General features: G+C 71.3%; 108 protein-coding genes and 1 pseudogene (2 of these 109 only partly in view). 51 read left to right on the forward strand and 58 right to left on the reverse strand.

Going from position 1 to position 110,602, the window contains the following annotated elements; genetic code table 11:
- Nucleotides 1-1,011: the 5' portion of an MFS transporter gene (locus AC07EJ_RS01000; RefSeq protein ID WP_389478768.1), read on the reverse strand. The gene continues 513 nt to the left of window position 1, outside the view; 1,011 of the gene's 1,524 nt are visible here — the first part of the coding sequence; it begins with the start codon at nt 1,009-1,011; the stop codon falls past the left edge of the window.
- 95 nt (nt 1,012-1,106) lie between these two features.
- Nucleotides 1,107-1,598, reverse strand: coding sequence for a glutathione peroxidase (locus AC07EJ_RS01005; RefSeq protein WP_389478769.1), 492 nt, complete (start codon nt 1,596-1,598; stop codon nt 1,107-1,109).
- Nucleotides 1,599-1,733: 135 nt separating this feature from the next.
- On the opposite strand from AC07EJ_RS01005, the gene AC07EJ_RS01010 reads away from it, so the two are divergent.
- Entirely contained in the window at nt 1,734-2,819 is a 1,086-nt protein-coding gene (locus tag AC07EJ_RS01010) for an S-(hydroxymethyl)mycothiol dehydrogenase (RefSeq protein ID WP_389478770.1), read from the forward strand.
- Nucleotides 2,819-3,451, forward strand: a complete 633-nt coding sequence (locus AC07EJ_RS01015; RefSeq protein ID WP_389478771.1) for an MBL fold metallo-hydrolase — start codon at nt 2,819-2,821, stop codon at nt 3,449-3,451. The genes AC07EJ_RS01010 and AC07EJ_RS01015 overlap by 1 nt, the downstream gene beginning before the upstream one ends.
- Nucleotides 3,452-3,533: 82 nt before the next feature.
- Here AC07EJ_RS01015 and AC07EJ_RS01020 read toward each other — a convergent pair whose 3' ends face one another.
- The 3 genes from AC07EJ_RS01020 to AC07EJ_RS01030 form a co-directional block, all read right to left on the reverse strand.
- Nucleotides 3,534-3,935 (reverse strand): ATP-binding protein, encoded by a 402-nt coding sequence (locus tag AC07EJ_RS01020; protein WP_389478772.1) that lies wholly within the window; start codon nt 3,933-3,935, stop codon nt 3,534-3,536.
- A 5-nt stretch (nt 3,936-3,940) separates the two neighbouring features.
- Complete coding sequence (locus AC07EJ_RS01025; protein ID WP_389478773.1) at nt 3,941-4,501, reverse strand: VanZ family protein; 561 nt, start codon at nt 4,499-4,501, stop codon at nt 3,941-3,943.
- Nucleotides 4,502-4,710: 209 nt separating this feature from the next.
- Nucleotides 4,711-4,995, reverse strand: coding sequence for a plasmid mobilization protein (locus tag AC07EJ_RS01030; protein WP_362900457.1), 285 nt, complete (start codon nt 4,993-4,995; stop codon nt 4,711-4,713).
- A gap of 145 nt (nt 4,996-5,140) precedes the next feature.
- On the opposite strand from AC07EJ_RS01030, the gene AC07EJ_RS01035 reads away from it, so the two are divergent.
- Nucleotides 5,141-5,836 carry a DUF2470 domain-containing protein gene (locus AC07EJ_RS01035; protein WP_389478774.1) on the forward strand — a complete coding sequence of 232 codons (696 nt, stop codon included), beginning with the start codon at nt 5,141-5,143 and terminating at the stop codon, nt 5,834-5,836.
- Here the strand turns inward: AC07EJ_RS01035 and AC07EJ_RS01040 are convergent.
- Together AC07EJ_RS01040 and AC07EJ_RS01045 are read right to left on the reverse strand one after the other, a co-directional pair.
- Nucleotides 5,817-6,125 (reverse strand): hypothetical protein, encoded by a 309-nt coding sequence (locus tag AC07EJ_RS01040; protein ID WP_389478775.1) that lies wholly within the window; start codon nt 6,123-6,125, stop codon nt 5,817-5,819. The two genes, AC07EJ_RS01035 and AC07EJ_RS01040, sit on opposite strands and share 20 nt — an antisense overlap.
- A gap of 38 nt (nt 6,126-6,163) precedes the next feature.
- The gene (locus tag AC07EJ_RS01045) at nt 6,164-7,252 is read right to left on the reverse strand and encodes an acyltransferase family protein (RefSeq protein WP_389478776.1); all 1,089 of its coding nucleotides are present in this window, start codon (nt 7,250-7,252) and stop codon (nt 6,164-6,166) included.
- 109 nt (nt 7,253-7,361) lie between these two features.
- Between AC07EJ_RS01045 and AC07EJ_RS01050 the strand changes: the two genes are divergently transcribed.
- The gene (locus AC07EJ_RS01050) at nt 7,362-8,564 is read left to right on the forward strand and encodes an amidohydrolase family protein (RefSeq protein ID WP_389478777.1); all 1,203 of its coding nucleotides are present in this window, start codon (nt 7,362-7,364) and stop codon (nt 8,562-8,564) included.
- A 16-nt stretch (nt 8,565-8,580) separates the two neighbouring features.
- On the opposite strand, the gene AC07EJ_RS01055 is transcribed toward AC07EJ_RS01050, so the two are convergent.
- The 9 genes from AC07EJ_RS01055 to gcvPA all read right to left on the reverse strand — a co-directional run bounded on the left by AC07EJ_RS01055 (nt 8,581) and on the right by gcvPA (nt 19,345).
- On the reverse strand, nt 8,581-9,621 hold the full coding sequence (locus tag AC07EJ_RS01055) for a type III polyketide synthase (protein WP_389478778.1): 1,041 nt from the start codon (nt 9,619-9,621) through the stop codon (nt 8,581-8,583).
- Nucleotides 9,622-9,711: 90 nt separating this feature from the next.
- Nucleotides 9,712-10,539 (reverse strand): MmyB family transcriptional regulator, encoded by an 828-nt coding sequence (locus tag AC07EJ_RS01060; RefSeq protein WP_389478779.1) that lies wholly within the window; start codon nt 10,537-10,539, stop codon nt 9,712-9,714.
- A gap of 497 nt (nt 10,540-11,036) precedes the next feature.
- The gene (locus tag AC07EJ_RS01065) at nt 11,037-12,086 is read right to left on the reverse strand and encodes a hypothetical protein (RefSeq protein WP_389478780.1); all 1,050 of its coding nucleotides are present in this window, start codon (nt 12,084-12,086) and stop codon (nt 11,037-11,039) included.
- A gap of 96 nt (nt 12,087-12,182) precedes the next feature.
- Nucleotides 12,183-13,472, reverse strand: a complete 1,290-nt coding sequence (locus AC07EJ_RS01070) for a DUF4032 domain-containing protein (RefSeq protein WP_389478781.1) — start codon at nt 13,470-13,472, stop codon at nt 12,183-12,185.
- A 135-nt stretch (nt 13,473-13,607) separates the two neighbouring features.
- Nucleotides 13,608-14,249, reverse strand: coding sequence for a GntR family transcriptional regulator (locus AC07EJ_RS01075; protein WP_116505580.1), 642 nt, complete (start codon nt 14,247-14,249; stop codon nt 13,608-13,610).
- A gap of 49 nt (nt 14,250-14,298) precedes the next feature.
- The gene (locus AC07EJ_RS01080; RefSeq protein WP_389478783.1) at nt 14,299-15,045 is read right to left on the reverse strand and encodes an SDR family NAD(P)-dependent oxidoreductase; all 747 of its coding nucleotides are present in this window, start codon (nt 15,043-15,045) and stop codon (nt 14,299-14,301) included.
- Nucleotides 15,046-15,099: 54 nt separating this feature from the next.
- Nucleotides 15,100-16,296, reverse strand: coding sequence for an ATP-NAD kinase family protein (locus AC07EJ_RS01085; protein WP_478883463.1), 1,197 nt, complete (start codon nt 16,294-16,296; stop codon nt 15,100-15,102).
- A gap of 62 nt (nt 16,297-16,358) precedes the next feature.
- On the reverse strand, nt 16,359-17,957 hold the full coding sequence (gene gcvPB, locus AC07EJ_RS01090) for an aminomethyl-transferring glycine dehydrogenase subunit GcvPB (protein WP_478883464.1): 1,599 nt from the start codon (nt 17,955-17,957) through the stop codon (nt 16,359-16,361).
- Complete coding sequence (gcvPA, locus tag AC07EJ_RS01095; protein WP_389478787.1) at nt 17,954-19,345, reverse strand: aminomethyl-transferring glycine dehydrogenase subunit GcvPA; 1,392 nt, start codon at nt 19,343-19,345, stop codon at nt 17,954-17,956. Before gcvPA ends, gcvPB begins: the two co-directional genes overlap by 4 nt.
- A gap of 172 nt (nt 19,346-19,517) precedes the next feature.
- Here gcvPA and AC07EJ_RS01100 point away from each other — a divergent pair, with 172 nt between their 5' ends.
- From AC07EJ_RS01100 to AC07EJ_RS01120, 5 genes are read left to right on the forward strand one after another with little or no spacing between them, the layout of a single operon-like run.
- A complete protein-coding gene (locus AC07EJ_RS01100) occupies nt 19,518-20,855 on the forward strand; it encodes an ABC transporter substrate-binding protein (RefSeq protein ID WP_478883465.1) in 1,338 nt (445 codons plus the stop codon).
- A 4-nt stretch (nt 20,856-20,859) separates the two neighbouring features.
- On the forward strand, nt 20,860-21,786 hold the full coding sequence (locus tag AC07EJ_RS01105) for a carbohydrate ABC transporter permease (RefSeq protein WP_478883466.1): 927 nt from the start codon (nt 20,860-20,862) through the stop codon (nt 21,784-21,786).
- The gene (locus AC07EJ_RS01110; RefSeq protein WP_478883467.1) at nt 21,783-22,640 is read left to right on the forward strand and encodes a carbohydrate ABC transporter permease; all 858 of its coding nucleotides are present in this window, start codon (nt 21,783-21,785) and stop codon (nt 22,638-22,640) included. The genes AC07EJ_RS01105 and AC07EJ_RS01110 overlap by 4 nt, the downstream gene beginning before the upstream one ends.
- Nucleotides 22,637-24,670 (forward strand): beta-galactosidase, encoded by a 2,034-nt coding sequence (locus AC07EJ_RS01115; protein ID WP_478883468.1) that lies wholly within the window; start codon nt 22,637-22,639, stop codon nt 24,668-24,670. Before AC07EJ_RS01110 ends, AC07EJ_RS01115 begins: the two co-directional genes overlap by 4 nt.
- Nucleotides 24,667-26,847 (forward strand): MGH1-like glycoside hydrolase domain-containing protein, encoded by a 2,181-nt coding sequence (locus AC07EJ_RS01120; RefSeq protein ID WP_478883469.1) that lies wholly within the window; start codon nt 24,667-24,669, stop codon nt 26,845-26,847. Before AC07EJ_RS01115 ends, AC07EJ_RS01120 begins: the two co-directional genes overlap by 4 nt.
- 46 nt (nt 26,848-26,893) lie before the next feature.
- On the opposite strand, the gene AC07EJ_RS01125 is transcribed toward AC07EJ_RS01120, so the two are convergent.
- On the reverse strand, nt 26,894-27,820 hold the full coding sequence (locus AC07EJ_RS01125; RefSeq protein ID WP_389478797.1) for a Gfo/Idh/MocA family protein: 927 nt from the start codon (nt 27,818-27,820) through the stop codon (nt 26,894-26,896).
- Nucleotides 27,821-28,037: 217 nt separating this feature from the next.
- Between AC07EJ_RS01125 and AC07EJ_RS01130 the strand changes: the two genes are divergently transcribed.
- The 3 genes from AC07EJ_RS01130 to AC07EJ_RS01140 are packed head-to-tail and all read left to right on the forward strand — an operon-like array spanning nt 28,038 to nt 30,950.
- Complete coding sequence (locus tag AC07EJ_RS01130) at nt 28,038-29,531, forward strand: MFS transporter (protein ID WP_393581263.1); 1,494 nt, start codon at nt 28,038-28,040, stop codon at nt 29,529-29,531.
- 4 nt (nt 29,532-29,535) lie between these two features.
- Nucleotides 29,536-30,174 (forward strand): TetR/AcrR family transcriptional regulator, encoded by a 639-nt coding sequence (locus AC07EJ_RS01135; protein ID WP_478883470.1) that lies wholly within the window; start codon nt 29,536-29,538, stop codon nt 30,172-30,174.
- On the forward strand, nt 30,171-30,950 hold the full coding sequence (locus AC07EJ_RS01140) for a nucleotidyltransferase domain-containing protein (RefSeq protein WP_478883471.1): 780 nt from the start codon (nt 30,171-30,173) through the stop codon (nt 30,948-30,950). The genes AC07EJ_RS01135 and AC07EJ_RS01140 overlap by 4 nt, the downstream gene beginning before the upstream one ends.
- 81 nt (nt 30,951-31,031) lie before the next feature.
- Here AC07EJ_RS01140 and AC07EJ_RS01145 read toward each other — a convergent pair whose 3' ends face one another.
- From AC07EJ_RS01145 to AC07EJ_RS01160, 4 genes are all read right to left on the reverse strand, one after another.
- Nucleotides 31,032-31,811, reverse strand: coding sequence for an arylamine N-acetyltransferase family protein (locus AC07EJ_RS01145; protein ID WP_389478802.1), 780 nt, complete (start codon nt 31,809-31,811; stop codon nt 31,032-31,034).
- Between the two features lie 116 nt (nt 31,812-31,927).
- On the reverse strand, nt 31,928-33,178 hold the full coding sequence (locus AC07EJ_RS01150) for a cytochrome P450 family protein (protein ID WP_389478910.1): 1,251 nt from the start codon (nt 33,176-33,178) through the stop codon (nt 31,928-31,930).
- A 115-nt stretch (nt 33,179-33,293) separates the two neighbouring features.
- Entirely contained in the window at nt 33,294-33,524 is a 231-nt protein-coding gene (locus AC07EJ_RS01155) for a hypothetical protein (protein ID WP_389478803.1), read from the reverse strand.
- 144 nt (nt 33,525-33,668) lie between these two features.
- Complete coding sequence (locus AC07EJ_RS01160) at nt 33,669-35,153, reverse strand: cytochrome P450 (protein ID WP_389478804.1); 1,485 nt, start codon at nt 35,151-35,153, stop codon at nt 33,669-33,671.
- A 124-nt stretch (nt 35,154-35,277) separates the two neighbouring features.
- Here AC07EJ_RS01160 and AC07EJ_RS01165 point away from each other — a divergent pair, with 124 nt between their 5' ends.
- Nucleotides 35,278-35,886: a TetR/AcrR family transcriptional regulator gene (locus tag AC07EJ_RS01165; protein ID WP_393581254.1), complete on the forward strand. Its 609-nt coding sequence runs from the start codon at nt 35,278-35,280 to the stop codon at nt 35,884-35,886.
- Nucleotides 35,887-35,906: 20 nt separating this feature from the next.
- On the opposite strand, the gene AC07EJ_RS01170 is transcribed toward AC07EJ_RS01165, so the two are convergent.
- The 3 genes from AC07EJ_RS01170 to AC07EJ_RS01180 form a co-directional block, all read right to left on the reverse strand.
- A complete protein-coding gene (locus tag AC07EJ_RS01170) occupies nt 35,907-37,361 on the reverse strand; it encodes a SulP family inorganic anion transporter (protein ID WP_478883472.1) in 1,455 nt (484 codons plus the stop codon).
- Between the two features lie 122 nt (nt 37,362-37,483).
- On the reverse strand, nt 37,484-37,855 hold the full coding sequence (locus AC07EJ_RS01175; protein ID WP_393581252.1) for a hypothetical protein: 372 nt from the start codon (nt 37,853-37,855) through the stop codon (nt 37,484-37,486).
- A gap of 149 nt (nt 37,856-38,004) precedes the next feature.
- Nucleotides 38,005-39,174, reverse strand: a complete 1,170-nt coding sequence (locus tag AC07EJ_RS01180; protein ID WP_389478808.1) for a serine hydrolase domain-containing protein — start codon at nt 39,172-39,174, stop codon at nt 38,005-38,007.
- 194 nt (nt 39,175-39,368) lie between these two features.
- On the opposite strand from AC07EJ_RS01180, the gene AC07EJ_RS01185 reads away from it, so the two are divergent.
- On the forward strand, nt 39,369-39,815 hold the full coding sequence (locus tag AC07EJ_RS01185; protein WP_389478809.1) for a MarR family winged helix-turn-helix transcriptional regulator: 447 nt from the start codon (nt 39,369-39,371) through the stop codon (nt 39,813-39,815).
- Between the two features lie 106 nt (nt 39,816-39,921).
- Entirely contained in the window at nt 39,922-40,323 is a 402-nt protein-coding gene (locus AC07EJ_RS01190) for a hypothetical protein (RefSeq protein WP_389478810.1), read from the forward strand.
- 69 nt (nt 40,324-40,392) lie between these two features.
- Here AC07EJ_RS01190 and AC07EJ_RS01195 read toward each other — a convergent pair whose 3' ends face one another.
- The gene (locus AC07EJ_RS01195; RefSeq protein WP_329566243.1) at nt 40,393-41,025 is read right to left on the reverse strand and encodes an LUD domain-containing protein; all 633 of its coding nucleotides are present in this window, start codon (nt 41,023-41,025) and stop codon (nt 40,393-40,395) included.
- Nucleotides 41,022-41,489, reverse strand: coding sequence for a nuclear transport factor 2 family protein (locus AC07EJ_RS01200; RefSeq protein WP_100593197.1), 468 nt, complete (start codon nt 41,487-41,489; stop codon nt 41,022-41,024). Before AC07EJ_RS01200 ends, AC07EJ_RS01195 begins: the two co-directional genes overlap by 4 nt.
- Nucleotides 41,490-41,634: 145 nt before the next feature.
- Here AC07EJ_RS01200 and sigJ point away from each other — a divergent pair, with 145 nt between their 5' ends.
- Nucleotides 41,635-42,558, forward strand: coding sequence for an RNA polymerase sigma factor SigJ (gene sigJ, locus AC07EJ_RS01205; RefSeq protein WP_389478811.1), 924 nt, complete (start codon nt 41,635-41,637; stop codon nt 42,556-42,558).
- A gap of 23 nt (nt 42,559-42,581) precedes the next feature.
- Here the strand turns inward: sigJ and AC07EJ_RS01210 are convergent, their stop codons facing one another.
- The 8 genes and pseudogenes from AC07EJ_RS01210 to AC07EJ_RS01245 form a co-directional block, all read right to left on the reverse strand.
- The gene (locus AC07EJ_RS01210; protein ID WP_389478812.1) at nt 42,582-44,066 is read right to left on the reverse strand and encodes a sialate:H+ symport family MFS transporter; all 1,485 of its coding nucleotides are present in this window, start codon (nt 44,064-44,066) and stop codon (nt 42,582-42,584) included.
- A gap of 89 nt (nt 44,067-44,155) precedes the next feature.
- Nucleotides 44,156-44,851, reverse strand: coding sequence for an N-acetylmannosamine-6-phosphate 2-epimerase (locus AC07EJ_RS01215; protein WP_478883473.1), 696 nt, complete (start codon nt 44,849-44,851; stop codon nt 44,156-44,158).
- A gap of 23 nt (nt 44,852-44,874) precedes the next feature.
- Nucleotides 44,875-45,804, reverse strand: a complete 930-nt coding sequence (locus AC07EJ_RS01220) for an ROK family protein (protein WP_389478814.1) — start codon at nt 45,802-45,804, stop codon at nt 44,875-44,877.
- Nucleotides 45,801-46,760: a dihydrodipicolinate synthase family protein gene (locus AC07EJ_RS01225; protein WP_478883474.1), complete on the reverse strand. Its 960-nt coding sequence runs from the start codon at nt 46,758-46,760 to the stop codon at nt 45,801-45,803. The genes AC07EJ_RS01220 and AC07EJ_RS01225 overlap by 4 nt, the downstream gene beginning before the upstream one ends.
- Before the next feature lie 215 nt (nt 46,761-46,975).
- Nucleotides 46,976-47,113: pseudogene (locus tag AC07EJ_RS01230) on the reverse strand (exo-alpha-sialidase); the annotation flags it as partial.
- A 76-nt stretch (nt 47,114-47,189) separates the two neighbouring features.
- Nucleotides 47,190-47,912 carry a FadR/GntR family transcriptional regulator gene (locus AC07EJ_RS01235; RefSeq protein ID WP_478883475.1) on the reverse strand — a complete coding sequence of 241 codons (723 nt, stop codon included), beginning with the start codon at nt 47,910-47,912 and terminating at the stop codon, nt 47,190-47,192.
- A 74-nt stretch (nt 47,913-47,986) separates the two neighbouring features.
- Nucleotides 47,987-48,454 (reverse strand): nuclear transport factor 2 family protein, encoded by a 468-nt coding sequence (locus AC07EJ_RS01240; RefSeq protein ID WP_389478817.1) that lies wholly within the window; start codon nt 48,452-48,454, stop codon nt 47,987-47,989.
- Nucleotides 48,455-48,483: 29 nt separating this feature from the next.
- Complete coding sequence (locus AC07EJ_RS01245) at nt 48,484-49,308, reverse strand: slipin family protein (protein WP_393581236.1); 825 nt, start codon at nt 49,306-49,308, stop codon at nt 48,484-48,486.
- A gap of 434 nt (nt 49,309-49,742) precedes the next feature.
- On the opposite strand from AC07EJ_RS01245, the gene AC07EJ_RS01250 reads away from it, so the two are divergent.
- The gene (locus AC07EJ_RS01250) at nt 49,743-50,552 is read left to right on the forward strand and encodes a putative protein N(5)-glutamine methyltransferase (RefSeq protein ID WP_389478818.1); all 810 of its coding nucleotides are present in this window, start codon (nt 49,743-49,745) and stop codon (nt 50,550-50,552) included.
- Between the two features lie 43 nt (nt 50,553-50,595).
- Here AC07EJ_RS01250 and AC07EJ_RS01255 read toward each other — a convergent pair whose 3' ends face one another.
- From AC07EJ_RS01255 to AC07EJ_RS01265, 3 genes are all read right to left on the reverse strand, one after another.
- A complete protein-coding gene (locus tag AC07EJ_RS01255) occupies nt 50,596-51,645 on the reverse strand; it encodes a PHP domain-containing protein (RefSeq protein WP_389478911.1) in 1,050 nt (349 codons plus the stop codon).
- A gap of 114 nt (nt 51,646-51,759) precedes the next feature.
- Nucleotides 51,760-53,679, reverse strand: a complete 1,920-nt coding sequence (otr(A), locus tag AC07EJ_RS01260) for a tetracycline resistance ribosomal protection protein Otr(A) (RefSeq protein WP_478883476.1) — start codon at nt 53,677-53,679, stop codon at nt 51,760-51,762.
- Between the two features lie 193 nt (nt 53,680-53,872).
- The gene (locus AC07EJ_RS01265; protein WP_478883477.1) at nt 53,873-54,343 is read right to left on the reverse strand and encodes a protein-tyrosine phosphatase family protein; all 471 of its coding nucleotides are present in this window, start codon (nt 54,341-54,343) and stop codon (nt 53,873-53,875) included.
- Nucleotides 54,344-54,455: 112 nt separating this feature from the next.
- On the opposite strand from AC07EJ_RS01265, the gene AC07EJ_RS01270 reads away from it, so the two are divergent.
- The gene (locus tag AC07EJ_RS01270) at nt 54,456-54,686 is read left to right on the forward strand and encodes a hypothetical protein (protein WP_478883478.1); all 231 of its coding nucleotides are present in this window, start codon (nt 54,456-54,458) and stop codon (nt 54,684-54,686) included.
- 252 nt (nt 54,687-54,938) lie between these two features.
- Here AC07EJ_RS01270 and AC07EJ_RS01275 read toward each other — a convergent pair whose 3' ends face one another.
- Nucleotides 54,939-55,379: an SPW repeat protein gene (locus AC07EJ_RS01275; protein WP_389478823.1), complete on the reverse strand. Its 441-nt coding sequence runs from the start codon at nt 55,377-55,379 to the stop codon at nt 54,939-54,941.
- 76 nt (nt 55,380-55,455) lie between these two features.
- Nucleotides 55,456-56,637, reverse strand: coding sequence for a dihydrofolate reductase family protein (locus tag AC07EJ_RS01280; protein WP_389478824.1), 1,182 nt, complete (start codon nt 56,635-56,637; stop codon nt 55,456-55,458).
- Between the two features lie 204 nt (nt 56,638-56,841).
- On the opposite strand from AC07EJ_RS01280, the gene AC07EJ_RS01285 reads away from it, so the two are divergent.
- Both AC07EJ_RS01285 and AC07EJ_RS01290 read left to right on the forward strand, forming a co-directional pair.
- Nucleotides 56,842-57,180 carry an ArsR/SmtB family transcription factor gene (locus tag AC07EJ_RS01285; protein WP_227299171.1) on the forward strand — a complete coding sequence of 113 codons (339 nt, stop codon included), beginning with the start codon at nt 56,842-56,844 and terminating at the stop codon, nt 57,178-57,180.
- Nucleotides 57,181-57,185: 5 nt separating this feature from the next.
- On the forward strand, nt 57,186-57,728 hold the full coding sequence (locus AC07EJ_RS01290) for an SRPBCC family protein (RefSeq protein WP_389478825.1): 543 nt from the start codon (nt 57,186-57,188) through the stop codon (nt 57,726-57,728).
- Between the two features lie 10 nt (nt 57,729-57,738).
- Here AC07EJ_RS01290 and AC07EJ_RS01295 read toward each other — a convergent pair whose 3' ends face one another.
- Entirely contained in the window at nt 57,739-58,371 is a 633-nt protein-coding gene (locus AC07EJ_RS01295) for a LuxR C-terminal-related transcriptional regulator (protein ID WP_389478826.1), read from the reverse strand.
- Between the two features lie 211 nt (nt 58,372-58,582).
- On the opposite strand from AC07EJ_RS01295, the gene AC07EJ_RS01300 reads away from it, so the two are divergent.
- The gene (locus AC07EJ_RS01300; protein ID WP_478883479.1) at nt 58,583-61,759 is read left to right on the forward strand and encodes a cytochrome P450; all 3,177 of its coding nucleotides are present in this window, start codon (nt 58,583-58,585) and stop codon (nt 61,757-61,759) included.
- A gap of 78 nt (nt 61,760-61,837) precedes the next feature.
- On the opposite strand, the gene asnB is transcribed toward AC07EJ_RS01300, so the two are convergent.
- Entirely contained in the window at nt 61,838-63,679 is a 1,842-nt protein-coding gene (asnB, locus tag AC07EJ_RS01305; protein ID WP_478883480.1) for an asparagine synthase (glutamine-hydrolyzing), read from the reverse strand.
- A 276-nt stretch (nt 63,680-63,955) separates the two neighbouring features.
- Nucleotides 63,956-65,140, reverse strand: coding sequence for a TIGR03364 family FAD-dependent oxidoreductase (locus AC07EJ_RS01310; RefSeq protein ID WP_478883481.1), 1,185 nt, complete (start codon nt 65,138-65,140; stop codon nt 63,956-63,958).
- 178 nt (nt 65,141-65,318) lie between these two features.
- Between AC07EJ_RS01310 and AC07EJ_RS01315 the strand changes: the two genes are divergently transcribed.
- Both AC07EJ_RS01315 and AC07EJ_RS01320 read left to right on the forward strand, forming a co-directional pair.
- The gene (locus AC07EJ_RS01315; protein WP_389478830.1) at nt 65,319-66,092 is read left to right on the forward strand and encodes a GntR family transcriptional regulator; all 774 of its coding nucleotides are present in this window, start codon (nt 65,319-65,321) and stop codon (nt 66,090-66,092) included.
- A complete protein-coding gene (locus tag AC07EJ_RS01320; RefSeq protein ID WP_478883482.1) occupies nt 66,085-66,774 on the forward strand; it encodes a phosphonatase-like hydrolase in 690 nt (229 codons plus the stop codon). The genes AC07EJ_RS01315 and AC07EJ_RS01320 overlap by 8 nt, the downstream gene beginning before the upstream one ends.
- A 68-nt stretch (nt 66,775-66,842) precedes the next feature.
- On the opposite strand, the gene pgm is transcribed toward AC07EJ_RS01320, so the two are convergent.
- Nucleotides 66,843-68,471, reverse strand: a complete 1,629-nt coding sequence (gene pgm, locus AC07EJ_RS01325; RefSeq protein WP_478883483.1) for a phosphoglucomutase (alpha-D-glucose-1,6-bisphosphate-dependent) — start codon at nt 68,469-68,471, stop codon at nt 66,843-66,845.
- 97 nt (nt 68,472-68,568) lie between these two features.
- Nucleotides 68,569-69,324, reverse strand: a complete 756-nt coding sequence (locus AC07EJ_RS01330) for a Clp protease N-terminal domain-containing protein (protein ID WP_478883484.1) — start codon at nt 69,322-69,324, stop codon at nt 68,569-68,571.
- A 122-nt stretch (nt 69,325-69,446) separates the two neighbouring features.
- Here AC07EJ_RS01330 and AC07EJ_RS01335 point away from each other — a divergent pair, with 122 nt between their 5' ends.
- The 4 genes from AC07EJ_RS01335 (at nt 69,447) to AC07EJ_RS01350 (ending at nt 71,607) form a co-directional block, all read left to right on the forward strand.
- Complete coding sequence (locus AC07EJ_RS01335; protein ID WP_389478835.1) at nt 69,447-69,920, forward strand: cupin domain-containing protein; 474 nt, start codon at nt 69,447-69,449, stop codon at nt 69,918-69,920.
- 123 nt (nt 69,921-70,043) lie between these two features.
- Nucleotides 70,044-70,484 (forward strand): OsmC family protein, encoded by a 441-nt coding sequence (locus AC07EJ_RS01340; RefSeq protein ID WP_478883485.1) that lies wholly within the window; start codon nt 70,044-70,046, stop codon nt 70,482-70,484.
- Nucleotides 70,485-70,690: 206 nt separating this feature from the next.
- Nucleotides 70,691-71,347, forward strand: a complete 657-nt coding sequence (locus AC07EJ_RS01345; RefSeq protein WP_478883486.1) for a TNT domain-containing protein — start codon at nt 70,691-70,693, stop codon at nt 71,345-71,347.
- Between the two features lie 26 nt (nt 71,348-71,373).
- A complete protein-coding gene (locus AC07EJ_RS01350) occupies nt 71,374-71,607 on the forward strand; it encodes a hypothetical protein (RefSeq protein WP_393581207.1) in 234 nt (77 codons plus the stop codon).
- A 26-nt stretch (nt 71,608-71,633) separates the two neighbouring features.
- On the opposite strand, the gene AC07EJ_RS01355 is transcribed toward AC07EJ_RS01350, so the two are convergent.
- Both AC07EJ_RS01355 and AC07EJ_RS01360 read right to left on the reverse strand, forming a co-directional pair.
- On the reverse strand, nt 71,634-73,301 hold the full coding sequence (locus AC07EJ_RS01355) for a chitinase (RefSeq protein ID WP_389478913.1): 1,668 nt from the start codon (nt 73,299-73,301) through the stop codon (nt 71,634-71,636).
- Between the two features lie 373 nt (nt 73,302-73,674).
- Entirely contained in the window at nt 73,675-74,184 is a 510-nt protein-coding gene (locus AC07EJ_RS01360; protein ID WP_389478839.1) for a mycothiol transferase, read from the reverse strand.
- A gap of 270 nt (nt 74,185-74,454) precedes the next feature.
- Here AC07EJ_RS01360 and AC07EJ_RS01365 point away from each other — a divergent pair, with 270 nt between their 5' ends.
- The 8 genes from AC07EJ_RS01365 (at nt 74,455) to AC07EJ_RS01400 (ending at nt 80,886) form a co-directional block, all read left to right on the forward strand.
- On the forward strand, nt 74,455-74,871 hold the full coding sequence (locus AC07EJ_RS01365) for a hypothetical protein (protein ID WP_389478840.1): 417 nt from the start codon (nt 74,455-74,457) through the stop codon (nt 74,869-74,871).
- Nucleotides 74,872-74,988: 117 nt separating this feature from the next.
- Nucleotides 74,989-75,381 carry a hypothetical protein gene (locus AC07EJ_RS01370; protein ID WP_478883487.1) on the forward strand — a complete coding sequence of 131 codons (393 nt, stop codon included), beginning with the start codon at nt 74,989-74,991 and terminating at the stop codon, nt 75,379-75,381.
- A gap of 7 nt (nt 75,382-75,388) precedes the next feature.
- Nucleotides 75,389-75,988: a hypothetical protein gene (locus AC07EJ_RS01375; RefSeq protein ID WP_478883488.1), complete on the forward strand. Its 600-nt coding sequence runs from the start codon at nt 75,389-75,391 to the stop codon at nt 75,986-75,988.
- A gap of 2 nt (nt 75,989-75,990) precedes the next feature.
- Entirely contained in the window at nt 75,991-76,362 is a 372-nt protein-coding gene (locus tag AC07EJ_RS01380; protein ID WP_389478915.1) for a peptidase inhibitor family I36 protein, read from the forward strand.
- 143 nt (nt 76,363-76,505) lie between these two features.
- On the forward strand, nt 76,506-76,958 hold the full coding sequence (locus AC07EJ_RS01385) for an ATP-binding protein (protein ID WP_389478844.1): 453 nt from the start codon (nt 76,506-76,508) through the stop codon (nt 76,956-76,958).
- Nucleotides 76,959-77,070: 112 nt separating this feature from the next.
- Nucleotides 77,071-78,411 carry an FAD-binding oxidoreductase gene (locus AC07EJ_RS01390; RefSeq protein WP_478883489.1) on the forward strand — a complete coding sequence of 447 codons (1,341 nt, stop codon included), beginning with the start codon at nt 77,071-77,073 and terminating at the stop codon, nt 78,409-78,411.
- A gap of 202 nt (nt 78,412-78,613) precedes the next feature.
- The gene (locus AC07EJ_RS01395; RefSeq protein WP_478883490.1) at nt 78,614-79,897 is read left to right on the forward strand and encodes a polysaccharide deacetylase family protein; all 1,284 of its coding nucleotides are present in this window, start codon (nt 78,614-78,616) and stop codon (nt 79,895-79,897) included.
- A 116-nt stretch (nt 79,898-80,013) separates the two neighbouring features.
- The gene (locus AC07EJ_RS01400) at nt 80,014-80,886 is read left to right on the forward strand and encodes a universal stress protein (RefSeq protein WP_478883491.1); all 873 of its coding nucleotides are present in this window, start codon (nt 80,014-80,016) and stop codon (nt 80,884-80,886) included.
- Nucleotides 80,887-80,895: 9 nt separating this feature from the next.
- Here the strand turns inward: AC07EJ_RS01400 and AC07EJ_RS01405 are convergent, their stop codons facing one another.
- The gene (locus AC07EJ_RS01405; RefSeq protein WP_266570791.1) at nt 80,896-81,090 is read right to left on the reverse strand and encodes a ferredoxin; all 195 of its coding nucleotides are present in this window, start codon (nt 81,088-81,090) and stop codon (nt 80,896-80,898) included.
- Nucleotides 81,091-81,190: 100 nt separating this feature from the next.
- On the reverse strand, nt 81,191-82,396 hold the full coding sequence (locus tag AC07EJ_RS01410) for a cytochrome P450 (protein WP_393581199.1): 1,206 nt from the start codon (nt 82,394-82,396) through the stop codon (nt 81,191-81,193).
- 330 nt (nt 82,397-82,726) lie between these two features.
- Between AC07EJ_RS01410 and AC07EJ_RS01415 the strand changes: the two genes are divergently transcribed.
- On the forward strand, nt 82,727-83,233 hold the full coding sequence (locus tag AC07EJ_RS01415; protein ID WP_478883492.1) for an FBP domain-containing protein: 507 nt from the start codon (nt 82,727-82,729) through the stop codon (nt 83,231-83,233).
- 78 nt (nt 83,234-83,311) lie between these two features.
- On the opposite strand, the gene AC07EJ_RS01420 is transcribed toward AC07EJ_RS01415, so the two are convergent.
- From AC07EJ_RS01420 to AC07EJ_RS01435, 4 genes are all read right to left on the reverse strand, one after another.
- A complete protein-coding gene (locus tag AC07EJ_RS01420; RefSeq protein WP_389478853.1) occupies nt 83,312-84,157 on the reverse strand; it encodes a nitroreductase/quinone reductase family protein in 846 nt (281 codons plus the stop codon).
- A 472-nt stretch (nt 84,158-84,629) separates the two neighbouring features.
- Nucleotides 84,630-85,640, reverse strand: coding sequence for a hypothetical protein (locus AC07EJ_RS01425; RefSeq protein WP_478883660.1), 1,011 nt, complete (start codon nt 85,638-85,640; stop codon nt 84,630-84,632).
- Nucleotides 85,641-85,877: 237 nt separating this feature from the next.
- Nucleotides 85,878-87,530, reverse strand: a complete 1,653-nt coding sequence (locus AC07EJ_RS01430) for an amidohydrolase (protein WP_389478854.1) — start codon at nt 87,528-87,530, stop codon at nt 85,878-85,880.
- A gap of 123 nt (nt 87,531-87,653) precedes the next feature.
- Nucleotides 87,654-89,075 (reverse strand): purine-cytosine permease family protein, encoded by a 1,422-nt coding sequence (locus AC07EJ_RS01435; RefSeq protein WP_389478855.1) that lies wholly within the window; start codon nt 89,073-89,075, stop codon nt 87,654-87,656.
- 150 nt (nt 89,076-89,225) lie between these two features.
- On the opposite strand from AC07EJ_RS01435, the gene AC07EJ_RS01440 reads away from it, so the two are divergent.
- The 3 genes from AC07EJ_RS01440 to AC07EJ_RS01450 all read left to right on the forward strand — a co-directional run bounded on the left by AC07EJ_RS01440 (nt 89,226) and on the right by AC07EJ_RS01450 (nt 91,555).
- Entirely contained in the window at nt 89,226-89,828 is a 603-nt protein-coding gene (locus tag AC07EJ_RS01440) for a TetR/AcrR family transcriptional regulator (RefSeq protein WP_389478856.1), read from the forward strand.
- 76 nt (nt 89,829-89,904) lie between these two features.
- A complete protein-coding gene (locus tag AC07EJ_RS01445; protein ID WP_478883661.1) occupies nt 89,905-90,609 on the forward strand; it encodes a ribonuclease H family protein in 705 nt (234 codons plus the stop codon).
- 145 nt (nt 90,610-90,754) lie between these two features.
- Nucleotides 90,755-91,555, forward strand: a complete 801-nt coding sequence (locus AC07EJ_RS01450; protein WP_478883493.1) for a 4'-phosphopantetheinyl transferase family protein — start codon at nt 90,755-90,757, stop codon at nt 91,553-91,555.
- Here the strand turns inward: AC07EJ_RS01450 and AC07EJ_RS01455 are convergent.
- Nucleotides 91,534-92,355 (reverse strand): endo alpha-1,4 polygalactosaminidase, encoded by an 822-nt coding sequence (locus tag AC07EJ_RS01455; RefSeq protein WP_478883494.1) that lies wholly within the window; start codon nt 92,353-92,355, stop codon nt 91,534-91,536. The two genes, AC07EJ_RS01450 and AC07EJ_RS01455, sit on opposite strands and share 22 nt — an antisense overlap.
- Nucleotides 92,356-92,565: 210 nt before the next feature.
- On the opposite strand from AC07EJ_RS01455, the gene AC07EJ_RS01460 reads away from it, so the two are divergent.
- From AC07EJ_RS01460 to AC07EJ_RS01475, 4 genes are all read left to right on the forward strand, one after another.
- The gene (locus AC07EJ_RS01460) at nt 92,566-93,477 is read left to right on the forward strand and encodes a D-2-hydroxyacid dehydrogenase family protein (RefSeq protein WP_389478917.1); all 912 of its coding nucleotides are present in this window, start codon (nt 92,566-92,568) and stop codon (nt 93,475-93,477) included.
- Between the two features lie 140 nt (nt 93,478-93,617).
- Nucleotides 93,618-93,992, forward strand: a complete 375-nt coding sequence (locus AC07EJ_RS01465; RefSeq protein ID WP_389478861.1) for a hypothetical protein — start codon at nt 93,618-93,620, stop codon at nt 93,990-93,992.
- 484 nt (nt 93,993-94,476) lie between these two features.
- Nucleotides 94,477-95,244, forward strand: a complete 768-nt coding sequence (locus AC07EJ_RS01470; RefSeq protein WP_389478862.1) for a GntR family transcriptional regulator — start codon at nt 94,477-94,479, stop codon at nt 95,242-95,244.
- Nucleotides 95,245-95,305: 61 nt separating this feature from the next.
- Nucleotides 95,306-96,079 carry a sulfite exporter TauE/SafE family protein gene (locus AC07EJ_RS01475; RefSeq protein ID WP_389478863.1) on the forward strand — a complete coding sequence of 258 codons (774 nt, stop codon included), beginning with the start codon at nt 95,306-95,308 and terminating at the stop codon, nt 96,077-96,079.
- Between the two features lie 49 nt (nt 96,080-96,128).
- Here AC07EJ_RS01475 and AC07EJ_RS01480 read toward each other — a convergent pair whose 3' ends face one another.
- Nucleotides 96,129-96,992, reverse strand: coding sequence for a carbon-nitrogen hydrolase family protein (locus tag AC07EJ_RS01480; protein ID WP_478883495.1), 864 nt, complete (start codon nt 96,990-96,992; stop codon nt 96,129-96,131).
- Nucleotides 96,993-96,995: 3 nt separating this feature from the next.
- Nucleotides 96,996-98,498: an APC family permease gene (locus AC07EJ_RS01485; protein WP_389478865.1), complete on the reverse strand. Its 1,503-nt coding sequence runs from the start codon at nt 98,496-98,498 to the stop codon at nt 96,996-96,998.
- A gap of 138 nt (nt 98,499-98,636) precedes the next feature.
- Here AC07EJ_RS01485 and AC07EJ_RS01490 point away from each other — a divergent pair, with 138 nt between their 5' ends.
- Entirely contained in the window at nt 98,637-99,236 is a 600-nt protein-coding gene (locus AC07EJ_RS01490) for a TetR/AcrR family transcriptional regulator (RefSeq protein WP_478883496.1), read from the forward strand.
- A gap of 59 nt (nt 99,237-99,295) precedes the next feature.
- Here AC07EJ_RS01490 and AC07EJ_RS01495 read toward each other — a convergent pair whose 3' ends face one another.
- Nucleotides 99,296-99,937 carry a MerR family transcriptional regulator gene (locus AC07EJ_RS01495; RefSeq protein ID WP_478883497.1) on the reverse strand — a complete coding sequence of 214 codons (642 nt, stop codon included), beginning with the start codon at nt 99,935-99,937 and terminating at the stop codon, nt 99,296-99,298.
- Nucleotides 99,938-100,025: 88 nt separating this feature from the next.
- Here AC07EJ_RS01495 and AC07EJ_RS01500 point away from each other — a divergent pair, with 88 nt between their 5' ends.
- The 5 genes from AC07EJ_RS01500 to AC07EJ_RS01520 all read left to right on the forward strand — a co-directional run bounded on the left by AC07EJ_RS01500 (nt 100,026) and on the right by AC07EJ_RS01520 (nt 104,728).
- Nucleotides 100,026-100,505, forward strand: a complete 480-nt coding sequence (locus AC07EJ_RS01500; protein WP_389478868.1) for a DUF4188 domain-containing protein — start codon at nt 100,026-100,028, stop codon at nt 100,503-100,505.
- Between the two features lie 72 nt (nt 100,506-100,577).
- Nucleotides 100,578-102,671 (forward strand): NAD-dependent DNA ligase LigA, encoded by a 2,094-nt coding sequence (ligA, locus tag AC07EJ_RS01505; protein ID WP_478883498.1) that lies wholly within the window; start codon nt 100,578-100,580, stop codon nt 102,669-102,671.
- Nucleotides 102,672-102,809: 138 nt separating this feature from the next.
- Complete coding sequence (locus tag AC07EJ_RS01510) at nt 102,810-103,802, forward strand: hypothetical protein (protein ID WP_478883499.1); 993 nt, start codon at nt 102,810-102,812, stop codon at nt 103,800-103,802.
- 42 nt (nt 103,803-103,844) lie between these two features.
- The gene (locus AC07EJ_RS01515; RefSeq protein WP_159032434.1) at nt 103,845-104,021 is read left to right on the forward strand and encodes a hypothetical protein; all 177 of its coding nucleotides are present in this window, start codon (nt 103,845-103,847) and stop codon (nt 104,019-104,021) included.
- Nucleotides 104,022-104,341: 320 nt separating this feature from the next.
- Nucleotides 104,342-104,728 carry a PPOX class F420-dependent oxidoreductase gene (locus AC07EJ_RS01520; protein ID WP_389478872.1) on the forward strand — a complete coding sequence of 129 codons (387 nt, stop codon included), beginning with the start codon at nt 104,342-104,344 and terminating at the stop codon, nt 104,726-104,728.
- A 9-nt stretch (nt 104,729-104,737) separates the two neighbouring features.
- On the opposite strand, the gene AC07EJ_RS01525 is transcribed toward AC07EJ_RS01520, so the two are convergent.
- A complete protein-coding gene (locus AC07EJ_RS01525; RefSeq protein WP_389478874.1) occupies nt 104,738-105,784 on the reverse strand; it encodes a tetratricopeptide repeat protein in 1,047 nt (348 codons plus the stop codon).
- Nucleotides 105,785-106,024: 240 nt separating this feature from the next.
- Nucleotides 106,025-107,503, reverse strand: a complete 1,479-nt coding sequence (locus AC07EJ_RS01530; protein WP_389478875.1) for an esterase — start codon at nt 107,501-107,503, stop codon at nt 106,025-106,027.
- Nucleotides 107,504-107,919: 416 nt separating this feature from the next.
- Here AC07EJ_RS01530 and AC07EJ_RS01535 point away from each other — a divergent pair, with 416 nt between their 5' ends.
- Nucleotides 107,920-110,055 carry an NEW3 domain-containing protein gene (locus tag AC07EJ_RS01535; protein ID WP_478883500.1) on the forward strand — a complete coding sequence of 712 codons (2,136 nt, stop codon included), beginning with the start codon at nt 107,920-107,922 and terminating at the stop codon, nt 110,053-110,055.
- Between the two features lie 75 nt (nt 110,056-110,130).
- A protein-coding gene (locus AC07EJ_RS01540; RefSeq protein ID WP_478883501.1) for a GNAT family N-acetyltransferase crosses the window boundary here: on the forward strand, nt 110,131-110,602 show its 5' portion. Its footprint extends 56 nt past the window's final position; the window shows 472 of its 528 coding nt (coding positions 1-472); it begins with the start codon at nt 110,131-110,133; its stop codon lies beyond the right edge, outside the window.

Raw genomic sequence — 110,602 nt, forward strand, 5'->3', positions numbered from 1 at the left:
GACACGGCGCGCGAGATCGCCCGCGCGCGCGGAGAGGAGCAGCATCAGCACGGTGATCGGCAGAGTCGCGATACCCGCCTCCAGCGCGCTGTAGCCGAGCGCGATCTGGAGCTGTACGGGCAGCAGGAAAAGGATGCCGCCGATTGCCGCGTACAGGCACAGCGTCATCGCGTTGGCCGCGCTGAACAGCCGGGAACGGAACAGTGAGGGCGGCAGCATCGGCTCCGCGCGCCGGTGCTCCACGACAACGAATGCGATGCCGGCGGCGACACCGAGCACGGCGGGCAGCGCCGTCGACACGGCGGACGCGCCGCCGGACGACCCGATGAGCGCGTAACTGATGCCCACCAGGCACAGGGCGGCGAGCGAGGCCCCCGCCACGTCGAAGCGGCTCCCGGCGACGTCGGTCTCACGGCTCTCCGGCACGTGCCGCACCGCGATCAACAGCACGATCACGGCCAGCGGCACATTGATCAGGAAGATCCACCGCCAGCCGGGGCCGTCGATCAGATACCCGCCGAGGAACGGTCCGAGCGCGCCCGCCACACCGGTGAGCCCCGACCAGGCGCCCACGGCCCGCGACTGGTCGTCGGGGTGGAACGAGGACCGTACGAGGGCCAGCGACCCGGGCGTCAGGAGCGCACCGCCGACACCCTGGAGCGCGCGGGCGGCGATGAGTACCCCTTGGTCGGGGGCGAGCCCGCACAGCGCCGACGCGACCGCGAACCAGGCCACGCCGAGTATGAGTGTGCGCCGCCGCCCGATCCGGTCGCCGAGCGCCCCGCCCCACAGGAGCAGGGCGGACAGCGTCAGCATGTACGCGTTCACGACCCACTGGAGGCTCGACAGGGAGGCTCCGAGGTCGCGCCCGATCGTCGGCAGGGCGACGTTCACCACCGTGCCGTCGAGCATCGCCATTCCGGAAGCCAGGACGACACAGGCCAGGATCCAGCGGCCCCTCGCGGAGGAGAGCCGGATTCCGGGAGTGGACTCGACGGGTTCGGGCGTCATCGCAGCCATTGTCGTGGATGCGGGGGAGCGGCGCGAGACCGCGCCGTCCTCGCCCCCGCACCCCCGACGCTCCCGAGGCGAGCGCCGCGTAACCCCTACCGCGGAAGGCTGGCCTCGATCGCGGCGATCACCTCGGGGGCGTCCGGCACCACCTGCGGCGAGAAGCGGGCGACGACCTCACCCTTGGGAGAAAGCACGAACTTCTCGAAGTTCCAGCGGATGTCCCCGTCGTGTCCCTCCGCGTCAGCGGTGGTGACCAGGCGCTCGTACAGCGGGTGGCGCGCCTCGCCGTTCACCTCGACCTTCTCGGTCATCGGGAACGTCACGCCGTACGTCGCCGAGCAGAACTCGGCGATCTCCTCGGCGCTGCCGGGCTCCTGGCCCATGAACTGGTTGCAGGGGACCCCGAGCACGCTGAAGCCGCGGCTCGCGTACTCGGCGTGGAGCTGCTCCAGGGCCGCGTACTGCGGGGTGAGGCCGCACTTCGAGGCCACATTGACGATGAGGACGGCCTTGCCCTCGTACTGGGGGAGGTCGGCGGGGCCGCCCTGGAGGGCGGCGATCTCGACATTCTCGTAGACAGACATGCTTCGGATGCTAGCGACCCGTGAGGGCACGCTCCTCGTCACCCTGGTCCGGAACGTCACCCCCGGCCCGGAACGGGGGCCCGTCTGTGAAGATGGCGAAGAACGATGCGACGAGCGAGTGGAGGGCTGATCGTCATGGCGCAGCAGGTACGAGGCGTGATCGCGCGGGCCAAGGGTGAGCCGGTGCGGATCGAGACGATCGTCGTGCCGGACCCCGGGCCCGGGGAGGCCGTGGTCAAGGTCCAGGCGTGCGGGGTCTGTCATACCGACCTGCACTACCGGGAGGGCGGCATCAATGACGAGTTCCCGTTCCTCCTCGGGCATGAGGCGGCCGGTGTCGTCGAGGCGGTCGGTGACGGCGTCACCGAGGTCGCGCCGGGCGACTTCGTGATCCTCAACTGGCGTGCCGTGTGCGGACAGTGCCGTGCCTGTCTGCGCGGGCGCCCCCAATACTGCTTCGACACGCACAACGCGAAGCAGAAGATGACGCTCCTCGACGGCACGGAGCTCTCGCCCGCGCTCGGGATCGGCGCGTTCGCCGAGAAGACGCTCGTCGCCGCCGGGCAGTGCACCAAGGTCGACCCGGAGGCGTCGCCCGCCGCCGCGGGTCTCCTCGGCTGCGGTGTCATGGCCGGCCTCGGCGCCGCCATCAACACCGGCAACGTGGGCCGCGGCGACTCCGTGGCCGTCATCGGCTGCGGAGGTGTCGGCGCGGCGGCAGTGACCGGCGCCCACCTCGCCGGCGCCGCGAAGATCATCGCCATCGACATCGACGACAAGAAGCTGGCGACGGCCCAGAAGCTCGGCGCCACACACACCGTCAACTCCCGCTCCACCGACCCGGTCGAGGCCGTCCGTGAGCTGACCGGAGGGTTCGGGGCCGACGTCGTCATCGAGGCGGTAGGCCGCCCGGAGACCTACAAGCAGGCCTTCTACGCCCGCGACCTCGCCGGAACCGTCGTCCTCGTCGGCGTCCCCACGCCCGAGATGCAGCTCGAACTGCCCCTGCTCGACGTGTTCGGACGCGGCGGCGCGCTCAAGTCGTCCTGGTACGGCGACTGTCTGCCCTCGCGCGACTTCCCGATGCTGATCGACCTCTACCGGCAGGGGCGGCTCGACCTCGACGCGTTCGTGACCGAGACGGTCGCCCTGGAGGACGTGGAGAAGGCGTTCGAGAGGATGCACCACGGGGACGTGCTGCGCTCGGTGGTGATCTTCTGATGGCGGGCGCGCGCATCGAACACCTCGTCACGTCCGGCACGTTCTCCCTCGACGGGGGCACCTGGGACGTCGACAACAACGTGTGGATCGTCGGGGACGACAGCGAGGCCGTCGTGATCGACGCGGCGCACGACGCCGACGCGATCGCCGAGGCCGTGGGGGACAGGCGGCTCGTCGCCATCGTGTGCACCCACGCGCACGACGACCACATCGACGCGGCACCCGCGCTCGCCGAGCGCACCGGGGCGCCGATCCTGCTGCACCCCGCGGACACGGAGCTGTGGAAGCAGAAGCACCCGGACCGCACGCCTGACGGAGACCTCACTGACGGGCAGCAACTGGCCGTGGCGGGCGTGGAGTTGACCGTGCTGCACACGCCGGGCCACTGCCACGGCGCGGTCAGCCTGTACGCGCCGGACCTCGGCACCGTCTTCACCGGGGACACCCTGTTCGCGGGTGGCCCGGGTGCGACGGGGCGGTCGTTCAGCGACTTCCCGACCATCGTCGCGTCGATCAGGGAGCGGCTCCTCACACTGCCGCCGGAGACCGTCGTACGAACAGGGCACGGCGACAGCACGACGATCGGGGCGGAGGCGCCCCACCTGGAGGAGTGGATCTCCCGGGGGCACTGAGCCGGGTGAGGATCACGCCGGGCGGCGGACGGAGCGCCGCCGCCCGGGTTCCAAACAGTGCGCGTCAAGGTCCCAGTGGACGTCAGGGGTGAGCGAGTACGGCGCGTACCGTCTTTCCGCCGTAGGGGTCGCTCACCACACTCATGCGGCGCGACAGCGCGTCGACGAGCGAGATGCCGCGGCCCGACTCCGCGGATACCGAATCCGGCTTGAGGCGCGGGTGGTGGGGGCTGTCGTCGTGGACGGAGACGGTCAGCTCGTCCGCGTCCAGGCACAGACTCATACGACAGTGACTGCCCTTGATCCGGGCGGCGTTGGCGACCAGCTCGGAGACGACGAGCACCGCGTCGTGCGCGCCGCCCGCGCTCCGTCCCGCAAGAAATTCCTGGGTGAGGCGCCGGGCCCAGCGGGCGGAGCCCGAGCCCTGCGGCAACAGGTACTCCACGCGTGCGGGCCGCCGTACGGCGCGCTTGAGCGCACGCATGACGATCACTTCCTTCCGTCGCCTGTGGCGCGGGGGGTTCCCCGGTTACGAGCCCCATTCCCCGGCAGCCTGATCCCCAAGCGGTTACGGCCCGACGGCCGTGCGAGGGCGTGGTAGCTGTGCCCGATGCGGCGCCCGAGCAGGAAGTAGGCGACCAGGGCGCCCGTCGTGTTCAGGATCACGTCGTCCACGTCGAAGGCCCGCCCCTCGACGATCGCGCCCTGCGCCAGCTCCACCAGCGCCATCACGAGGACCGTCACAGCAAGCACCCGCATCATGCGGCCCTTGCGCGCCACAAGCACCGGAAGCAACAGACCGAAGGGCGCGCCCAGCAGCAGATTTCCGCCGATCTGCTTGCACGCGCCGAGGAACGTGTACGACTCGGCGTACTGGCGCAGCGAGTGTCCGGGCCGCATGTTGGACCCCGCGACGTCCGCCGACGCAGGGGACGGCGTGAGGGTCAGCCGGGCGAGGACCGCGGAGAACGCCACGAGTGCCACGAACGCGAAGCCGACGATGAGCGCGCGGGCAAGGATCCGGCCCCACGGCAGGGGCCGCTCGGTCACTCGCCGCCGTGACACAGGCTTCCGTGCCACCCGCTTCCGTGCCACCCGCTTCCGTGCCACCTGCTTCTGTGTCTCGCCTCTGCGTTCCTGGCTTTTACGTTCCCTGCCCTTACGTTCCTGGCCCTTTCGCCGGCGTGCCGCAGTCTGTGGGGTCATGGAGGCCGGTTGCCCCCGCACGCCCCGGCCAATCAGGCCACGGACCTTTCGCGTCAGCTCTTCGACTCAGGGGGATGCGTCAGGGAGTCCAGGAACCGTTGCAGCGCGGGCGGTCCCTCGCCGCAGCGGCCGCGCTCGACGTGCGGTATCGACAGCTTTCCCAGGCGCAGGTCCTGCGCTTCCATGGCCTGCGCCAAGTGCTGTCGTTCCAGGGCACGTTCGGCTGCTGTCTGACGTACGTACTCGACCACCGTCACGCCCAGGTGGTCCGCGTGCGAGCGGACCGCGTCGTATTCGTCCGGCGTGAAGAGGTCCCGCAGAAGGGCAGTACCGTCCATGGCGGCATGATGCCGCTCCCGGCCGACGCGCGTGGGCGTACGGCATATTCACCGCCCGATCGCGTGGCGTTCGCCGCCATCGCGCGTACTGGCCTCCTCTGCGAATCTCCGATAAGTTAGGCAAGGCTTACCTAAGGAGGTTCGGATGGGTGTCCGACAGATCAGTACCGCCGCCCCCACCGCGGCGGCACGCGCGCGATCCGTGCTGGCTACCGCCTGGTCGTGCGAAGTGACGACGGACATCGGGCGGGAGGACCTCGTCGGATCCCATCGCGTCACCGACGACGGCGAGGTACGGCTCCAGCCCCCGGCCGACAGCCTGCTGTCCGCCGCCGTGCTCTGCTCGCCCCGGGGCGAGCCGACCGCACTCATCGAGTTCGCGGACGCCGCGCCGGTACCCGTCAGGGACCGGATCCGCGCGCGCCTTTGGCTGTCCGGGTCGCTCGAACCCGACGGCGAGGAGTTCGTACTCAGGCCCATCCGCGCCGTACTCCAGACACGTACCGGCCGCACCGGCATCGAACTCGACGAACTCGCCGAGACCGCGCCTGATCCCCTCACCGCGGCCGAACCCCGCCTGCTCACCCACCTCGCCGACTGCCACCCCGAAGCCGTGGAACAGCTCACCCGGCTCGTCGACGTGGACAGCCTGCACGGTGTCGTACGGGTCCAGCCCCTGGCCGTCGACCGGCACGGGCTCACCCTCCGGCTCGAACGCATCCGTGGCCAGGCCGACGTACGCCTCCCGTTCCACGCGCCGGCCGACGACCTGGGGCAGCTGAACGAGCGCATGCACGCCCTGCTGTCCTCCGCGCAGGCGGTCAGCCGCCGTCGCAGGTGAGGTCCGCGGCGCGCATGAATCCGAGGGGCGCGTCGTTGTCCGTACGCGAGACCTGCCACAGCTCGTCCGCGCCCTGCCGCGTGCCGTTGACCGGGATGCCAGGGTCCAGATAGCCGACGATGTCCGTCCACGGATTGCTGCCCGCATAGATCGGGGCGTCCTGGTGCGTGGCGAAACACGTGCCGCCCGCGTGCGCCGTCCCGCCGAGGACGGGCACGGAGGCGAGGAGCAGTGCGGCGGGCAGCAGCAGTCGGGAGCGGAGGGGACGGAGGGAGCGGGTGCGGATCACGGGGGTGTCCTTCTCTAGGTCCGGTGAACGGGCACAGGCTAGGGGCGCAGGACCCGCTCCCCGGGGACGCCGGACACCGGCGGTTCGGCCTCCCGTACCGGATCCGTACGCCGGAACGCCCAAGGGACGCCGGGCTCCACGGCGAACCGGAAGACCCGCCGCACAGGAGAGGTGCACAGAAGGGTGATGACGCCGGCCGCCGCGGCCGTCACCGCCAGTTCACCCGTCGGCGTGTGCAGCCACGGGTGGTCGTACCAGCCCCAGAAGCGCGACGACTTGATGAGGAAGCCGTGCAGCAGGTACGCGTACAGCGTGCCCGTGCCCAGCGTCGTGAACAGGGTCCTCCGTCCCGGCACCCAGGCCAGGAAGCAGGCGCTGAGGACGACGGCGAGGGCGAACAGGGCCGGCGTCGTGACCAGTCCGGCCCAGGCGGGTGCGCCGAGGCCGGTGACGCTGCCCCGGCGGTAGAACCAGCCCGCGTCGAACCAGGGCGCCACCGCGTACGCGGCGGCCAGCGCCACGGCCGCCACGGGCAGCGCCCACAGCCGGGCCCGCCGCGTGCGCAGCCGCTCGAAGTGCTCGGGCCGCAGCGTCAGTCCGAGGACGAAGAACGGCAGGAAACCCACCACCCGTTGAAGCGCCAGGTCACTGCCCGCGTCCGGCGCCATCGACACGAGCACGGCCAGAGCCAGAGCGACCGGCACCGGCTGACGCAGTTGCAGCCACAGGGGAGTGGTGAGCCGCCAGATGAATAGCGCGACCAGGAACCACATCAGATACCAGGGGTCGAGCAGGCTGATCGGATACCCCGGATCGTCCTGCGCCCACCGGTAGAAGAGCGTGTACGCCACCTCGAACAGCACGTACGGCACCACGACCCCGCCGACGAGACGGCGCAGCCGGCCGGGCGCCATGTCGAAACTCCGGGAGAAATAGCCGGAGATGAGCGCGAACGCCGGCATGTGGAAGGCGTACACACCGAGGTACACGGCCGTCACCGTGCGGCTCCCGTAGGTCAGTGGTTCCCACGCGTGCCCGCATGCCACGAGCACGATCGTCAGGTATTTCGCATTGTCGAAGTACGGGTCCCGTGCTCGCTTCGTGCCCGGTCCGTGCCGCCTGTCCATCGATCCCCTTGAGCCCCTCGCGGTGCATGACCCTCGGTGCCCTGCCCGATAGGGCCCGTTTCATGACACACTCCCGGGTGCCCTTTTTCCGACCCATCGGAAGGTCAGGATGAGCAGCAGGAAGCTGATCACGGCGGCGCGGGTGGTGACCGGTCCCGGCGGTCGCTGTGTCGAGGACGGCGCGGTCCTCACGGACGGGGACTCCGTGGTCGCGGCCGGGAGACGCTCCGACGTCGAGCGCTTGGCCCAGGAGCGGGACGAGCGCATCGCGCTGCCGGGTGCCACCGTGCTGCCGGGCCTCGTCGACGCGCACGTCCACCTCGTCTTCGACGCGGGGACGGACCCGGTCAAGACGCTCGAAGGGCAGGACGACGAGGCGCTGCTCGCCGTCATGAGGGAGCGTGCGGCGCAGCTCGTGGCGAGCGGTGTCACCACGGTGCGGGACCTGGGGGACCGCGGACGCCTCACGCTGCGGCTGCGCGAGGAGATCGAGTCGGGAGCGGTGCCGGGCCCCCGGATCGTCGCCGCGACGACCCCCGTCACCCCCAAGGGCGGTCACTGCTGGTTCCTGGGCGGCGAGGTCGGCAGCGAGCGTGAACTACGGGACCTGGTACGGCGTAACGCCGAACTGGGGGCCGACGTCATCAAGGTGATGGCGACCGGCGGCGCCCTGACGCGTGGCGGACCGGCCACCTGGCAGGCCCAGTTCGGCGCCGGTGAGCTGGCTGTCGTCGTCGAGGAGGCGCGGGGGGCGAGGCTGCCGGTCGCCGCCCACGCGCACGGCACGGAAGGGATCACGGCAGCGGTGACCGCGGGCGTCGACACGCTCGAACACTGCACCTGGATGACCGAGGACGGCAACGATCTGCGGGACGACGTGCTCGACGCGATCGTGGAGCGCGGGATCCGCGTCTGCCCGACCGTCAGTCCGCACTGGCGGATGCTGCCGACCGTCTTCGGGGCCGAGCGTGCCGACAGGCTCTTCGGCCAGGTGCGGACGATGGCGGAACGCGGCGTGCGGTTCATCGCCGGTACCGACGCGGGAGTTCAGCGCGCCGGGTTCGACGGCCTGCGGCAGAGCCTGACGTTCTTCGAGCACATCGGGATGCCGGCGCCGCAGGTCCTCGACATGGCCACCACGGAGGCCGCCGACGCACTCGGCGCCGACGGCCGCGCAGGTCTCCTGTCCCCGGGGCGTCCGGCCGACCTGATCGCCGTGGGCGGCGACCCGCGCGACGGCATCGAGGCGCTCGGGGACCTGCGGTTCGTCATGAGCCGGGGAGAACGGGTCCCGCCTCGGCGAACGACATGACGGGAGGAGCGGTGGGTCAGGCGTGCCAGTGGCCGTGGAGGGCGGCGGTGCTGAAGCCGGGCCCGTAGGCGACGGCGACGCCTTTGGTTCCGGCGGCCGGAGGCGCGGTGTGGGTGCGCTCCAGGACCCGGAGAATGCTGACACCGCCGAGGTTGCCCTCCTCTGCGAGGGTGTCCGTGGAGTGGCGGGCGGCCTGGGGAGTGAGGCCCAGGGCGGTGGCCGTGTCGGTGATGATGCGTGGACTGCCGGGGTGGATGACGACGAAGCCCGGAGGGCGCGTACCGACCCAGTCCAGGAGTGCGGGCTGTACGTCGTCCGTGGCCGCCAGGGCCCTCTTGGTGGATTCGAAGTGCAGCCCGTCGGTGTCGATCCGGCCGCTGTACCGGTCGAGACTGTCCGGCAGGACGTACTCGAAACTGTCGTCGATCGCGAGACCGGGCGCGAGCGGCTCCCCGCTGACGATCGTCGCGGCGGCCGAGTCACCGAACAGCCCCTTGTAGATCATCGATTCGATGCTGGTGTCATTGTGGTTGTACACGCTGGAGATCGTCTCCGCGGCCACCACCAGGACCTTGCTTCGAGGACGTGCGGCGACGAGGTCGGCCGCCCGGATGAGGGCTTGGGTGCCACCCGCGCAGGCCAGTGTCGTGAGTGCTACGCGCCGTACGGTCGGCCGCAGCCCGAGCCGGGCGACGAGATGGGCGTCGAGGTTGGGGACGGACCAGCCCGTGGAGTGGGTGGTGACGATCGCGTCGATGTCTCCGAGCGGCACACCCGTGCTGTCGAGCGCGGTCAACGCGGCCTGTTCCGCCATGGCGAGAGCATCACCGAACGCGGCCTCGGCGCGCTCGCGTACTCCGGCCGCACCCGAGACCGTGGGGGAGTCCAGGGGGCGGGTGAAGTACCGCGTGCGCACTCCGCAGTTGGCGAGGACGCGCAGGACCACCGCGAGACGCGGGTGATCCGGGTGACGGCTGCGTATGTCGTCGGTTATGTCCTCAGTGGTGACCTTGTGGGGTCCGAGGACGGTTCGTGGCATCGAGACGAAGGCGGGCACGGTGTCTCCCACAGGGCTGGGTCGGGATGTGGGGGGTGCCGCTCAAAGTACTTCACCGAGATGCGCCCGTCCCGGGTGGACGGAGCTTGATCATGGCCATCCGACCCGGAGCATCGGCGTACGCGTGTGGGAGCGATGTGCGCCGGGATGGAAGACGAGGATGATCAGGCGCGCGCCGGGAGCGGTCATGGGCTGCGCGGCGCACATCGTCACCCAGCCGGGACCGTGTACCGCGTGCATCAGGGGGCGTTCGTCCCCGTCGGGGTGGATGGAGGCGCCGCCCGACTCGTAGATGGGTGCGGCCTCGGGGTCCGCGAGGACTTCCTTCTCGATCTGGCGCAACGTGTCGTCGCGCGGTCTGGAGGCGAGGGCCGCCCGAAGCTGCGGCATCACCAACGGGGCCCAGGCCGTTCGCCAGTTCGTCAAAGACTTGCGGCCGTCGGGATCCAGGAGCATCCAGCGCATCGTGTTCCCCGGTATGCGACGGCTGGGGAAGAGGGCGCCGAAGGGCTGGTTCCAGGCGAGGAGATCCCAGGACGCGTCGGTCACGTACGCCATGTGTCCGATGCTGTCGACCGCCTCCTGCCACACTCCGGGCACCTCCTTCCCGGACGAGGGGTGGAGTGGGCCCGGTGGGTCCGTGCGCAGTGCGTACCGACAGAGAAGCACCCACTCCTGCTCGTTGAGGCCGAAGAGCTGTGCGACGTCGTGCAGCAGCTCTGTGGGCGGGTTGGGGTAACTGCCCGACTCCAGCCGGTGATACGTCCCCAGGGTCCGGTGGAGCAGCTGGTCCACCTGGTGCTGGGAGAGTCCGGGGGCCCGGCGGCCCTGGCCGGTAGGGCGGGTGAAGCCGTGAGATTCGGGGGCTATCAGGGCGCGCCGTTCACGGAGCAGGGCGCGGAGCGCCGTCTTGTTCATGGTGGGTAATCCCTTGAGGTCCACGCCGAGTTGAGCGTGTGCAGTCTAATTACTCCCATCGTCTTTGGTAATAAACATTGCCCGAAGAAAACGATCAGCCGGTACGTCATGATGGAGCCCGTGGGGTCGACGACCTGCTGGTTTGAACGCCAGGGGCCGCGCGGCCACGCCGATGGGACACCTGGACCGGGACGCTCGAAAATGGCTGAATTTCCCGGTGTTGGGTATCCGTCGAACCCTCGGATCAGTTTCGGGAACAGTGCAAGGCCAGTTGTCATATTCCGATCCATGTGACCGGAAAGTGCATCGCTTGGCCCAGTTCGGCCACTTCTCCCGGGCAGATCAAGGGCTCACTGGCTGCGGCCGGTGCCGTCACTCGCCATTACGTAGCGGCCACGGTACCGGCCGCCCGCGCATGCCCAGCCGGGCAACAGCCGCCGCGCTCGCGGGCCGGCCGCAGAGCGGGGCCGGCGAACCAGCCCCGCCGCACCCCGCACTCACCAATCGCCGTCCTCCACCGGCTTGCCCGCGTCCCCGAGGGGCTTGACCTGGTGCGCGCCGGGCGCCTGCCACGGCTCGTGATCGTCGCCGAGCCAGTCCCCCGCGGGCTTCACCGCCCCGAGCGTGTCCGTCGGCGCGAGATCCTCGGCGCCCTCGTCGTAATAGTCGAACCAGGGCAGACCCGCCCTCGTGTACGCGGCCCGGTCCACCGGCGACGGCGGCGGCTCCTCGCCCGTGATGCGGCGCCAGTCCGGCGGCGTCACCAGATGCACGAACACGCGGCCCGCGGCCGTTTCGGCCCAGTCGGACGCGGGCCTGTCGTCCCGGAACACCTGCTGGCGCATCGTGCCGCCCGCACCGAGTCCCATCGAACGCGCCGCCTGAGCCTGGGGCGCCGCACCCGGCGCGGCCGGCATCGGTGCCGCCCCGTAACCGCCGGACGACCCCATCCACTGCATGCCGCCGGGAGCCGGTGGCACCGCCCGCGCGGCCGCCTCCCGCTTGCGGGCCTCCTCCGCGCGCCAGGCCCCCAGCGCCGGCTCGGTCAGGGCGAAGGCCTGGAGCTGGATCCCGCCCCAGGTCTCCTCGCCGGTGACCTGGCCCTCGACCGTGGCACCGAGCCCCAGGGGCAGCGCCACGAACTGCCGGACCGTGCCCTGCCCGGACTTGATGCCGTCGAGCCACCGCTGGCGCGGCAGCACCACGTAGTTCTGCGGATCCCGGGACAGCCGGCTGCTCCACGGCAGCCCCGAGATGGCGCACACCTTGCCCACGCCCACCTGGAGCGCGGCCGGTTCGGCCGTTCCCGCGAAGCTCAGCCACATCGCCTCACGCAGGTACATCGGCAGCATCACGCCGCCGCGGGCCCGCCACTGCGGCGGCACCGAGTCCGCGTAGTCCTCGACCCGGCGCACCGGGAACTCGCCGAGCCCTGGCGGCAGCGGATGCGTTCCGGTCTCCGGCAGGCGCAGCGTGCGCACGAACCGCACCCGCGCGCCGCCCGGCAGCACCAGACTGTTCCCGTCGACCCGCACACTCCCGGCCATGATCGTCTCCCCTCGTCGCCCGACTTCCTCGGTGGTACCACGACGGGGCCGCGCCACCGGTTCCGCCCCGACGATCTTCGTAGCGGGCGGTTCCGGTCAGGTGGAAGGCCGCAGCCCCTTCGCCGACGGCGAGTCGGAGGGGCGCGAGCGGTCGGCGACGTTCTTGACGTAGTCCTCGACCGCCGCGTCGAGACCGATGTCGTGCTGCGCCCGCTCGGACAGGTACCAGCGGTGCTCAAGCAGCTCGTGGTAGAGCTCGGCCGCGTCCATCCGCTCCGGCGCGTGGTCGCGCGCCGCGCGCACGGTCGGCCGGAACACGTCGCGCACCCAGCGGTGGGCGAGGACTTCGGAGCGCGCCGCATGGGGGTTCCCCCTGTTCGAGCGCAGCCGAGAACTTGGGGGAGGATCGCCCGCAGCGTAGTCGTCCTGCGTGGCCATCCAGCTCTCCAGGTCGTTCAGGAGACGACGGGCCTGGTTCTCCTCGGCGTCCATGCCCGTGAGGCGCAGGAGTTGGCGCTGGTGGTGGCCCGCGTCCACGACCTTCGGCACGAACGTGACCGTGTCCCCCTGGTCCGCGTGCGAGATCTGCATCTCCGCGACGTCGAAGCCCAAGTCGTTGAGACGGCGGATGCGGCGCTCCATGTAGTGGTGCTTGCCCGCCGGGTACACGGAGGTGCGCGTCAGCTCGGTCCAGAGTGCGTCGTACCGCTCCCCGATCTCCGTGCCGAACGAGATCGGGTCGATGGACGGATGCAGCGCGCCGGACGCCTCCAGGTCCAGCATCTCGCCGCTGATGTTGACCCGGGCGAGGTCGATGTCGTACGCGCGCTGTCCGTCGCTGAGCCGAGGGTGCAGCTCCCCGGTCTCGGCGTCGACGAGGTAGGCGGCGTATGCGCCGGCGTCCCGCCGGAACAGGGTGTTGGACAGCGAGCAGTCCCCCCACGCGAACCCCGCCAAATGCAGCCGTACGAGGAGGACGGCGAGGGCGTCCATGAGGCGGTGCACGGTGCCGGGGCGCATCGTCGTCTCGAACATGGAGCGGTAGGGGAGCGAACCGCCCAAGTGGCGGGTGATGAGGACGGGTTCGAGGGGTGCGCCGGCGGTGTCCGTGCGGCCGGTGACCACGGCGAGGGGGTCGACCGCGGGTATCGCGAGCCGGTCGAGGGTGCGCAGGAGCTCGTACTCGCGCAGCGCGGGCCGCTCGGCGAGTTCCTTCACGGCGACGACCTCGCTGCCCGCGCGGGCGTAGCGGACGACGTGACGTGAGATGCCGCGGGGGAGAGGCACCAGGTACTCGTCCGGCCACCGCTCCAGGGGGACGTGCCAGGGGAGTTCGAGGAGGAGGGCCGGGTGTTCGGGGTTGGTGGCGCTGATCTGCAGTGTCATGCGGTCACAGTCCCTGGGTCGCGCGGCGGGTCCACGGGTGATCGGAACCCGAAGGGGCGGCGTGGGTCAAGACCGGGGGCGGACCGGCCCCAGGGCTTCGCGGGGGACCTGCGCCGCGCCGCCCCGGAGTCGGTCTCAGTCCTTGAGGTGTTCCAGGATCCGGTGCATGCCGCTGTTCCAGTTCTCCTTGAGCGCCACGACCGCCGCGTCGAGGTCGCCGCGCTGGAGGCACTCGGCGATCCGCTCGTGCTCCACGGCGGAACGCTCCAGGATGTCCTGGTCGCCCAGGGCCACCCGCTCGTAGCGGTGCATCGTCACCTTCAGGGAGGTGATCAGCTTCATCAGGCGGTCGTTCGTGCAGCCCGACAGAAGCAGGTCGTGCCACGCGTCGTCGTACCGCTCTATGACGTCGTGCGGCGCCTGCGGAGCCGAGAACGCGCGCGCCTCCGCCAGCAGTCGGGGTGCCGTCGCCGCCAGATGCTCGGGGTCGCTGGACTCGAGAGCCAGCGCCTCCAGCGTCGCGACGATCGCGGACAGGTCACGGAACTCCTGCGCGCTGAGCGCGGTGAAGCGGAAGCCCTTGCCGCGCTCACTGGTGATGACGCCCTCGCGCTCCAGCGTGATCAGGGCCTCGCGCAGCGGAGTCCGGCTGACGCCGAGCTCGGTCGCGAGCTGCCCCTCGTTGATCGGCTCGTTGGTCGCGATCGTGCCGCGCCCGAGGCGCTTGATCAGTTCCTCCTTGACCTGTTCGCGCAGCGGGCGGTTTTCGATTGGCATGTGAGGCTGCCCTCCCCTTCGGTCCGGTCGATTATCCGCTACCGGCGGGTTACGCGGTACCGGCGCCGTCGACCGGGATGATCGCCCCGCTCAGGAAAGCCGAGGCGTCCGAGACGAGGAACGCCACGGTCTGCGCGATGTCTCGGGGCTGCCCGATGCGGCCGAGCGGACGGTCGGCCGCATCGGCGTAGAACGCGTCGGAGCTCTCGCCGAGCTGGCGGGCCTCCTCCGCGAGCATGCCGGTCGCGGTGTCGCCGGGGCAGACGCAGTTCACGCGGATGTTGTCGGGGCCGTGGTCGATGGCCATGGCGCGGGTCATGTTGACGACGGCGCCCTTCGAGGCGCAGTACGACACGGCCCGGCCGCCGCCCCGGATGCCCCAGCCCGAGCCGGTGTTGACGATCGAGCCGCCGCCCCGCGCCGCCATCCCCGGGATCACCAGGCGGCTCATCAGCAGCACCGAGCGGATGTTCACGGCCATCACCAGGTCCCAGTCGTCCTCGGTGATCTCGCAGACCGTGGAACGGCGGATGATGCCGGCGTTGTTGAAGAGCACGTCCACGCCGCCGAAGTGCTCCTGCGCCGTGTTCACCACGGACTCGCAGTCCTCACGCCGGGACACGTCGCAGCGCACGAACGTCCCCCCGGTGTCCTTCGCCGTCCGCTCGCCGCCCTCCGTGTCGATGTCGGCGATCACCACGCGGGCGCCGAGCTCGGCGAGGACCTGAGCGGTGGCGCGGCCGATACCGGCTCCGCCGCCGGTGACGATGGCGCGCTTGCCGTCAAGGGAGATCATCTTGGGCTCCTTGTGTCCGCTGTCGGGGAGGGGAGGGGACGGGTGGTTGGGAGGTCATGTGGCGAGCCGGCACAGCGACGTGCGCCGCCTGCCGGTGATCACGGGGAGGTGGCCGCAGAGCTCCGCGTCCAGCGCGTCGTCGCCGGTGTCGAGAAGGAGGGGGCGGCCGCCGAGCGCGGCCAGTTTCTGTTCGGCGCACACCACGAGCAGGCGGCCGCGTCCGCCCGCCGCGCGCAGGACCCGGGGCGAGATCTGCTGGTTGCCGCGGCCGAGGAGGAAGCCCTGGCCGCCGATGGGGGAGAGCGCGATCCAGGCGGGGCCGAACGCGAGGAGGGTGTCCTCGGTGGCGTCGCGGGCCACGACGCGCGGCGGCCGGACGGGATGGAGGCGCAACACGTCGACGCCGGTGAGGGAGACGTCCGCGCCGAGCGCGGCCGCGACGGCGCGCGTGGTGCTGCCGGGGCCGAGGACGAGCAGACCGTCGCCGACGCGCTCGGCGACGTCGACCGCGATGCCGCCGACCGCTTCCGGCGCGGTGGCGGTGCTGCCGGTCTTGCGCTGCTGCACGCGGACGGGCAGGTCGGGGACGGGGAGCCAGCCGAAGAGCCGGGACGTGACACGGCCCTCGTTCAGGGCGTCCTCGTCGCGGTCCATCACCTCCGCGTCCCGCAGGCGTACGGCTCCCCTGCGCGTCAGCCACGCGGCGGCGACCTCGCCCGCGGCGCGCGGGCTGACGGCGAAGACGGCCGAGTGCATCTTCACGCCGGTCGGGACCCCGAGTACGGGGCAGGGCGCGCCCCCGAGTGCGGCGAGCACGTCCCGCGCGGTGCCGTCGCCTCCGGCGAAGAGCAGCAGGTCCACGCCCTCGGTGACGACGGCGCGCACCGCGGCGGCCGTGTCCGCGGCAGAGGTGTCCCGTCCGTGCCCGGCCGCGTACACGACCCGCGTGGGAAGCCCGGTGGACGCGGCGGCATCGGCGCCCAGAGAACCGCCGGCCGTCACGACGACAACGCGTGAGCCCGACCCCGCCGCCGACCCCGGCCCTGCCCCCGAGCCCGGCGCCACCCCCGGTCGCGGTCGCCCCGCACCCGCCAACTCGCCCAGTCTCAAAGCGAGTTCACCCAGCGCTGTGGCCGCACGTGTTCCGGCCTGAGGGTGTGCCCCGAGCGAGAGCGCCAAGCGGGGCCGGTCCGGGCCGTCCGTGCCGCCGAGCCCCACCCGGCCGCCGAGCCCGGCAACCGGGTTGACCACCAGGCCGATCCTGGGCGGCCGGGTCCCCTGCCTCGGGGTCGCCCGGCGAGCCGGAGCCGCGTTCAACGGTTCGCCTCGCCGAGCACCTTGCGGCGGTAAGCCCGCCACGAGACCGCCCACGTCGCCGGGTCGTCCAGGGCCTCGGGGCGTACCCGGTGGATGGTCGACCGGTGCGGGGCCGTGCGCACGGTCTCCGGGTCCTCGTAGGCCTCGCGCGCGATCTCCGCGAGGATCGCCGCGTACTCGTCGAGGTCGGCGCGCGTGTAGGACTCGGTCGGCTCGAGCGTCATGGGTTCCGGCACGACGTACGGGTGGTGGCTGGTCCAATAGTGCGTGCCGAAGTCCGCCGCGCGCAGCCCGATGTCCTCGGAAGTCAGGCCGGTGTCCTCGTGTAGCTTCTCCCAGCTGTAGCGGACCTGCTCGACACGCGGGCGCCCGGCCGCGTAGGGGACCGAGACGCCCGGGATCTGCCGCACCTTGTGGAGCAGGTAGTTGTTGTTGAGGACGGCGGTCTCGGCGGCGGCACGCAGGCCCTCCGCGCCGAGCGACATGATCCAGGCGTAGGCGCGGACCAGGTTCGGAACGACTCCGTAGAAGGGCCGCATCTTGCCGACCGATTCGGGCCGGTCGTCGTCCAGGCTGTACGCGCCCGTCGCCGGGTCGAACTCGACCGTCGGGCGCGGCAGATAGGGCGCGAGGTCCCCGGTGACCGCGCACGCGCCGGCCGCCGGACCACCGCACGCGTGCGGGGTCGAGAACGTCTTGTGCAGGTTGAAGTGGCACAGGTCGAAGCCAGCGTCCCGGGCACGCGTGATGCCGAGGATGCCGTTCGCGTTGGCCTGGTCGTACGAGCACAGGCCGCCCGCCTCGTGCACGATCCGTACGAACTCCTCGATGCGCGGGTTGTAGATGCCCGTGTCCTCGGGGTTCGTGATGAGGAGAGCGGCCGTGCGCGGGCCGACCGCCGCCTTGAGGGCCTCGAGGTCCGGATAGCCGTCGGCGTCCGGGTGGAGGGTGATGACCTTGAAGCCGGCGGTCTTCGCGCAGGCGGCGTTCGACGGGTGGGAGAAGATCGTCGTGATCACCTCGTCACGCTGCTCCAGCTCGCCGCGTGCGGCGAAGTAGGCGCGGATCATGGCCACGTTCGTGTAGATCGCGGCGGAGCCCGCGCCCGGCTGGAGCGAGACCCGGTCCATGCCGGAGATCTCCTTGAGGAGCTGTTCCAGGCTGTGGATGATGCCGAGAACGCCCTGCACGGTGTCCTCGTCCTGGAGCGGGTGCAGCGCGGCGATCCGCGGGTCGCGCACGAACTGGTCGTTGACCTTGGGGCTGTACTTCATGGTGCAGGTGCCCTGGCCGACGTCGATGTTGAGGTCGGCGCCGAGGTTCTCCTGGGACAGGCGCAAGTAGTGGCGCAGGACCTGTTGCTGGGACATCTCGGGCAGGGCGGGCGGTGCGGCGCGCCGCAGGGCGGCGGGTATCTCGACCTGGCCGGCGGACGGATCGGCGGCGGGCACGAGGACGCCCCGCTCGCCCGGCGAACCGAGCTCGAAGATCAGCTTCTCGTCCCAGGACGCCTGGTGGAAGCGGCGCAGGCGCGGCTTGTCGGCGACGCGCGCCTCCTCGGGCGAGACGGACACGGGCGTGTGCGCGGCGGTCACTTGACGATCTCCTCGAGGGTCGCGGCGAGCCGGTCGATGTCGGCCGTGGTGTGGACTTCGGTGACGCAGTACGCGGCTTCGTGCGGGCCGGTCGGGGTGCCGCCGAAGATGCCCCGCTCCTTGAGGTCGGCGCGGATCTCGGCGGCGGTCCTGCCGCTCGTGTAGCGGACGGTGAAGTCGGCGAAGTGCAGGGCGTCGCCGTACGGGACCTCGACGCCGGGCACCTCGGCGAGGCGCCGGCGGGCGTAGGCGGTGAGGGAGAGGATCGTGTCGCCGATCTCCCGCATGCCCTGCGGTCCCATCAGCGCGAGATAGACCCCGGCACCGATCCCGTGGAGCGCGGCGGCCGTGCCGACCCACTCCTTGCCCTCCTCGCGCAACGCGAACGAGGTCCGCTCGTAGGCGACATCACCGAAGCCGTACTCGCCCTCGACGGTCGTCGGTACGAGACCGAACAGGCGTGACGGGTATTCGGCGACCAGTGGCTCCTCGTCCCGCGTGGCGATGAAGCCCGCGTTGCCGCCGCCGAAGCTCTGGTGGAGGCCGAGCGGCTGGATGTCGCCGCACGCGATGTCGGCGCCGTACGCGGACGGCGGCGCGAGCACGCCGAGCATGAGCGGGTTGCAGCCCACGACGTACAACGCCCCTGCGCTGTGGGCGAGTTCGGCGAGACTCGGCAGTGCCTCGTCGACGATGCCGAGCGCCGAGGGCGCGTCCGCGTACACGGCGGCCACATCGCCGGCGCGGAGCGCCGCGCGTACGGCGTCGAGGTCGGCGCAGCCGCTGTCCGGGTCGACGGGGACGACCGTCACGTCGTGGTCGGGGCGCACATAGTCGCGTATCCGGGAGAGCTTGTCGGCGTCGACGGCCGTGGCGACGACCACGCGGCGCCGGCCCGTGATCCGGCCGGCCATGCGCAGCGCCGTTCCCGAGGCCTGGAACCCGTCGTACACCGGGACGTTGACGACCTCGACGTCGAGCAACTCGGCCATCATCGACTGGTACTCCCACAGTGCCTGGAACCGGCCGTGGTCCTCGTAGGGCTCGCCCGCGTAGGCCGTGAGGAACTCACTGCGGTTGACCACCTCGTCCACGACCGCGGGGACGTGGTGCTGGTAGCAGCCGGCGCCGAGGAAGCTGAGCGCCTGCCGCGTCGAGGTGTTGCGGCTGAGCAACTCCTCCATGTGGCGGGTGAGTTCGGCCTCCGAACGCAGCGGGTCCGGCAGGTCGAGTGGCCGGTGCAGCCGGATGGCGTCCGGGATGTCGGCGTAGAAGTCCTCGACGCTCGCCGCGCCGATCTCCTCGAGCATCGCCTGCCGCACGGCGGGGACCGCGTTCGGGATGTAGGGGTGGACGTACGTGGGGGCGGAGTCCTGGGGTGACGTCATGCCGCGCCTTTCGCGTGAGCCGACTCAGTTGTGGCAGTCGTGGCAGTCGTGGCAGTCATGGCAGTTGTGAACCACAGCAGCAAAAGTCTTTGGGTGTACACCTCTTGACGGCGAGCTCCGTCATTCAGTGTTCTGAATACAGCATTAGGCATTCAGGCTCCAGGAGGCAAGAGTGTCAACGAGACCCACCCGACGGGCAGTTCTGGTCGCAGGCCTGGCGACCGCGGCCACGTCCCTGGTCACCGGATGCGCCATGGGCGGCGCGGGCGGCGGAGGAACCCGCGACATCAGCGGCAAGGAGGGGGACGCGAAGGCCGAGGTCAGCGGAGAGATCACCGTCTGGTCGTGGGACGTCGCCGCCAAGGCCATGAAGCGCCTGGCCCGCACCTTCGAAAAGCGCCACCCCGGCACCACCGTCGACGTCGTCGACATCGGTTACGACAACGCCTACGACAAGATCACCGTCGGCCTGCGCGGCGGCTCGGGCCTCGCCGACGTCCTCACGGTCGAGGGCAGCTACATGCCGCGCTACACGGCCAACTTCCCGAGCGGGTTCTACGACCTGACGAGCCTCGGCGGCCGCTACGGCGGCGACTTCGACCGCGCCGCATGGCGCACCGTCACCGGCAAGGCGGGCGCCGTCCTCGCCCTGCCCTGGGACATCGGCCCGTGCGCGCTCTACTACCGTACGGACCACTTCCGGGCCGCCGGGATCGACCCCAAGACCCTGCTGACCTGGGACGACTACGTGGCGGCGGGTGTCCGGACCAAGAACGCCACCGGCCGCAAGCTGCTCATCCTGGACTCCACCGACGCGGGCATCCTGCCGATGCTGCTCCAGCAGCAGGGGCAGTCGTACTTCAAGGGGGGCCGGGTCGCCGTCGACACACCCGAGGCCGTGCGGGCCATGACGCTGATGAAGACCCTGCATGACAAGGACCTCGTCGACTACGAGAAAGGCTGGGACGGGCTCGTCACCGGCACCAAGGAGGGCAAGGTCACCACCACGCCCACCGCGGCCTGGTGGACGGGCACGCTCACCGAGGAGATGCCCGAACTAAAGGGGAAGTTCGGCGTGGTGCCCCTGCCCGGATTCACCGCCGACGGCATCCGCACGTCGAACATCGGCGGCTCGACGCTCAGCGTCCCGGCACAGAGCAAGAACCCGCGCCTGGCCTGGGCGTTCATCGAGTTCCTGCTCACCGGCAAGGCGAACCAGGTCTCGATGCTGAAGCGGGAGGGCCTGTTCCCGGCGTATCTGCCGGCGCTCGACGACCCGTATCTGAGCGCGAAACAGGACTACTTCGGCGGGCAGCCGGCCCTCGACGTGTTCGCCCGGCTCGCCCGCAGCATCCCGCCCGTCGAGTACAACAAGGACGACGCGAAGGCCTCCGACATCATGATCTCGGCCGTCAACGGCGTGATGCTGCGCGGCAAGGACCCGCACGCCACGCTCAGTTCGGCTGCGGCCCAGATCGCCGCAGCCACCGGACGCGAGAGGGTGAAGTAGCCCGATGGCCGTCCAGACCACCTACGACCGGCCGGTCGCACCCGCCCGCGCCCCTGCCGCCCCCCGCCGCAGGCGTCCGCGCCGCGTCGCCTGGATCTTCGCCGGGCCGGCCGCCGCCCTGTTCGCGCTCTTCTTCGCCTATCCGCTCGGCGCGAGCCTCCTGCAGAGCTTCACCACCGAGGACGCGGGCGCCACCCGCTGGGTCGGCCTCGACCAGTACCGGCGCATGATCCACGACCCCGCCTTCGTCGAGTCCCTGGCCAACACCGGGGTCATCCTCGTCGTCCAGGTCCCGGTGATGATCGGCCTCGCCCTCGTCCTCGCCGTCCTCCTCAACCAGTCCTGGCTGCGCTTCCGGGGAACCTGGCGCGCCGTCCACTTCCTGCCCGCCGTCACCACACTCGTCGCGTACGCCGTCGTCTTCCAGGTCCTCCTCAAGACCGACGGAGGCCTCGCCAACCAGGTGCTCGGCGCGGTGGGCATCGGCCCGGTCGACTGGCTCAACAGCCCCACCTGGGCACGCATTTCGCTGATCGTGTCTCTGACGTGGCGCTGGACCGGATACAACGCCGTCATCCTCCTCGCCGGACTCCAGGCCATCGGCAAGGAGCAGTACGAGGCCGCCGCCATCGACGGCTCGGGCACCCTGTCCACGTACGCGCGGGTGATCCTGCCGCAGCTGCGCCCCGTCGTCCTGTTCTGCGTGGTCACCTCCACCATCGGCACGCTCCAGCTCTTCGACGAGAACTACGTCCTCACCCGCGGCGGCCCCGACGACGCGACGCTCACCCCGGTCGTCTACCTCTACAAAGTCGGCTTCCAGCAGCTCGACTTCGGCTACGCGGCCGCCATCGCCTGGGTCGTCGTGGTCCTCATCGCCGCGATCTCCGCCCTCCAGTACGTCGCCTTCGGAAGGGAGCGCCGCCGGTGACCGCCCTCCAGCAGGCCCCCGCACGTGTCCACCCGGCCCGGCGCCTCGGCCGCCTCGCCGTGCGGCTGTTCCTCTCGGCCGGCGCCGTCGTCAGCCTCTTGCCGTTCCTCTGGATGGCGATCGCCGCGACGCACTCCACCTCCGATCTGTTCCACTCGCCGCCGCCGTTCCTGCCCGGCGGACGCCTGCTCGACAACCTCGCGCGGCTCCAGGACACCATCGGCTTCGGCCGTGTCCTGTTGAACAGCCTCGGCATCGCCGTCGTCCACACGGCCCTCAGCTCCCTGATCTCCGCCATGTGCGGTTACGGACTCGCCAAGTACCGCTTCCGCGGCCGGGGCCTGCTGCTGGGCGCCGTGCTCGCCACCATGATGATCCCGTTCCAGGTGCTGCTCGTCCCGCTGTTCCAGATGATGGCGAGCATCGGCTGGATCGACTCCTACCAGGCCGTGATCCTGCCGTTCCTGGCGAACTCCTTCGGCATCCTTCTCATGCGCCAGGGCTTCGTCGACTTCCCCGACGAGCTCCTCGAATCGGCCCGCATCGACGGCTCCGGCGAGCTGCGCACCTTCTACCAGGTCGTCCTGCCGTGCGTGCGCCCACAGCTCGGAGCCCTGGTCATCTTCACGTTCATGGCCCAGTGGAACAGCTTCATCTGGCCCCTGCTCATGCTCAACTCGGAGGACAAGTACACCGTGCCCGTCGCGCTCAACACCCTCACGGGGCTCTCCCACGTCGACTACTCGGGCCTGATGCTCGGCTCGCTGCTCGCGACGCTGCCCCTCATGGCCCTCTTCCTGCTCTTCCAGCGGCAGTTCGTCGCCGGGCTGCTCGGCGGGGCGGTGAAGGGATGAGCCGCCTGACCCGGGTCCCGGGCGTCCTCTACGGCGGTGACTACAACCCCGAGCAGTGGCCCGAGGAGGTCTGGGCCGAGGACGCGAAGCTGATGCGCGAGGCCGGCGTCACCATGGTGACCGTCGGCGTCTTCTCCTGGGCGAGGCTCCAACCCGGCCCGGACACCTGGGACTTCGCGTGGTTCGACCGGCTCCTCGACCTGCTGCACGCCCACGGCGTCGCCGTCGACCTGGCCACCGCCACCGCGTCACCACCGGCCTGGCTCGTGCGTGCCCACCCCGGGATCCTGCCGGTCACCGCGGACGGCGTGCGTCTCGAATTCGGCTCGCGCCAGCACTACTGCCCGTCCTCGCCCGAATACCGCGCCGCCGCCCTCAGCCTGACCCGCGCCCTCGCCGCACGCTACGCACAGCACCCGGCGCTCGCCCTGTGGCACATCCACAACGAGTACGGCGACCACGTCACCGAATGCTTCTGCGCCCGCTCCGCCGACCACTTCCGCACCTGGCTCACCGACCGCTACGGCACGATCGACGCCCTCAACCACGCCTGGGGCACCGCCTTCTGGTCCCAGCGCTACGGCACGTACGACGAGATCGAACCGCCGCGCACCGCGCCCGGACCGGTGAACCCCACACAGCTCCTCGACTGGCGCCGCTTCTGCTCCGACGCCCTCCTGGACTGCCACCGGGCCGAGCGCGAGGCGCTGCGCGAGCTGAGCCCCCACATCCCGGCGACCACCAACTTCATGTCGATGTTCAAGGCCCTCGACCACTGGAAGTGGGCCGAGCACGAGGACCTCGTCTCGGACGACGCCTACCCGGACCCCGCAGACCCGCGCGCCCATGTGGGCGCCGCCCTCAACTACGACCTGATGCGCTCCCTCAAGGGCGGCAAGCCCTGGCTGCTCCTGGAACAAGCACCGTCCGCCGTCAGCTGGCGCCCCGTCAACGTCCCCAAGAAGCCCGGCCTGCAACGCCTGTGGTCCCTCCAGGCGCTGGCCCGCGGCGCCGACGGCATCATGTACTTCCAGTGGCGCGCCTCTCGCGCCGGCGCCGAGAAGTACCACAGCGCCCTGCTCCCGCACCGCGGCACAGCGTCGCGTGGCTGGCACGAGACCGTCCGCTTCGGCGCCGAACTCGCCCGGCTCGGCGAGGTCACGGGCGCCACCACCCCGGCGGACGTGGCGATCGTCCTCGACTGGGACTCCTGGTGGGCCCTCGAAGCAGACGACCACCCCTCGGCCCGCATGCGCTGGCCCGACCTCCTGCGCCCCTGGTACGCGGCGCTCCACAACCGCGCCGTCACCGCCGAGTTCGTCCCCCCGCACGCGGACCTCACCGGCCACCGGGCGGTCCTCGCCCCCAACCTCCACCTCCTGCGGTCTTCGAGCGCCGAGCGCATCGCCGCATACGTCCGCGGCGGCGGCCACCTGGTGTGCGGCCCCTTCAGCGGCGTCGTCGACGGCCACGACCACATCCACGACGGGGGCGCGCCGGGCCCGCTGAGGGACGTACTCGGCGTGTCCGTCGACGAGTTCTGGCCCGTCCCCGACGGTGAGACCGTGCGCTTGGCCTCCGGCGCCGAGGCCACCCTCTGGAGCGAGTGGCTCGAGACGGAAGGCCCCGATACAGAGGTCGTCGACTCGTACGCGACCGGAGAGCTCACCGGCCGCCCCGCCGTCACCCGCCACCCCTACGGAAGCGGAACCGCGTGGTACGTGAGTGCGCACCTCGGCGACGGCATCGGTGCGGTCCTCGACAACGCCCTGCGGGCCGCCGGCGTACGACCCGTGCTCGACGTCGCCGAAGGGGTCGAGGCAACCGTCCGCACCGGCGAGCACGCCACGTACCTCTTCGTCCTCAACCACACCGACCACGCCACACGGACGCCGCTGACCGGCGCCTTCCACACGGGCGGCACCGATCTGCTCACCGGCGCCGCCGTCCACGGCCACCTCACACTCGGCCCGCTCGACGCAGCCGTTGTGCGCATCGCCACCCACATCCCGGGAGAGAACCAGAAGTGATCAGACACCGGCATCTGAGCGCGCTGACCGCACTCCTCCTCGCGGGCGGCGCCCTCGCCGCACCGCAAGCGGCCTCCGCCCCTCATCATCCGGCGCCGCCGTCCCCGTACGCCGACGTCCTCGACCTGCACGGCACCCCGGCCGCCGCCCTGCCCGGCGACGACGAGGACAACAACCCCGTCACCGTCTTCGCCGACCGCGGCGCCTGGCACGCCTACGCCCTGCCGAAGGCCGGTGACGAGGACGGGTACGGCGGCTTCCCCGGGCCCCTCTACATCGCCCAGGAATACCCCTGGTGGCTCAGCAAGTCATTCAGCCGCATCCGCCTCACGGAACACGGCCGCACCCTGGACCTGGCCGGCGGCGGCACACCGCGGTTCACCTCACTGCCCGGCCGGCTCCTCCAGACGTACGACCTCGGCCGCGGACTCACCCTCAGCCTCGAACTCCGCTTCGCCACCGACCGCAGCGCGCTGGTGCGCGCCGAGGTTCGCAACACCGGCACGGTGCCCCGCACACTGGGTGCCGACTGGACGGGCAGCCTGCTGCGCCCCGCCGACAAGCCGATGCGGGACGCCCCCTCGCTCACCGCGACCCGCTCCGGCGTCGGCGTCGACTTCGCCAAGGTCCGCGAGACGTGGGACTACCTCACCGACGGCACGGAACGCTTCGAGGTCACCCACAAGGACCCCGTCCGCACCACGGTCAACGGCGACACGTACCGCACCGAGGCCACCGAGCCGGTGACCCTCGCGCCGGGCCGCTCGCACAGCTTCGACTGGACGGAGTCCTACACCTTCACCGCCGCCGAACGGACCCGCGAGCAGGCGAGGACGCGGGGCGTCCTGGCCCGCCCGGCATCGGCCGTCGCGGCGGCGGACTCCCGCTGGCGCGGCTACGTGGCCGGGGTGACCCAAGGTGTTCCCGCGGACCGGCGACGCACCGCCGTCAAGTCCCTGGAGACCCTCGTCACCAACTGGCGCAGTGCGGCGGGGCAGATCAAGCACGACGGGATCACGCCCTCGATCTCCTACAAGTGGTTCACCGGCGGCCTCTGGGCCTGGGACACCTGGAAGCAGGCCGTCGGCACCGCCCGCTTCGCACCCGACCTCGCCGAGTCGCAGATCCGCTCCATGTTCGACCGGCAGATCCGCCCCGACTCCACGGTCCGCCCGCAGGACGCCGGGATGATCCCCGACGCCATCTTCTACAACGACCCCGCGCGCGGCGGCGGCAACTGGAACGAGCGCAACTCCAAGCCCCCGCTGGCCGCCTGGGCCGTGTGGGAGGTGTACGCGAAGACCGGCGACAAGGCGTTCCTGCGGGAGATGTACCCGAAACTCGCCGCCTACCAGGCCTGGTGGTACCGCAACCGCGACCACGACCACAACGGCCTCGCCGAGTACGGCGCCACGGTCGACGCCGCCAACGACTCGCCCGAGGAGCGGCGCCTCGCCGCGGCCTGGGAGAGCGGCATGGACAACGCGCCGCGCTTCGACGCGGGCCTCGGCACGGGCGTGGTCGCCAACCGTGCGGACGACGGAACCCTCCTCGGCTACTCCCTCGACCAGGAGTCCGTCGACCTGAACTCCTATCTCGCAGCCGATCAGGGCTACTTGGCGCGCATCGCGGGTGCGCTCGGGCGCCGGGCCGAGGCCGACCGGTGGCAGCACCGGTCCGCGGCGACCGCCACCGCCGTCCGCACGACGATGTACGACCCCGCCGACGGCTGGTTCCACGACACCGCGCTCGGCACCGGAGTGCCCCTCACGGCGCGTGGCCGCGGCATCGAGGGCGCGGTCCCGCTGTGGACCGGCACCGCCTCCACAGCGCAGGCCCGCGCCGTGCGCGACAAGCTCACGGACCCGGCGGAGTTCGCGACGGCCGTCCCGTTCCCGACCGTGTCGAAGAGCTCCCCCTACTTCTCGCCGACCGCGTACTGGCGCGGCCCGGTCTGGTTCGACCAGGCCTACTTCGCCCTCGGCGGCCTGCGCCGGTACGGCTACGACAAGGACGCGAAGGCCCTCACCGACCGACTCCTCACCCATGCCTCCGGCCTCACCGGCAACGGTCCGATCATGGAGAACTACGACCCGACGACAGGAGCCCCGCTCAACTCACCCAACTTCAGCTGGTCCGCGGCCCTGCTGCTGCCGATGCTGAGCGGCGACAAGTAGCTGGTACCTGCGGGAACCGTCCGCGTCTGCGGAGGCGACGTTCGACTCAGTGGCGGGGGCCTGGTGTGCCGTCGGGTGACGCGAGGCCGGTCTCCGCCGCCGCGAGGATCTCCGTGACGCGCAGCGCGAACACGGCGTCGCAGGCGTGCGGCCTGCCCGTGCGTACGGACTCCAGGAGCGCGTCGATCGCTGCCCCGAACGCGTCGACCGACTCACCGTCCGTCGGCATCGACGCGATGCCGGACTCCCCGCGCAGCTCCACGGAGATGCCCGCCGCCTTCGCCGGAGTGGTCAGGCTCAGCGCCGCCGTGGCTGATGCGCCCGAAGCGTGCGCGAGGACCAGGTGCACGGTGTCCGCCGGGCCTCGCGCGGCGGTCACGGACGTGACGTCCCCGAGCACCGGAAGCAGTACGGACAGGGCGTGCGGGCCCACGTCCCACAGAGCACCGCGCCCGACCCGCCACGGGGACGCGGTCAGCTCCGAGGTGTCGCCGGGCGTGTAGAGGGACCCGTACCAGTCGGCCCTGCCTGTGAACCAGCCTCCCTCGGCGGCCTGTTGGGCCAGCCAGTCTGAGGTGACGGTCGCGAAGCGCAGCGTGAAGAACACGACGGACGCCACCCCGGCGGCCCGTGCGGCGTCCACGACCTCCCTGGCCGCGGGCACCGACGTGGCAAGCGGCTTGTCGAGGAGGAGATGACAGCCCGCCGCGGCCGCCCGCGCGGCGAGGGGCGCCTGCACGTCCGGCGGCACCGCGAACGCCACCGCGTCGCACGCTGCGAACAGTGCGTCGACGTCCTCGAAAACCCGCGTGCCATGGGCGGCGGCGACCTCGGCTGCGGCCTCGGGCCTGCGCCCCCAGATACCCACCAGCTCTGTCCTGGGGTGAGCGCGCAGGGCGGCGGCGTGCGTCTTCGAGGCCCAGGTGCCGGTGCCGACGAGCCCGACGCGAAGGGTGGTGGCAGCTGAAGTCATGGTCGGCAGTATGGCGGTCCGGCCGCGACCGGAACAGGAACGGCCGGTGCCGCCGCGGACTCTCCGCGCGTCACCCCGCCGGCGGTGGGGACGCGGGGCTGCGATCGTGCGCACTGGCCAGACGAGCGGGCGGTGGTGAATACTGATTCACCACGTAGGTGAATAGAAATTCACCTCACCTCCCGGACCCGCCCTCGAGGCGTCCACCGGACCTCCCATGGAGCCCGCGATCAACCCCGACATACGCCCCGACACGCGCCCCGAAATATCCCCTCTGCCCGGTCTGCGCGGCCGGCTGACGATCCCGGTCCTCGCCTTCGGCGGCATCCTCATGGCCGTCATGCAGACCGTCGTGGTCCCGCTGCTCCCCGACCTGCCCCGGCTGACCGGAGCCTCACCCGGCGCGGTCTCCTGGACGGTCACCGCGACCCTCCTCGCCGGCGCCGTGCTCACCCCCGTGCTCGGCAGGGCGGGCGACATGTACGGCAAGCGGCGCGTGCTCCTGCTCGCGCTGGGGCTGATGACCGGCGGATCGGTTCTGTGCGCGCTCACGTCCGACATCCGCGTCCTGATCGCGGCCCGCGCGCTCCAGGGCGCGGCCGCCGCGGTCGTCCCACTCTCCATCAGCATCCTGCGCGACGAACTCCCGCCCCACCGCACGGGATCCGCGGTCGCCCTCATGAGCTCCACCGTCGGGATCGGCGCCGCGCTCGGCCTGCCGCTCGCGGCCCTGATCGTCCAGTACGCGAACTGGCACGTCATGTTCTGGGCGACCAGCGCCCTCGGCGCGCTCGGCCTCGCGCTCGCCTGCTGGGCCGTGCGCGAGTCGCCCGTACGCGAACCGGGCCGGTTCGACGCACTCGGCGCGGCCGGACTCGCCGGCGGCCTCGTCTGTCTGCTGCTCGCGGTTTCGCAGGGCGGCCAGTGGGGCTGGGGCAGCGACCGCGTGGTGGGCCTGTTCGCCGGCACCGTCGTGATCTTCGCTCTGTGGTCGTGGCAGCAGCTGCGAGCCGACCGTCCGCTGGTGGACCTCCGGCTCGCCGTGGGCCGCCGCGTCGGCCTGCCGCACCTCGCCGCCCTGGTCGCCGGATTCGCCTTCTACGCCAACTCGCTCGTCACGGCGCAGCTCGTCCAGGCGCCCAGGTCCAGCGGCTACGGGCTCGGCCTCTCCATCGTGCAGACCGGCCTGTGCCTGCTGCCCAACGGCGTGATCATGCTGCTCCTCTCGCCGGTCTCGGCCCGCGTCTCCGCCGCGCGGGGCCCTCGCGTCAGCCTCGCCATCGGCGGCGCCGTGATGGCGCTCGGCTATGTCGTCCGCATCGCCGACAGCCGCGATCTGTGGGTGATCGTCCTGGGCGGCGCCATCGTGTCGACCGGCACCACGTTCGCGTACTCGGCGCTGCCCACGCTCATCCTGCGGGCCGTGCCCGCCGGCCAGACCGCGTCGGCGAACGGGGTGAACGTCCTGATGCGCACCATCGGCCAGGCCGTCTCCAGCGCCGCGGTCGCCGCGATCCTCGTCCATCACGCGAGCGGCGTCGGCTTCCCCTCGCTGCGCGGCTATCAGATGGCCTTCGCCATGGCGGGTACGGTCGCGCTCGTGGTGATAGCGGCGGCGTTCACCGTCCCGGCCGACGCGGCGGACAATGGAGGGCGCAAGTCCGTCAGCGGCACGACCGGGCGGACGGACAAGGCCTTCGAAGGAGCGTGACCCCGTGACGAGCCCGGCCCTGACGGCATCCGCCGAGTCGGAATCCATCTCCGGTGTGACGGATGACCAGCGGTCGGGGCCGGCGCGCCGCGACGCCGAGGCGACCAAGGCCGCCATCATCCGTGCCTGCCGCCACCTCCTCGCCCGGCACGCGCACGCCGACATCACCCTCAAGGCCGTCGCCGAGCGCGCCGGAGTCAGCGCCCCCCTGATCCTCAAGTACTTCGGCAACAAGGACGCCCTTTTCTCCCAGGTCATGAACTTCGAGGCGGACGTGGAGACCCTCCTCGACGCACCCTTGGAGGACCTCGGCCGGCACATGGTGCGCCACCTCCTCACCGGCCAGTCCGAGCACGGCGCAGACCCCGTCCTGCGCATCGTGTTCGCCCCGCTCCACGGCGAACAGGGCGACATCCTGCGCGCCAACTTCCGCGCGCAGGTCAGCGACCGCCTCGCCGGGCGCCTGCACGGACCGGACGCGGGCCTGCGCGCCGAACTCGCCGTCTCCCTGCTCCTCGGCCTCGGCGTCATGTACGGAATCGCGCGCGGCCCGCATGTGCGCTCCGCTCCGATCGAAGAGGTCACCGAACGCTACGGACCAGCCGTACAAGCCCAGTTGACTCCTGGCACACTGACCGGATGACTGCAGCGGAGGCACACCCGGCGGCGACGACCGACCTTCTCGGCCGCTTTCTGACCGAGCTGCGCGAGGCGCTGCCGGCCCCGTTCTCGCTGTGGGCGCACGGGTCTCTCGCCGGAGGGGACTACCAGGAAGGGCGCAGCGACCTCGACATCGTCGCCGTCGTCCCGCACCCGCTCAAGCCGGACGAGGAGACTCGGCTCACCACGCTGCACGAGGGAATCGACGCCGAACTGTCCCTCGCGGCGCACCTCCACTGCTCCTACATGCCGCACGGCGACCTCGACGACCCCGACCGTACGCACTTCACCTGGGCCCACCGGGAGGCCTACGCCCGCACGGTCACCCCCATCACCCGGCGGGAACTCCACGCATTCGGCCTCGTGCTCCATGGGGACCCGATCGCGGGCACCCTGCCCCCGGTGGACGACCGCACGCTCAGGGAGTACATCCTCGCCGACCTGGCCGGCTACTGGCGACCCCTGACCGGACGCCCCGAGCTGTGGCGGGAGACCATCTGGGTCGACCTCGGGCTGATGGTCCTGGCCCGGGCCACGGTCACCCTGCGCGACGGCACCCTCATCAGCAAGGCCGAAGCGCTCGCCGTCCTCGCCGAACTGGGCGCGCCCGCCGACGTCGTGGCGGACATCGAACGCCGACGGTACGACAGCGGCCCGGCCGACCCCGACCCCGAGTGGCCCGCGCGCCGGGCGGAGCTGACCCTGGACTGGCTCGTCCCCGCGCTCGACCGCACCATCGCCGAGCACACAGACGGCTGAGAACCGAAAGAGCCGGAGCGCCGAAAGAGCCGGAGGGCCGCTGAAGGGTCGTAGGGCCGAAGGAGCATAGGGCGGCCAGGTTTAGGCGGTCGGGTCCGTCGGCACCCGGTCGAGCTCGATGCCGAACGAGTCGCGGTACGTGTCCAGCACCTCCCGATCGGTCGCGAGCTCCGAGCGGTGGCGCTCACCGCCGACTGTCGTGGTGAGCGTGCGGCCGCTCAGGGTCAGCCGGCCCTCGTCCGTGATCAGCGAGCAGACCAGGGACCGGGTGAACGTGGACTGGGGCGACGTGGAGTTGTACCAGCGGCCGGCCTCGAAGTCCCTCAGCTCGCGCGGGCGTTGTTCAAGCACGTATTCGGGTGCCCCGTCCTTGGTCACGCGCAGGTCGCCGTCCTTCGTCTCGGCGATCCGGAAGACGCCACCCGGATCCTGCTGCTCGCCCCGCCCGCCGACGTCGAGCGGGAAGTGGCTGTGGGCCCCGAAGCCCACGTCCGCGAGCAGATCGGCCCCGTCGACGGTACGGACCCGGAGGGCGAGGTGGTCGTACGGGATGCCGAGGTGCCCCTCCTTGCCGTACACCCGCCCCTGGAGCAGCGACACCTCGAAGCCCAGCGCGGTGAGCAGCGCCGCGAACCCGCCGTTGAGCTCGTAACAGAAGCCGCCGCGGTGGCGGTCCACGAGCTTGGCGACGATCGCGTCCTCTTCGATCGAGATGTCCTCGCCCAGGTGGATCGAGAGGTTCTCGAACGGGACCGTCCGCTGGTGCGCGAGGTGCAGGGTGCGCAGTGCCTGCGCGGTCGGGGCCGCGGGGCGCGACGTCGCGATGCGGCGGAGGTAGGCGTCGGTGCGTGAGGTGTCCATAGGGCCAGTCTGGAGGGCCGGGCGGACCTGGGCCACGGCCGGAAGGACCGTATCGACCCAGGTCGCGAGGCCTAGGACCAGCAGATCAGAAACCTCAGGAACCTCAGGAGCGCCCCTCAGGATCCGCCCCTCAGGCCGGGAGCGGCCACCGGCCGCAGGCGCACCGGGAGTTGGCTGACGCTGTTGCTCACGAAGCCTTCCTTCCGTGCGAGCTGCGCGTCGGGCGCGGCCGGATCGAGATCGGGGAAACGGGTGAACAGGCGCTCCAGTGCGACGGTGGCCTCCAGACGGGCGAGCGGTGCCCCCAGGCAGTAGTGCGGGCCGTGGCCCAGCGAGAGATGGCGGGCGGCCGAGGGGCGCGTGATGTCGAAGCGGTCGGCGTCCGGGCCATGCGCGCTGCGGTCCCGCCCCGCCGCGGAGTAGCCCGCGAGCACCGGAGTACCCCGGGGGATCACCGTGCCGTCCACCGTCAGGTCACGCTTCGGGTAGCGGAACGGGAAGTAGCTGACGGGGCTGTCCCAGCGCAGCGTCTCCTCCACCACGTCGGACCAGGACGCGCCGCCCGACAGGACGAGGTCGAGCTGGTCGCGGTGGGCGCACAGGGCACGCACGGCGTTAGTGATCAGGTTCAGCGTCGTCTTGTGCCCGGCGACGATCATCAGGAGCAGGGTGCCGATCAACTCCTGCTCGCTCAGCCGGTCGCCGTCCTCCTCGCGTGCCGCGATCAGCGCGCTCGTCAGGTCTTCACCCGGGCGGCGCGCGCGTGACGTGGCGACCGCCGCGAGGACGGACAGCAGCTCGCGGTTGGCGGCCACCGACTCGCGCGGGCCGATGTCGGTGGCCACGGCCTGGACCGACAGATGGTGCAGTCGCCCCCTGAACTCCTCGTCCACGCCCAGCAGTTCACAGATCACGCTCATCGGGAGCGGCAGCGCGAACCGCCCCCGCAGGTCCACGACGTCCTCGCCCGCCTCGACGGCCGCCTCCAGCCCGTCGAGGAGTTCGCCGGTGAGTGCCTCGACGCGCGGCCGGAGCTCCTCGACGCGGCGCGCGGTGAACGCCCGGCTCACCAGCGACCGCAGACGCCGGTGGTCCTCGTCGTCAGCGGTCGTCATGCCCTGCACCGTCGTGTACGTCATCAGCGGCCAGCCGTCGGGTATGCGGCCGTCGCCGAGTGCAGTGAAGTGCCGGGCGCCCTTGGCGACATCGGGGTGCGCGAGGAAGTCCTTGAGCGCGTCGTGGCCGAGGACCACCATGCCCTCGATGTTCCCGGGCAGCACGACCGTGGCGACGGCGCCCTGATCGAGCAGTCGAGCGTTCGTCGCGTGCGGGCAGCCACCGACCGGGTCGATACGGTGCGGGACCATGGGTGGGATCGTCAACGGAACTCTCCTGACCGGTCGCGTGAACGCGGGAAGCGGACGTACGCACGTCTCCAGCGGACGAACATACGTTCTTCACCTACGGACGACCACACCTACGTCACGTGTGAACGCGCGTCTCCGTTCCCAAGTCGTACAGCTTCTCGAGCAACCAGGCCTCGTTCCCCGCGAGTCCCGCCCTGTCCAGTGCCTCGTCGGCCTCCGCGATCGGCAGGGCGAGCAGCGAGGCGGCGGTCGTCGGCTCGCATCCGGTCAGTGCGGCGCGCGCGGTGTGCAGCAGGCGCAGGCAGGCCTGGGCCGCGGCGAGTTCGGTATTCCTGGTCGCATTCATGTCGATGGGCCCCTCAGCTCGGCGAAGACGTAGACGTTGGCGTAGACGTAGAGACATCTGCCTCCACTCTTGCGCACGGGTCTGACAATTCGCCTTCGACGCGAGGGTTGGGGGGCTCCGTCCGGTGAGCTCGGCCCGTCGGACTCAGTCCGTCGCCGTAAGGGCCTTCGGGCGGCGTCCCAGATTGAGGCGCAGGCCCTCGGGCATCAGCGTCAGGCGTTCGGCGATGCGCAGCCGGTAGTCCGGCTCGGGGTGCAGGTCGTAGCGGCGCAGCAGCAGGCCGAGTACCAACGTCGCCTCGTGCAGGGCGAATTGGCGTCCGATGCAGGCTCGCGCCCCGGTGCCGAACGGCTTGAAGACGTGCGGGGCGCGCGAGCGCACGGCCGCCGGAGCGAAGCGGTCCGGGTCGAAGGCTTCCGGGTCGTCACCCCAGGCGTCCGGGTCGCGGTGCAGGAGCGATGTCAGAACCAGCGCCCAAGCGCCCCGGCGCATCGGGTGGATCCCGCCGAGCGTCGTGTCGACGGTGGCCTCGCGGGCGAACGCCGGGGCCGTCGGCCACAGCCGCAGGGACTCGTCGAGAACGCGGCGCAGATAGCGGAGCTTGGCCACCTGCTCGTACGCGGGCTCGTCCGCGTCGCCCCACACCCGCTCCACCTCCTCGCGCGCTTTCGCGAGGGCATCGGGGTGGTGCGCCAGATAGTGCAGCGCGAACGACAGCGCGCCCGACGTCGTCTCGTGCCCGGCGACGAGGAACGTGATGACCTGGCGCCGGATGTTCTCGGGGGAGAGCCGCTCCCCGGTGTCGGGGTGGGCGACCTCCAGCATGCGGTCGAGCAGGTCGCCCTGCCCGCCGGAGGGCGATCCGGACGCGGCCCGCCGCGCGGCGACGACGTCGTCCACGGTCCGGTTGAGGTACGCCATGTCCGCGGCGTTGCGCCGCTCCGCGCCCCGCAGGAGCAGGGGAGCGAGCGCCGGTGGCACCACGTTGCGGCGCTGCGCGAACGACAGTGTGCCGACCATGGCGGTCACGAACGGGTGCGGCCGCTCCCGCTCGAACGACCCGAAGTCATGGCCGAAACCGGTCCTGGCGATCGTCTCCAGGGTCAGCTTCGTCATGTCGCCGGGCACGTCCACCGCCTCGCCCGCCGCCTCCCGGACGTCCCATGCCGCCATCAGGCGCCCCGCGACGTCCAGCATCAGCGGGTGGTAGCCCTCCATGGCGTCGCGGCCGAAGCCGGGAGCGAGCACGTCGTGCGCCAGCTGCCAGTTGGGCTCGTGGTTGTACGCGGTGAACAGGCCGTCACCGGCCACGGGCCGCAGATTGGCGACGCCGAGGCCGACATGTTTGGCGAAGCGCGACTCGTCCGCCATGTCGGCGGCGAACCGTGCGCCCCAGACGAACACGATCTCGTTACCGAAGGCCTTGCGGCGGAAGACGGGCCCGAGCTGCTTACCGATCCGCATCGAGTCCTGCACCGGGGTGCGGACGTTCGCGCCGAGGATGTCGCCGATGAGGGGAACGCGGCGCGGCGGGTGCGGAATCCGGTCGAGTCCGGGCCAGCCGAGCTCGGCGCTGCGAAAGCCCCTCGGCGGTGTCGAGTCCGTCGCCGGCCGCGTCAACTGAGCCATGATCCCCACCTGTTGGACGTAGAGAGTGCCTGTACCCGAGCCGCTGTTATACGTGGGTTCAATACGCTCTCCAGTGTGGTCCCGCTATTGAATTCACGTCAAGTAATGCGAGTAAGGTGCTGCCATGGCCGCCAGGGAGCAGGAGCGCACGCGCCGCCGGCTGAGCACCGAGGAGCGTCGAGAACAGCTGCTCAGCGTGGGCGCGCGGCTCTTCGCGCAGAGCACGTACGACGACGTCTGGATCGAGCAGGTCGCCGAGATCGCGGGCGTCTCACGCGGGCTGCTCTACCACTACTTCCCGACGAAACGGGACTTCTTCGCCGCTGTCGTCCAGCGCGAGAGCGAGCGGATGCTGCGTCTGACCGCGGCCGTTCCCGGGATCCCGGTGCGCGACCAGATCGCCGCGGGCCTGGACACGTTCCTCGGCTACGTGGAGGCCCACGGCGAGGGCTTCCGCGCCTTCCACCGGGCCGAGGCCGCGGGCGACCCGGTCGTGCGCGACGTATACCGGCAGGGCCTGGCCGCGCAGGAGCGCCAGATCGTCGAGGCGCTCGCCGCCGACCCCGACAGGTCCCACGTCGACGGCGAATCCCCCGCGCTCCGGCTCGCCGTCCGCGGCTGGCTGGCCTTCATGGTGGCCGTGTGCCTGGAATGGCTCGACGAGCCGGAGCTGTCACGGGATCAGGTGCGCGACCTGTGTGCGCGGGCCCTGCTCGGTGCGATCACGCCGTAGCGCGCTCGCACGGGCGGACCTCAGTCGCCCGGATGGAGCTTGACGGGCTCGATGCCCGCGCCGCTGTGCCGGGCCGCCCAGTTCCGCAGCGCCGTCTCGCAGGCGTGGTCGAGGTGATGCAGGCCGGACAGGTTGAGTTCGACGGGCCGGTCCTGCGGCAGCGCCTCCAGCTCGTCGAGTATCTTCGGCAGCTGTAGAAACGTCGCGTTGCCGGACAGGTACGCCTGGATCGGCCCGGCCCCCTTGTCTATGACGTCGAGCCGCACATGCGAGGCCTCCCACGCGGTCTTCGCCACCGCGAGCGCGAGGCCGATGAGCACGCCCTCGAACATGCTGACGGCGACGATCGACACCGCCGTGACGACCAGGACCAGGGCCTCTCCCCGGTACTCACGCCACAGCCCCGCGATCTGCCGTACGGGGATGAGCTTGCCGCCCGCGTGGATCAGGACGGCCGCGAGCGCGGCGACCGGGATCACGCCGAGCGCGGCGGGCAGCAGCGCCGCGAACAGCAGGAGCCACACGCCGTGCAGGATGCGGGAGGCCTTGGTGTGGGCGCCCGCCTGGACGTTCGCGGCGCTGCGCACGATCACCGCGGTCATCGGCAGCGCGCCGAGCAGCCCGCACACCGTGTTGCCCGCGCCCTGGGCGATGAGTTCCTTGTCGTACGACGTGCGCGGCCCGTCGTGCATCCGGTCGACGGCGGCCGCGCTGAACAGGGACTCGGCGGACGCGATGAGGGTGAACGCGAGGACGGTGCCGACGACCCCGACGCTCGCGAGTTGCCCGAACGCGTCGGCGCCGGGCGGCTGTACGGACTCGATGAGACCCTGTACCTCGACCCGCGCGACCGGCAGCCCGAATCCGGCGGCCGCGAGCGTCGCGAGCCCCACCGCGGCGAGTGGCGCGGGCACCATCTGGGCCGCCTTGGGCAGCCGCTTCCAGCCGAGCAGGACGACGATCGTGCCCACGCCGAGGGTGAGCGCGGTGAGGGCCTTCGGCGAGGAGGCCGAGTCGATCAACAGGCCGGGCAGCCCGGCGAGTTTGTCCGGCCCCGACGCGGGCGCCGGCGTGTCGGCCATCGCGTAGAGCTGCCCGGCGATCAGGACGAGACCGATCCCGGCGAGCATGCCCTCGACGACCGCCACGGAGATCGCCCGGAACCAGCGGCCCAGGCGCAGGCCGCCCATGAGGAGCTGGAGCAGCCCCGCCGCGAGCACGATGACGCCGAGCACCGGCAGGCCGTACGCCTGCACGGCTTCGTAGACGAGCACGGTGAGCCCGGCCGCGGGCCCGCTCACCTGAAGACTGCTGCCGGGCATGGCCCCGGCCACCAGACCGCCCACGATGCCGGTGACGAGGCCGAGTTCGGCAGGGACGCCGGACGCCACGGCCACGCCCACGCACAGCGGCAGGGCGACCAGGAACACGACGAGAGACGCGGCGAAGTCCTGCCGCGGTACCAAACGCTTCACGAGCGCATACCTCCAGCGCGCCCCGTGCGGGGCGCGTAGTCCTACACGTGCGGAGTGTCACGGGAGGCGGGCAGGAGGATGCGCGGAAGACCCGCGGGAACTGCTCCTGCCCCCGGGCGCTCTCAGCAGCGGAAGACCTGGAGTATGACGGGGAGAGAGTCGGCCGCCCGTCTCGGCTGGCGGTGCGGGGACCCGTCGGCCGGCCCCGACGCGATACCGGGGTCCCCGGCCTGGACCTGCCACGGGCACGCGGCCCCGCGCACGGTGCCGTCGGGCACGTACTCCTCGGCGCGGTGCCGGTCGCGGGGCAGGTAGTGATGGGTCGAACTCCGGGGCAGCTCGGTGTCGTCGCAGGCGGCGACCGGGCCCCCGGTGTGTGCCACCGAGTCGTGGGCGGACACGGACGGGGCGCTCCTGACCAGGAGTTGGAGGACGAGCATGCCGACGGTGAGGGCCATCAGGCAGGCCCTCGCTGTCGTCGTGCCGCGTGCCATCCGGTCGGCTCCCAGGTCGCGTCGCCTCGTAATCCTCTTGGGCAGTTAGCAGATTAGCCTGGCGAACTGCCCATGTGGTTACCGTAAGGTTGCGCGGCGGTAAGGGCGCGCGGGACGGCGCGTGGTGGCCGGTTTCCGGCGGTCGGATGTCAGCCGAGAGCGTCGTACACGGCGCTGATCAGGGCCATCTTGCGCGGGTCGTCGGCGATGTGAGGGCCCATCCGGTTCATCACATAGCCCATCGCGACACCGGACTCGGGGTCGGCCGATCCGAACGAGCCGCCGAAGCCGTCGTGTCCGACCGCGCGCGGGTTGGGCCCGTACGAGCCGTTCGGCCCGCTCAGCCACAGGCCGAGGCCCAGTTCCGTCTCGTGCGTGAACCCGGCACCGAGGACCAGGTCGCGGCAGCTGCCCTGTCCTTCGCGGATCCGCTCGGCGCCCTCCGGGGAAAGGATCTGCTGATCGCCGGACCGGCCCCTGCCCGCGACGATTCCGTACAGCGCGGCGACGGCGCGCGCCGTGCCGTGACCGTTGGCGGCCGGGATCTCGGCGGCGCGCCAGGCCGTGGTGTTGGCCTCGGACGCGCCCGCGATCGGATTGGTCAGCGCGGCGAGGGCGGCCGGCGCCAACTGGGCGAAGATCGCGGCCTGTTCGCTGGTGGCCTGCGCGCGCGGGTGCACCATCTCCGCCGCGCGGCCCGCCTCCTTGTCCGGCAGTCCGATCGTGAAGTCGATGCCGAGCGGGCCCGTCACCTCGCGCTCCAGGAACGCGCCCGGCAGCAGACCGCTGACGCGCCGGACGACCTCGCCGACCAGGAACCCGTACGTCAGCGCGTGGTAGCCGGAGACCGAGCCGGGCTCCCACCACGGCTCCTGCGCCGCGAGCCGGGACGTGGTGAGCTCCCAGTCGAAGAGCTGCTCCAGGGAGTGCGGCTCGCGCAGCCCGGCGAGTCCGGCCCGGTGCGACAGCAGATGCCGTACGAGTACGCCTTCCTTGCCTGCCGCGGCGAACTCCGGCCAGTACGAGGCGACCGGCGCGTCCGGGTCGAGCAGGCCGCGGTCGATGAGGATGTGCGCGCACAGAGCGGTCGGCCCCTTCGTCGTCGACCACACGTTGACGACGGTGTCGCGCTCCCACGCGCGCGTGCGGGCCGCGTCGGCCCAGCCGCCCCACAGGTCGACGACGGGCGCGCCGTCGATCAGGACCGTGACGGCCGCGCCCAGTTCCCCGCGCTCCTCGAAGTTCTCCTCGAAGGCCGCCCGGACGGCGTCGAAGCGCGCGTCGCAGTGTCCTTGGATGCCGGGCGCGTGCTGGGTCATGGGGTCTCCGTGGGCCGAAGCGGTGAGGCGGGGCGAGCGGGACGGGCCCGCTGGGGTGAAGATGCTGAGGCGAACATACCGACTGGTCGGACCGGCGTGAAGAGGGTCGACACCCGATGGTTTCCGCGTGCCGATCCGTCGGGCGAAACGGTGCGAAATTGCAAGGCTGCCTGTCGACCTTCTACGGTGAGGACATGCAGCGAGAACCCGCGGTCGAGCCGCTCGCAGAACAGGTGGCCGCCGATCTGTCGGCCGTCGTCGGACGGCTGCTCAGGCGACTGCGCACCGCGTCGCCCGACAGTCTCCTCACCCCCACGCAGCGGACCGTACTGGCCCGCCTCGACGGAGAGGGCCCCGCCACCACGGCCGCCCTCGCGCGCGCCGAGTACGTGCGGCCCCAGTCGATGCGGCTCACCCTCGCCGCCCTGGAGGAACGGGACTTCGTGGCGCGCACGCCCGACCCGGACGACGGCCGCCAGTCCGTCGTCGCCATCACGGAAAGCGGCCGGCTCACCCTCGCCTCGGTCCGCGCCGCCAAGCACGGCTGGCTCGTCCAGGCCCTGGCAGGCGAGCTCGACGAGGCCGAACTGCGCACGCTGGCCGAGGCCACCGCCCTCATGGAGCGGCTGGTGGAGAAGTGAGCGGTCCGCGGATCGGGCCTTCGGCCTCCCGAAGTTGATCTACGTATGACATTCTCCTCCCCGAACGTCGGCGGGCATCGGCCCACCGGCAAGGGGAGGGAACATCATGAAGACCCGAAACACCGTGATCAGAGCACTCGCCACCGGCGCCTGCGCGATCGGTCTGGTCGCCGGCCTCCAGGGCGAGGCCTGGGCCGGCACGGTCACCATCTACGCGCCCAGCGGCGCCGGCAACGCCACCTGGAACGCCGATCCGGACGGCTCGATCCCCGGCGACGCGATCCGCGCCTGCGACACCAAGTCGGACGGCTGGGGCATCGAGACCGCCCTCGACTACAACTACGACGGGAAAATGGACCGGAGCATCGACACCCGCGGCCACACCGCCGGTTACTGCAGCCCGTGGAAGGGCGGAGACCTCAAGGAGGGCAGGACCGTCCGTATGTACGTCACCCCGGTCAGCGGATCGAGCTACGGCCCCTCGACGTACATCGACGTCGTGGCCTGACGCCCGCGGGACCCGCGCCCTGAGCCCGCCCCGGCGCCTGCTGGGGAAGGCTCAGGGCAAACGTCCCATTCAGAACCCGATCGCCTCGCGGAGCAGCAGGACGATTCCCTGGCCGGTGAGGGGTTGCGCGTTGAGGACCAGGAGTTGGTTGACGGAGCTGGGCTGTCCGTACACCTCCAGGGCGCGGGCGGTTTCGAGCGGGAGGGCGTGTTCCTCGAGGCGGCGCAGCGCGGTGTCCAGGTCGGGCACCACCTTCTGCGCCCCGACGACCCAGATCGCGCGCCCGGCGCCACCGGCGTACGCGGGCAACTGGCTTCCGCTCGCCGAGGCCACCACGAGGGAGCCCGTCTCGGTGAGCGCGGCGACGCTGCCCACCACGACGTCCGGGACGGCGATGAGGCGCCGGATGTCGTCCGCCTCGGCGGCCCGGTCCATGGTCACCGCGCGGGGCTTGACGGCCGCCCGGTACCGGCCGCTGGTGTTGATGTCGTCGTCGATGCCGGACAGCCGCAACGTCTCGCTGGCCGCGGTGAACACACTGGCGTCCTCCGGGATCAGCTCCTGGACCCGGGTCCGCGCGGCGGCGGCGTCATCGAGGATCTCGACGGTGAAGCGGTGCGCCGCCAGCGCGGCGGCCGCCCGCTCCAAGCGGTCCGCGGGCGCCGGGCCGGTGAACGGCGTGGTCGGGGTCGAGACGGTCATCGTGCCTCCTGAGCAGCGTGGATGTCCCCGGCCGGAGCCGAGCCCGTCAGCGGGGTGGTGTCGAAGTACCGGATCTCGTAGACCCGCTCCGTGAACCTCCAGCCTTCGTCGGTGCGGCGGTAACGGTCGTGGTAGATGGCGTAGTTGAGGCCCTGGAAACCGCTCTGCATGCGCGCGATCTCCTGCATATAGGCGCGGCCGGTCGCGGTGTCGCCGTCGATCCGGATCACGCCCGGATGCGTGTTCTGCACGAAGAAGTCCCACTGGGCCTGGAGCCGCTCGCCCCCGGTGCGGATCTCCTCCCGGCCGTTCATCTCGATGGGGACGTCGGGCATCCGCAGCACGCCGTCCTCCGTGAACAGGGACGCGAGGCGGGCGCGGTCGCGCATCATCGCCGCGTCGGTGAACTCACCGCGCAGCGCCTCGATCTCGACGCGGTCGGCAATCGCTTGAAAGTCGGTCATCAGCTTCCTCCGTTCCGTATGCCTCGTACGACAACGCAGCCCTCCGGAATGTGAGGCGACGCGAACGACGTCACATTCCGGAGGGCTGTCTCGTCAAAGAGATGGAGGGCAGTGACGAGGCCGAGGCAAGGGAGTGCGCGACACCATGGCCAACCGAACCGACACGGCACAAGGCCAGGCCGATCCGGGCCTGAGCGCGATCATGAGCGAGCGGCGCCAGCTGATCAATCTGGCGTACCGGCTCCTCGGCTCGCTGGCCGATGCCGAGGACGTCGTGCAGGAGACGTTCGTCCGCTGGTACGCCATGGACCGGCCGCAACGCGACGCCATCGAAGCCCCCGGCGCCTGGCTGACCACGGTCGCCGGCCGCATCTGCCTCAATCTGCTCGGCTCCGCCCGTGCGCGCAGGGAGCGCTACGTGGGCGAGTGGATCCCGGAGCCGCTTCCCGAACGCCGGGAGTGGACCGACGGCGTCACGGCGGACCCGGCGGACCGGATCACCCTCGACGAGTCGGTCGACATGGCGTTCCTCGTCGTCCTGGAATCCATGACGCCGGCGGAACGCGTCGCCTTCATCCTTCACGACGTCTTCCGCTACGCGTTCGCCGAGGTGGCCGAGATCGTCGGCCGTACGCCGGCGGCCTGCCGCCAACTGGCCTCCTCGGCCCGCCGCCGCATCCGCGCTTCCCAGGCTCCGGCCGGGCCGACGGCCGCGCAGGCCGGCATCGTCCGGGAGTTCAAGCAGGCCTGGGCGGCGAAGGACGTGAGCGCCCTCGTGGGCCTGCTCGATCCCGACGCCACCGTGATCGCCGACGGCGGGGGCCTGGTCGGCGCGCTGCGGCGGCCGGTCACGGGTCGCGAGCGGCTTGCCGACGCCTGTCTCAACGTCGCCCGCCTCGCGCCCGACCAGACGCTGCTGGAGCGTACGGTCAACGGCCGGCCCGGACTGGTCGCCCAGCAGGACGGCGTCACCGTCACCGTGTTCGCGTTCCGTATCGCCGGCGACCGGATCACCCACATCTGGGCCATACGCAATCCGGAGAAGCTCCGCCCCTGGACAGGGGGCTGACCGGGCACTGCGGGGCCGGTGCGTCAGCGGGACGCCGCGGGGACCTGCCCGTTGGACGGTGACGTCGCCGTCCCCGGCGCCGCCTCGGCGAGGTGGTCGACGGTGCCGTCCGGGTCGGTGAGGCGGTTCAGGCGGCCCGGTACGTCGAAGCCGACCAGCAGGACGACGATCACCGTGCCCGCGAAGGTCAGCACGGCCAGGGCGCGCCCCAGGTCCATGCCCGCCGCGAGATGCGCGCCGAGCACCGGCGCGACTGCCCCGCCGAGCGCACCCACGTTGTAGGTGAACCCCAGCGCGGCGGCCCGGTTCTCGGTGGGGAAGTGGCCGCCGATGTACCGGGGCAGCAGCCCGGAGATGCCGAAGCTGGTCGCCTGGAGCACGAAGAGCAGGACGCCGAGCAGGAAGAGGTTGTCGCGCACCGCGAACACCGGGAAGACGAAGACCAGCGAGGCGAGCAGTGTCAGCGCGTACGCCTTCTTCGTGCCCATCCAGTCACCTGCGAAGCCCGCGAGCCAGCAGCCCGCCATCGTGCCGAAGCCCGCGAAGTACAGCGCGTCCGTGACCTGTTGCGGCGAGTAGCCCAGCTCCGTCTTGAGGTACGTCGGCAGCAGCGCCTGGATCGGCCACGAGTACAGGAACGCGAAGAAGATCGTCACGATCATCGACACGTAGAGCAGCCAGCTCTTGCGCCCGCCCAGCTGCACGGCGAACGCGATGAGTGCCACCGCGGCCACCGCCGACAGCGCGGGCACGAGCCCGTCGCCGACGGGCGTGAAGATCGCGAACAGCGACACCGTGGCGGCCACGGCGAGGACGACGTTCACCGTCGCCTTGGCGGGCGTGGCGAACAGCGGCCGGAACGGGTTCGGCCGCTCCTTCTCCTCCTGCTTGCCGACCGACTCGCTCCAGTCCGCCGCCTCCGGCAGCGCCCGCCGCATCCACAGCGCGACGACGATCGGGACGAGGCCCACGTAGAACATCCAGCGCCAGCCCAGCGTGGGCACGACCCAGTTGTAGACCTGCGCGGCGAGCACCGAGCCCATCGAGAAGCCCGAGATCAGGAACCCGCTGGCCCGGTTGCGCACGCGAGTGGGCCAGCTCTCCATGACATACGTGGCGCTGGCGCTGTACTCGCCGGCCATGCCCATGCCGATCGCGAGGCGCGCCACGAACAGGCTCGTGTAGTCCCAGGCGAAGCCGCACGCGAACGTGCCCAGGGAGTACAGCAGGATGCTGAGGACCATCGAGAGCTTGCGGCCGTACCGGTCGCCGAGCGCGCCCAGTACCGCTCCGCCGAGCCAGCGCGTGATGAACGCGCCGGAGATCAGACTCGCGGCCTGCACAGTGCTCAGGCCGAACTCCGAGCTGATCTCGGTCAGCACGAGGGTGATCAGGACGAAGTCGAACCCGTCGAGGACGTAGCCGATCCAGGCGGCGAAGAACGCCTTCCACTGGGGGCGGCTCACCTCGCGGTACCAGGGGAGCGGTGGCTTGGCTGTGGTGTGCACGATTACTCCAGGATGCCGGAAGAACTCGCCGTCGAGTCCCGTCTGCGGTGTGGGGGTGCGATACGGCCTGAGTGGGGGCTGAGCGGGAACTACGTACGGGGGAGAGCCGTCACGAAACGCGAGGTCAGCGCGGTGGGCGCGGTGATGGCGGTGCCGACGACGACGCTGTGCGCGCCCCGCGCGAGCGCCAGCGCGGCCTCTTCGGGGGTGCTGATGCGGCCTTCGGCGACCACGGGGACATCCAGCTCGGCGGAGAGCGCGGCCACCAGATCGAGGTCGGGTCCGTCCTGGCCGGGGGAGCCGGGGACGTAGCCGGACAGCGTCGTCGACACGAAGTCCGCGCCGGCGGCGGCCGCCGCGACGCCTTCGTCGAGGGTCGCCACATCAGCCATCACCAGGGCCCCGGCGCCGTGCACCGCGGCCACGATGTCGGCGAACGTGCCGCCGTCGGGCCGGGGGCGCGCGGTCGCGTCGGCGGCGACGACGTGGGCGCCCGCCTCGGCGACGGCGAGGGCGTGCCGGACGGTCGGCGTGATGTAGATGCCGGTGTCGCCGTCCTTCCACAGTCCGATGAGCGGCAGGTCGACGGCCGCGGAGATCGCGGCCACGACCTCGGGTTCATTGGCGCGGATCCCGGCCGCCCCGCCGGCGGCGGCGGACCGGGCCAGACGTACGAGGGTGTCGGTGTCGCGCATGGGATCGCCCGGCGGCGCCTGGCAGGAGACGATCAGCTTGCCCTCGAGCAGGGCAGGGACGGCGGACGAGGGCGACGCGGGGTCGTTCATCGAGATACTCCAGGGAGGGGTGTTCAGGACGGCGGCGGCACGTGCAGTGGCACCTGAGAGGGCAGGCGCGCGGCGCCGATGACGGCGGCATCGGCCCCGAAAAGAGGCTTGGAGGGCCGAAGCCGAGCCAGCGGCGGCATGAGCTCGGCGGTGAACGCCTCGGTCAGCGCATCCCAGTACAGCGGCCCGATGTGCGGCACTCCGCCGCCGACGACGACCCGGTCGGGTCCGAGCGTGTTGGCGAGACCGCCCAGGACGCGGCCGGCGGCGACCGCGCCGGTCACGATGGCGCGCACAGCCGGCTCCTCGCCCGACGCGGCCCGCTGGGCCACGGTCTCCAGGCGGTCCACGGACCGGCCCGTGAGCCGCCCGTACAGCGCGGCGATCCCCGGCCCGGAGGCAACGGCCTCGAGGTGCCCGGTGCCGCCGCAGCTGCAGGGCAGCCCCGCCGCCTCCGGGCTCGGCACATGGCCGAGGTGCCCCGCGATGCCCGCGGTTCCGTGGACCATGCGCCCGCCCACGGCCACCGCCCCGCCGACGCCGGTGCCGATCGCCGCGTAGACGAGGGACGCGCCCGCGCCGGCGGCGGCCAGTTCGGGGGCAGCCGTCGCGCGTACGTCGTTGTCGCACGCGACCGGGAGTCCCGTACGGGCCGCGAGACCGGCGGCGAGCGCCGTGCCGGCCCAGCCGCGGATGGAGTCCGTGGCGCTGGTGACGGTGCCCGTCACCGGGTCGATCACGCCGGCCGCGGCCACCCCGAGGACGCCGGGCCCCGTGCCGCCGCCGACCGAGCGGGCCGCGGCGGCGAGCGCGTCGAGCACGGCTTCGGGGCCGTCGCCCGCGGGCGTGGGTCGGGTGTGCCGGGCGAGGACCGTGCCGTCCGGGGCGACGAGCGCGGCGGCGATCTTCGTGCCTCCGAGGTCGAGGCCGATCGTGGAACCCGTGACCGTCATCGGACCGGCGCGAGCCCGGCAGCACGCAGATGCCGCGCGACCTCGGCGACGGACTCCGCGCCGAGCTGGATCTGCGGGAACGCCGTGTCGCCGCAGTCGATGACCCCGAGAAGCCGCAGCGCCGCCTTGAACGACCCGAGCGCGGACGAGCTGCGCCCCATGTCGGCCTCGGGGCCGACGTCCACCATCCCGAACAGCGCGACGAGACGCTCCTGCTCCTTGGCGGCGAGTGCCCAGTCACCGGCGAGCGCCGCGCCGTAGAGGCGCACGTATCCGGAGGGGTCGACGTTGCCGATGCCGGGAACGACGCCGTCCGCGCCTGCCAACAGGGCGCAGTCCACGGTGAGTTCGGAGCCGGTGAGTACCGAGAAGCGCGGGGCGGCCCCGTCCGAGCGGCCGTCGAGGCCGCCCAGCTCGACGATCAGCCGGCGCAGCCCGCCCTCGTCCCCGCTGCTGTCCTTGAGGCCGGCGAGCGTGCCGTCCTCGGCGAGCTCGCGCACCAGTGACGCGGGGAGCTTGCTGTGGACGGCGACCGGGATGTCGTAGGCGAACAGCGGCAGGTCCACGCTCGCGCGCAGGGTGCGGAAGTGACCCGCGATCTCCTTGGGGTGGGTGCGTGTGTAGAAGGGCGCGGTGGCGACCAGGGCGTCGGCGCCGAGCTCGGCGGCCACGCGCGCGTGGGCGATGACACGCGCGGTCGTGGTGTCGATGACGCCGGCGAGCACGGGGACCCGGCCCGCCGCCGTCTCCACGACGGTCCGCAGGGCGACGGCACGCTGCTCGTCGGTCAGATACGCGACCTCGCTGGTCGAGCCGAGCGCGAACAGTCCGTGCACGCCGCCCGTGACGAGGTGCTCGACGAGACGGGCGAGGGAGGCGGTGTCCACCTGGCCCGTCTCGTCGAGGGGGGTGCAGACGGGCGGGACGACCCCGCGCAGGGGTGTGGTCAGGGACATGGCGGCGCTCCGGGTTCTCTTCGGTTCAGAGGGGGCAGGGCATCAGACGTAAGACGTCCTACGTCCTGGGCGCCACTTTAAGTCGCACCCTGCGGGGGCGGTCAAGGGGTGGAGGTCACATTCCCGCGACGGTCACCGACGACCGGAGGAACGCGTGGGTGCGCCCGGCGTCACGGTCACCCGCACCGTCGCCCAGCCAGTTCAGGCCGAACGCCGCTGTACGTGCTCGCCGCGTAGTTCGCGCCGTCGATCCGGATCGCGTACTGCTGGAGGAGGCGCCCCTCGCGCGGGCCGTGGCGCAGCTGGGTGCCCTCGCCGGATGCGGCGAACAGGCGGCCCCACGCGGGGTTCTTGTCAATACGGGAGAGGTGACAGCAGGCGCCGGATGTCCCGTTCGATCAGGGATCCCAGGGGCGCCGAAGAGGGCCGTCAGGAGCGCGTGCGGGCCTCGGAGATGCGTCGCCGGACCGGCGCGTAGTGGTCGCCGACGGCCTGGACGAACGCCACCGGGTCGCCCGCGCGGGCCGCCGTCACGATGCTGTGGTGGGCCGCGACCGTCTCCGCCTGCTCGGTGTGCGTGAACCCGTCGATCTGCGGGGCCACGATGGCGTACACATCCCAGAAGGCCATCGAGAGCTGGCCCATCAGGTCGTTGCCGAGCGGCGCGACGAGCAGCGCGTGGAACGCGCGGTCGGCCTCGATGAGCCCCTTGCCGTCACCGCCCACACCGGCGTCACCCATCCGGGTCACCAGCCGTTCCAGGGCGTCGAGTTGCTCGCCGCTGAGCGACGCGACGATCTGCTCGGCCATGCCGCGCTCGAACAGCTCGCGCACGTCGACGAGGTCGGCGAGCACCTGCACGTCGTCGTCAGGGCTCAGCAGTCCGCGGAACGTCAGGCTCTCCACCAGCGCGGACAGACTCAGGTGTCCCACGTACGTGCCATGGCCGTGCCTGACCTCGACGATGTCGAGCGCGTGCAGGATCTTGACCGCCTCGCGGACGCTGGACCGGCTCGCGCCGAGCGCCTCGCACAGCTCCGTCTCCGTGGGCAGCGGATCGCCGGGGTGCAGCCGGTTCTCGAGGATGTACCGCTTGATGCCGTCGGCGACTTCCTGCCGCAGCAGTGGCCGGACCGGCCTGATACCGGGCATGAGCGGTCTCCCCACCTCTGAACGCGCCTGGACCCGCCGCCCGGGCCGCTTCTACGCTACCAAGGCGTCGGACATCAGATGTCCCGGGCCGGACGTGTGGGCCATGCGCCCCTCGCCCAAGGTGTCGGGCCGCCCTCGTCCCCGAGGAACAGGTCACCCTCGGGCTCCTGTCGACCGCCGGTCTGGTGCCAGTAGTCCCGTGTCTCGAAGGCGAGCCCGTCATCGCGGAACCGTACGAACACGCACCCAGCCAGCGTCGAGGTCTCGCCGCCCTCCTCTGCCACCACCCGGAACTCCGCCACGGCCAGTCCGTCAGGGCCGACCACCGGCGGTCCGAACCGCACGTCGAGCGGGCGCTCGTCCCGGAACGACCGGTGCAGATAGTCGGCGAGCTCCGCCCGGCCCCGGTGCGGCGCCCTGAACGGCATCGAGCGGTGTACGCAGTCCTGCGCGTAGAGCGCGAGGAGGGCCGGGACGTCGTGCCGCGCCCACCCCCGCTCCCAGGTGTCGACGAACCGCCGTGCCGCGTCAGTTGTGTCCATGCCGGTGCGAACGCACCCCCATGGCGCTGTCATTCCTCGGGGCTCGCCGGCTTCTTGTGTTCGCCCTCCTCGACTGCGGGCGGTGGGGGACCGGGCTGCTGTGCCCGTTCAAGGAAGCGCAGGAGTTCCACCGGGAAGGGGAGCACGAGGGTCGAGTTCTTCTCGGCGGCGACGGCCACCACGGTCTGCAGGAGTCTCAGTTGGAGTGCCGCGGGCTGTTCGGACATCTGGGCTGCGGCCTCGGCGAGCTTCTTGGACGCCTGGAGTTCGGCGTCCGCGTTGATGATGCGGGCGCGCCGCTCACGGTCGGCCTCGGCCTGCCGCGCCATGGACCTCTTCATCGTTTCGGGCAGTGACACGTCCTTTATCTCTACGCGGTCGATCTGTACGCCCCAGCCGATGGCCGGGCTGTCGATCATCAGCTCAAGGCCTTGATTGAGCTTCTCGCGGTTGGAGAGCAGGTCGTCGAGGTCGCTCTTGCCGATGATCGACCGCAGCGATGTCTGGGCCATCTGCGAGACGGCGAACCGGTAGTCCTCGACCTGCACGATCGCGTTGGCAGCGTCGACGACCTTGAAGTAGATGACGGCGTCGACCCGGACGGTGACGTTGTCGCGGGTGATGCCGTCCTGGGCGGGCACCGGCATGGTCACTATCTGCATGTTGACCTTGTGCAGCCGGTCGATGCCGGGGACGACGGTGGTGAACCCCGGCCCGCGGACCGCGCCGTGCAGCCGGCCGAGGCGGAAGACCACGCCTCGCTCGTACTGCTTGACCACGCGGGCCGCCGCAGCGGCGTATACAGCGCCGAACGAAGCGGCCGCGGCCACGGCCGTGAGCAGTTCCGCCAGCATGGCGACCCCCTGACTTTTGAGTCGTCCAGCTCGATGTGCGGCGGCCGGCTCGGGGTGTCTGAGCCGGCGCGAGGTGCGTAAGCAGCTGGTGTGCCTAATCAACGATATGCCTGAAATGTTCCATGGGGATGTTCCACGGAACGAGGAGTGCGGGACAGTCACGCGGAGTGACCGCAGCCGACTCTCCGAGGGCCGGCGAACCGGTGCTCGCGGCGCCCGGCCGGCCGTCCGCCGCGGTCCCAACTCCCGGCCGGGCCACGGCGACGGCTGGGGTAGTGTTACCGCTCCCAGCAGCGCTTCGGCCGAGGAGGTGAGCCCCATTACCGCTGTGTCAGGTCGGGTGCTCCCTCCACACACCCCCGCGGTCCACCGGACGTAGGTGGCCGCAGGTCATCGGGAGCCCCATCGGCATCCCGAAAGGTCACGCTTCATACATGTCGGTTCAACCGTCACCCCCGCCACACCGCCCCGCCGTCGTCGCCGGCCTGCGCGCCGCAGGCTGCGTCTTCGCCGAGGAAGAGGCGGACATCCTCCTGTCGACGGCCCGTACGCCGGGCGAACTCGCCGCGATGGTCGAGCGCCGCGTGGAGGGCCTGCCCCTCGAACACGTCGTCGGCTGGGCGGAGTTCTGCGGTCTGCGCATCACGCTCGAACCCGGTGTCTTCGTCCCGCGGCGCCGCACCGAGTTCCTCGCCCGCCAGGCGGCCGCCCTCGCGCCCGCCGGGGCCGTCGTCCTCGATCTGTGCTGCGGCAGCGGGGCCGTGGCCGCGGCACTCGCCACCCACGCGGAACCCGCCGAACTCCACGCCGCCGATCTGGACCCGGCAGCGGTGCGCTGCGCCCTGCGGAACGTGTCGCCGTTCGGCGGCGAGGTCCACGAGGGCGACCTGTACGGGCCCCTGCCCGCCGCACTCAGGGGCCGCGTCGACATCCTGGCCGCCAACGGACCGTACGTCCCCACGGGCGATGTCGCCCTGCTCCCGCCCGAGGCCCGCGACCACGAGCGGCGCATGGCGCTCGACGGGGGCGCCGACGGGCTCGACATCATGCGCCGCGTCGCGGCAGGTGCCCCTCGGTGGCTGGCCCCCGGCGGGCACCTCTTCGTCGAGACGAGCGAACAGCAGGCCCCCGAGGCCGTCGCGGCGGTCATCCGCAGCGGTCTGGCGGCGCGGGTGGTGACGGACGACGACCTGTACGCCACCGTGGTCATCGGCACGAAACGGCGTGTGATGGGGGAGGGGTAGCGCGCCTGCGCGGTGGGGAAGGGAGGTGGCACCCGATGTCCCTCTAGCCCGCCCGGCTCGGGACCCGGTGCGCTCGTGTCCAGGCGAGGAGTTGGTCCGCCGGCCAGGTGTTCACCACGCGGTCGGCCGGTACCTCGCACTCCTCGGCACGGGCGCAGCCGAGGGGCTGCCAGTCGAGCTGGCCCGGAGCGTGCGCGTCCGTGTCGACGGAGAACAGCGTGCCCGCCGCCACGGCCTCGCGCAGCAGCCTGCGAGGCGGATCGAGGCGCTCGGGGCGACTGTTGATCTCGACCGCGGTGCCCGACTCCGCGCACGCCGCGAATACGGCTTCCGCGTCGAACTGCGACTCCGGGCGGCCCCGTCCCACGCCGTTCCGTCCCGTCACGAGCCGCCCCGTGCAGTGCCCGAGCACATCGGCGAGAGGGTTCGTCACCGCGGCCACCATCCGGCGCGTCATCGCCGGCGCGTCCATGCGCAGCTTGGAGTGCGCCGACACCACGACGACATCGAGTTGGTCGAGGAGTTCGGGTTCCTGGTCGAGGGAACCGTCGGCGAGGATGTCGCACTCGATGCCGGTGAGCAGCCGGAAGGGCGCCCAGCGCTCGTTCAACTTCCTCACCACGGCCAGCTGTTCACGTAACCGCTCCGGCGACAGGCCGTGTGCCACGGTCAGGCGCGGCGAGTGGTCGGTCAGGACGGCCCATTCGTGACCGAGGGCGATCGCCGCTCGGCCCATCTCCTCGATGGTGCTGCCGCCGTCCGACCAGTCGGAGTGCAGATGGCAGTCGCCGCGCAGGAGCGCGCGCAGCCGCTCACCGCCCTCGGTGAGTGGCGCCGCGGCGCCCTCGCTCTCCAAGCGCTCCAAGTAGGCCGGGACCTGGCCCGCCAGCGCCTCCCGTACCACCTGCGCCGTCTTGGGCCCGACCCCCTTGAGCGATTCGAGCGTCCCGGCTGCGGCGCGCTCGGCCACCTCCCCGTCGGGCAGCGCGCCGAGCACCTGGGCGGCGGTGCGAAAGGCTCCGGCACGATACGGCGGGGCCAGAGTGCGCTCCAGGAGAAAGGCGACCCGTTCCAGCGCCTCGACGGGTTCCATCGCCATGGCCTTCGCCACCTCCCGCTCCCGCGTCGCGTACCGCTTCCTCCAGCGTGGCTCACCCCCGCGTGCGCCGCGACACGCGGGAGCCCGGGACGGGGGCGAGCCAATTGCCTACGCCGCATGCTCCGGCGTCCGGACGAGCCGGTCGCCGGACACCCGGGACCACCACACGCCCTCCCCGCGCGTCAGAGCCGGCAGAGCGAGCTCGGCCTTCCGCACTTCGCGGGCCGGGAGAGTGCCCGTGACGACCCAGGATGTGGTGCCGCCCGTCGTGTCGCCGAACTCGGCCTCCGCGGCGGAGAGCCGGGCGGTCACCGCGGCGAGCGTGTCCAGCGGGATCTCCGCCTCGAACGCGTGCACTGGTTCGTGCACCGTCGTCCCCGCCCGCTCCAGCGCGCGCCGCAGGACGAGCCGCGTCAGGCCCCGGAAGTCCCCGGCGACACTGACCGGCGACGAGAACCCGGAGCGCACGAGCGTCACCCGGCAGTCCGTCACGGGCCACCCGCGCGGCCCCTCGCCGAGCGTCGCGCGCACCGTGTCCTCGATGGCCTGGTGGAACGCGCGGGGCAGCGCGCCCAACTCCGTCTCGTACGAGAAGACCCGCCCGGAACCCCGCGGCCCCGGCTCCACGCGCAGCCCGACCGTCGCGCAGAATCCCGTCTCGCGGTGGTGCGTGATGTCCTCGTGCGCCTCGGCGGTGCCCTGCGGACGCTCGACGCAGCGGATACGGCTCGGCTCGAAGACGGCCTCGATGCTGTAGTCCTGGACGAGGGTCGCGGCCAGGACCTCCTTCTGCACCTCGCCGTAGAGCAGCAGGGCCGTGCCCCCGTCGGGCGCGGCCTCCGCGTGGATGAGCGGATCCTGCCCCGCGATGTCGAGGAGCGCGCTCCGCAGCGCCGCCGAGCGGCCGGGGCGAACGGCCCGTACGAGGGTCTCCAGCGTGGGTGGCGCGAAGCCCGGCGCATGGGCGCGGCCGTCGCGCGGGCCGAGCCGGTCGCCGACCCGGACGTCGGGCACGCCCCGCAGCTCACCGATGTTCCCGGCAGTGAGGGTGCCGGTCACGTGCCCCACCACGTCGAGACCGGTGACGCGCCCGGGAATCTCGGTGACAGAGCCGTCGGACGCGTCCCGCAGGAACGTCACGCGTTGACGTTCCGTCAATTCTCCTTCGTACAGGCGGAGATAGGCCACCCGCTCGCCTGCCGGGCCTCGGCGTACCGCGAAGACCGTGCCGCGCGGTGCGGCTCCCGGGGACGGTGTGACCGACGGGAGAGGGATCAACCGGGGGATTTCCTCGACGAGTTGGGCGACACCCTGGCCGCTGAGGGCCGAGCCGAACAGGACGGGGTGCACGGAGCCGTCCGCGGTGCGTGCCGCCAGGGCGCGGCGCAGGTCGGCGGCGGTCGGCTCGGGACCGTCGACCATACCTGCGAGCACCGAGTCGTCGACCTCGGCGAGCGCTTCCGCGACAGCGGCCCGTACGGCCGGGTCGGTGAGGCGTCGCGGGACCGTCCGGGCCGACGGGGTGCCGGCGTCGTGGACCTCCGTGAGCGGCACGACGTGCGGGGTCAGGCGGCGGCGGACCTCGTTGAGCAGCGCCTCGTCCCGCGCGCCCGGTCGGTCGATCTTGTTGACGAAGACGAGGGTCGGCAGCCGCAGTCGGCGCAGGGTCTTGAGGAGGACACGCGTCTGGGCCTGGACGCCCTCCACGGCGGACAGCAGCAGCACGGCGCCGTCGAGGACTGCCAAGGCGCGCTCGACCTCGGCGATGAAGTCGGAGTGCCCAGGGGTGTCGATGAGATTGATCTGGATGTCGCCGATGGTGAACGCGGCGACGGCCGAGCGGATCGTGATGCCGCGCTGCCGCTCGATGTCGCCGGTGTCGGTGCGGGTGTCGCCCGCGTCGACACTGCCGAGACGGGTGATCGCGCCGGTGTCGAAGAGGAGGCGCTCGGTGAGGCTGGTCTTACCGGCGTCGACGTGGGCGAGAATGCCGATGTTCAGGGTGTGCCGCGGGGGCTGGGAAGGCATGGAAGGTCGAGTCCTCGAAAGAGTTCGTCCGGTCAGGGCGCTGAACTGCTTCGAAGGAATGACGCATTCCGTGCTCCAGGGCTGTCGGGGGCGTGGCCCGACCATCATGCGGGGCTACCGGCGGGCCCGCGCAACTCATTTTCCGCGGCCCGGCCGGCGCCGCGCGGCGACCCGCCGGTTCCCGCGAGTGGGGTCAGCCGGCGAAGTGCCTCACGTACCGCTTCTGCCAGGGAGTTTCCACGGCGTGCGCGTCGTAGTTCCGGCGGACGAACTCCACGGCGCGGTCGGCCGGTACGCCGTCCAGGACGGCCAGGCAGGCGAGGGCCGTCCCGGTCCGCCCGCGGCCACCGCCGCACGCGAACTCGACCCGCTCCCCGGCGGCCCGCTCCCACGCTTCCGCGAACACCTCCCGGGCCTCCTCGCGGCTGCTCGGCAGCCGGAAGTCGGGCCACCGCAACCACCGCGACTCCCACGGGACGTCGGGCGGCCGCCGGCCGAGAAGGTGTACCGCGTACGAGGGAGAGGGGCCCGGCGGGAGCGGGCGGCGCAGACCGCGCCCGCGCACCGTCCGTCCGGAGGGCAGCAGCAGCACACCGGCGACGCCTGCCTCCCACGGACTACCGGCGCTCGCCCCGGACGGCGGCCCGGAATCGAACTCGTTCATCTGCGCTCCACCCCATCGGCGAACAGTCCGGTCTCCATCATGTCCAGGACGAGCCACCGTCTCCCGAAATCCAGCGACTTGATCGCCGGGCGGTGTCAGACTCGGCGGACGCATGACCACGACTCCGCGGACGCATGACCACGACTCAGCTACGGAGGCCGTACGCGTGACGGAGAAGCGGCGCCTCGCGCCGGCCGGGCGCGCGCTCGTGCCACTGCTCGCGACGGTGCTTGTGGTGCTGCTCGCGGGGACCTGGCTCATGTCGGGCGCCCTCGTCGAGCGGGCATCGCGCTCCTCGGGCGCGCCGCGTACGCCCCCGCCTATCTGGTGCAGCACCGGCTGATCCTGCTCAAGGGGCCCGTTTTCACCGCCGCCGTCCAGCTCGCCGTGCCGTTCACGGTGCGGATCGGCGACTGGGCCCTGGGCACGGCGGGTGCTCCGGGAGCCACCGAGGCCGCGCTGCCGGCCGCCGCGTGCGCGGGTATCGCCCTCGTCACGCTGGAGCGGCGACGGCCCGGGAGCGATGTGTGTGCTCCCGGGCCGTCAGTGACTCCCGATTCTGTTGGATGGGCCGACTCTTCCGGGGCCGCGTTGCCTACTTCGTTGCCCGGTTGCTCTTCATCGACAGGCTCGCGCACAGGAGGCCGAGCACGAAGATGAGACCACCGATGATCACGTTGTTGAGGATGACGCCGAGGTCGGGGCTGGAGCCCACGATCCACGGCGCGATGATCATCCAGGCGCCCATGGCGCACATGGCCCAGCTGAGGCCGTACATCCGGGTCGGGGTGACGGCGAACCCGATGGCCAGGACCGCGATCGCGATGCCCATGATCAGGTTATGGGTCGCGAGCTGGGGCTGGCTGGCACTGTAGTGGACCACCAAGGGAGAGATGGCGCAGTAGAGACCGATCAGGAAGACCGGTGCGTCCATGAGCGCCACATCGCGGCCACCGAGTACGCGCGCGTACCGGTCCCGCATTTCCGAGATGTCAGGGTGACTGGAGAGGTCAGGCCTGTGGTGAAGGTCGGCCATGAGAATCGACTCCTTAGGTATCGAAGTCTGACCGCGTCGCGCGGCGGACTGCCACGCACCCTCATTCTGCGCTTATTCATTCCTTATGTGTACTCGTGGTGGGAAAGAGGTGCCGATTGGGGCGAATCGCCGCCTCGGCGAGGTCCGGGATCTCCGCGACGGTCACGCCCGCGCCCTCCAGGATTCCGATGCCGTCGGCGCCCGTCACGAAGGTGTCGGGCTCGCGCCAGGCCGTCACCACGCGCCGCGCGCCCGCGTCGAGGATGAGCCGGGCACAGGGCTTGGGCCGTGACGCGCGGCGGGCACAGGGTTCGAGGCTGCTGTAGACGGTGGCGGTCCGCAGCCGGGGATCCGCCGGGTCGATCTTGGCGAGCGCGGCCTCCTCGGCGTGCACGACCGGGTCTCCGTCCTCGCGCGAGTGCCCGCGTGCCAGCTCCGTGCCGTCACTCGTGACGATCACCGCGCCGACGCTGAACGCCGTTTCGGAAGGCGGGCAGTCCGCGGCGAGGGCGCAGGCGAGGGCGAGCCAGTGCCGGTCGGCCGCGGTGGGGGAGTCGTCGGTGCCGGGCGCGCAGGGCGCGTACCGCATCAGCACCACGTCGCCGACCGGCCGGGTCTCCAGGAGTCGCATCCGGTGCCGGCTGCCGCCGGGGTACGCGCCGGGTCCGAAGAGCCGGGGCGCGTCCGGTTCGCCCACGACGAGCGGTGCCACCGCCAACTGCACCTCGTCGGCCATGCCCCGCTGGAGCAGCTGGGTGTGGACCCGGGCGCCCCCTTCCACCATCAGGCGCCGCACACCGTGCGCGGCGGACAGGTCGTCGAGCAGACCCGCCCAGTCGACGGTGTTCCCGAGGGCGACCACTTCGGCGAGCGGGCCGAGCCGCTCCCGCGCGAGTACCGCCCCGGCGTCGGTCGTGTAGACGACCTTGTCGCCGCCCGTCGTCCAGAACGGGTCCCCGGCGTCCAGGTCGCCCGACGAGGTCACCGCCACTTTCAAGGGGTAGGCGGAAAGCCCTGCGGCCACCCGGTCGGCGCGCCGCTGCGCGGACTTGACCAGGAGCCGCGGCCGGTCGGCCCGCAGAGTGCCCGCCCCCACGAGGATCGCGTCGCACGAGGCGCGCACCGCGTCGACCCGGTCGAAGTCCTCGGCGTTGGACAGGAGCAGGCGCTCGGGTCCCGCGTCGTCGAGGCAGCCGTCGAGCGAGACGGCCGCGGAGAGCAAGACGTAGGGGCGGGACGGGCGGGACGGCTGGGACATGGGGGCTCCGGGTCCGAGAAGCGAGGAGGGCGACGGGGCAAGAACTGGCTGTGCTGCTTCAACCTTTGAACACTATCCGGGAGCTGCCGCGGCCGAAGGAGTCGTCAAGTCGTCATCGCGGTCTCATCGACCGCAGTGCGGACGACGTGCGCGCAGACCCTGCATGCCTTGACCGGCATATAATCGATGCGGCATATTGAAGTCATGCCCGCATCCGCCGTCTGGACCGCACTCGCCGACCCGCACCGCCGCGCCATCGTCGCGCTGCTGCTCGAGCGTCCGCGGCCCGTCGGTGAGATCGTCGAGGCGTGCGGTCTGAGCCAGCCCAGCACCTCGAAGCACCTGCGGGTACTGCGCGAGGCGGGCCTGGTCGACGTCGAACAGGAAGCCCAGCGCCGCGTCTACCGCCTGCGACCCGGACCCGTCGCCGAGCTCGACGCCTGGCTCGAGCCCTACCGGCGCCTGTGGAACGACCGCCTCGACGCACTCGGGCGCCGCCTCGACGCCCACGCCCCCGAGGACGACGAACCAGCGAAGGACTGAAGGCCATGACCACCCCGCACCCCGCACCCACCGGCAGCTACGCCCCGCTCGACGACGGCCGCCCCGCCATCCGCTTCACCCGCACGTACGACCACACGATCGAGCGGGTCTGGCGGTACGTCACCGACCCCGCCGAGCTCGCGCACTGGTTCCCCTCCCAGGTCGAGATCGAGCTGCGCCCCGGCGGCGTGATCCGTTTCCACGGCGACCCGAACATGCCCGAATCGACCGGCCGCGTCCTCGCCGTGGACGCCCCGCGCCACCTCTCCTTCAGCTGGGGCGGCGACGAACTCCACTTCGACCTGGAGGAGCTCGACGAGGGTCGCACCCGCTTCACGCTGACCAACGTCCTGGAGGCCGCCGACACCGCGGCCCGCAACGCCGCGGGCTGGGAGGTCTGCCTCGCCGCTCTGGACGCGGCCGACCGCGACGAGAGCTTCGACGGCCCGCATGCGGGAACGCTCGCCCCGTGGAAGGCCCACTACGACGCCTACGTCGAGGCCGGACTGCCCTCGGGTGCGCCGGTCCCGGGCATGGACGAGGCGTAGGCCCCGTCCTTCACGCGCGGTCGCCCGGCGCGGCGGCGCGCGGCGGCCATACCCCGGGCAGCAGCACGCCCGACGCGTAGGCGCGCGCGACCAGTGCCGTACGGTTCGTCGCGCCCCACCGCTGAGACAGGCGCCGCAGGTGGTAGTTGACGCCGTCCGTGGTCAGGCCTGTGTCGCGGGCCGCCTGCGCCGTGGTGGCACCGGCGGCCAGGAGCTCCAGGATGCGCGACTCGGCCGCGTCGGCCGTCGCCCGTGGCCGGTCGGGCGCGGTCGGGCGTTCGCCGACGAGCCGCAGCATGACGAGCAGATCCGGCGTCCGCTCGACGGTGTCGCTGACCGGATCCACGGTCAGCTCGCCCTCCCGCAGGGCCCCGTCCGGCGTCTCCCAGGTGACCGAGACCTGATAGCGGGAGCGCCGCCGCAGGCGCAGCGCCTCGGCGATCCGGTGGAGCTGCGACTCGTCCCGCGGGCGGAACAGGTGCAGGATGTCCCGGCCCTTCAGGCGGCCGGGGGTGGTGTCGCACTCGGCGGCCATGGCCGCGTTCGCCAGCATGATCGTCCCGCGTGGTCCACACACCGCAACGGGCATCGGGATCCGGTCGAAGAGCAGCATCGCGCGGTTGCGCCACAGCACCCCGTCCATCGCGCACCCCTTTCCATGTCGCGGTCGGACCCTGGGCACGGCCGGACCTACGTCACGGCTGGTCCTATGTCACGTCCGGCCGGTCGGCGCAAGCGCGGCGCGCCGCAGGTCACTACACAATCATGTAGTGCGGCGGCCCGGCCCGGCGGGGCCACGGGATCAAGCTGGACAGGCACCGAACTCCGTACCGCGAAAGGCAGTTGCCGCCCCCATGCCCGACTCCGCGCTGCTCCCGCCGGCCCCCACCGACGGCCTTCCGCTCATCGACATCACCGCCACGGGCCCGGGACCCGCGCCCCTCCAGCAGGCCATGGAGCTGTCCCGCCGCCACGGACCCGCACTCGTACGCAGGCTGCACGGCCGCGACGCCCTCTTCGTCAGCGACCTCGACCTCGTCACCGAACTCGCCGACGAGACCCGCTTCGCCAAGCACGTGGGCCCCGCGCTGGAGAACGTCCGCGCCTTCACCGCCGACGGCCTCTTCACCGCCTACAACGACGAACCGAACTGGGCCCGCGCCCACGACATCCTCATGCCGGCCTTCGCCCTGGGCTCCATGCGGACCTATCACCCCGTGATGTACCAGGTGTCCCGCCGCCTCATCGAGTCCTGGGACCGCGCCGCACACGCGGGCAGCCCCGTGGACGTACCGGGCGACATGACGCGGATGACCCTCGACACCATCGGACTCGCGGGCTTCGGCTACGACTTCGGGTCCTTCGAGGGCTCCGAGCCGCACCCCTTCGTGGAGGCCATGGTCCGCTGCCTCGAATGGTCGATGAAGCGCCTGGCCCGCACACCCGGCACCGACCACTCGGCCGCCGACGCCGCGTTCAAGGCCGACGCGGACTATCTGGCGCAGGTGGTCGACGAAGTCATCGCGGCGCGCACCGACGCACCCGAAGGGGACGACCTGCTCGGCCTGATGCTCACCGCCCGCCACCCCGACGGCAGCGCGCTCGACACGGCGAACATCCGCAACCAGGTCATCACCTTCCTCATCGCGGGCCACGAGACCACCTCCGGCGCGATGTCCTTCGCCCTGTACTACCTGGCCAAGCACCCGGCCGTACTCGACCTCGTACGCCGTGAGGCCGACGCCCTCTTCGGGGACGCGGCCGACCCCGAGCCCACCTTCGACGAGGTCGGCCGGCTCACCTACACGCGCCAGGTGCTGAACGAGGCGCTGCGCCTGTGGCCGACCGCCGCGGCGTTCAGCCGGCACGCGCGCGAGGACACGCTCCTCGGCGGGCGCATCCCGTTGCGTGCCGGGCAGGCGGTCACCGTCCTGACGCCGATGCTGCACCGGCAGCCCGTGTGGGGCGACAACCCGGAGCTGTTCGACCCCTCCCGGTTCACGCCCGAGGCGGAGGCCGCGCGCTCGCCGCACGCCTTCAAGCCGTTCGGCACCGGTGAACGCGCCTGCATCGGGCGGCAGTTCGCGCTCCACGAGGCGACGATGCTGCTGGCACTCCTGGTGCATCGCTACCGGCTCGTCGACCAAGGCGACTACGAGCTCACGGTCAAGGAGACCCTGACGCTCAAGCCCGAGGGCTTCACCCTCACGCTTGTTCCGCGCACCTCGGCCGACCGCCACCACCCGGCCCTGCCCGGCCACGCGCCCGTCGAGGAGCGGACGGCCGCACCGGACACGCTGCCCGCCCGGGTGCGGCCCGGCACCGGGGTCCTGTTCCTGCACGGCAGCAACTACGGGACCTGCCGCGGCCTCGCCGAGCAGCTCGCCGACGACGTCGCCGCGCTGGGCTGCGACACGGCCGTCGCACCGCTCGACACCCATGCGGGAGCACTGCCCACCGACCGCCCCGTCGTCGTGGTCGCGGCCTCCTACAACGGTCGGCCCACCGACGACGCGGCCGAGTTCGCCGCCTGGCTCGACGCTGCGCAGGACGGCGCCGCGCACGACGTCACGTACGCGGTCCTCGGCGTGGGCGACCGCAACTGGGCCGCCACCTACCAGCACGTCCCGACCCGCATCGACGAACGGCTCGACGCGCTCGGCGGCACCCGCCTGTGCGAGCGCGCCGCGGCCGACGCCTCCGGCGACCTCAACGCCACCGTCCGCACGTTCACGACCGGGCTGCGCGCCGCGCTCCTGACCCAGTACGGGGACCCCGACGCGGCTCCGGCCGAGGCCGCGGAGCCCGAGGACGCGTACGAGATCCGGGAGATCGGCGGCAGGCCCCTCGACGCCGCGGCCGCCCGGCACGGGCTCGTCCCGTTCACCGTCACCGAGGCGAGCTCCCTGACCGCGCCCGACCACCCGCGCACCAAGCGTTTCGTGCGACTCGCGCTGCCCGAGGGCGTCACGTACCGCACGGGGGACCATCTCACCGTTCTGCCCGCGCAGGATCCCGCGCTCGTCGAACGGGCGGCCGCCGCGTTCGGTGTCGATCTGGGCACCGTCCTCGACATCAGGGCCCGGCGCCCACGCCGCGACGGGCTCGCGCTCGACCGGCCACTGACGGTCAGTGAACTGCTCACGTTCCACGTCGAGTTGGGGCACGTCCCCACCCCGGCCCAGGTGGCACTGCTCGCCGAGGCCAACCCCTGCCCTCCCGAGAAGGCGGCGCTCGCGGCGCTCGCGGCGCTCGCCGACGATGCCCGCACGCTCGTCGAACTCGTGGAGGACCACCCCGCCCTGCGCGGCGCGCTGACCTGGCCGCAGCTCCTCGACCTGCTGCCGCCGCTGAAGCCCCGGCACTACTCGATCTCGTCGAGCGCCGAGCAGAGCCCCGCGCACGCCGACCTCATGGTGTCCGTCCTCGACGCCCCGGCCCGCTCGGGCCGCGGCCGGTTCCGGGGCACCGGATCGACGTACCTGGCCGGACTGCGGCCCGGTGACACGGTGCTCGCGCGCGTCCAGCCGTGCCGAGAGGTCTTCCGCGTCCCGAACGACTCGGAGACCCCCGTCGTCATGATCGCCGCGGGAACGGGCCTCGCCCCCTTCCGCGGCGCCATCGCCGACCGTGGCGCCCTGCTCGCCGCCGGCACCCCGCTCGCACCCGCCCTGTGCTACTTCGGCTGCGACCACCCCCGAGGTGACTTCCTGCACGCCGACGAACTGCGCGCCGCCGAGGCCGCGGGCGCCGTCTCCCTGCGCCCCGTCTTCAGCGAGGCGCCCGAGGCGGGCCACGCCTTCGTCCAGCACCGCGTGTCCGCCGAGGCCGACGAACTGTGGGCGCTGCTCGGATCCGGGGCGCGCGTCTACGTCTGCGGTGACGGGGCCCGGATGGCGCCCGGCGTGCGCGACGCGTTCCGCGCCCTGTTCCGGGACCGCACACCGGGAGCCGACGAAGAGGCCGCCGAACGCTGGCTCGCCGGTCTGGTCGCGGACGGACGCTACGTGGAGGACGTCTACGCGGGCTGAGTGCTCCGCGCAGGTGGCGCCGCGCCCCGGTGGCGGCGTACGGCTCGTGCCGCACGCCGCCACCGGGGCGGACCAGGCTCAGGAAAGGACCAGCTCCGGGCTGTACAGATCGAGCCAGAGCGCGAGGTCCAGCGTGCGTTCGAGCCCGCGCCGCGACGCCTGGCCGATCTGCGGCGCGTCACGGTGCGCGGCCTGCGCCACCCGCTTCCGGTCGACCAGGTCGAACACCCGGTGCGAGGGCCTGGAGAGCAGGTCCTTGGCGTGGTTCTGGAGAGCGACGGCGTACTTCGGGTCCTGCGTCGACGGATACGGGCTCTTCACCCGGTCGTACACCGACTTCGGCAGCAGGTCCGCGGTCGCCTCCCGCAGCAGGCTCTTCTCCCGGCCGTCGAACGACTTCAGTGACCAGGGCGTGTTGTACACGTACTCGACGAGGCGGTGGTCGCAGAACGGGACCCGCACCTCCAGGCCGACGGCCATGCTCGCGCGGTCCTTGCGGTCGAGCAGGACCCGCACGAACCGGGTCAGGTGCAGATGGCACATCTTGCGCATCCGGTACTCGAAGTCGCTCTCGTCGTCCAGGCGTTGGATACCGCGCACGGCGCCCGCGTAGCTGTCGCGGACGTATCCGTCGAGGTCGAGGGAGCCGGCCAGGTCGCCGCGCAGGACGTCGGCGTCGTCGCCCATGTGCTGGGCCATGCGCACCAGCCACGGGTACGTGTCGGCGTTGCGCGCCTCTTCGTCGAAGAACTGGAGGTAGCCGCCGAACACCTCGTCCGCGGACTCGCCCGACAGGGCGACCGTCGAGTGCTCCCTGATCGCCCGGAACAGCAGATAGAGCGACGCGTCCATGTCGCCGAAGCCCGCGGGGATGTCACGGGCCCGGATCACCCGGGCCCGGACCTCCGGGTCGGCCAGCGCATTCGAGTCGAGGACGATGTCGCGGTGGACGGTGCCGGCGGCCTTCGCCACGTCGTGCACGAACGGGGTGTCCGGTGTGCCGCGCATCTCGTCGGCGACGAAGTTCTCCGTCTGGCCCACGAAGTCCACGGCGAAACTGCGTACGGTCTCGCCCTGTTCACCGAGCTGCCGCGCCGCGATCGCCGTCATGGCGGAGGAGTCGAGACCGCCGGACAGCAGCGTGCAGCGCGGCACGTCGGAGACGAGCTGGCGGCGCACGATGTCGTCGAGGAGCGAGCGCACGGTCGCGATCGACGTGTCGCGGTCGTCGGTGTGCGGGCGGGTCTCCAGCGTCCAGTACGCCTGTTGCCGCAGTCCGCTGCGGTCGACGGTCACGATGGTGCCCGGCTCCACCTCGTGCATTCCGTCCCAGATCGCGTGGCCAGGCGTCTTCACCATGGTGAAGAGCTCCCGCAGGCCGTCGAGGGTCACCCGCGACTTCGCGAGCGGATTGGCGAGGATCGCCTTGGGCTCGGACCCGAACAGGACGCCGTCCGGAGTCTCGTAGAAATAGAAGGGCTTGATGCCCATGCGGTCCCTGATCATCACGAGCTTGTTCTCGCGGCCGTCCCAGACGGCGAACGCGTACATGCCGTTGAGGCGCTCGGCCAGCCCCTCGCCCCACTCCAGGTAGCCGCGCAGCACGACCTCGGTGTCGGAGTCGGTGGCGAAGCTGTGACCGCGTCCGGTCAGTTCGCTCCGGAGTTCCGTGTAGTTGTACGTCTCACCGGAGTACACGAGCGCCACGGTGCCGCGCGGTGTCTCGGCGGTCATCGGCTGACGCCCGCCCGGCAGGTCGATGATCGCGAGCCTGCGGTGGCCGAGCGCCGCGGGCCCATCGGTCCACGTGCCGCGGTCATCGGGGCCGCGGCACTCCATCGTCTGCGTCATCGCATCCAATGTGTCGGCAGAAGCGCGCAGGTCGCGGTCGAAGGAGATCCAGCCGGTGATGCCACACATACGTTCCTCCTGCATGCCGTTCTGGCGCCGTACCAGTTGTATTCAGCACCTATATGTCGAGCATGTGACATGGCACTGTGTACGGTCAACGCGCCGTTAACCCGACGGAGGGGTCTGACCCGATGGTTTCGGCCGCACTTTGCGTGACCGGGCGGAACGATCCCCATCGCAAATCCCGGCGGCTCGCGGGTCGTTGCGGGAACGTGGGCCGGCCCGACGGGCGCGATCCGGCCAAGGGCAAAAACTTGATCAACCCCGACCGGACCCCCGTGGTGCTCAGGCCGTCGCGGCCAGGGACTCGTCGAACGTCGCGGCGGCGAGGCCGAACGAGAGCGTCATGCCGATACCCGAGGTGACAGAGATGGCCCGTACTCCGGGTGCCATGTCGCGGACCAGGAGGGGGCCGCGGCCGCTGCTCGCGTAGACGCCCTGCCAGCGTTCCTTCACCCGCAGGTCGCCCGCGCCGAGGACCTTGGCCGCCGAGTCGAGCAGCAGCTGTGCCGTCGGCTCGTCCTCGAAGGGGATCGTGGTCCGGCCGTAGGCGTGGGAGTCCCCGACCAGGACCGTTCCGTCGGGCAGGCGGGTGAACATGACGTTCGCGACGATGTCGAGCAGCTCGGGGCTGTGGCCGATGACTTCCTCGCGCAGCCGGGGACCCGACGGCATGGCGGTGAAGGCGTCGTAGCGCAGCATGGACGTGGCGGTCAGGATCGCCGCGTCCGTGCGGAAGGCGTCCGGCGCCGCGACGCGCGCCATGGTGAGCCGGCAGCGCTCGATGCCGTGCTCCTCCGCCGCCGTGGGGTACAGGCGGTCCAGGTCGTGGCCCACGCAGACGAGGATCCGGTCGCCGTGGACCGGGCCGCGGCCGGTGTGGACGGTGCCTTCCTCGACGCCGTTCACGTTCGTGCCCCACACCACGGTGACGTTGGGCTGTATGGACAGCCACGCGGCCAGGTCCGGGGCGGCCTCTCGGGGGTTGACGCGCAGGTCGTCGGGGAGGAAGGCGCCGCCCACGATGTCGCCGGCGTCGGCGCCCCGGCCGAGCTCACCTGCGACCTCCTCGCGGCTGCGCATCCGCACGGTGTCCGCGCCGCGCTCCTCGCGCAGCTCCTCCAGGACCGCCAGCTCCGCCTCCGACCTCGCCACCACGAGGGCGCCGGCCTCCTTGGCCCACAGGCCCGAGCTCTTCGCGGCCTCGAGCCACCCCGCCCGCGAGCGGTAGGCGAGTTCCAGCAGGTCGCCTCGCTGTGCCGTGATGCAGCAGTGCCCGAAGTTGCGCACCGAAGCCCCTACGGGCTGCCAGTCCCGCTCGATGACCGTGACGGTCAGGCCGCGCCGGGCGGCCTCGAAGGCGTGGGCAAGGCCGACCACCCCGGCACCGACGATGACCAGGTCGCTGCGGCCGCGGGGCAGGTCGGCGGCGGGTGAAGGGGCGGAGGGGGACGCTGTCGTGAAGCTCATGGATTGCAGCGTGCGAGGTCCGGGTCCCCAGGGGCAAGACTTGTGTGTACAAGTTTTCCGTCTGTTTACCTTCCGTGCCCCGGAGCGGGCCGAACGACCCCGAAACGTCATCGCGCGGCCCCCTTCCAGCCACGTGCGGGCCTTGAGGAGTGGCGGGTCGAGCTGCGATAGTCATCTTGTGAAGACAAGTAAGGGTGTGCCACTCCACGAGCAGCTCGGCGCCGAGTTCCTGCGGCGTATCGAGTCCGGTGAGTGGCCGGAGGGCGAGCCGGTCCCGAGCGAATCCCAGCTCTGCGAAGAGTTCGGGACCTCCCGCGGGCCGGTCAGGCAGGCCTTGTCCATACTGCGGTCGGACGGGCATCTCGTCGGTGGCCGGGGCAAGCCGCCCGTGGCCCGGCGGGCGGCCCCGTCGCAGCCCTTCGCATCGCTCATGTCGTTCACGCAGTGGGCGAGATCGATCGGCCGTGAGCCGGGGCAGCTGACCGTCGAGGTCGCCCGCCGCCGGGCCTCCCCGGAGGCCGCCGCACGGCTCGGCCTCGACGAGGGCGAGCCCGTGGTCGACCTGGTCCGGCTGCGCCACCTGGACGGCGTGCCGGTCATGGTCGAGCGCTCCACGTTCGTCCTCCACGTCGGTCGGCACCTGTTCGACATGGACCCCGACGCGGGCTCGATCTACGAGGCCCTGTGCGGGCGCGATGTCGACCTGCACCACGCCCGCCACACCATCGACGCCATCGCCGCCGACACACAGGACGCCTCGCTCCTCGGCATCGAACCGGGCGAACCCCTGCTGCGCGTAAGGCGGTTGGCGTTCTCGCGGGACGGCGTGCCCCTGGAGTACGCGGACGACCGCTATCTGCCCACACTCGCCAACTTCACCATCGAGAACACCGCCGAGGGACACACCGTCGTCGGCCGGTACCGCACTGACGAGGAGAGCCCCAGTGATTGAACTCGCCGTCTTCGACATGGCAGGCACGACGATCGACGAGCACGGCGCGGTGTACGAGGCGCTGCGCCACGCCGTCGAGTCCACCGGCGTGACGGTCGACCCGCAGGACCTCCAGACGTGGATGGGCACCGACAAGCGCGAGGCCATCGACGCCCTGGTCCGCCTCGGCGGTGGTACCTGTGACGCGGAGCTGGTCGAGCGGCAGTACGGGGTCTTCCGCGCGTTCCTGAAGCAGCGCTACGCAGCGGTCCCGCCGCAGCCCATAGCCCAGGCGGACAAGGCCCTCGCCGAACTGCGCGCCCGGGGCATCAAGGTCGCCCTGACCACCGGGTTCAGCTCGGACGTCGCCCTGCCGCTGCTCGCCTCGCTCGGCTGGTCCACGGACGAGGGCGGCAACCTCGACGCGGTCGTCACCGCCGACGAGGTCGTCCGCGGCCGCCCCGCCCCGTACATGATCCACCGGGCGATGGAGAAGACCGGTGTCGTGGACGTCCGCAAGGTGCTCGTCGCGGGCGACACCGCGGTCGACCTCCAGGCCGGGCAGCACGCGGGCGCGGGCGTCGTCGTCGGCGTCCTCACCGGCCAGCTCTCGCGCACCGAGTTCGAAGCGCACCCGCACACCTACGTGCTGGACAGCGTCGCCGAGGTGCCGGGCCTCGCGGAGGCGACGGCCGCGGAGTAGTCGTACAGCGCACAGACGTGGGCGGCAGCGCTCGGGCAACGGACCCGCGCGCTCCCGCCCACGTCCCGTCAGTCCTCCGCCAGCGCCGCGTCCACGATCGACTGCGCCTCCGTCTGCACCTGGGCCAGGTGCTCGGGGCCGCGGAACGACTCGGCGTAGATCTTGTACACGTCCTCCGTGCCGCTCGGCCGGGCGGCGAACCAGGCGTTCTCCGTGGTGACCTTGACGCCGCCGATCGCGGCGCCGTTGCCCGGCGCGTGGCTGAGCCGTGCGGTGATGGGCTCGCCCGCGAGGGTGTCCGCGGTGATCGCGTCGCCACTGAGCTCGGCGAGTCGGGCCTTCTGCTGCTTGGTCGCCTTCGCGTCCACGCGCGCGTACGAGGACGAGCCGTGCTCCGCGGCGAGTTCGGCGTAATACTCCGAGGGGGTCTTCCCGGTCACCGCGGTGATCTCGGCCGCGAGCAGCGCGAGGAGGATGCCGTCCTTGTCGGTCGTCCAGACGCCGCCGTCCTTGCGGACGAAGCTCGCGCCCGCGCTCTCCTCACCGCCGAAGGCGACCGACCCGTCGACGAGTCCCGGCACGAACCACTTGAATCCGACGGGGACTTCGAGCAGCTCGCGGCCGAGCGACGCGACGATCCGGTCGATCACGGCGCTCGACACCAGCGTCTTGCCGATCGCGGCGTCGGCCCGCCAGCCGGTGCGGTGCGTGACCAAGTAGTGGATCGCGACGGCGAGATAGTGGTTCGGATTCATGAGCCCGGCGTCGGGCGTGACGATGCCGTGCCGGTCGGCGTCCGCGTCGTTGCCCGTCAGCAGGTCGTAGTCGTGCCGCTTCGCGAGGACGGACGCCATTGCGGGGGCCGACGAGGGATCCATCCGGATCTTGCCGTCCCAGTCGAGCGTCATGAACCGCCAGGCCGGATCCACCTCGGGGTTGACCACCGTCAGGTCGAGCCCGTACATCTCGCCGATCCGCGCCCAGTAGTGCACACTCGCCCCGCCGAGCGGGTCGGCGCCGATGCGCAGCCCGGAGGCCCGGATGGCGTCGGTGTCGATGACGGAGCTCAGCTCCTCGACGTAGCGCTCACGGAAGTCGTACGCCTCCGGAGCCACGTCCTTCGTGGTGCGCACGTCCCGGTTGCCGTCGGCGAGCAGTTCGTTGGCGCGGCGCGCGATCCAGGAGGTCGCCGTGGAGTCGGCGGGGCCGCCGTGCGGCGGGTTGTACTTGAAGCCGCCGTCGCGCGGCGGGTTGTGGCTCGGCGTGATGACGATGCCGTCCGCCTGCCCGAGCTCGTCGGGCGCGGTGCTGTTCCAGCGCAGGATGGCGTGGCTGAGCGCAGGGGTCGGCACGTAGCTGTCGTGGATGTCGGCGAAGACACGTACACCGTTCGCCGCGAGGACGCTGAGTGCCGTGTCGAGCGCGGGGCGCGAGAGGGCGTGGGTGTCGGGTCCGATGAACAGCGGGCCCGTGATGCCCTCGGCCGCGCGGTACTCGACGATGGCCTGCGTGATCGCCGCGATGTGCCGTTCGTTGAACGCGCCGTCCAGGCTGGAGCCGCGGTGCCCGCTCGTGCCGAAGACGACGCGCTGCTCGGGGCGGTCCATATCGGGGACCTTGGTGAAATACGCGTCGACGAGTTCGTCGATGTCGACGAGATCCTCCGGCCTGGCCTGGGTTCCTGCGCGCTCAGTCATGGGGGCATTCTCCCATCAGGGCCGCGCGCGACGCAGGACGGCGCAGGTGTCCCGAAGCGCCGTGAACGCCCGGGACCCCCGACCGGCGGACGGCCCGTCAGGACTGCCGCTTCGCCCGCTCCTTGACGATCTCAGCCAAGGTGTCCGTGATGTGCGCCTCGGAGGCGGCCTTGTCGATGCCGGACTCGGCGAGGGTGCCCGAGCCGTTCTCCTGCTCGAGGAGGGCCAGCAGGATGTGCTCCGTACCGATGTAGTTGTGGCCCAGGCGCAGCGCCTCGCGGAAAGTCAGCTCCAGGGCCTTCTTCGCGTTCGCGTCGAACTTGACGAGGCCGGGCACGTCGGAGACGGCCGGGGGCAGCGTGGCCGTGGCGTTCTGCCGGACGGTGTCCAGGAGTACGCCCTGAGCCCGGATGGCCTGCGCTCCGAGCCCCTCGGGCTCGGCGAGGAGGCCGAGCATGAGGTGTTCGGGCCGGATCTCGTCGTTGCCGGCGGCCTGGGCCTCGTTCTGCGCGGACATCACGACGTTGCGCGCCCACGGGGTGTAGCGGCCGAAGCCCGAGCTGGGGTCGAGCTCACCGCCCTCGCCGGAGGCCTTGGGCACGAACCTCTTCTGGGCGGCCTGGCGGGTGACCCCCATGCTCCTGCCGATATCGGTCCAGGACGCCCCGGAGCGGCGGGCCTGGTCCACGAAGTGGCCGATCAGATGGTCCGCGACATCGCCGAGGTGATCCGCGGCGATCACGGCGTCGGAGAGCTGGTCGAGTGCGTCGGTGTGGACTTTCTTGATGGCGTCGATCAGGTCGTCGAGGCGTACGGGCGTGGTGAGGCCTACTGGCTCCGCAGATTCCGTCATGTGACAACCGTAGGTTGACAGTGAGGGACTGTCAACCTACGGTTGACAGCGGCTGGAGGCGTACTCGCTCACGCCGTAGGCTGCGCAGTCCACGACGTACCAACCGCTGAATGAGGAGAGACATGCCGTCGGCCCGAGTCCACCTTGCGGACGTGCTGCGCACGGCGGACGCGTCCCGGACGGGCGCCCTCTGGAAGCTCGACGGCGCGGCGCGGCAGCTCGACGCCAACCTCGTCCGGTTGCGGCCCGGCGCCGTCGTCGCCGAGCACGTCGAGCCGGATCTCGACGTTCTCCTCGTCGTCCTCGAAGGCGACGGATCACTCCGGCACGCCGACGAGCAGGAACAACTCGCCCCCGGCGCCCTGGTGTTCGTCCCGCGCGGTGAACGGCGCTCCGTGACGGCCGGCCCCGACGGCCTCGCCTACCTCACCGCCCACCGCAGGCGCCCCGGCCTGACCATCGCGCGGATGCCGGCCCGCGAGGGCGGCGAACCCGCCTGCCTGCTCAGCCGGATCTGCCCCGCCTGCGACCGGGTCTCCGAGGACCCCGCGGCGGCGTACTGCGCCCGCTGCGGCGAACACCTGCCCACCCCCTGACGCGACCGAGCGGGCGTTCATCTCCGCCGGACGGTCCGGCCTGCGCCGCCCCACGCCCCCTCGCCCGTACGGTGCCGGGGACGAGCAGGACCGGGCGACCGCAGCGAGGGAGAACCACCCGACATGGCCGACTACCGCATCGAGACCGTCCGCAACGGCTTCCGCGACTGGACCGCACGCAACGACCGCGGCGCCGAGGTCCGCATCGGCGCCGCCGAAGACCCCGACGTGCAGCCGTCGTTCGCCCCGGTCGAACTCCTCCTCGCCGCGCTCGGCGGCTGCGGCGGCCTCGTCACCGACCGCACCGCCCGCACCGTCGAACACGACGGGCTGCGCATCGTCGTGGAGTCCGTGTCACGCCCCGAGGACGACGGCCGCGTCGGCGCGGTCCGCGTCAGCTACGAACTGGAGCTGCCCGAGGGTGACGAGCACACCGCCGACGCGTTCGCCCGCGGTGTGCGCCTGACCCACGAGAAATACTGCACCGTCAGCCGGACCGTGGAACACGGCGCCCGGATCGAGGCGCGGCTCCCGGACGGCACGCTCGTCTTCATGGCGGGCTGACTCGCCGTCAAGGCGCCTTGACCCGCCTTCGACGTGCGGTGGCCCGCCTCCGAAGTGCGGTAATCCGTCTTCGAATTGTGGTGAGCGGCGCGATGGCCGGATGTCGTCCCCGCACCCGAAGATCGTCGTAGTCTCCCTGAGTGTCCGCGTGGTCACTCTGCGCATGCGGACCTGGTGATCCGTCGAAGCATCGAGGAGACGACTGCGTGAAGTCCCTACGTCTGGTCCTGGCCGCCCTGGGAGCGGCGATGGCGCTCACCGTGCCGCCGTCCGCGGCAGCGGCGGAGACCGCGCCCGCGGCCGCCGCGCACGAGCCCTGCACGGGCGAGTTCCAGGGCGACGCCCGGCTCGGCCCGAAGTACCTGCCCAAGAAGTGGCAGGCCCCGGTCGGCCCGCTCCTGAAGGCCTATCACCGCACCGGCTCCCTCAGCCCGAAGGCGTTCCTGAAGAAATACTGGGAGGGGTCGGCGGACTCCGGCAGCTGGAAGTACCCGCCGAACGACGGATTCACCGAGACCAACGGCCAGGTCGACCGCCGCCCCACCGAGCTGCGGCCCGGGCAGACCCTCGACCGGTTCGGCTCGGAGTACGGCTCCTATCTGGCACCCGCCGGGGACGCGTACAAGAAGCGGGCGCTGCCGCCGCAGAACCTCAACACCCGTGAGCCCGCCTACGCGTGCGACTATCACGTCTACGAGGTCGCCAAGCCGTTCTTCGTGTGGCAGGGCCCGATCGCGCCCTGGTTCGAGCAGCCCGGCGGCGGCCGGCAGATCAAGCTCGACCAGGTGTTCCTCAACCCCGGTGAGGGACAGCGCCTCAACGTGAAGTGGCTCCTGGGGCACGACTACCTCGAGCCTGCGTAAGCACGATCGAGACGGGAGGACGGCTCGTGGACCGGCACGCACTGGAGCGCGCTCTGCGCCAGGCCGCCGTGCCCCCGACCCACTACTGGATCGAGGGCGTCCACGAACCGTCCCCCACCCCCACCGACTTCCTCTATCTGCGCGAGGAGCCCGGCGGGGGCTGGGAGACCGGGGCGTACGAGCGCGGCACCCACGAGACGATCGCGCGGCATCCCACGGAGGACGCCGCCTGCGCCCACCTGTGGCAGCTGCTGAACTGAGTGCCGCCCTGCGCGCCACCGCGTGCTTACGGCAGTGAATGCACCTTCGGGCCGACGGCGTTGGACCAGGCGTTGCCCGCCGTCGCGTCCCAGTTCGTGGACCAGGTCATCGCGCCGCGCAGTCCCGGGTAGGTCTTCGCGGGCTTGAAGGAGCCACAGCCGGTGCCGCGCGTCAGGCAGTCGAGCGCGTTGTTGACGACCGACGGGTCCACGTAGCCGCTGCCCGCGCCACGCGTCGACGCCGGTACGCCGAGCCCGACCTGGGACGGATCGAGACCGCCCTCCAGCTGGATGCAGGCGAGCGCGGTCAGGAAGTCGACCGAGCCCTGGCTGTAGACCTTGCCGTCGCAGCCCAGCATCGAACCACTGTTGTAGAACTGGGTGTTGACGACGGTGAGGATGTCCTTCACGTTCAGCGCCGTCTTGAAGTATTCGCCGGACGTCGACTGCATGTCGATGGTCTGCGGCGCCATCGTGAGGACCAGCTTCGCGCCCGCCTTCGCGGAGAGCTGGTGCAGGGCCTTCGACATGTAGGTGGAGTTGAGGCCGTTCTCGAGGTCGATGTCGACGCCGTCGAACCCGTACTGCTGCATCAGGGAATAGGCGCTGTCGGCGAACGCGGCGGCCGACGCGTCGCTGTTCACGGAGACGCTGCCCTTCTCGCCGCCGACCGAGAGGATCACGGACTTGCCCGCGGACTGCTTCGCTGCGATGTCGGCCTTGAAGTCGGCGGCCGACGTGTATCCGACGGCGGGGTCGAGCGTGAAGGAGATCTGCCCGGGGGTGCTCGTCGCGTCGGCGAAGGACACCGCGATGATGTCGTACTGCGAGGGGACGTCACGCAGCTTCTGCACGGTGGCGCCGTTGTTGAAGTTCTGCCAGTAGCCGGTCACCGCGTGCTTGGGCACGGTCCCGCCGCCGCCCCCGCCGGAGGTCGTGGTCCGCGTGGTGACGGCCGCCGACTTCGCTGACTCACCCGCCGAGTTGGTCGCGCTGACCTGGAAGCTGTACGAGGTGGCGGCGGCGAGCCCGGTGACGGTGGCGGACGCGCCGCTGACGGAGGCGACCTTGGAGCCGTCGCGGTACACGTTGTAGCCGGTGGCGCCGGAGACCGGGTTCCAGGAGAGGTCGACCGAGGAGGAGGTCGCGGTGCCGGCCGCGAGTCCGGCGGGGACTGCCGGAATGACCACGGGATCGCCGCCGCCACCGCCGCCGTCCGGACCGAGCACGCTCACGTCGTCGGCGTAATACGCGCCCTGCCCGTACCAGCCGTGCGTGTAGACCGTCACGGACGTCGTGTTCGCGCCGGTGGTGAAGGTGGTGGTCAGCTGCTGCCAGCTGGAGGACCCCGGCGTCCAGGTCGACACATCGGTGGTGCCGGTGCCGCTCGCGCCCAGGTACACGTAACTGCCCTGGACCCAAGAGCTCAGCGTGTACGTCGAGTTGGGCTTGACCGCGACGGCCTGGGAACACTGGGCGGTGTCCTGTGCGGTGGGTGTGCCCTGGAGCGCCCGGGCGCCGCCGTGCACGGGGGAGCCGACCACGGAACCGGTGCCGGCGGAGCACGTCCAGTTGTTCAGGTCCGATTCGAATCCGGCGTTCTTGGCGACGTTGATGTCCGCGGCGTGCGCCGTGGTCGCCAGAGCGGTGACGCCGAGCGCCGCGGCCGCGGTGACGGCCAGCGCGCCCTCGATCCATCTGCGTGCACGGTCCACTTGCTGCCTCCGGTGGGGAGTGAAGGGGGCGGGAGTGAACGGTGGCCACCGCTGCAGGACCCAAAGTTGGTCCAGACCAATCGAGTTGTCAAGACCTCAACCACGCCGGGGCGCGCCCCGGCGTGGTTCGGGCGGTCCGGCTCGAGGGGCGGCTTGTGGGCTGATGTCGGGGAGTGTGGGTACGGGGCCGCCGGCCTGGGCGTGGGTAGGGAGTGGCCGGTGGCCCCTCCGCGCAGGAGTCGTCAATCCTGTGCGGGGTTTCCCCTCGTAGTGGACTGCGTCGTTCCGATGGCTGGAAGCGTGCGAACACAGTGACTGGGTGTGCCTGATTCACACGGGGCGCGCGCCGGGTTCAGAGGCGCTCGAGAATCCCGCGCACGTAGGCGGCCTGCCCGGAATGCTGAAGATCGTCCGAGATGACGCTCACCAGCCGCACGCCCAGTGTGACCGGCGGCGACCAGGTGTCGTCGATCACCTGGTCCAGGTCCGCATCGGTCAGTTCTGCCAGGTGGGCGAGGGTGCGCGCGTGCACGGCGTCGAAGTAGCCGAGCAGCACGTCGGCCGACGGGACCTGCACCTTGGCCACCTGTTTCTCGCTGTGGCCGTACCCCGTGTCGGAGGGCGGCAGAGCGAGATCGAGGCGGTCGGCCCAGCCGTCGGCGAGCCAGACCTGATCGGTGTGGAAGGCGTCGGAGATGTGATCGTCCTGCACGCGTGAAAGGTGCCAGATCAGCCACGCGATCGAGTTCGAGTCGTCATTGAGACGGGTGTTGAGTTCTTCGGCGGAAAGATCTTCCACTGCCGAGTGAACCGTTTCGTGGATCCGTCCGAACGCGTCGGAGAGAACGTCCTTGGAGTGCATGACGTGCTGCTTCCTCGGTGGCGGGGATTTCACACCCACGCACCCGTTCCATTCCGGCCATTCAGGGCCCTGAATATGCCAGGAGACTGGCCAGAAAGGCATGGTGACAGCGCGTCGGAAGTGTCGATACTCGTCTTCTGAGGAAGTTGAATGATGCCCGACCAATAGATCATTCCGCCGGCCCGACCCGGCACACCCGCACAGATCACGCACACCGCACGGAATGAAAGTGAGGCCCACAGGGCAGCGAGCGAGGCGACGGGGGAGAGCGTGCACGAGGAATTCCTGTGCCATGTCACCGCATACGGAATCTGCGGAGGTCAGCGCGTCGGCGTACCGCTCGGAACGTATCGTGCGCCCACTCTGCCGCTGGCGATGTGGTGGCTGCGAGACCGCGCTTCCTGGATAGCCGAACGGCTCGATCCGCGCCCCGGCGATCCGCATTTCCCTGAACACGCCATTGCCCCGGTCGCCGACACCGTCCCCGATGTGCCCGGGGCGCTGCGCGACTGGTGCGGCGATATCGAACGGCAGGAACAAGTCGCCGAGGAACTCGCCGACGGAAAACTCGTGCGGCTGATCACCCGTGACGACACCACGGAATACGAGTTCCTCGCCGAGTCCGTCGACGCCTTGCGCATGCAGCGCACCCGCGCGTCCAGGCCCGCGCTCGTGCCTCACCCATGATCGACGCGGCACCTGTATGACTAGTAGCCGGTACGGGTGGCGCCGCGCTTACCTGCGCAAATGCCGGGGGACTGTGGTCATGTACAGCGTCGTCACCACACTTTCGGAGCCGCTCGAATGCACCGCAGCACCACCTTGCTCACCACCGCTCTCGTCGGCGTCGCCGCCGCGCTGACCCTCGCCGCCCCGACCGCCGTCGCCACCGCGCCGACCGGTTCCGTACACGCCGCAGGCCCCGGACAGGTCTGCTTCTGGACCGAGCCGGGACAGCACGGCCAGGCCTGGTGTTACGCGCCACCCGGCTACGCCGAGGCCGAGAACGGCACCCAGCGCCACGCCTACTCCTTCGACTCCCGCGTCGACGGGACGGTCTACGCGATCAGCTACGGACCGGGAAACAGCTGCCTTTACCGCGAGATCCGCAAGGACGACTACGACGAGAACTGGGAGGCGTGGGCCACCAAGTTCGACGGCGTCAGTGACAACAAGATGGGTTGCGAAGCGGGCTGATCCGCCGATGACCCGCCGACCGCGGCGACGGGCGCGCCCGCTCCTGGCGCTCACCGTGCTCTGCCCACTGTCCCTGGTCGGGCTGCTCGTCACCGGCTGCGCGGCCCCTGACCACGGGCCGGCGCTCTCCCCGGACGACACCGTCAAGGCCGCCACCCAGCTCCTGACCGACCGCTGCCTCACCGCGCAGGGACTCACCCCGCCGCGCCCCGGCAGACGGCCCGGCACCCAGGCCCAGGAGGAACACCTGGCCGACGCCCTCTTCGGCGCCGGACGCACGGAACTCTCCCTGAAACTGCCGACCGGATACTCGGTGCGCGCCCACACCGACGGCTGCCTGGCCTCGGCGCAGCGCGCCCTCTACGGCGATCAGCGCCGCTGGTTCCAGGTGTCGACCGTCGTCAACAACCTCAAGCCCGAAGCCGCCTACCGCAAGACCAGCCTCGCCTCGGTCCGGGCCGGACACCGCACCGAAGTCGCCGACTGGCAGCGCCTTCGGGAACACGCCCTGACCCGCGCGACCGACCTCCTCACCCGTCAGCAACGTCAGCAGCAAGAACAGCAGCAGAAACAGCAACAACAACATCAGCAGAAAGAAGCACAGTGATCATCAAGAACTCCGCCGCGCTCCTCGCGGCCGTCGCCCTCGCCTTCGGCGGCGCCGTCGCCACCTCGTCCTCCGCCTTCGGCGCCTCGTGCCCCAGCGGCCAGTTCTGCGCCTGGACGGACGCGGACTTCGGCGGCCAGCGCACCAACTGGTCCGGCGACGACCACGACTGGGAGGACCCCATCCAGGATCAGGACTCTTCCTGGGCGAACCATGGCATTTCGGGCCCCGGCATCAAGGACCACGTACAGGTCTACGAGAACCCGGGCCTCGTCGGTCTCGGCACCGTCTGCCTCGCCCCGGGCCAGGAGATCTCCTCCGACAGCTGGGGCAACGACAGCGGCGACTCGCACACGTGGAAAATGAGCTGTTGACCTCACACACCGCGTGACCGGACCGGAGGGGGCGGAGTCCCACGCCGCCCCTTCCGACCGGATATGACTGCCGCACGCGCCACTGGGTATCAGGAGGTCTGCAGGGAAGTTACTGTGCCGACCGATCCCATTGTGAGAACCGTATGACCGAGTACCTGGACGGAGTCTTGATGCCGACCGGTGCTGCCGACCCCGTCGAGCCGCTGCGCCGGGCGACGCAGTACACCGGAGAGCCGGGCTGCATCGCCGACGCACGCGCCTTCGCCGAGGTGTTCCTCGAGCAGCTGCGGTCCGAGTGGTGCGCCCTGATCGACGCCAGGTCCCGCGGTGATCTGCTGCTCCTGGTCAGCGAGCTCGTCACCAACGCGGACCGCCACAGCCACGGACCGTACGTCCTCGATCTCGAGGGTTCGCGGGACGAGGTGGCCGTCACCGTCTACGACAGCAGCGCCGCCGTGCCCCGTCTCTTCGTCAGGGATCCCGCGCGCATCGGCGGGCACGGGCTCGAGATAGTCCACGCCCTCGCCACCGAGGTCATCGTGGAGCGGGTACCGGTCGGGAAGTGGATCAAGGCCGTCTTTAGACTGCGACCGTAATCGAACGGTTCTCGCGCGAGGAGACGACGACATCGACACGGCACCCGACCGCGAGCTCCTGAACGACCTGGCCAAGGCACTGCCAGGCCTCGCGCTGATCGAGGACGGCGACGTGCTGTCCGGGCTCAGCCACGACGACGCGGAATGGGCGCCCGTCGGTCGAGCGCTCGCGGCGGTCCGGGTGACGGACGCCGACGAAGTCCAGCAGGTGGTGCGCGCCTGTGCCGCACTGTCCGTACCCGTCGTGACCCGCGGCGCCGGCACCGGGCTCTCGGGCGGCGCCAACGCCACCGACGGCTGCCTGGTCCTCGACCTCTCGCGGATGAACCGCATCCTGGAGATCGACCCCGAGAACCTCATCGCCGTCGTACAGCCCGGCGTCGTCAACAACGAACTGAAGGCGGCCGTCGCCGAGCACGGCCTCTGGTACCCGCCGGACCCCGCCAGCGCCCCCTGGTCGACCATCGGCGGCAATGTCTCCACCAACGCCGGCGGCCTGTGCTGCCTCAAGTACGGCGTCACCCGTGACTACGTGCTCGGGCTCGAAGCGGTGATGGGCGGGCCCGCGGGCGCGTACGGCACCCGTGTCCGGTTCGGCCGGCGCACCACGAAGGGTGTCAGCGGCTACGACCTGACCGGCCTGTTCGTCGGCTCGGAAGGCACGTTCGGAGTGATCACCGAGATCACGCTGCGCCTTCGACCCGCCCCCGCCGCGGAACCCCGCACCGTCGTCGGCGCCTTCGACGGCCTCGTCGCGGCGGGCGCCGCCGTCGCGCTCACCACCCGGCGGGGCCTCCAGCCCGCCGCCCTTGAACTCCTCGACCGTCACTGCATGCAGGCCGTCGAGGACTGGAAGCACCTCGGGATCGAACCCGGCGCCGCCGCGCTGCTCCTGGCGCGGATCGACGCGCCGGGCGACGCGGGCGCGGCGGAGGCGGCGGCGGTCGCCGAGGCGTTCGCGGAGGCGGGGGCGCTCTGGGCCGAACAGTCCACCGACGCCGTCGAGGCCGAGGCCCTGTTCGACGTCCGCAGGCTCGCCTACCCGGCGCTCGAACGCCTGGGACCCGTGCTGACCGAGGACATCTGCGTACCGCGCTCGGCCGTGCCCGCCATGCTCGCCACCGTCGAGGAGATCGGACAGCGGCACGGGGTGCGGATCGCGACCATCGCGCACGCCGGCGACGGCAACCTCCACCCGCTGCTGATCACCCCGCCCGGTGACGCCGAGGCCCGCCGCGCTGCGCAGGCCGCGTTCGAGGAGCTGCTCGGCGCCGCGGTCGCCGCGGGCGGCACCGTCACCGGGGAGCACGGCGTCGGCCTGCTCAAGCGAGGCGGCATGCGACAGGAACTCGGTCCCGAGGTCTGCGCGGTGCAGCGCGCGGTGAAGAACACCCTTGACCCGCTGGACCTGTTCAACCCGGGGAAGGTCGTCGGCGACCCCGACGCGGGCTGACCCGACGACCAGGGTCCCCGACGACCAGGTCCCCGACGGCCGGAATATCCCATCGCAGGCGGCGGTCCTGCGGGCGCTTTGAGCGGCGTTTTGCCCGGCGCGCCGACCTAAATGAACCATTTGTATGCTTATCCGACTTACGGTGCGTGTGTTGTCAGGGGGCTGCGCAACGCGTTCCTCGCGGACGCGGGTTGGGATGCCGATGAGTGAGATCAGCCGCCGAGGAGCCGTGGGTCTGGGAATCGGGATCGGCCTGGGTGCCGCTGCCGTCGGCCTTGCCGGATGCGGGTCGGACAAGAACACGGCCCGCCCGCCCGCGGGGCCCGGCCGCCAACCCGACCGGGGCGCCCGCCCGGACAAGAAGATCGCGCCCCAGTTGATCGGTGACGGTTCGACGGCGTACACCGGCGAGCAGCCGAAGCAGCCCGAGACGCCCGTCCCCCTTGAACCCGGCCAGACGCCACCGCAGTTCGTGATCTTCTCCTGGGACGGTGCGGGCGAGGTCGGCAAGGGTTTCTTCCCGCGCTTCCTCGAACTGGCCGAGAACCACGGTGCCCGCATGACGTTCTTCCTGTCGGGCCTGTACCTCCTGCCCGAGTCGAAGAAGCGGCTCTACGACCCGCCGAACAACCTCGTCGGCGCCTCCGACATCGGGTACCTCACCGACGCGCACCTCAAGGAGACGCTGAAGTACACGCGGCAGGCCTGGCTCGACGGCCACGAGATCGGCACGCACTTCAACGGCCACTTCTGCGCCGGCTCCGGGTCAGTGGCCAACTGGACGCCCGCGCAGTGGCGTATCGAGATCGAGCAGGCGAGCTCGTTCATCAAGACCTGGCGTACGAACACGGGTTGGCACGACGACGACCCCCTGCCGTTCGACTACGACAAGGAACTCATCGGCGGCCGCACGCCCTGCCTGCTCGGCCAGGACAACCTGCTGCCCACCGCCCGCGAGCTCGGCTGGCGCTACGACGCCTCGTCGCCCGGGGGCGTCCAGCGCTGGCCCGAAAAGCGGCTGGGCCTGTGGGACCTGCCGCTCCAAGGCATCCCGTTCCCCGGCCACACCTTCGAGGTCCTCTCGATGGACTACAACATCCTGGCCAACCAGTCGAAGAACTCCACGCGAGCGCCGTCCTACAACTACGCGGGCTGGCGCCAGCAGGCCACCGAGTCGTACCTCGCGGGCTTCAACAGGGCGTACGAGACGAACCGGGCGCCGTTCTTCATCGGCAACCACTTCGAGGACTGGAACGGCGGGATCTACATGGACGCCGTCGAGGCCGCCTTCAAGGAGATCGCCGACAAGAAGGACGTACGCCTCGTCTCCTTCCGGCAGTTCGTCGACTGGCTGGACGCCCAGGATCCGCAGGTGCTCGACCGGCTCCGTTCGCTGGAGGTCGGAGAGGCGCCCGCGGGTGGCTGGTCGCAGTTCCTCGGCGACGCGGTCGCGGCACCCACGCGCGCCGCACGCAGCCGCGCCTAGACACGCGCCGCACGCGGCCGTGCCTGGACACGCGTACGTGTCCGGCGTCCCGACGTGTCGTCCGTCCCGCTGACGCACACTGATCGGGACTCGATCAGTGACGGAGAGGCAGGCGCATGGACCGCTGGATCACCGCGGGAGTGGACGGATCGCCCCAGAGCTCGGCCGCGACGGCTTGGGCGGCGCGTGAAGCGGTCCGGCGTGGATACGCGCTGCGCCTGCTGCACGCCTGGTCCCCGGTGCCGGACGTGGCGGCATCCGCGCCCGATGTCGCGGCGCAGGCGGAGTGGGCCACAAGTGTGGCAGAGGAGGCCGTGCGTGCCGTGGCGAGCGGCCACCCCCAGCTGTCCGTGACGGCCGAGTCCCCGTCCGGCGACGCCGTCCCCGCGCTCCTCGGTGCCGCGGCCGACGCGGAGTTCCTCGTCCTCGGCTCCCGGGGACACGGCGCGCTCGTCGGCTTCCTGCTCGGCTCGGTCGGGCAGCAGGTCATCGCCGGGTCCGCGCGGCCCGTCGTCCTGGTCAGGGCCGATGACCGCGCCGAATCCGAGGCGGCGGGCCGCGAGATCGTCGTCGGCCAGGAGGGCGAGCCCGAGGACAGCCGCGCGGTCCTCGAGTTCGCCTTCGCCACCGCGTCCGCCCGCGGCGCGACCCTCAAGGCCGTACGCGCATGGACACTCCCGCCCGTGTACGCGTACAGCCCCGCCTCGCTGAAGCTGCTCGACGAGGCCGGCGGCATGGAGCCGTACGAGAAGAAGGCACTCGGCGAGGCGCTCGAACCGCTGCGCGCGCGGTATCCCGACGTGCCGGTGGTGGAGCACGTCGAGATCGGCAGCGCCGGCCAGGTACTTCTCGCGTCGGTCGCAAGGGCCCAGCTGGTGGTCGTGGGCCGCCGCGCCCGCCGCTCGGCCGTCGGGTCCCGGATCGGGTCCGTCGCGCATGCCGTGCTGCACCACGCGCCCTGCCCGGTGGCCGTGGTGCCGCCCGCCTGAGTGCCGGCCTCAGTCGTCGGCGACGGTGATGGCCCGCACCGGACAGGCGCGGGCCGCCTCCCGCGCCAGCGGGTCACCGGCGCCGTCGTCGCGACCCTCCAGCACCTCGCTGAAGCCGTCGTCGTCCTGCGTGAACACGTTCGGCGCCGTCAGTGCGCACATGCCCGCGCCCACACAGCTGTCCTTGTCGATCCGGATCCGCACGGTCTGCGCCTCTCTCACGGCTCGGGTTCGGTACTCGGGGTCGGTTCTCAGCCGGTTCTCAGGGGTCGGTTTTCAGGAGTCGGTTCTCACGGTTCGGGGGTCACCATGTGACCGGGAGTTCCAGCATGCCCTGGATCGTGTCGCCCGGCTTGAACGGGATCTCCTCTGCAGGCGCCGCGAGACGCAGCCCCGGCATCCGCGTGAACAGCGACCGCAGCGCGATCTCCATCTCGGCCCGCGCCAGGTTCTGCCCCAGGCACTGATGGACCCCGTAGCCGAACGCGAGGTGGTGGCGCGTGGGCCGGTGCCAGTCGAGGGAGTCGGGGGCCGTGAAGCTGTCGCCGTCGCGGTTGATGAGCGACGTGGAGAAGATGACCCCGTCGTCCGGCCGGATGGTCTCGCCCGCGACCTCGATGTCCTCGGTGGCGACGCGCAGGATGCCGTCGGCGATGGACAGGAAGCGCAGGAGTTCCTCGACCGCGGCGGGCAGCAAGGAGTCGGCGGAGCGCAGCTCCTCCAGCTGGTCCGGGTGCTGGAGCAGGGTGAACGTGCCGAGCGAGATCATGTTCGCCGTGGTCTCGTGCCCCGCGATCAGCAGGATCGTGGCGAGGCTGACCAGCTCCTCGCGGTCGATCTCCTTCTCGTCCGGCCCGCGGTGGATGAGCTCGTCGAGCAGCCCGTCACCCGGCTCACGCCGCTTGCGGTCGATCAACGAGCCCAAGTACGCGTCGAGTTGCTCGCGCGCGGCCTCCGTGTCCGACACGTCCGGCCCCCGCAGCAGCCGCCGCGACTGCTCCTCGAAGAAGTCGTGATCGGCATAGGGCACGCCCAGCAGCGAGCAGATCACCATGGACGGCACGGGCAGCGCGAAGGCGCTCACCAGGTCGGCCGGGGGTCCCTGCTCGACCATCGCGTCCAGCAGCCGGTCCACCGTCTCCTGGATGCGGGGCCGCAGCGCCGTGATCCGCTTGAGGGTGAAGCTCGGGATCAGCAAGCGGCGCTGGGCGTTGTGCTCGGGGTCGTCGACTCCGAGGAGGGCGACGCTCCGTTTGCGGGACAGGGCGAGGCGCTTCGTCGTCATCGGGAAGGCGCGGTTCTCCCTGTCGGTGGACAGGCGCGGGTCGATGAGCAGGTCGCGCGCGACCGACTGACCCGTGACCACCCACACGGTTCGCCCGTCGAAGAGCGAGACGCGGGACAGGGGCCGCGCCGAGCGCAGCGGATCGTAGGAGGCCGGCGGGTGGTAGGGACACGTGCGGTCCTGGGGGAAGGCGACGGTGTCCGGCGTGGGGGGTGTCACGGTCATGGCTGACCTCGCAGGCGGTGAGTCTTCCTTGGTGATCTTCATTAGATGCCTCAGGCATCCAGTCGTCCACTCGAAGACAGGCCAGTCCGCCCATGAGGGGCATCTGGCCCGAACCCGTTGTTCCGGTTCGGGTACGGGTGCGTTCCGTCTGGTCGGGGCATGTCTTCGGGCCGGCGACGAGGGCGGGGCATGTGCCGGACGGCCGGAGTCGATGGGGTGTCCTCGGGCGTGGCGCGGCTTGTTCGCGACCCGTCGTCCGCGCCCGTGCCGGTTGTGCCCGCAGGGAAATGCGGATGCCTGTGTGAGTGGCGGTAGGTATCGTCGCCGCACGTGGAACCACTGAACGAGAAACAGATCCGGGCGTCCTTCGTGAACTGCACGAAGGGTGAGGCGGCCCGTATGAAGCTCCCCCTCGACTTCGCCGAGCCCCCCTGGGAGGACCTGGACTTTCTCGGCTGGATCGACCCGGGGGCGCCCCTGCGGGCCCACCTCGTGCGGCCCGGCCCCGACGGGCCCCTCGGCATCACCCTGCGGGTCCCCTCGGTGAGCCGGACCAGCGCCGTGAAGTCCAGCATCTGTCAGGTGTGCCTGACCGGGCACGCCTCCTCCGGCGTCGCCCTCCTCGCGGCGCCCCTGGCCGGAGCGCGCGGGCGGGAGGGCAACACCGTTGGCATCTACGTCTGCGCGGACCTCGCCTGCTCGCTCTACCTGCGCGGCAAGCGGCAGCCCAAGCTGAGGGCGGGCCGTTACGAGGAGTCGCTCTCGCTCGACGAGCGGATCGCCCGCGCCACGGGCAACCTGGACGCTTTCACCGCGAAGATCACCGAGTCCGCTTGAGCCATTGGGGTCGGCGGCCCTTTCGTGACGGATCCCGGGCGGGAGTTTTTGCCGTGACCGGAGTCCTGGCGGGGAGCCTTACATCGCTGCCGCGTCCAGCAGCGGGATCAGCTGCTCCTCCTCGTGGAGCAGGTGCCGTTCCAGTTCGTCGGTGAGCCGCTCCACCTCGGGGAGCACCCGGCGGGGGTCCGTGTCGTCGGCGGAGACCGTCTCCTGCAGTCGTGCGAGGAGCGCGGCGATCCGCTCGTGCTCCTCGCGCATCAGCTCCAGGACCGCGCCGAGCTCGGGGTGGCGTGAGCCGATGAACGGGAACAGGGCGGCGTCCTCTCCGGCGTGATGGTTGTGCAGTCCCTTGCAGAGCGTGAGGCAGTTGACGCGGAGCTGGGCGCCGAGACCCGGACCCGACTCGGCGATCTCCTTGCGGATCAGGCCGAGTTCACGTCGGATCCCGTCGTGGACGGCCTTGAGCCCGTCACCCCATGACGTCGCGCCCGTCACGTTCGGCGGCCCGCTGGCGATGGCCCGCAGGGCGACCACGGGGATGACGCGGGAGGTCTTCGCCTGGTACTCCGCCCAGCCGGGATCGCGTTCGACCGCCCGGGCGAACACGGCGTCGCGCTCGGCTCCCGTCAGGACCTCGGCCTCCGCCTCGTAGGTGAACACGCCGTCCTCGACCGAGACGCGCGGGATGGCCACCAGATTGTGGAACCAGTCCGGATGGCGGGGAGATCCGCCGGCCGACGCGATCACCAGGACGCGTTCGCCGCCGTCGGGGAGGAATCCGACGGGCGTGGTGTGTGCGGCGCCCGAGCGGGCTCCCGTGGTGGTGAGCAGGAGGACCCGGCCACCTTCGAAGGGGCCCGAGAGCCGGCCGCGATGGGCTCGGAACTCGTCGATGACGTGCTGATTGAAATCGTTGGGCATTCTCTTCTTTCGTCTCCGGGACATACGAGAAATCTGGTTCGCGGAAGCAAAAGAAGATCGGCGGGCCTCGCGCCCGCCCCGGCCTCACTCGGAGGCCGGGTGCCCTACTCGTTGATGGCCCAAGGCCGACCCGGCAGTCACGGGGCGAGACCCTAGTTCATGCGCACGTGTGGCGGCAATGCGATTTAGGGGTGGGCTCGGGGGCGGTGGTCGGTGTGCTGCTGCGGTGCGTTCCCCGGTGCGCCGCCGTTTCGCCCGGTTGGTCTTTGGGTGCGGGGCCGTGGGGGCATGTACGTGCTCGCTGTTCTACGGGTTCCGGCTGCCCAGCCGAATCGCCTGTACGCGGTGCTGGTGGCTCCGCGCGCACATGCCCCCACGGCTCCTCCCGTCTCGTACGCGGCTGATCTTCCGGTGGGGGACTCCGTCTCCCTTCCGGGGCGCCGCGGTCGGCGCCCCGCGGCGTCCGTGCGCCCTACTGGACCTTGGCCTGGATTGCCGTGATGCAGGACGCGATCGCCTGCTGGAGGTCTTCCAGGCGCTTGAGCATGTCGTCCTCGAAGACGTCGTCCTCGGCGTCATCGAGGGTGAGCTCCTCGAAGACCTTCGTCGCCTTCTGGAGGCTGTTGTAGAACTTCGCCCTGCGCTCCTTCACCCGGAGGTCGGGGTCGCTCTCGACGGTCTTGGTCACGAGCTCGCGGACGCTGTCGTACGCCTCGCGCGCCCACTCGCCCGCCTCCTCGCCGTCGTCCAGTTCGTCGATCAGGGAGAGGTGGCGCTCGGCCTCCTCGCGCAGCTCGCGCGGCGCCTCGATCTTCTGCCCGGCCGGCGTCTTGATCTGCCCGTTCTCCGCGATCTGACGCACGTACTCGACCCGGTCACCGGCCTTCGCCTCGGCGGCCACGGCCTTCTTCAGGTCGTCGGCGCGCACGATGTCCCTGACCAGCTCCGTGCGCAGGGCGGGGTCCTCCTGCAGGCGGTCCATGAGGGCCTTCCTGGCCGCCTCGGCGGTGCCGGGGTCGGCGAGGATCGCGGCGCGCAGCGCGGTCGGGTTCTCGGCGACCTCCAGGGCCTTGGTCGGGCGGATGCCCTCGGCTTCGGCGGCCGCCGAGATCGCGTGGCCGCGCGGCGACACGGCGATGGAACGCGACGAGTAGTACGTCAACCAGACGTCGGAGTCCGGGAGTTCGACGTCCTGGCCCGGGGTGAGCGCCTCGAAGTGCGGCACGAGTCCGTCGTCGGCCGCCTTGTCCCAGGCCTTGTAGTAGCGCATGACGCGCTCCGCCGAGCAGCCCGCCAGTTCACTGAACCGGCGGGCCGAGATCTTCGGCGTCTCACCCACCGCCTGCCCGCCGGGACGCACACTGCGCGCCACCATCAGGGCGAACGCCCAGCCGCCGGTCCGGGCGTAGACACCGAAGGCGCGTGCGTCCTCGGCGACCGTCTCGGAGACCGGCTCGGCGACCGGTGCGGTGTCCTCCGGCATTTCTCCGGCGGCATCCTCCGGGGTCCCGCCCGGCACCCAGATGTTCTCCTCGGCGGGCCCGGCCTGCGCCGGGACGGCCTCTTCGGATGCGACGTCCGCTGCGGAGTCGGTCGCTTCGGTCGGGGCGGTCGCTGAGGTCACGTAGGTTCTCCTGAGGCGTCACGGGCGGACGAAGGTTGACGCGCTACTTTATCCCTCCTAATCGACCCTTTTGTGCGCGGGTTCCGTGAGGGGTTCTCAGGCGCGGTGCTCGATCTTGCCGCCCACCACGACGGTTTCGGCCACGGTGCCGGGGATGTCCTCCGGCGCGGCGCGCAGAATGTCCCGGGACAGGACCACGAAGTCCGCGGCCTTGCCCACGCTCAGTGAACCCCGCTCGTCCTCAAGGAAGTTGGCGTACGCCGAACCCATCGTGTACCCGTACACCGCGGTCTCCACGTCCACGGTCTCGCCGGGCATCCAGGGCTCGCCGCCGGCCAGCGGGCGCCGCGTGACAGCCGTGTAGATGCCGACCATGGGGTCCATCTCGGCCACGTTCCAGTCACTGGAGAAGGCAAGGACCGCGCCCGACTCGTGGAGGCTGCGCATCGGCCAGGCCTTGTGCCAGCGGTCAGTGCCGACGTTCTCCGCCCAGTCCTTGCCGGGCCCGGCGACCTCGGGGGCGCAGTGCCTGGGCTGCATGCACGCGACCACGCCGAGTGCGGCGAAGCGCGCGGTGTCGGCCGGGTCGAGGCATTCGACATGGACGACCTGGTGGCGGGCGTCCCGCTCACCGTTGACCGTACGGGCGTGCTCGACGGCGTCGAGGACCGTGCGGATGCCGCGGTCACCGGTCGCGTGGACGAAGCACTGGAAGCCGCGTGCGTCGAGCTTGGCGAGGAGGTCCGCGAACTCCTCCGGCGGGTAGAAGGTCTCTCCGCGGTGGTGGCCGCACCCCGCGTACGGCTCCAGGAGCGCGGCGGTGCGCGGCTCGACGACGTCGTCGATGTACAGCTTCAGCGGTCCGACGCGCAGCCGATCGTCGGCGTGACGCTCCGCGGCGGCGGCGAAGTCGTCGAGGTCGGCGTCGGTGGTGCCGCGCGGGTGGAAGAGCGCGGCCACGATCCGCGAGCGGAGACGGCCCTCGGCGCGGGCGCGCTCGAACAGATCGAGGTCGTCCAGCGAGTTCTGCGGTTCGACGACGGTCGTGATGCCGAAGCGGATCGCGTCGTCGAGGGACTTGGCGAGGCGCCCGTACTGGCGGTCGGCCGAGGCCCACGGCACACCGATCGCCTTGAGCGCGCGGTGCCCGTCGCGGGACAGGCCCTTCACGGCGAAGTCCTTGATGAATCCGGTGGGTTCACCCGTCTCGGGGTCGGTCGCGGCCTCGCCGAACGGCAGGCTCGTACGGTCCTTGTCGATGCCGAGGCGGCGCAGCGCGGCCGTGTTCAGCCAGGCGGTGTGCACGTCGTAGCTGAGGACGAACGCGGGGGTGTCGCCGGTCACCGGGTCGAGGTCGGCGGCGGTGGGCATGCGGCCGCCGGGGATCGCCGAGTAGTCGAACGCCTCCGCCTCGATCCAGGCGGCCTCGGGGTGCGCCGCCCGGAACGCGCGGATCCGGTCATGGATCTCGTCGAGGGTGTCGGCGCCGGCCAGCTGGACGCAGGCGTCGTCGGAGCCGAGCCGTACGTGGTTGTGCGCGTCGATGAAGCCGGGCAGGACCAGCTTCCCTCCGGCGTCGACGACCTCGGTGCCGGGCCCCGTCCAGGCCTCGGCGTCCGCGTCGGCCCCGAGCCAGACGATCTTTCCGTCGCGCACGGCGAGCGCCTGCGCCTCGGGCAGCGCCGGGTCGACGGTGTGGACGCGCGCGCCGCGCAGGACGAGGTCGGCGGGGGCGGGGGAGTGGGACATGAGGGGTATCTCCTGTGGTGATGCGGGTGGTTCGGGAGAAGGTCCAGGGACTTTCGTTTGGATCAGGCCGGGTCAGGGTGCGTGCCAGACCCCGCGGGCCCGGCGTGATCCAAACGAGAGGCCCTAGGCGGCGGGCGTGACGGTCCGCCGGGCGAGCGCCCAGTACACGATCGCGGAGACGACCGAGCCGAGCAGGGTCAGGTCGGCGCCGCCGAGCGGGGCGACGAGTGGGCCGGTCCAGAGCTCGGAGTCGCAGGTCAGCGAGGCGAAGACCATGCCGGCGAGCAGGGCGACGACGCCGGCCGGGTGGTAGCCGCCCCGGTACCAGTAGGCGCCGTCGCGTCCGGAGTGCAGGGACGGAGCGTCGTACCGGCAGCGGCGCATCACCATGTCGGCGAGGAAGACGCCGCCCCACGGTGCGAACACGATGATCAGCAGGGACAGGAACGACAGCAGCGAGTCGGTGAAGTCCGTGAGGAACAGGGCGTAGAGCGAGCCCGCCACGGTGACGCCCGCGCTGATGAGGATCGCCTTGGAGCGGCTCCACGGGATGCCGAGGACCTGGAGGTTCAGGCTCGACGAGTACAGCGTGATGATCGAGTTGGTGACCGAGCCGCCGAGCACCAGGGCCAGGAAGAGTGGCTGGAACCAGCCCGGCAGCAGCCCCTCGGTGCCGGCCACCGCGTCCGTCATGTCGGCCTGGGTCGCGGCGGCGACGCCCGCGACACCGAGCGCGACCGAGGAGACAAGACCGCCGAGCGCGCCGCTCCAGGTGATCGACCGCAGTGAGGTGGTGCGCGGCAGGTAGCGCGTGTAGTCGGCGGGCATCGGCACGTACGAGAAGGGTCCCGCCAGCATCACGACGAACGCGAGGCTCCAGCCCGAGGCGCCGGGGACGCCGCCGCTCGACGCGCCGGTGTCGGCGCCCGGGATCAGGAAGACGAGGAGCGCGGCGAAGCCCACGGCGAGGATGTACGCCATCCAGCGCTCGGCGAACTGCACGGTGGCGTGGCCCCACAGGGCGACGGCGAAGGTGAGCACCATCGTGACGGCCAGCGCGAAGGCGCGGGCGGTGGAGCCGTGCCAGCCGAGGTCGGCGCAGAACGCTTCGAGGGCGAGCGCGCCGACCACCGTGTTCACGATCGTGTAGCCGATGGAGACGATCCAGTTGAGCAGACCGGCGGGCCAGTTCCCGCGGATGCCGAAGGGCGCGCGGGAGATCACCAGGGTCGCGGTGCCGGTGCGGATCCCGCTCAGTCCGGCGGCGCTGATCGCGAAGAACGCCAGGCCGCCGATGACGACGGCCGCGGTCGCCTGCCAGAACGAGAGCCCGAAGGAGACGGCGAGCGCGCCGTTGATGACGTACGTGAAGGTGAGGTTCGAGCCGAACCAGAGCCAGAACAGGTCCTTCGCGCCGCCGTGCCGCTCGTCGTCGGGGATGGGGTCGATGCCGTGGGTCTCGACCTGGAAGACCTCGTCGCCGGCGGCGGCGACCGCCGGTCCGGCCTGCGCGGGCCCGGCCTCCTCGGTGTGCTGCTGTGTCATCCCGCCGTCCTTGAATGTTGTTCTTGAATATCGTTCTAACTCCTTGAACGGCATTCAAGATGCGCCTCCTCGTCCCGTACGTCAAGACCCCTCGCGGAAATCGCCGGATAGGGTCACGGTGTCGGGACCACGGATCAGGGAGGCGCGGCTGTGGCGGCTACGGCGCGACGGCGCGACGGGCAGTTCGCCCAGGAGCGGATGCTCGAGGAGGCGATGACGGCCATTGCCGAGGACGGGCTGGCATCGCTCACGATGTCGGCGCTCGGCAAGCGCCTGGGCACCAGCGGCGGCCACATCCTGTACTACTTCGGCAGCAAGGACCGCCTCCTCCTGGAAGCCCTGCGCTGGAGCGAGAGCAGCCTCGCCGACGAACGCCGGGCGCTCCTGTCCCGGCGCGTCACCGCCGAACGCAAGCTCGACCAGTTCGTCGAGCTCTACCTGCCGCGCGGCCCGCGCGACCCGCGCTGGACGCTGTGGATCGAGCTGTGGGCCCGCACCTCCACCGACGAGGCGCTGCGCGAGGCCCAGGACGAGCTGGACCGGGGCTGGCAGGAGGACCTGGAGACCCTGCTGGACCGGGGGGTCAGGCAGGGGCGGTTCGCACCCCTCGACACCGCCGAGCGCGCTTCCCAACTCCTCGCCCTGCTCGACGGGTTGAGTACCCGCATCGTGATCGGCCAGCGGGGCGCGGAGCGGTCGGCGGTACTCGCCACGGCGCGGTCCGCGGCCGAACGGCTGGTGGAGCGGGCCTGACGGTGCTGTGTGCGCGACCGCGTACGTGCCGGGGGCGGGCGACGGGGTGCGGCGTTCGCCGCTCACCGGCACTGGCATGATCGGTGTCATGGCAGATCGCGTAATCGCCGCGTGTGACGGGGCGTCGAAAGGAAATCCAGGGCCCGCCGGCTGGGCCTGGGTCATCGCCGACGGCGGGGAGACCCCGGTCCGCTGGGAGGCGGGCGCGCTGGGCACGGCGACGAACAACGTCGCGGAGCTCACCGCCCTGGAGCGCCTCCTCGCCGCCACGGACCCGGGCGAGCGGCTCGAGGTCCGGATGGACTCCCAGTACGCGATGAAGGCGGTCACGACGTGGCTGCCCGGCTGGAAGCGCAACGGCTGGAAGACCTCGGCGGGCAAGCCGGTCGCCAACCAGGAACTGGTCACCCGCATCGACGCGCTGCTCGAAGGGCGCGCCGTCGAGTTCCGCTACGTCCCCGCGCACCAGGTCGACGGTGACCGGCTGAACGACTTCGCCGACCGGGCCGCGAGCCAGGCCGCCGTCGTCCAGGAACCGGCGGGCACCGACTACGGGTCCCCGGAACCGCCGCCGTCACCCGATACGGTCACCGGCCCGTCGAAGAGGAAGCCCAAGCAGGCCTCGACCCGGTCGAAGACGGGCTCGACCCGCACGCTCAACGCCAAGTTCCCGGGCCGCTGCGTCTGCGGCCGGTCCTACGCGGCCGGCGAGCCCATCGCCAAGAACCCGAAGGGCTGGGGTCACCCGGAATGCCGCACGGGCGCGGGCGCCGCGGAGTGAACCGGTCGTGGCCGCGAGGGTCGGCGGGCGGCACGGTGATGGCGGGCGGTACAGCGGTGGCGGGGTCCGCGTGAGCCCGGAACAGGATCGCCCGCCCGAGCCGGATCTCGCCCGTGACCCTGCGGTCCCGGCGACCCTGATCCGCGTGAGCCCGGAACAGGATCGCCCGCCCGAGCCGGATCTCGCCCGTGACTCTGCGGTCCCGGCGACCCCCGGTCTCTGGGACGGTCGCCCGTCCCTGTGGCTGCTCAGGACGCCCGAGCGCGGGGAGCAGCAGCCCGCACTGGACGACACCGCTCTCGACGCCGACGAGCGCGTCCGGGCCGCCGCCTTCGTGCGGAGCTCGGACCGCGCCCTGTACCGGGCCGCGCACATCTCCCTGCGCCGGCTCCTCGGCGCCTGCCTGGGTGTCTCGCCGGGGAGCATCCGGTTCACCCGCGAGCCGTGTCCGCAGTGCGGCGGCCCGCACGGGCGCCCGGCGCTGCCCGGCACCCGCCCGCCGCTGCACTTCTCCCTCTCGCACTGCGAAGGACTCGTCCTGATCGGCGTGGCGGGAAGCCCCGTCGGCGTGGACGCCGAGCGGGTGCCGGACCCCGGGACCGTGGACGGCCTGGTGAAGGAGCTGCATCCGGCGGAACGCGCCGATCTGGCCGCGCTCCCGGCCGGGGCGCGCGCTGCGGCCTTCGGTCGGGTGTGGTCCCGCAAGGAGGCCTACCTCAAGGGCGTCGGCGTCGGCCTGGGACGCGCCCTGGACGCCGACTACGTGGGCGACCGTCCACGCCGCGGAGCCGTCCACCCCGCCGGCTGGTCCCTGCACTCCCTCGCCCTGGGCCCGCAGCGCGACACACACGCCGCCGCGGTCGCCCTGCGGGACGCCACACCGCCGGTCCTGCGCGCCCTGCCCGACTCGTATCCGCACGGCCCTCAACAGGTGCGGCGCACATAGCCGTTGCTGCCGGGAGCCGCCACGTCGTGGTCCCTGCGGACGATGTCCAACCGCTCTCCGAATGCGCGACAGGCCTTGCGCAGGCCGGTGTCGGTGTACTCGATCACCACGACCCGGTCGTCGAAGGCTTTCGCGTACACACCACACTCGTCGTAGGCGCCGCATTCCTCGGCGACGGCGAAGTCGACTCCCAACTGGTGGCTGCTGGAGGCCAGTTCGGCGGTGTTCTTCTGGCCGGCGGCGAGCCCGTTCCGGTGTGCGCGCTTCACCAGCAACGACATGTATGCCTTCGCGTCCTGTGCGCTCAGCAGGCCCTTCGAGCGCGTGTAGCTGTCGTAGTTGTCCGGTTCGACGGCGTCGAAGCCGTGGTCGGCGCAACCGTCGAGCCAGGGGCCGACGCGGGCGGCCACGCGCTCGCGCTGCTTCGCCGTGCCGATGTCGAGGAGCGGTTCGTCCCAGTCCCGGTCGATGACGATCCGGCCGTTCCGGTCGCGCAGCAGCAGGTCGTCGGGCCAGTCGTCCCGTTCGTCGGGCTGTGCCTGGAAGGCGTTGACATAGCAGATATTGTACAGGCCGGGGGCGGGCCGCGCCGCCCGGTCGCGGCTCACCACGCCGACGTCCTTCGCCGGCGGATAGGCGCCACCGATCTGGTAGTCGAAACCCGCGTGCCGGGGCGGTGGACTCCAGTTGTCCCCGCCGCGTCCGCCCGTCCCGCCATCGGGCGAGCACCCGGCCACGAGCGAGGACAGCAGGACGGTGATCAGGGCAGAGATGAGTACGTTCGTGTCGCGTGACGCCATGCCCCATTTGATCCCATGGAGGTACGTGGGTGCGGTGATCAAGGTCTCGAACTGGCTGAACGTCGACCCGGCAGGTGTGCTCGGCGGGGGTCGTCACCCGGCCCACCGCGGGGAGCCATTAGTGTTTCCCGTACCGGACCATACAGGGGAGTTGCGTTGACCAGACTGCGCTGCGCCGTGCTCGACGACTACCAAGGCGTGGCCTTGTCCATGGCGGACTGGACCAGAGTGGGGACGGACGTCGAAGTCCGTTCCCTGCAACGCCACTTGCCGACCGAGGACGCGGTCGTCGCGGCGGTCGGCGACTGCGAGATCGTGGTCGCGATGAGGGAACGCACACCCTTCACGGACACCCTCTTCGCCCGACTCCCTCAGCTGCGTCTCCTGATCACCTCGGGGATGCGCAACGCCTCCATCGACCTGGCCGCAGCGGCTCGGCACGGCGTCACGGTGTGTGGCACCGCCAGCAACTCCGAGCCGGCCGTCGAACTGACGTGGGCGATCATTCTCGGCCTCGCGCGGAACCTGGTGCGTGAGAGCAACGCCCTGCGCGACGTGGGCCCCTGGCAGAGCACCCTCGGCGCCGACCTGCACGGACGCCGCCTCGGCCTCCTCGGGCTCGGGAAGATCGGCACCAAGGTCGCCCGCGTCGGCCAGGCATTCGGCATGGAGGTGACCGCGTGGAGCGAGAACCTCACCGCAGAGCGCGCGGCGGCGGCCGGCGTCAGCCTCGCGCCCTCCAAGGAGGAGCTTCTGGAGAGCAGCGACTTCGTCTCCGTCCACCTCGTACTCGGCGACCGCACACGCGGGCTGATCGGCGCGGCAGAACTCACCCGCATGCGCACCACGGCCTACCTGGTCAACACCTCGCGCGCCGCGATCGTCGACCAGGAGGCGCTGGTGCGTGCCCTGCACGAAGGGTGGATCGCGGGGGCGGGCGCGGACGTCTTCGAGACGGAGCCGCTCCCGGCCGACCACCCCCTGCGCACCGCCCCGAACTTCCTCGGCCTGCCACACCTCGGCTATGTCACCCGCCGCAATTACGAAGGCTATTTCGAGGGCGCGGTCGAGGACATCGAGGCGTTCCTGGCGGGGAGCCCGGTCCGCACCCTTACGGCCTGAGAGGGACAGAGGTGGCCCCGGGCCGGGCGCGGGGCGAATGGCGCGGCAGGTAGGGTCCGGCGGTGCGTGTGAGGCCACGGGGGCAGCACCGTTTCGGTGGTGACGGGGGCAGGGGCGATGCGGCGCTGGATCAAGGGACGGTGGCGGCCGCGGCAGTCCTCGGCCTGGGTGGCTCCATGGCCGAGCCGTGCGCACAGGACTGGTGGCTGGTCGGACGCGCCTGCGACGGGGCCCTGCTCCGCGACTCCGTCGCACAACTCGCCCCTGACGACGGACAGTTCACGAAGGAGGAGTCGCGCCGGATTCCGGAACTCGGCTTCTACGGGTGCAGCCTCGCGTTCGACGGAGACCACACCGAGGGTGTGACGCTGGTGGCCATGTCGGCGTACACCGGTCGTGACGACCAGGACCGGGAGTTCATGGGGGCCTCCCCGGAGGGGGCTTCACGCAGCAGGCCGTGTTGTCGGGCGGGCTGCCCGGAATCGCCGACGGCTTCGGGGACATGCGGATCGTGACGCCGTGTCCGGCGCTGCGCAAGGATGCCGAGGGCAGGTAGCGCAAGATGCTGGTCCGTGTGGGGATATCACAGCCGACGACACCAGCGGGTGCGCACGCAACCGACCCGTCAGGCGCCGCACCGCAGTGGCACGAGCGCTCCTTCCCGGTGCGGCGTCGCCCTGCCCGAGAACGCGCTTGCGTCGTTCTCGTTCTCGTCGCTGCTGCCACTTCCCCCCATCGCGCATCCGGGCAGAGTAGCGACCGGCAGGTGTAGGGGGCGCCGGCGGGGGAGTGCGCCGAGGACAGGCCATGGACCGTATGCCTGGCGAAGAACCGATACGTGCGCGCCCGGCGCAACGCCGAAATCCGCCGTCAAAACCCCAGCTCAACGGTTTTCGCAGGTCATGATGGGTGGCGTAACTTCGGCGTAACACGGCAGATGTCGGCGGTGGGGTAGCTTCGGGTCCCGGAAGCAGGTGACGAACGGTGGCGAACCACCCCATGCACGACGAAGAATTTCCGCACCCCGGCGGCACGCCACCCCGGGCCGAGCGGGCGCGGCGGGTCGCCGACACGCTTCGGCAGCAGATCACCTCCGGTGTCTACGCAGAGGGGATGCTGCCCGACGAACGGCGGCTCGGCCATGCGCTCGGCGCCACCCGCAACGTCATCAGGGAAGCCCTCGCGCTGCTCGCCGACGAGGGGCTGATCATGCGCAGGCGCGGTGTCGGCACCCGCGTCGTGACGGCGAAGTACGGACACGGCCTCGAACGCCTCACCGGCCTCGCGGAGACGCTCGTCGACCATGGCACCGTGACCAACCAGGTGCGTGCGGCCCGGATCGTGCCGCACGCACCGACGGCGGTCACCGAACGGCTGCGGCTCCCCGAGGGATCCGAGGCCGTGTACTTGGAGCGCCTGCGGAGCCTGGACGGGCGGCCCCTCTCGGTCGACTCGACGTGGCTCGCCCCCGACATCGGCCGGCCCCTCCTCGACTGCGATCTGGCCCACCGGGACGTCTTCGACCTCATCGAGGAGACGTCGGGACACCGGCTCGGCAGCGCGGAGGTCACCGTGCATGCCGTCACCGCCGAACCGGACACCGCTCGGCTCCTCGAAATCCCCGCGGGCGCAGCCCTGTTCGCGATAGACCGCCTCACGTCTCTCGCCGACGGCCGCCCTGTGGACGCGGAGACGCTGCGCGTGCGTGCCGACCGGTTCGCCCTGCACGCCCTGGTCCACCGAGGTCCCGTACGGCCCCGCACCTGACCGCAAGACACCCCGCACCTGACCGCAAAGCACCCCCCCCGCTGCCCTCGGAGGCACCCCCATGCCCATGGACCTCGACGTCCTCACCCTGACGCTCCTCGCTCTCTTCGGGCTCGCGGGAGGCATCGGGATCACCGCGGTGGGGCCCGGTGGTGTGCTGCCGACGATCGGGATGTTCCTGCTGACCGGGCTGTCCCCGGCCGGGGTCGCGGGCACCGCCATCGCCACCCATGTGGCGACCGGCGCGCTCGGCACGGCCGCCTACACCCGGTCGGGACAGTTGCGGGACGCGGCCACGCGGCGCACGGCGACGGTCCTCGCCGTGGCAGCCCTCCTCGGCACACCTCTCGGTGTCCAGCTCAACACCCTCGTCTCGGGACGGGGGTTCGGGATCCTGCTCGCGTGCGCCGTCACCGTGACGGGTGTCCTGGTGTGGGTGCGCGAGCGGCGCGCCGGGGCTGCGGGGAGCGAGTCGGTGAGCGTGCCGCTCACGCGAATTGCCTTGGTGGGCTTCGGAGTTGCTGTCGCGGCCGGGCTCTTCGGCCTCGGTGGACCGATGCTGAGCGTGCCACTCCTGGTCGTCTGCGGACTCCCGGTGCTGTCCGCGCTGGCCGCGGCGCAGGCGCAGTCCGTGGTGATCGCGGCGATCGGCACGCTCGGGTACGTGCTGCACGGATCGGTCGACTGGAGGCTCGCCGCGCTGGTGGGTGTGCCCGAGCTGGTCGGCGTGATCGTGGGATGGAAGATCGCCCACGCCGTGCCGGCGCGCCGCCTCAAGTACGCCCTTGTAGGAACACTGCTGGCCCTGGCCCCTTACCTCGCCTTCCACTCCTGACACCCCGGACCCGCCCCCGTGACCGAAGGGCGGGCCCGGGACGAGGAGTTCAGCCTCGGTCGGGTCGCGGCTGGAACGTGCCGCCGTACATCGGCAGACGCACCGTGGAGCCGTAGCGCTCCAGCTGCGCCCAGGGCCGGTTGAGGCCCGAGGAGCCGTACTCGCGGACGCGGGTGACGGCGTCCAGGTCGAGGACGTCCGCCAGGAGTTCCTGGCCGGGGCCCGCCTGCTGGCGGACGGTGCCCTCGGGGTCGACGATGACGCTGGTGCCCACGGCGGCCGGGTCGGCGGCGTTGACGTTCACCACATACACCTGGTTCGTCCAGGCGTTGGCGCGGGCGCACACGATCTCCATGTCGCGGTCCCTGGTGGTGGTCAGGGTGGGCTGGACGATCACTTCGGCGCCCAGCCAGGCGAGCTGGCGTGCGGTCTCCGGGAACGAGCCGTCGTAGCAGATCGCGAGGCCGATCCTGCCGATGTCCGGGATGTCGAAGACGACGAACTCGCTGCCGGGCGCCGTCGTTTCGTAGGGCTGCCAGGGGAAGACCTTGCGATAGCGGGCGACGATCTCGCCCTGCGGAGAGACGGCGAGGGCCGTGTTGTAGACGGCGCCGTCGGCGGTGCGCTCGTAGACGCTGCCGGGTATCAGCCACAGGCCCGTCTCGCGAGCGAGGTCGCAGATCCGGTCGGTGAGCGGTCCGGGGACGGTGACGGCCGCCTTGTCCATCCAGTCCTCACGGGCGTCGAACAGCGGCGCCTCCGCGGACAGCATGAGCTCGGGGACGACGACGAGCTGGACGTGCGGAAGCAGGGCACGGGTCGCGCGGACCCGGTCGGCGAACAGCGCCCACGTGGCCTCGGGATCGAAGGGGACGGGGGCGGTCTGTACGGCGGCGATGCTGAGCGTGCGCATGGATCAGTCCTCGGTGACGGTGAGTCGGGTGACGGCGGTGCGGCCGTCGCGGAAGAAGGGGCGGAAGCGGTGGCGCAGCGCCAGCATCACGACCAGGCCGAGCAGGACGGAGCCGAGGCCCAGCAGGAGTACGCCGCCGACGCCGAACAGTGAGGTGGAGCCGTACGAGGGGTCGGTCATGTCGACCGCGCTGCGGACGAACGCGGCGAGCATCATCAGCCCGCCGGCGAGCGGCAGCACACCCTTGAGGAGCGCGTCCCGCCAGGAGCGGCGCAGCCGGCCACGGAACAGCCAGACGCAGGCCAGGCCTGTGACGCCGTAGTAGAGCGCGATGAGCAGGCCGATGGAGAGGATCGCGTCGCCGAGGAAGGCGGGCGAGAGCCAGGTCAGGGCCGCGAGGAGAACCGCGGCCGCCGCGCCCATGAAGACGGTGCCGAAGGACGGCGTGCGATGGCGCGGGTGGACACGGGCGAACGCCTGGGGCAGCGCGCCGTGGACGCTCATCGAGAGCGTGGCCCGCGAGCTGCCGACGACGCACGTGAGCAGCGCGGAGACCGCGGAGACGCAGACGGCGAGCTGGACGCCCTTCGCGAGTGCCGTGCCGAGGACGGGCGGGCCGAGGGCGGACAGGACGTCGGCCGCGTTTGCGGCGTTGCCGAGCCCCAGGCCCGAAGTGCCCGTCCCGGCGAAGCTGATCGCGGCGACCGCCGTGAACAGATACGTGACCAGGAGGACGAGCGTCGAGATCAGTGCGGCCTTGCCGGGGGTGCGCTCGCTGTCGCGGGTCTCCTCGTTGACGGTGAGCAGGGCGTCCCAGCCCCAGTAGATGTAGAGGCAGAGCAGGACCGCCTTGGCGAACGCGCCGAAGCTGTCGAAGCCGAACGGGTCGAACCAGGCGAGCGAGGGCGTCAGCGCCCCGTGCCGGGCGAGCGCGGCTGCGCCGAAACCGAAGAGCGCGAGGAGTTGGAGCCCGAGCAGGACGTACTGGACGACCGCGGCGAGCTGGAGGCCGCGGTACGCGATGACGGTGATGGCCCCGATGAGCAGCGCCGCGGTGACGGCGACCGCGGTCTCGTCGGAGGCCAGTGAGTCCAGGCCGAGGAGGCCGAGGAGGTATCCGGCGCCCACCTGGGAGAGCGCGGCCATGGCGGTGACCGTGGCGAACTGGGTGACCCAGCCGCCCAGGAGCCATCCGGACGAGGGGCCGAAGGCGCGCGTCGTCCACACGAAGGTGGTCCCGCAGTCCGGCATCTCCTTGTTGAGCTCTCGGAAGGCGAAGGCCGTCAGCAGGATCGGCACGAATCCGAGGAGCAGCGCGGCGGGCGCGAGGTGGCCCACGGCCACCGTCACGAAGCCGAGGGTCACGGCGATGCTGTACGCGGGGGCGACCGAGGAGAGGCCGAGGGCGACCGAGGCGAGCAGCCCGACGGACCCGCTCCGCAGGCCCTTGGAGGGCGGTGGGGACGTGGTGGTGGGGGCGAGTGTCTGAGGGGGATCAGGGTTCACGGCGGCCTTCTGGTCGGCGACGACTTTTCGTTAAACCGAGATTTAACGAATGGGCCATGAGGCCTGTCAAGACCGGGTTCGGTATCTTTACCGCGTCATCAGTGAATCGGGATGGACCCGGGTCGGACGGGGGCGGTCGTGGGACGGCGCAAGGACCAGGAGGCGCGGCGCGCGCAACTGCACCAGGCCACGCTCCGCGCACTGCACAGCCGGGGCCTCGAAGGGCTGCGGCTGCGCGATGTCGCGGAGGAGGCGGGGGTCACGTCGGCCGCGGTGCTCTACTACTACGACGACCTCGACGAGCTGATGTATGAGACGTTCCAGCGGGCGATCGAGCGCTTCAGTCGCGAGCGCGAGGAGAGCGCCGAGAAGTTCCCGGACGCCCGGGACCGGCTGCGGGCCTGCGTCGAGCACGGCGTCGCCGACGGCCCCGACGACCTGCTGCCCCGGCTGCTCTTCGAATACTGGCCGCGCAGCTTGCGCGACCCCAGGGCGGCCACCCTCGACGCCACACTGACCGAGCGTCAGATCGCCGTGTACTACGCCACGTTGGTCCTCGGCGAGGCGCAGGGGCACTTCGTGCTCGCCGAGCCCGCGGGTCAACTGGCCGCCGGATTCGTCGCGATGGAGGACGGCTTCCAGATGGAGGTGCTCGCGGGGCGCCGCACACGCGCCGAGGTGATCGCCACGCTGCACGCGTACGCCCGGATGGCTACGGGGTTCGACCCGTCGGCATGAGGCGCCGCGTGCCGGCGCGCGGGGTCACACTCCACGTGGTCCCGCAGTCCGCGTAGCCCTCACATCCCGAACCGGCGCACCGACTGCTCCTCCTGGGCCATCCTGCGCAGCATGAGGAGAACCGGCTCGTACAGGACCGCCGCCGCGACCGCGGCCTCGACCTTCTCCACCTCCTCGGGGATGGCGTCGAGCTGGTCGAGGTCGTGCTCGGCCACGCGCGCCATGTGCCGTGCGTACGGGGCGAGTTCGGGCGTTCCGCAGGGGTAGCCGAGGCGGTTGAGCGTGGCGACCGTCGTGACGAGGGTGCGGTACGAGGGGGAGAGGCTGCCGATCTCGCGCGCGGTGTCCCAGCCGAGTTCCTCCAGGAGACGGTCGACGGCCGAGGCCGCCTCGACTGTGGCCGGGTCGTCCTCGGGCGCCTCCGGCGGCTGCGGCAGCGCCCACAGGGCCGCGCCCAGGCGGATCGTGCGGCCCAGCGAGTCGTCGTCGACCGCCGCGAGCACCTCGCGAGCGGTCGCCACCGGTACCCGGCCGACCTGGATCAGCGCCCGTACGAGACGCAGCCGGCGCAGATGGGAGTCGTCGTACTCGGCCTGTGTAGCCGTGATCCGCCGCCCCGGGGGCAGGAGTTGCTCCCGCAGGTAGAACTTGATGGTGGGGATGGAGACCCCGCTCAGCTCGCTGAGTTCCGCGAGTCGCATCTCTTGCACCCTTTCTTGGGTAGGGCCACTATCCAAACATGGGTGCCGGGGCAGCGGCACTCCCCAATCCAGCTGAATCGGGGGCGACATGGGCACGAGGACGAACACCGGACGGACGACCGCGGGCGCGCAGGGAGATGTGGTGGTCTTCCTCATCGGCATGCGCATCAACCACTTCTGGGCGGTCCACCGGTGGCTGCCGGTGTTCATCGCGATGCCCATGATGATCAAGGAGCTGAACCGCGACCGCTCTCTCGGCCTCCTGCACCACATCCTCCTCACGGGCTCGCCGCGCACCTACATGGTCGTCCAGTACTGGGAGTCGAAGGAGAAGCTGCTCGCTTACGCGGCGGCCCCGGACAAGCGCCATCAGCCGTGGTGGGCGCGGATCAACCGGTACGCCCGCAAGGGCGCGACACACGTGGGGATCTGGCACGAGACCTACGTCGTACCCGAGGGCTCCTACGAGACGATCTACGGAGACATGCCGGCCCAGGGCCTTGCCAAGGCGTTCGGCGTCGCGGGCCTCGAAGACGGGGTGCAGGCGCAGGACCGGCTGCGGGTGTGAAGCGGAGCCCCTGAGTCCGGGCACCGCAGTCGCCTCCGGTCGATTGTCAGTGCCACCAGGCACGATGGCAGCATGACAACGACTTCTGGTGAGTTCGTCCTGGCCGATGCCGCTGCCTATGCCCAGGCCGTCGTGGACGCGTCCCTGGCGGCGGGCGCCTACTACACGGGCGGGACGTCCGCCCTCGACGACGACGCGTACGACCGGCTCGTCCGGGCCGTCGCCGCATACGAGGCGGACCACCCCGACGCGGTGCTGCCGCACTCGCCGACCGGCAAGGTCGCGGGCGGCGCCGTCGAAGGGGACGTGCCGCACACGGTCCCGATGCTGAGCCTGGACAACGTCTTCGACGGCGAGCAGTTCACCACCTGGACCGCGTCCGTGGCTCGCAGAATCGGCCGCGACGTGACCCGGTGGAACGTCCAGCCCAAGCTGGACGGCCTGGCCATCGCCGCGCGCTACCACGACGGCCGCCTCACACAGTTGATCACCCGGGGCGACGGGACGGCCGGGGAGGACGTCTCGCACGCGATCGGCACCATTGCGGGCCTGCCGGACCGGCTGACCGAGCCGCACACGGTCGAGGTGCGGGGCGAAGTCCTCATGACCCTCGGCCAGTTCGAGCACGCGAACGAGGTGCGTACGGAGCACGGCGGCGCCCCCTTCGCCAATCCGAGGAACGCCGCGGCGGGCACCCTCAGAGCCAAGGACCGCGCCTACACGGTGCCGATGACGTTCTTCGCGTACGGCCTGCTGCCGCTGCCGGACACGTCGGCCGAACACGCCGAGGCCCTGCGCTCCCTGGCCCACGGCGAGCTGATGGACCGCGCAGCCGCGCTCGGGGTCAACACACCCGCCACGACAGCCGTTTCGGGACTCACCGTCGACACTGTCGAGGAGGTTCTCGCGCGGGTCGAGCACATCGCGGGCCTGCGCGCCGAGCTGCCGTTCGGCATCGACGGGATCGTCGTCAAGGCGGACCTCGCGGCCGACCAGGAGGCCGCCGGAACGGGCACGCGCGCCCCGCGCTGGGCCATCGCCTTCAAGCTGCCTGCCGTCGAGAAGATCACCCGCCTCCTCGACGTCGAGTGGAACGTCGGCCGTACGGGCGTCATCGCCCCGCGCGCCGTCCTCGAACCCGTCGACATCGACGGCAGCACGGTCACCTACGCCACGCTGCACAACCCGGCCGACATCACCCGCCGCGACCTGCGGCTCGGCGACCACGTGATGGTCTACAAGGCGGGCGACATCATCCCCCGCATCGAGGCGCCCGTAGCCCACCTGCGCACCGGCGACGAACAGCCGATCGTCTTCCCCGAGGTGTGCCCGCAGTGCGGCTCCGGCATCGACACGAGCGAGCAGCGCTGGCGCTGCGAACGCGGCAGGAACTGCCACCTGGTGGCCTCGCTGTCCTACGCGGCGGGCCGCGACCAGCTCGACATCGAGGGCCTCGGCGCCACCCGCGTCGTCCAGCTCGTCGACACGGGCCTGGTCGCCGATCTCGCCGACCTCTTCGCCCTCACCCGTGACGGGCTCCTGGCGCTCGACCGCATGGGGGAGACCAGTACGGACAACCTCCTCGCGGCGATCGAGGCCGCCAAGGCCCAGCCGCTGTCCCGGGTGCTGTGCGCCCTCGGCGTGCGGGGCACCGGACGGTCCATGTCCCGTCGTATCGCCCGGCACTTCGCCACGATGGACCACATCCGCGCGGCGGACGCCGAGGCGATGCAGCAGGTCGAGGGCATCGGCGCCGAGAAGGCCCCGGTGATCGTCACCGAGCTGGCCGAACTTGCCCCGCTCATCGACCGGTTGGCGGCGGCGGGGGTGAACATGACGGAACCCGGCGCGACCCCGCCCGCCCCGGAGGAAGCGACCGACAAGGACGGAGCGGGCGAACGGGCGGCCGGCGCGGGCCCGCTGGACGGCATGACCGTCGTCGTCACGGGAGCCATGACCGGCCCCTTGGAGAAGCTCAGCCGCAATGAGATGAACGAACTCATCGAGCGGGCCGGCGGCAAGTCCTCCTCCAGCGTCTCCAAGCGCACCTCGCTCGTCGTCGCCGGTGAGGGCGCGGGATCCAAGCGGGCCAAGGCCGAGGACCTGGGCATCCGCCTCGCCACGCCGGACGAGTTCGCCGAACTCGTCGCGAACGTCCTGGAGTGAGGTGAAGCCGTCCGTGGAGAGGCTGCGCAGGTGACTGGCCTGGCCGAAAAGGTGCTCTAGACTGCTCCGCCGATGTGGCGCTCGACCATGCGCCGCACAGGAGACAAGGGTCGTCGACGGCCCTGCGTGGAGGACAACATGGCATCGGGGGGATGGGGACCCGGCAACGGCCCCAGAATCAACGGCGGACAGGCACCGACGGGTCCGGGCTGGGGCAACCCGTACGGCCCGCCACCGACCGGCCCGTACGGTCCGCCGCCCGGACAGGCACCGCATCCGCCACAGCCGTACCCGCCGCAGCCGTTCCCGCCCCAGGGTGGGCCGTACCCGTACGGCCCACCGCGGGTGCCGGTGGCGCCCCGCCGCCGCAACCCGCTGCGTCGCGTGCCCGGCCTCAACGTCATCTCCGCGATCATCCACTCGGGACACCGCGTCGCGACGCGGCTCTTCGTGCAGGACGGCGGCGTCCGCATCAACGACCCCCTGGTGGTGCGCGTCCAGATCTTCCGCTCGGTCCTCGGCCTCCTCGCGACGCTCGCCCTGGCCTTCTACTACGGCAAGGGCGAGCAAGCGTGGCACGGAGCGGCGAGCAGCGGCTTCGGCAATCTGCTCATCACGCCGGTCCTGCTGATCGTCACAGGTCCGCTCGTCGTCCTGGGCTTCATCCTGTACGCCCCTCCCCACTTGCGGCCGGCACTGCGCTCCCGCCTCAAGGGACCGCTCAAGACGGTGGCCTGGTACGTGGGGTCCGTGGCTGTCTTCGTCGCGGTGGCCCTGGTGGCGGTCAACAGCGGCTACCTGGACAAGCTGCCCAAGTGGGCGGCGGCCTTGAGCGCGCTCGTCGTCCTGGCCGTCATCGTCTGGGGCCTGCCGTTCCTCTTCTTCGCCTCCCTCTACTCCGCCAAGACCGCCTTCAACACCGCCCACGTGCATCCGATGCTGCCCGCCGTGCTCACCGCCGTACTCGTCTGGGCGGTGGCGGTGTTCAACCTGATCGATGAGGGCATGCCGCAAGGCCCGGTCGCGGCACAGCTCTGCTCCCTGCTGGGTGGACCGCTGTCGGTCACGGCCGTCTCCCTGTGGGAGCTGCGGAGAATGCGAACCCGCCACGGAGTCACGCTGCGTGGCTGATCTCGGCCGCATCGCCTTGGCCCGGCGGGGAGTTGACCCGGTGTGACCCAGTCGCACGGACAGCAGAGCCCCGCCGATGCCGCCGACCCGCGCCCCGGTGAGCATCCGGCCGAGGCGGAGCGCCGGCCTCGGGCCTGGCGTGAGTACGGGACGCTCTTGATGGCGATAGTGGGGCTCACGCTGTCGCTGACGACCTTCTTGGCGACGGCTCTGCGCTGACTACCTCCATCGGGACGGCTCCGCGCCGACCACCTCCATCGCGAAGGCTCCGCGCCGGCCCTCGCGGCCGCGTGGCCCGCACGACTCCAGAAGCGCCGAAGGCGTCGGCGCTTCTGGAGTCTCCTGGCCCTGCGCACCCCGATCTGGATGCCACGAGGAGGCGCGCGGCGTGATCATCGTGGCGGGCCCGGACGGGCCCGGAGGCGCGGATCACCCGGATGCAGAGAAAGCTCTCACCTTCTTCACAATTTGTTGCGACGTTCACACTTGGAGCTACGGCGCCCCGACAGTCGCCCGCCGGGGCGCCGTAGAATCGAGGCATGGACACGACGCGGCTCGCGCGGCTCGGCGCCGGGAAGTACCTCCTGGTCACCAGCTTCCGGAAGAACGGCACCCCGGTGGCAACGCCCGTCTGGGTGGTCAGGGACGGGTCCGCGCTCGGTGCGTGGACGGCCGCCGGCTCGTGGAAGGTGAAGCGGATCCGCAATCGCGCGGATGTCCTCGTGGGTCCGTGCGACGCCCGCGGCAACCCGACCGGCGATCAGTCGCCCGCCACGGCGGAGATCTGCTCTCCCGAGGTGACGGCGCGCTATCGCGACCTGATCCGGAGCAAGTACGGCCTGCTCGGCATGGTGACGCTGTTCGGCAGCCGTCTGCGCCGCGGCCTCAACGGCACGGTAGGCATCCGCATCACGCTCGGCGAGTGAACGCGGCGGTCAGGCCGCTTCCCGGCGCTCGGGTCGAATGGAGCCCACAGCCGTCTCCGCGCGGAACGCGACGACCATCTCCCGCGCGTGCCGCAGCCCGATCCGCGTGAAGTCGGCCTCGAGAACGTCGAGTTCGGCGAGCGTGTCGCGATGGTCGCGGCCGAGCCGCGAGCGCGACTTGACCAGCCCGAGCCGGCACAACGCGACACCACGCGGCTCGTGCAGAGCGCGGAACTCCGCCAGCGCCGAGGCGTAGATCTCCCGGGCCGCCTCGTAACGCCCGTCCCGGTAAAGGACGTTGGCGCGCATCTTGTGGTTGTACGCGAGCGCGCTCGCCAGGTCCATCGCGCGGCAGATGCCCTCGGCCTCGGACAGCAGGGACAGCGCACGGTCGGGTTCGCCCCGGACGGACAGCACATCGGCCACGCCGCGCAGCGACCAGGCGCGGCCCCGCGCGTCGTCCGCCTCGGTGGCCACCCGGACCGACTCCTCGAACAGTTCCAGGGCCTTGGCGTGGTCGCCGGTGTTGCGGTGCATCTGGGCGATGCCGGACATCGCCCAGACCATGTGCCGGGGTTCGCCGTGGGACCGGCCCTGTTCGAGCAGCTCCTCGTGGAGGGCGGCGACCGCCGCGTAGTCGCCCTGGATCCGTCCGGTCTCCGCCAGGCCCGCCAGGGCGTAGCCGTGGGCGAGCCGGTCGTCGCTGTCGGCGGCCAGGGCGACGGCGTGCCCGAGGAGACGCCGTGCCAGACGCAGCGAGCCGCACTGGCGGGCGAGCGTGCCGCCGCTCCACAGCGCCCAGGCCATCGCCCCCGTGTGCCCTGCGGTCCGCGCGCTGCGATAGCTGCCGCGCCACGCGTCGCCCGCCTCGCGTACGCGGCCGAGCCGCCGGTTCGCCTCGGCGAGCGCCAGTGCGGCGCGTGCCCGCTCCAGGGGGCTGCCCGCCGAGTCCAGGGACCGGCCCGCCGCCGCGCGCACGTCCTCGTAGGAGGAGTTCACCCCGAGGGTCGTGCGCAACTCGCCCTGATACTCCGGGGCGAATGCCTTGCCGTACATGTAGCCGTGTCCCTTCGCCGGTCCCGTTGTGCCGCTGCGTTCAGGTCATGAACGTACGAGCGGCGAGGGTCCCGGCGGATCCGTCCACGTATGTGTTGTGCGGTACGACTTGAGTGCTACCTGGCGTCGGCCGGTCATCACATCGACGTACGGGAAATGCGGAAGGCCGCCCGTCTCCGAGGGGGTGGGGAGGCGGGCGGCCTGGCTCTTGTGCCTTGCTGGTCCTGCTCGTCGATCGTGCTACTCGTCGATCGCCGCGCCGAACTGTGCGTCCGCCGACGGCGCGCCGAGCGAGCCCGCGCCGTACGTCCACGAGCCGGAGGCCGTGACGCCGCCGGAACCTGCCGAGAACACCCAGACCACTCCGTCGTTCGTGTTCTCGCCCGGCGCCGCGGCGAGCAGGCCGAAGCGGCCGTCGCGGTTCGGGTCGGTGAGGCGGACCTGACCGCCCCACTTGTCGCCCTTCTCGGGCACGCCCGGCACGTTCGCCGAGTTCTGGTCCCAGGACTGCGCGCCGGTCGCGGTCAGTCCCGAGGGCGCCCCGCGCAGCACCCACACCGCGCCCGCGTCGGCGACCGTGCCGATGTCCTCGCCGGCCGCGCCGATCGCCACGTCGGCGTACCCGTCCCCGTTCGTGTCCGCGACGGACAGATCGGTGCCCCAGCCGTCACCGCGCTCGGCGGTGCCGGGCACGCCCGCGGAGTCCTGCGTCCACCACTGCACGTCGGACGACGGCCCGTCGGCGCTGCCGAGGCGCACGCCCACCAGGCCGCCGGTCATCGAAGCGCCGCCGTCGTCGGGGGAGTTGGGCTCACCGGTCACCAGGTCGTCGTATCCGTCGCCGTTGATGTCGCCCGAGGCCGCGACGGGTCCGCCGCGCAGATCGCGCTCGTACGTCAGCCCGTCGGCGTGCCCGGACAGGTACGACGACCAGCCGTGGCCCGGCTCCGAGCCCGCCGTCACGCCCGAGACGACGAGGTCGGCGAAGCCGTTGTCGTCGTAGTCCCCGGAGGTCAGCGACGAGGGCACGATGTCGCGCTCGTCGGCGAGTTTGGACAGGCGGCTCGTGGAGCGGCGCTCCAGCGGTGCCTTCGACGCGGGCTGCGGCGCGGAGTCGTAGGCGAAGAGCTCCAGATCGTCGCGATCGAGGACGGCGAGGACATCGCCCGGGGTGTCGTTCGTGAAGTGCGCCGCCGTGACCCCGACGCCGAACTTCTCGCCGGCGGTGGGTTCCTGGGTCTCCAGCCAGTCGCTGGCGGCGCCGGTGAGACCGGCCTTGGAGCCCCACAGGACGGCCACTCCGCCCGCGTCCGCGGTCGTGCCGATGTCCTCGCCGGGGATGCCGACGATCGCGTCGTCGTAGCCGTCCCCGTCCAGGTCGCCCGTGGCCACGGCCTTCCCGAACGCGTCACCGGTCTCGGCCGCGCCGGCCACACCGGAGGTGGACTGGCTGAAGCGGGCGACGTTGGTGGTCCCGATGCCTCTCGACGACCCGTACTGCACGGTGACGAGTCCGGCGCCCTTCTTCCCGCTGACGGTCGCGCCGGGCGCTCCAACGAGGACGTCCTCGTAACCGTCGCCGTTGAAATCGCTGTTGCGGTCATTGGCGTGGGTGCCGCCCGGGGTTCCGGCGAAGGCGGAGGGGGCGGTGGCGATGGCCGCGCCGGACAGAAGGAGGAATGATGCCGCGGCCAGGGCGGCGGAACGGTTCTTGCGCACGAGCGGCTCCTGAGGAGAAGGACGGCCGGGCAGCGCGGGGGGTGTCCGGAAAGGGCCCGTTCCTTGTCCGGCGCCCTGTTTGACAGCGCATGAGAGGGAAGGGTTGTACGGGAGTTCGCCCGCGGTTCACCGGCGTTCGGGAGATCAACTGCCAAGGAGTGAGGGCGAATTGGTACACATGGCGCCCAACTACCCCACCGATTGATTGTTTGTGCAAGAAATCGCCATACATCTTGCAGCAACGAACTTCTGTCGGCACGGTATCCCCGTCGCGTCATCCCCGGCGCGCTCGTAGACGCTCGTAGACGGGAGACCCCTTGTCCGGGAGAGCTCACAGAGAGCACAGATCCGCACGGCGCCGCACCTCCCCGCCCCCCTCGCGCCGCGGCCGGGCCCGCGCCCTTCGCGCCCTGTCCGTGGCCGCCACCGCCACGGCACTCGCGCTCGGTGGCCTCGCGGGACCCTCCGCCGCACCCGCCGCCGCGGCCACCACCCCGTACCCCAACCTCACCCCGACCCCGCCCATGGGCTGGAACAACTGGTCCTACTACGGCTGCGACATCAGCGAGGAAACCGTCCTCGCCAATGCCCGCGCACTCGTCTCCTCCGGCCTGGCCGCCAAGGGCTACGACACCGTCACCACCGACGACTGCTGGATGACGCACACCCGCGCCGCCGACGGCAACCTCGTCCCCGACCCCACCCGCTTCCCGCACGGCATGGCCTACGTCGGCGAGCAACTGCACGCCATGGGACTGAAGTTCGGCATCTACGAGGACGCCGGCACGGCCACCTGCGGCGGCTACCCCGGCTCGTACGGCCACATCAAGCAGGACGCCGACCTCTTCGCCAAGTGGAAGGTCGACTACCTGAAGCTGGACGGCTGCAACGTGCCGGTCCCCACGGGCCAGAGCGCGGACGACGTCTACCACAAGCTCTACGGCGACATGAGTCAGGCGCTCCTCGACACCGGCCGGCCCATCGTCTACTCCGTCTCCGCGCCCGCCTACTTCGAGGGCGAGAAGGACTGGCACCACGTCATCTCCTGGTCGGCCGAGGTCGGCAACCTGTGGCGGGAGGGCGCCGACGTCGCAATGGAGTCGTCCTCGGCGCGCGGCAAGTGGGCCTCCATCAAGTACAACTACGCCTACAACGTGCCGCTGGCCGACCTGCAGAGCCCGGGCCGCTGGAACGACCCCGACTTCCTCCTGGCCGGGCAGTCCCGGCTCACCGGCGACGAGATCCGCAGCCAGATGTCGCTGTGGTCCGTGATGGCCGCCCCCCTCATCTCCAGCACCGACCTGACGAAGGCCTCGCCCGAGGCGCTCGCCGTCCTCGGCAACAAGGACGTCATCGCCGTCGACCAGGACACCAAGGGCCTCCAGGGCCGCATCGTCCAGCAGGGCGACGGCTACGACGTCCTGTCCAAGCCTCTCGCGAACGGCGACCGGGCCGTGGCGCTGTTCAACTCGTCCGACGAGGCGCAGACCATCACCACGACGGCCGCCAAGGCCGGGCTGCCCGCCGGATCCTCGTACCTCCTCAAGGACCTCTGGTCGAAGCGGACCACGCAGACCACGGGGACCATCGCCGCGAACGTGCCCGCCCACGCGACCGTGCTGTACCGCGTCCACGCCGGCACCGCCCACCGCGTGCAGCCCGCCACTGCGATCACTTGGACACGCACCGGCGGCGAAGGCGCCACCTCGACCTGGAAGGTCGCGCTCGCGGACCAGGGCCCGACCGGACTCACCGGCGCGCAACTGAGCATCAGCGCCCCGGAAGGCTGGCGCCTCAGCGCGTCGAAGGTGTCCCTCGGCAAGGTCAGGCCCGGCGGCTCGGCCACCGCGGCCGTCACCGCGAAGGGCCCCGACGCCAAGCCCGGCACCACCGTCACGACCCTGACCGCGACGGCCCGCTACCGCGCGGGTGGCGCCGGCGAGGGGTCCGTGCCGGGAAGCGCGTCGATCGTCACCGAAGTGCCGTACCCGAGCCTGGACGCCGCCTTCAACAACGTCGGCGTGACCAACGAGGGGGCGCCGCCCGCCGAGGGCAACTACACGACCGGCAACTTCGACGGCGGCGGTGACAGCTACTCGGCGCAGGCCCTCGCCGCGGCCGGGGTCACCCCCGGAGCCAAGGTCAGCAAGGACGGTGTGACCTGGACCTTCCCGGCTGCCAAGCCGGGCACCCCGAACAACGTCGCCCTCGCCGGCCAGTCGATCACCCTCGCCGGCAGCGGCTCCAAGCTCTGGTTCCTCGGTGCTGAGGCCGGGTTCGCCTCGGGTCAGGTCAAGGTCACCTACACCGACGGCACCACGAGCACGGGCAGCCTCGGCTTCCCCAACTGGTGCTGCACGGCGGGCACGGAGTACGGCGCGACGACGGTCGCCACGTCCGACCACCGCAACACCCCGACCGGCCCCGCCAACTTCGGTACTGGCTACAAGCTGTTCGGCAACTCCGTCCCGCTCACCGCGGGCAAGACGATCCGCACGGTCACCCTGCCCGACGCGGACGCGATCCACGTTTTCGCGATCACGGTCCAGTAGAGCCCGAGTGGGCCGGTGCGCCGGATGCCGCAGGTCGCGGTGTCCGGCGCACCGGCGTGGACGTACGGTGACGCGATGGACAGACTCCGCGAACCCGTGACGGCGACGGCCATGGCGACCGAAAGGCTCGAACTCCTGCCGTTTCAGGTGGAGTTCGCCGACGAGATGGCCGTGGTCCTCGGCGATCAGGCCCTGCACACGTTCATCGGCGGCGCACCGCTGACACCGCCGGAGCTGCGAGAACGCTTCGGGCGGCTGGTCACGGGCTCCCCGGACCCGGCCGTCTCGTGGTGCAACTGGGTGCTCCGGATCAGGGAGGAAGGGCGTCTGGCCGGGACGGTGCAGGCCACGATCGCCCCCGGCGACGACGGGCTCGAAGCGGAGATCGCCTGGGTCGTCGGAGTGCCGTGGCAGGGACGCGGCCTCGCCACGGAGGCGGCGCGCGCACTGGTCGACAGGCTGGGCGAGCAGGGCGTACGCACCGTCGTCGCGCACATCCACCCGGATCATCCGGCGTCGACGGCTGTAGCCACCGCATGCGGACTGG

This window comes from Streptomyces sp. NPDC045026, from assembly GCF_056432625.1.

What these genes read in the sequence shown, in the direction of transcription:
- AC07EJ_RS01045 (WP_389478776.1), bottom strand. Translation starts at nt 7,252, where the DNA reads ATGGACAGGCGGCACGGACCGGGCACGAAGCGAGCACGGGACCCGTAC.
- gcvPA (WP_389478787.1), bottom strand. Translation starts at nt 19,345, where the DNA reads ATGACGTCACCCCAGGACTCCGCCCCCACGTACGTCCACCCCTACATC.
- AC07EJ_RS01030 (WP_362900457.1), bottom strand. Translation starts at nt 4,995, where the DNA reads ATGGACGGTACTGCCCTTCTGCGGGACCTCTTCACGCCGGACGAATAC.
- AC07EJ_RS01480 (WP_478883495.1), bottom strand. Translation starts at nt 96,992, where the DNA reads ATGCGCACGCTCAGCATCGCCGCCGTACAGACCGCCCCCGTCCCCTTC.
- AC07EJ_RS01255 (WP_389478911.1), bottom strand. Translation starts at nt 51,645, where the DNA reads ATGGAACCCGTCGAGGCGCTGGAACGGGTCGCCTTTCTCCTGGAGCGC.
- AC07EJ_RS01300 (WP_478883479.1), top strand. Translation starts at nt 58,583, where the DNA reads ATGCCCGACTCCGCGCTGCTCCCGCCGGCCCCCACCGACGGCCTTCCG.
- AC07EJ_RS01215 (WP_478883473.1), bottom strand. Translation starts at nt 44,851, where the DNA reads ATGAACGACCCCGCGTCGCCCTCGTCCGCCGTCCCTGCCCTGCTCGAG.
- AC07EJ_RS01160 (WP_389478804.1), bottom strand. Translation starts at nt 35,153, where the DNA reads ATGGCTCAGTTGACGCGGCCGGCGACGGACTCGACACCGCCGAGGGGC.
- AC07EJ_RS01185 (WP_389478809.1), top strand. Translation starts at nt 39,369, where the DNA reads ATGCAGCGAGAACCCGCGGTCGAGCCGCTCGCAGAACAGGTGGCCGCC.
- AC07EJ_RS01225 (WP_478883474.1), bottom strand. Translation starts at nt 46,760, where the DNA reads ATGTCCCTGACCACACCCCTGCGCGGGGTCGTCCCGCCCGTCTGCACC.
- AC07EJ_RS01130 (WP_393581263.1), top strand. Translation starts at nt 28,038, where the DNA reads ATGGAGCCCGCGATCAACCCCGACATACGCCCCGACACGCGCCCCGAA.
- AC07EJ_RS01470 (WP_389478862.1), top strand. Translation starts at nt 94,477, where the DNA reads ATGCACGACGAAGAATTTCCGCACCCCGGCGGCACGCCACCCCGGGCC.
- AC07EJ_RS01065 (WP_389478780.1), bottom strand. Translation starts at nt 12,086, where the DNA reads ATGGCCGGGAGTGTGCGGGTCGACGGGAACAGTCTGGTGCTGCCGGGC.
- pgm (WP_478883483.1), bottom strand. Translation starts at nt 68,471, where the DNA reads ATGACTGAGCGCGCAGGAACCCAGGCCAGGCCGGAGGATCTCGTCGAC.
- AC07EJ_RS01200 (WP_100593197.1), bottom strand. Translation starts at nt 41,489, where the DNA reads ATGACCGACTTTCAAGCGATTGCCGACCGCGTCGAGATCGAGGCGCTG.
- AC07EJ_RS01020 (WP_389478772.1), bottom strand. Translation starts at nt 3,935, where the DNA reads ATGCGTGCGCTCAAGCGCGCCGTACGGCGGCCCGCACGCGTGGAGTAC.
- AC07EJ_RS01115 (WP_478883468.1), top strand. Translation starts at nt 22,637, where the DNA reads ATGAGCCGCCTGACCCGGGTCCCGGGCGTCCTCTACGGCGGTGACTAC.
- AC07EJ_RS01250 (WP_389478818.1), top strand. Translation starts at nt 49,743, where the DNA reads ATGTCGGTTCAACCGTCACCCCCGCCACACCGCCCCGCCGTCGTCGCC.
- AC07EJ_RS01385 (WP_389478844.1), top strand. Translation starts at nt 76,506, where the DNA reads ATGACCGAGTACCTGGACGGAGTCTTGATGCCGACCGGTGCTGCCGAC.
- AC07EJ_RS01510 (WP_478883499.1), top strand. Translation starts at nt 102,810, where the DNA reads ATGGCATCGGGGGGATGGGGACCCGGCAACGGCCCCAGAATCAACGGC.
- AC07EJ_RS01005 (WP_389478769.1), bottom strand. Translation starts at nt 1,598, where the DNA reads ATGTCTGTCTACGAGAATGTCGAGATCGCCGCCCTCCAGGGCGGCCCC.
- AC07EJ_RS01340 (WP_478883485.1), top strand. Translation starts at nt 70,044, where the DNA reads ATGGCCGACTACCGCATCGAGACCGTCCGCAACGGCTTCCGCGACTGG.
- AC07EJ_RS01435 (WP_389478855.1), bottom strand. Translation starts at nt 89,075, where the DNA reads ATGACACAGCAGCACACCGAGGAGGCCGGGCCCGCGCAGGCCGGACCG.
- AC07EJ_RS01180 (WP_389478808.1), bottom strand. Translation starts at nt 39,174, where the DNA reads ATGACCCAGCACGCGCCCGGCATCCAAGGACACTGCGACGCGCGCTTC.
- AC07EJ_RS01145 (WP_389478802.1), bottom strand. Translation starts at nt 31,811, where the DNA reads ATGGACACCTCACGCACCGACGCCTACCTCCGCCGCATCGCGACGTCG.
- AC07EJ_RS01265 (WP_478883477.1), bottom strand. Translation starts at nt 54,343, where the DNA reads ATGAACGAGTTCGATTCCGGGCCGCCGTCCGGGGCGAGCGCCGGTAGT.
- AC07EJ_RS01140 (WP_478883471.1), top strand. Translation starts at nt 30,171, where the DNA reads ATGACTGCAGCGGAGGCACACCCGGCGGCGACGACCGACCTTCTCGGC.
- AC07EJ_RS01070 (WP_389478781.1), bottom strand. Translation starts at nt 13,472, where the DNA reads ATGACACTGCAGATCAGCGCCACCAACCCCGAACACCCGGCCCTCCTC.
- ligA (WP_478883498.1), top strand. Translation starts at nt 100,578, where the DNA reads ATGACAACGACTTCTGGTGAGTTCGTCCTGGCCGATGCCGCTGCCTAT.
- AC07EJ_RS01330 (WP_478883484.1), bottom strand. Translation starts at nt 69,324, where the DNA reads ATGACGGAATCTGCGGAGCCAGTAGGCCTCACCACGCCCGTACGCCTC.
- sigJ (WP_389478811.1), top strand. Translation starts at nt 41,635, where the DNA reads ATGGCCAACCGAACCGACACGGCACAAGGCCAGGCCGATCCGGGCCTG.
- AC07EJ_RS01195 (WP_329566243.1), bottom strand. Translation starts at nt 41,025, where the DNA reads ATGACCGTCTCGACCCCGACCACGCCGTTCACCGGCCCGGCGCCCGCG.
- AC07EJ_RS01360 (WP_389478839.1), bottom strand. Translation starts at nt 74,184, where the DNA reads ATGCACTCCAAGGACGTTCTCTCCGACGCGTTCGGACGGATCCACGAA.
- AC07EJ_RS01080 (WP_389478783.1), bottom strand. Translation starts at nt 15,045, where the DNA reads ATGATCTCCCTTGACGGCAAGCGCGCCATCGTCACCGGCGGCGGAGCC.
- AC07EJ_RS01105 (WP_478883466.1), top strand. Translation starts at nt 20,860, where the DNA reads ATGGCCGTCCAGACCACCTACGACCGGCCGGTCGCACCCGCCCGCGCC.
- AC07EJ_RS01235 (WP_478883475.1), bottom strand. Translation starts at nt 47,912, where the DNA reads ATGCCCGGTATCAGGCCGGTCCGGCCACTGCTGCGGCAGGAAGTCGCC.
- AC07EJ_RS01285 (WP_227299171.1), top strand. Translation starts at nt 56,842, where the DNA reads ATGCCCGCATCCGCCGTCTGGACCGCACTCGCCGACCCGCACCGCCGC.
- AC07EJ_RS01015 (WP_389478771.1), top strand. Translation starts at nt 2,819, where the DNA reads ATGGCGGGCGCGCGCATCGAACACCTCGTCACGTCCGGCACGTTCTCC.
- AC07EJ_RS01245 (WP_393581236.1), bottom strand. Translation starts at nt 49,308, where the DNA reads ATGCTGGCGGAACTGCTCACGGCCGTGGCCGCGGCCGCTTCGTTCGGC.
- AC07EJ_RS01500 (WP_389478868.1), top strand. Translation starts at nt 100,026, where the DNA reads ATGGGCACGAGGACGAACACCGGACGGACGACCGCGGGCGCGCAGGGA.
- AC07EJ_RS01240 (WP_389478817.1), bottom strand. Translation starts at nt 48,454, where the DNA reads ATGGACACAACTGACGCGGCACGGCGGTTCGTCGACACCTGGGAGCGG.
- AC07EJ_RS01425 (WP_478883660.1), bottom strand. Translation starts at nt 85,640, where the DNA reads ATGCCGGAGGACACCGCACCGGTCGCCGAGCCGGTCTCCGAGACGGTC.
- AC07EJ_RS01495 (WP_478883497.1), bottom strand. Translation starts at nt 99,937, where the DNA reads ATGCGACTCGCGGAACTCAGCGAGCTGAGCGGGGTCTCCATCCCCACC.
- AC07EJ_RS01050 (WP_389478777.1), top strand. Translation starts at nt 7,362, where the DNA reads ATGAGCAGCAGGAAGCTGATCACGGCGGCGCGGGTGGTGACCGGTCCC.
- AC07EJ_RS01275 (WP_389478823.1), bottom strand. Translation starts at nt 55,379, where the DNA reads ATGGCCGACCTTCACCACAGGCCTGACCTCTCCAGTCACCCTGACATC.
- AC07EJ_RS01220 (WP_389478814.1), bottom strand. Translation starts at nt 45,804, where the DNA reads ATGACGGTCACGGGTTCCACGATCGGCCTCGACCTCGGAGGCACGAAG.
- AC07EJ_RS01150 (WP_389478910.1), bottom strand. Translation starts at nt 33,178, where the DNA reads ATGGTCCCGCACCGTATCGACCCGGTCGGTGGCTGCCCGCACGCGACG.
- AC07EJ_RS01060 (WP_389478779.1), bottom strand. Translation starts at nt 10,539, where the DNA reads ATGAACAAGACGGCGCTCCGCGCCCTGCTCCGTGAACGGCGCGCCCTG.
- AC07EJ_RS01475 (WP_389478863.1), top strand. Translation starts at nt 95,306, where the DNA reads ATGCCCATGGACCTCGACGTCCTCACCCTGACGCTCCTCGCTCTCTTC.
- AC07EJ_RS01335 (WP_389478835.1), top strand. Translation starts at nt 69,447, where the DNA reads ATGCCGTCGGCCCGAGTCCACCTTGCGGACGTGCTGCGCACGGCGGAC.
- AC07EJ_RS01310 (WP_478883481.1), bottom strand. Translation starts at nt 65,140, where the DNA reads ATGAGCTTCACGACAGCGTCCCCCTCCGCCCCTTCACCCGCCGCCGAC.
- AC07EJ_RS01190 (WP_389478810.1), top strand. Translation starts at nt 39,922, where the DNA reads ATGAAGACCCGAAACACCGTGATCAGAGCACTCGCCACCGGCGCCTGC.
- AC07EJ_RS01410 (WP_393581199.1), bottom strand. Translation starts at nt 82,396, where the DNA reads ATGACCGTGACACCCCCCACGCCGGACACCGTCGCCTTCCCCCAGGAC.
- AC07EJ_RS01295 (WP_389478826.1), bottom strand. Translation starts at nt 58,371, where the DNA reads ATGGACGGGGTGCTGTGGCGCAACCGCGCGATGCTGCTCTTCGACCGG.
- AC07EJ_RS01125 (WP_389478797.1), bottom strand. Translation starts at nt 27,820, where the DNA reads ATGACTTCAGCTGCCACCACCCTTCGCGTCGGGCTCGTCGGCACCGGC.
- AC07EJ_RS01460 (WP_389478917.1), top strand. Translation starts at nt 92,566, where the DNA reads ATGGCGGACTGGACCAGAGTGGGGACGGACGTCGAAGTCCGTTCCCTG.
- AC07EJ_RS01175 (WP_393581252.1), bottom strand. Translation starts at nt 37,855, where the DNA reads ATGGCACGCGGCACGACGACAGCGAGGGCCTGCCTGATGGCCCTCACC.
- asnB (WP_478883480.1), bottom strand. Translation starts at nt 63,679, where the DNA reads ATGTGTGGCATCACCGGCTGGATCTCCTTCGACCGCGACCTGCGCGCT.
- AC07EJ_RS01290 (WP_389478825.1), top strand. Translation starts at nt 57,186, where the DNA reads ATGACCACCCCGCACCCCGCACCCACCGGCAGCTACGCCCCGCTCGAC.
- AC07EJ_RS01395 (WP_478883490.1), top strand. Translation starts at nt 78,614, where the DNA reads ATGAGTGAGATCAGCCGCCGAGGAGCCGTGGGTCTGGGAATCGGGATC.
- AC07EJ_RS01270 (WP_478883478.1), top strand. Translation starts at nt 54,456, where the DNA reads ATGACCACGACTCCGCGGACGCATGACCACGACTCAGCTACGGAGGCC.
- AC07EJ_RS01155 (WP_389478803.1), bottom strand. Translation starts at nt 33,524, where the DNA reads ATGAATGCGACCAGGAATACCGAACTCGCCGCGGCCCAGGCCTGCCTG.
- AC07EJ_RS01370 (WP_478883487.1), top strand. Translation starts at nt 74,989, where the DNA reads ATGCACCGCAGCACCACCTTGCTCACCACCGCTCTCGTCGGCGTCGCC.
- AC07EJ_RS01525 (WP_389478874.1), bottom strand. Translation starts at nt 105,784, where the DNA reads ATGTACGGCAAGGCATTCGCCCCGGAGTATCAGGGCGAGTTGCGCACG.
- AC07EJ_RS01445 (WP_478883661.1), top strand. Translation starts at nt 89,905, where the DNA reads ATGATCGGTGTCATGGCAGATCGCGTAATCGCCGCGTGTGACGGGGCG.
- AC07EJ_RS01010 (WP_389478770.1), top strand. Translation starts at nt 1,734, where the DNA reads ATGGCGCAGCAGGTACGAGGCGTGATCGCGCGGGCCAAGGGTGAGCCG.
- AC07EJ_RS01375 (WP_478883488.1), top strand. Translation starts at nt 75,389, where the DNA reads ATGACCCGCCGACCGCGGCGACGGGCGCGCCCGCTCCTGGCGCTCACC.
- AC07EJ_RS01400 (WP_478883491.1), top strand. Translation starts at nt 80,014, where the DNA reads ATGGACCGCTGGATCACCGCGGGAGTGGACGGATCGCCCCAGAGCTCG.
- AC07EJ_RS01165 (WP_393581254.1), top strand. Translation starts at nt 35,278, where the DNA reads ATGGCCGCCAGGGAGCAGGAGCGCACGCGCCGCCGGCTGAGCACCGAG.
- AC07EJ_RS01075 (WP_116505580.1), bottom strand. Translation starts at nt 14,249, where the DNA reads ATGCCAATCGAAAACCGCCCGCTGCGCGAACAGGTCAAGGAGGAACTG.
- AC07EJ_RS01035 (WP_389478774.1), top strand. Translation starts at nt 5,141, where the DNA reads ATGGGTGTCCGACAGATCAGTACCGCCGCCCCCACCGCGGCGGCACGC.
- AC07EJ_RS01455 (WP_478883494.1), bottom strand. Translation starts at nt 92,355, where the DNA reads ATGGCGTCACGCGACACGAACGTACTCATCTCTGCCCTGATCACCGTC.
- AC07EJ_RS01280 (WP_389478824.1), bottom strand. Translation starts at nt 56,637, where the DNA reads ATGTCCCAGCCGTCCCGCCCGTCCCGCCCCTACGTCTTGCTCTCCGCG.
- AC07EJ_RS01420 (WP_389478853.1), bottom strand. Translation starts at nt 84,157, where the DNA reads ATGCCCAACGATTTCAATCAGCACGTCATCGACGAGTTCCGAGCCCAT.
- AC07EJ_RS01520 (WP_389478872.1), top strand. Translation starts at nt 104,342, where the DNA reads ATGGACACGACGCGGCTCGCGCGGCTCGGCGCCGGGAAGTACCTCCTG.
- AC07EJ_RS01430 (WP_389478854.1), bottom strand. Translation starts at nt 87,530, where the DNA reads ATGTCCCACTCCCCCGCCCCCGCCGACCTCGTCCTGCGCGGCGCGCGC.